Annotated in this window: 98 protein-coding genes, 1 tRNA gene, 2 rRNA genes and 1 riboswitch (1 of these 102 running past the window's edge); of the genes, 52 read left to right on the forward strand and 49 right to left on the reverse strand. The window is 60.5% G+C overall.

Going from position 1 to position 115343, the window contains the following annotated elements:
• From HYP802_RS0102925 to HYP802_RS0102935, 3 genes are all read left to right on the forward strand, one after another.
• A 23S ribosomal RNA gene (locus HYP802_RS0102925) occupies positions 1-2739 on the forward strand; it begins 54 nt to the left of the window's first position.
• Between the two features lie 139 nt (positions 2740-2878).
• Positions 2879-2993 (forward strand): 5S ribosomal RNA (gene rrf / locus HYP802_RS0102930).
• 219 nt (positions 2994-3212) lie between these two features.
• Positions 3213-4220: a hypothetical protein gene (locus HYP802_RS0102935; protein ID WP_155831112.1), complete on the forward strand. Its 1008-nt coding sequence runs from the start codon at positions 3213-3215 to the stop codon at positions 4218-4220.
• Positions 4221-4238: 18 nt separating this feature from the next.
• Here the strand turns inward: HYP802_RS0102935 and HYP802_RS22740 are convergent, their stop codons facing one another.
• Entirely contained in the window at positions 4239-5075 is an 837-nt protein-coding gene (locus HYP802_RS22740) for a hypothetical protein (RefSeq protein ID WP_024275104.1), read from the reverse strand.
• 234 nt (positions 5076-5309) lie between these two features.
• Here HYP802_RS22740 and HYP802_RS0102945 point away from each other — a divergent pair, with 234 nt between their 5' ends.
• Both HYP802_RS0102945 and HYP802_RS0102950 read left to right on the forward strand, forming a co-directional pair.
• Positions 5310-5693, forward strand: coding sequence for a cupredoxin domain-containing protein (locus tag HYP802_RS0102945; RefSeq protein ID WP_013950531.1), 384 nt, complete (start codon positions 5310-5312; stop codon positions 5691-5693).
• A 6-nt stretch (positions 5694-5699) separates the two neighbouring features.
• Positions 5700-6527: an FTR1 family protein gene (locus HYP802_RS0102950; RefSeq protein ID WP_013950532.1), complete on the forward strand. Its 828-nt coding sequence runs from the start codon at positions 5700-5702 to the stop codon at positions 6525-6527.
• A gap of 41 nt (positions 6528-6568) precedes the next feature.
• Here the strand turns inward: HYP802_RS0102950 and HYP802_RS0102955 are convergent, their stop codons facing one another.
• On the reverse strand, positions 6569-7039 hold the full coding sequence (locus HYP802_RS0102955; RefSeq protein WP_013950533.1) for a nuclear transport factor 2 family protein: 471 nt from the start codon (positions 7037-7039) through the stop codon (positions 6569-6571).
• A gap of 116 nt (positions 7040-7155) precedes the next feature.
• Here HYP802_RS0102955 and HYP802_RS0102960 point away from each other — a divergent pair, with 116 nt between their 5' ends.
• Complete coding sequence (locus HYP802_RS0102960; protein ID WP_013950534.1) at positions 7156-7476, forward strand: carboxymuconolactone decarboxylase family protein; 321 nt, start codon at positions 7156-7158, stop codon at positions 7474-7476.
• A 33-nt stretch (positions 7477-7509) separates the two neighbouring features.
• On the opposite strand, the gene ubiB is transcribed toward HYP802_RS0102960, so the two are convergent.
• The 3 genes from ubiB to ubiE form a co-directional block, all read right to left on the reverse strand.
• Positions 7510-9102: a 2-polyprenylphenol 6-hydroxylase gene (gene ubiB / locus HYP802_RS0102965; protein WP_013950535.1), complete on the reverse strand. Its 1593-nt coding sequence runs from the start codon at positions 9100-9102 to the stop codon at positions 7510-7512.
• 254 nt (positions 9103-9356) lie between these two features.
• Positions 9357-9650: a hypothetical protein gene (locus tag HYP802_RS0102970; RefSeq protein ID WP_013950536.1), complete on the reverse strand. Its 294-nt coding sequence runs from the start codon at positions 9648-9650 to the stop codon at positions 9357-9359.
• 128 nt (positions 9651-9778) lie between these two features.
• Positions 9779-10555, reverse strand: coding sequence for a bifunctional demethylmenaquinone methyltransferase/2-methoxy-6-polyprenyl-1,4-benzoquinol methylase UbiE (gene ubiE, locus HYP802_RS0102975; RefSeq protein ID WP_024275105.1), 777 nt, complete (start codon positions 10553-10555; stop codon positions 9779-9781).
• A 79-nt stretch (positions 10556-10634) separates the two neighbouring features.
• On the opposite strand from ubiE, the gene mutM reads away from it, so the two are divergent.
• Positions 10635-11513 (forward strand): bifunctional DNA-formamidopyrimidine glycosylase/DNA-(apurinic or apyrimidinic site) lyase, encoded by an 879-nt coding sequence (gene mutM / locus HYP802_RS0102980; protein WP_013950538.1) that lies wholly within the window; start codon positions 10635-10637, stop codon positions 11511-11513.
• Between the two features lie 7 nt (positions 11514-11520).
• Here the strand turns inward: mutM and HYP802_RS0102985 are convergent, their stop codons facing one another.
• On the reverse strand, positions 11521-12153 hold the full coding sequence (locus tag HYP802_RS0102985) for a hypothetical protein (RefSeq protein WP_013950539.1): 633 nt from the start codon (positions 12151-12153) through the stop codon (positions 11521-11523).
• Between the two features lie 49 nt (positions 12154-12202).
• Positions 12203-12781: a hypothetical protein gene (locus HYP802_RS0102990; protein ID WP_013950540.1), complete on the reverse strand. Its 579-nt coding sequence runs from the start codon at positions 12779-12781 to the stop codon at positions 12203-12205.
• Positions 12782-13066: 285 nt separating this feature from the next.
• On the opposite strand from HYP802_RS0102990, the gene rpsT reads away from it, so the two are divergent.
• The 9 genes from rpsT (at position 13067) to HYP802_RS0103030 (ending at position 22089) form a co-directional block, all read left to right on the forward strand.
• Positions 13067-13333: a 30S ribosomal protein S20 gene (gene rpsT, locus HYP802_RS0102995; RefSeq protein ID WP_013950541.1), complete on the forward strand. Its 267-nt coding sequence runs from the start codon at positions 13067-13069 to the stop codon at positions 13331-13333.
• Positions 13334-13966: 633 nt separating this feature from the next.
• Entirely contained in the window at positions 13967-14410 is a 444-nt protein-coding gene (locus tag HYP802_RS0103000; protein ID WP_013950544.1) for a rhodanese-like domain-containing protein, read from the forward strand.
• Positions 14411-14614: 204 nt separating this feature from the next.
• Positions 14615-16030, forward strand: coding sequence for a chromosomal replication initiator protein DnaA (gene dnaA, locus HYP802_RS0103005; RefSeq protein ID WP_244421076.1), 1416 nt, complete (start codon positions 14615-14617; stop codon positions 16028-16030).
• A 286-nt stretch (positions 16031-16316) separates the two neighbouring features.
• Positions 16317-17435 carry a DNA polymerase III subunit beta gene (gene dnaN, locus HYP802_RS0103010; RefSeq protein ID WP_013945661.1) on the forward strand — a complete coding sequence of 373 codons (1119 nt, stop codon included), beginning with the start codon at positions 16317-16319 and terminating at the stop codon, positions 17433-17435.
• A 93-nt stretch (positions 17436-17528) separates the two neighbouring features.
• Positions 17529-17666, forward strand: coding sequence for a DUF559 domain-containing protein (locus HYP802_RS24085; protein WP_256380091.1), 138 nt, complete (start codon positions 17529-17531; stop codon positions 17664-17666).
• The gene (locus tag HYP802_RS23140; protein WP_256380092.1) at positions 17641-17919 is read left to right on the forward strand and encodes a DUF559 domain-containing protein; all 279 of its coding nucleotides are present in this window, start codon (positions 17641-17643) and stop codon (positions 17917-17919) included. Before HYP802_RS24085 ends, HYP802_RS23140 begins: the two co-directional genes overlap by 26 nt.
• Positions 17916-19067, forward strand: a complete 1152-nt coding sequence (recF, locus tag HYP802_RS0103020; protein ID WP_013945662.1) for a DNA replication/repair protein RecF — start codon at positions 17916-17918, stop codon at positions 19065-19067. The genes HYP802_RS23140 and recF overlap by 4 nt, the downstream gene beginning before the upstream one ends.
• A 147-nt stretch (positions 19068-19214) precedes the next feature.
• Positions 19215-21668: a DNA topoisomerase (ATP-hydrolyzing) subunit B gene (gene gyrB / locus HYP802_RS0103025; protein ID WP_024275107.1), complete on the forward strand. Its 2454-nt coding sequence runs from the start codon at positions 19215-19217 to the stop codon at positions 21666-21668.
• Between the two features lie 130 nt (positions 21669-21798).
• Positions 21799-22089 carry a hypothetical protein gene (locus HYP802_RS0103030; RefSeq protein ID WP_155831114.1) on the forward strand — a complete coding sequence of 97 codons (291 nt, stop codon included), beginning with the start codon at positions 21799-21801 and terminating at the stop codon, positions 22087-22089.
• A gap of 69 nt (positions 22090-22158) precedes the next feature.
• Here the strand turns inward: HYP802_RS0103030 and HYP802_RS0103035 are convergent, their stop codons facing one another.
• Positions 22159-23949 carry a cation:proton antiporter gene (locus HYP802_RS0103035; protein ID WP_013945664.1) on the reverse strand — a complete coding sequence of 597 codons (1791 nt, stop codon included), beginning with the start codon at positions 23947-23949 and terminating at the stop codon, positions 22159-22161.
• Between the two features lie 266 nt (positions 23950-24215).
• Here HYP802_RS0103035 and HYP802_RS0103040 point away from each other — a divergent pair, with 266 nt between their 5' ends.
• Entirely contained in the window at positions 24216-26540 is a 2325-nt protein-coding gene (locus tag HYP802_RS0103040) for a penicillin-binding protein 1A (protein ID WP_024275109.1), read from the forward strand.
• 15 nt (positions 26541-26555) lie between these two features.
• On the opposite strand, the gene HYP802_RS0103045 is transcribed toward HYP802_RS0103040, so the two are convergent.
• The gene (locus HYP802_RS0103045) at positions 26556-27323 is read right to left on the reverse strand and encodes a SprT family zinc-dependent metalloprotease (protein ID WP_013945666.1); all 768 of its coding nucleotides are present in this window, start codon (positions 27321-27323) and stop codon (positions 26556-26558) included.
• Positions 27324-27510: 187 nt separating this feature from the next.
• A complete protein-coding gene (locus HYP802_RS0103050) occupies positions 27511-28119 on the reverse strand; it encodes an SCO family protein (RefSeq protein WP_013945667.1) in 609 nt (202 codons plus the stop codon).
• Between the two features lie 107 nt (positions 28120-28226).
• On the opposite strand from HYP802_RS0103050, the gene HYP802_RS22020 reads away from it, so the two are divergent.
• The 3 genes from HYP802_RS22020 (at position 28227) to HYP802_RS0103065 (ending at position 30810) form a co-directional block, all read left to right on the forward strand.
• Positions 28227-28616, forward strand: coding sequence for an MAPEG family protein (locus HYP802_RS22020; protein WP_013945668.1), 390 nt, complete (start codon positions 28227-28229; stop codon positions 28614-28616).
• A 66-nt stretch (positions 28617-28682) separates the two neighbouring features.
• The gene (locus HYP802_RS0103060) at positions 28683-30083 is read left to right on the forward strand and encodes an ActS/PrrB/RegB family redox-sensitive histidine kinase (RefSeq protein ID WP_244420945.1); all 1401 of its coding nucleotides are present in this window, start codon (positions 28683-28685) and stop codon (positions 30081-30083) included.
• Positions 30084-30228: 145 nt separating this feature from the next.
• Complete coding sequence (locus HYP802_RS0103065) at positions 30229-30810, forward strand: ActR/PrrA/RegA family redox response regulator transcription factor (RefSeq protein WP_013945670.1); 582 nt, start codon at positions 30229-30231, stop codon at positions 30808-30810.
• A gap of 34 nt (positions 30811-30844) precedes the next feature.
• Here HYP802_RS0103065 and HYP802_RS0103070 read toward each other — a convergent pair whose 3' ends face one another.
• Positions 30845-31357, reverse strand: coding sequence for an MmcB family DNA repair protein (locus HYP802_RS0103070; RefSeq protein WP_013945671.1), 513 nt, complete (start codon positions 31355-31357; stop codon positions 30845-30847).
• A gap of 114 nt (positions 31358-31471) precedes the next feature.
• On the opposite strand from HYP802_RS0103070, the gene HYP802_RS0103075 reads away from it, so the two are divergent.
• The 3 genes from HYP802_RS0103075 to HYP802_RS22025 all read left to right on the forward strand — a co-directional run bounded on the left by HYP802_RS0103075 (position 31472) and on the right by HYP802_RS22025 (position 34579).
• Positions 31472-33229 carry an AAA family ATPase gene (locus HYP802_RS0103075; protein ID WP_013945672.1) on the forward strand — a complete coding sequence of 586 codons (1758 nt, stop codon included), beginning with the start codon at positions 31472-31474 and terminating at the stop codon, positions 33227-33229.
• Entirely contained in the window at positions 33226-34083 is an 858-nt protein-coding gene (locus HYP802_RS0103080) for a hypothetical protein (RefSeq protein ID WP_013945673.1), read from the forward strand. The genes HYP802_RS0103075 and HYP802_RS0103080 overlap by 4 nt, the downstream gene beginning before the upstream one ends.
• Before the next feature lie 178 nt (positions 34084-34261).
• Entirely contained in the window at positions 34262-34579 is a 318-nt protein-coding gene (locus HYP802_RS22025) for a hypothetical protein (RefSeq protein WP_013945674.1), read from the forward strand.
• Between the two features lie 33 nt (positions 34580-34612).
• Here the strand turns inward: HYP802_RS22025 and ppk2 are convergent, their stop codons facing one another.
• Both ppk2 and HYP802_RS0103095 read right to left on the reverse strand, forming a co-directional pair.
• Positions 34613-35599: a polyphosphate kinase 2 gene (gene ppk2, locus HYP802_RS0103090; protein WP_013945675.1), complete on the reverse strand. Its 987-nt coding sequence runs from the start codon at positions 35597-35599 to the stop codon at positions 34613-34615.
• 179 nt (positions 35600-35778) lie between these two features.
• Entirely contained in the window at positions 35779-36339 is a 561-nt protein-coding gene (locus tag HYP802_RS0103095; RefSeq protein ID WP_013945677.1) for a GcrA family cell cycle regulator, read from the reverse strand.
• Positions 36340-37012: 673 nt separating this feature from the next.
• On the opposite strand from HYP802_RS0103095, the gene HYP802_RS0103100 reads away from it, so the two are divergent.
• The 3 genes from HYP802_RS0103100 to HYP802_RS0103110 are packed head-to-tail and all read left to right on the forward strand — an operon-like array spanning position 37013 to position 40134.
• A complete protein-coding gene (locus HYP802_RS0103100; protein ID WP_024275111.1) occupies positions 37013-38185 on the forward strand; it encodes an aspartate aminotransferase family protein in 1173 nt (390 codons plus the stop codon).
• Positions 38185-39159: an ornithine carbamoyltransferase gene (argF, locus tag HYP802_RS0103105; RefSeq protein WP_013945680.1), complete on the forward strand. Its 975-nt coding sequence runs from the start codon at positions 38185-38187 to the stop codon at positions 39157-39159. Before HYP802_RS0103100 ends, argF begins: the two co-directional genes overlap by 1 nt.
• A gap of 15 nt (positions 39160-39174) precedes the next feature.
• Positions 39175-40134 (forward strand): Hsp33 family molecular chaperone HslO, encoded by a 960-nt coding sequence (locus HYP802_RS0103110; protein ID WP_024275113.1) that lies wholly within the window; start codon positions 39175-39177, stop codon positions 40132-40134.
• A gap of 30 nt (positions 40135-40164) precedes the next feature.
• Here the strand turns inward: HYP802_RS0103110 and HYP802_RS0103115 are convergent, their stop codons facing one another.
• From HYP802_RS0103115 to metZ, 4 genes are all read right to left on the reverse strand, one after another.
• Positions 40165-40734 (reverse strand): histidine kinase, encoded by a 570-nt coding sequence (locus HYP802_RS0103115; RefSeq protein WP_013945682.1) that lies wholly within the window; start codon positions 40732-40734, stop codon positions 40165-40167.
• Between the two features lie 225 nt (positions 40735-40959).
• Entirely contained in the window at positions 40960-42129 is a 1170-nt protein-coding gene (argE, locus tag HYP802_RS0103120; protein WP_024275114.1) for an acetylornithine deacetylase, read from the reverse strand.
• 14 nt (positions 42130-42143) lie between these two features.
• Positions 42144-42593, reverse strand: a complete 450-nt coding sequence (apaG, locus tag HYP802_RS0103125; protein ID WP_024275115.1) for a Co2+/Mg2+ efflux protein ApaG — start codon at positions 42591-42593, stop codon at positions 42144-42146.
• An 8-nt stretch (positions 42594-42601) separates the two neighbouring features.
• Entirely contained in the window at positions 42602-43813 is a 1212-nt protein-coding gene (gene metZ, locus HYP802_RS0103130; protein ID WP_013945685.1) for an O-succinylhomoserine sulfhydrylase, read from the reverse strand.
• Between the two features lie 70 nt (positions 43814-43883).
• A riboswitch (SAM riboswitch) is annotated at positions 43884-43962 on the reverse strand.
• Between the two features lie 138 nt (positions 43963-44100).
• On the opposite strand from metZ, the gene HYP802_RS0103135 reads away from it, so the two are divergent.
• Positions 44101-45225 (forward strand): 2'-deoxycytidine 5'-triphosphate deaminase, encoded by a 1125-nt coding sequence (locus HYP802_RS0103135; RefSeq protein ID WP_013945686.1) that lies wholly within the window; start codon positions 44101-44103, stop codon positions 45223-45225.
• Positions 45226-45314: 89 nt separating this feature from the next.
• Here the strand turns inward: HYP802_RS0103135 and HYP802_RS0103140 are convergent, their stop codons facing one another.
• Positions 45315-45668 carry a DUF1428 domain-containing protein gene (locus HYP802_RS0103140; RefSeq protein ID WP_013945688.1) on the reverse strand — a complete coding sequence of 118 codons (354 nt, stop codon included), beginning with the start codon at positions 45666-45668 and terminating at the stop codon, positions 45315-45317.
• 90 nt (positions 45669-45758) lie between these two features.
• On the reverse strand, positions 45759-46085 hold the full coding sequence (locus tag HYP802_RS0103145) for a metalloregulator ArsR/SmtB family transcription factor (RefSeq protein ID WP_013945689.1): 327 nt from the start codon (positions 46083-46085) through the stop codon (positions 45759-45761).
• 157 nt (positions 46086-46242) lie between these two features.
• Between HYP802_RS0103145 and HYP802_RS0103150 the strand changes: the two genes are divergently transcribed.
• Positions 46243-47016 carry an SDR family oxidoreductase gene (locus HYP802_RS0103150; RefSeq protein ID WP_013945690.1) on the forward strand — a complete coding sequence of 258 codons (774 nt, stop codon included), beginning with the start codon at positions 46243-46245 and terminating at the stop codon, positions 47014-47016.
• A gap of 227 nt (positions 47017-47243) precedes the next feature.
• Complete coding sequence (locus tag HYP802_RS0103155; protein WP_013945692.1) at positions 47244-47582, forward strand: HU family DNA-binding protein; 339 nt, start codon at positions 47244-47246, stop codon at positions 47580-47582.
• Positions 47583-48024: 442 nt separating this feature from the next.
• Here the strand turns inward: HYP802_RS0103155 and dapE are convergent, their stop codons facing one another.
• From dapE to dapD, 3 genes are read right to left on the reverse strand one after another with little or no spacing between them, the layout of a single operon-like run.
• On the reverse strand, positions 48025-49197 hold the full coding sequence (gene dapE / locus HYP802_RS0103165) for a succinyl-diaminopimelate desuccinylase (protein WP_013945694.1): 1173 nt from the start codon (positions 49195-49197) through the stop codon (positions 48025-48027).
• Positions 49194-49949, reverse strand: coding sequence for a hypothetical protein (locus tag HYP802_RS0103170; RefSeq protein WP_024275117.1), 756 nt, complete (start codon positions 49947-49949; stop codon positions 49194-49196). Before HYP802_RS0103170 ends, dapE begins: the two co-directional genes overlap by 4 nt.
• A 2-nt stretch (positions 49950-49951) precedes the next feature.
• Positions 49952-50794, reverse strand: a complete 843-nt coding sequence (gene dapD / locus HYP802_RS0103175; protein WP_013945696.1) for a 2,3,4,5-tetrahydropyridine-2,6-dicarboxylate N-succinyltransferase — start codon at positions 50792-50794, stop codon at positions 49952-49954.
• A 263-nt stretch (positions 50795-51057) separates the two neighbouring features.
• Here dapD and HYP802_RS0103180 point away from each other — a divergent pair, with 263 nt between their 5' ends.
• On the forward strand, positions 51058-51312 hold the full coding sequence (locus tag HYP802_RS0103180; RefSeq protein ID WP_013945697.1) for a hypothetical protein: 255 nt from the start codon (positions 51058-51060) through the stop codon (positions 51310-51312).
• A 161-nt stretch (positions 51313-51473) separates the two neighbouring features.
• On the opposite strand, the gene HYP802_RS0103185 is transcribed toward HYP802_RS0103180, so the two are convergent.
• Positions 51474-52121, reverse strand: coding sequence for a TlpA family protein disulfide reductase (locus tag HYP802_RS0103185; RefSeq protein WP_013945698.1), 648 nt, complete (start codon positions 52119-52121; stop codon positions 51474-51476).
• A gap of 38 nt (positions 52122-52159) precedes the next feature.
• Here HYP802_RS0103185 and argH point away from each other — a divergent pair, with 38 nt between their 5' ends.
• The 3 genes from argH to lysA all read left to right on the forward strand — a co-directional run bounded on the left by argH (position 52160) and on the right by lysA (position 55213).
• Positions 52160-53569: an argininosuccinate lyase gene (gene argH / locus HYP802_RS0103190; RefSeq protein WP_013945699.1), complete on the forward strand. Its 1410-nt coding sequence runs from the start codon at positions 52160-52162 to the stop codon at positions 53567-53569.
• Positions 53570-53668: 99 nt separating this feature from the next.
• Positions 53669-53854 (forward strand): lipoprotein, encoded by a 186-nt coding sequence (locus HYP802_RS0103195; RefSeq protein ID WP_244420946.1) that lies wholly within the window; start codon positions 53669-53671, stop codon positions 53852-53854.
• A 78-nt stretch (positions 53855-53932) separates the two neighbouring features.
• Complete coding sequence (gene lysA / locus HYP802_RS0103200; RefSeq protein WP_013945701.1) at positions 53933-55213, forward strand: diaminopimelate decarboxylase; 1281 nt, start codon at positions 53933-53935, stop codon at positions 55211-55213.
• 7 nt (positions 55214-55220) lie between these two features.
• Here the strand turns inward: lysA and HYP802_RS0103205 are convergent, their stop codons facing one another.
• Complete coding sequence (locus HYP802_RS0103205; protein WP_013945702.1) at positions 55221-56504, reverse strand: EAL domain-containing protein; 1284 nt, start codon at positions 56502-56504, stop codon at positions 55221-55223.
• Positions 56505-56825: 321 nt separating this feature from the next.
• Here HYP802_RS0103205 and HYP802_RS0103210 point away from each other — a divergent pair, with 321 nt between their 5' ends.
• From HYP802_RS0103210 to HYP802_RS0103225, 3 genes are all read left to right on the forward strand, one after another.
• Positions 56826-59492 (forward strand): TIGR02302 family protein, encoded by a 2667-nt coding sequence (locus tag HYP802_RS0103210; protein ID WP_013945704.1) that lies wholly within the window; start codon positions 56826-56828, stop codon positions 59490-59492.
• Between the two features lie 155 nt (positions 59493-59647).
• The gene (locus HYP802_RS0103215; RefSeq protein ID WP_013945705.1) at positions 59648-60382 is read left to right on the forward strand and encodes a hypothetical protein; all 735 of its coding nucleotides are present in this window, start codon (positions 59648-59650) and stop codon (positions 60380-60382) included.
• A 232-nt stretch (positions 60383-60614) separates the two neighbouring features.
• The gene (locus HYP802_RS0103225; RefSeq protein ID WP_013945707.1) at positions 60615-61595 is read left to right on the forward strand and encodes a LysR substrate-binding domain-containing protein; all 981 of its coding nucleotides are present in this window, start codon (positions 60615-60617) and stop codon (positions 61593-61595) included.
• Here HYP802_RS0103225 and HYP802_RS0103230 read toward each other — a convergent pair.
• The 9 genes from HYP802_RS0103230 to HYP802_RS0103275 form a co-directional block, all read right to left on the reverse strand.
• The gene (locus HYP802_RS0103230; protein WP_013945708.1) at positions 61592-62542 is read right to left on the reverse strand and encodes a hypothetical protein; all 951 of its coding nucleotides are present in this window, start codon (positions 62540-62542) and stop codon (positions 61592-61594) included. The two genes, HYP802_RS0103225 and HYP802_RS0103230, sit on opposite strands and share 4 nt — an antisense overlap.
• 74 nt (positions 62543-62616) lie before the next feature.
• Positions 62617-63720, reverse strand: a complete 1104-nt coding sequence (locus tag HYP802_RS0103235) for a poly(3-hydroxybutyrate) depolymerase (protein WP_024275119.1) — start codon at positions 63718-63720, stop codon at positions 62617-62619.
• Between the two features lie 271 nt (positions 63721-63991).
• The gene (gene pbpC, locus HYP802_RS0103240) at positions 63992-66064 is read right to left on the reverse strand and encodes a penicillin-binding protein 1C (RefSeq protein ID WP_024275120.1); all 2073 of its coding nucleotides are present in this window, start codon (positions 66062-66064) and stop codon (positions 63992-63994) included.
• A 375-nt stretch (positions 66065-66439) separates the two neighbouring features.
• A complete protein-coding gene (locus HYP802_RS0103245; RefSeq protein ID WP_024275121.1) occupies positions 66440-71758 on the reverse strand; it encodes an alpha-2-macroglobulin in 5319 nt (1772 codons plus the stop codon).
• Between the two features lie 378 nt (positions 71759-72136).
• A complete protein-coding gene (locus HYP802_RS0103250; RefSeq protein WP_013945712.1) occupies positions 72137-72712 on the reverse strand; it encodes a hypothetical protein in 576 nt (191 codons plus the stop codon).
• A 159-nt stretch (positions 72713-72871) separates the two neighbouring features.
• Complete coding sequence (locus HYP802_RS0103255) at positions 72872-75262, reverse strand: hypothetical protein (RefSeq protein ID WP_013945713.1); 2391 nt, start codon at positions 75260-75262, stop codon at positions 72872-72874.
• 226 nt (positions 75263-75488) lie between these two features.
• Positions 75489-77945 carry a transglycosylase domain-containing protein gene (locus HYP802_RS0103260; RefSeq protein WP_013945714.1) on the reverse strand — a complete coding sequence of 819 codons (2457 nt, stop codon included), beginning with the start codon at positions 77943-77945 and terminating at the stop codon, positions 75489-75491.
• A gap of 718 nt (positions 77946-78663) precedes the next feature.
• On the reverse strand, positions 78664-82032 hold the full coding sequence (locus HYP802_RS0103270) for a helicase HerA-like domain-containing protein (protein ID WP_013945715.1): 3369 nt from the start codon (positions 82030-82032) through the stop codon (positions 78664-78666).
• 19 nt (positions 82033-82051) lie between these two features.
• A complete protein-coding gene (locus HYP802_RS0103275) occupies positions 82052-83224 on the reverse strand; it encodes a hypothetical protein (protein ID WP_013945716.1) in 1173 nt (390 codons plus the stop codon).
• Positions 83225-83545: 321 nt separating this feature from the next.
• On the opposite strand from HYP802_RS0103275, the gene HYP802_RS0103280 reads away from it, so the two are divergent.
• A complete protein-coding gene (locus HYP802_RS0103280; protein WP_244420949.1) occupies positions 83546-84250 on the forward strand; it encodes a CAP domain-containing protein in 705 nt (234 codons plus the stop codon).
• Between the two features lie 64 nt (positions 84251-84314).
• Here the strand turns inward: HYP802_RS0103280 and HYP802_RS0103285 are convergent, their stop codons facing one another.
• Complete coding sequence (locus HYP802_RS0103285) at positions 84315-84551, reverse strand: hypothetical protein (protein WP_013945718.1); 237 nt, start codon at positions 84549-84551, stop codon at positions 84315-84317.
• A 166-nt stretch (positions 84552-84717) separates the two neighbouring features.
• Between HYP802_RS0103285 and HYP802_RS0103290 the strand changes: the two genes are divergently transcribed.
• The gene (locus HYP802_RS0103290) at positions 84718-85065 is read left to right on the forward strand and encodes a hypothetical protein (RefSeq protein WP_013945719.1); all 348 of its coding nucleotides are present in this window, start codon (positions 84718-84720) and stop codon (positions 85063-85065) included.
• A 21-nt stretch (positions 85066-85086) separates the two neighbouring features.
• Here the strand turns inward: HYP802_RS0103290 and HYP802_RS0103295 are convergent, their stop codons facing one another.
• Positions 85087-86178 (reverse strand): D-alanyl-D-alanine carboxypeptidase family protein, encoded by a 1092-nt coding sequence (locus HYP802_RS0103295; RefSeq protein ID WP_013945720.1) that lies wholly within the window; start codon positions 86176-86178, stop codon positions 85087-85089.
• Between the two features lie 358 nt (positions 86179-86536).
• Between HYP802_RS0103295 and HYP802_RS0103300 the strand changes: the two genes are divergently transcribed.
• Complete coding sequence (locus HYP802_RS0103300) at positions 86537-88534, forward strand: DHA2 family efflux MFS transporter permease subunit (protein ID WP_155831118.1); 1998 nt, start codon at positions 86537-86539, stop codon at positions 88532-88534.
• On the opposite strand, the gene HYP802_RS0103305 is transcribed toward HYP802_RS0103300, so the two are convergent.
• From HYP802_RS0103305 to HYP802_RS0103320, 4 genes are all read right to left on the reverse strand, one after another.
• Complete coding sequence (locus HYP802_RS0103305) at positions 88518-89393, reverse strand: aldo/keto reductase (RefSeq protein WP_013945722.1); 876 nt, start codon at positions 89391-89393, stop codon at positions 88518-88520. The genes HYP802_RS0103300 and HYP802_RS0103305 overlap by 17 nt on opposite strands.
• Positions 89394-89559: 166 nt before the next feature.
• On the reverse strand, positions 89560-89868 hold the full coding sequence (locus HYP802_RS0103310) for a hypothetical protein (protein ID WP_013945723.1): 309 nt from the start codon (positions 89866-89868) through the stop codon (positions 89560-89562).
• A gap of 113 nt (positions 89869-89981) precedes the next feature.
• Positions 89982-90347 carry a lysozyme inhibitor LprI family protein gene (locus HYP802_RS0103315; protein ID WP_013945724.1) on the reverse strand — a complete coding sequence of 122 codons (366 nt, stop codon included), beginning with the start codon at positions 90345-90347 and terminating at the stop codon, positions 89982-89984.
• Positions 90348-90368: 21 nt separating this feature from the next.
• On the reverse strand, positions 90369-91346 hold the full coding sequence (locus tag HYP802_RS0103320) for a hypothetical protein (RefSeq protein WP_013945725.1): 978 nt from the start codon (positions 91344-91346) through the stop codon (positions 90369-90371).
• Between the two features lie 431 nt (positions 91347-91777).
• Here HYP802_RS0103320 and fabF point away from each other — a divergent pair, with 431 nt between their 5' ends.
• Positions 91778-93061: a beta-ketoacyl-ACP synthase II gene (fabF, locus tag HYP802_RS0103330; RefSeq protein WP_013945727.1), complete on the forward strand. Its 1284-nt coding sequence runs from the start codon at positions 91778-91780 to the stop codon at positions 93059-93061.
• Between the two features lie 14 nt (positions 93062-93075).
• On the opposite strand, the gene HYP802_RS0103335 is transcribed toward fabF, so the two are convergent.
• Both HYP802_RS0103335 and HYP802_RS0103345 read right to left on the reverse strand, forming a co-directional pair.
• Complete coding sequence (locus tag HYP802_RS0103335; protein WP_013945728.1) at positions 93076-93918, reverse strand: lytic murein transglycosylase; 843 nt, start codon at positions 93916-93918, stop codon at positions 93076-93078.
• A 490-nt stretch (positions 93919-94408) separates the two neighbouring features.
• Positions 94409-94711 (reverse strand): hypothetical protein, encoded by a 303-nt coding sequence (locus HYP802_RS0103345; protein ID WP_013945730.1) that lies wholly within the window; start codon positions 94709-94711, stop codon positions 94409-94411.
• Positions 94712-95060: 349 nt separating this feature from the next.
• Between HYP802_RS0103345 and HYP802_RS0103350 the strand changes: the two genes are divergently transcribed.
• Positions 95061-95828, forward strand: coding sequence for a phosphatase PAP2 family protein (locus HYP802_RS0103350; RefSeq protein ID WP_013945732.1), 768 nt, complete (start codon positions 95061-95063; stop codon positions 95826-95828).
• A 217-nt stretch (positions 95829-96045) separates the two neighbouring features.
• Positions 96046-98361, forward strand: coding sequence for a TonB-dependent receptor (locus HYP802_RS0103355; protein WP_013945733.1), 2316 nt, complete (start codon positions 96046-96048; stop codon positions 98359-98361).
• 58 nt (positions 98362-98419) lie between these two features.
• Here HYP802_RS0103355 and HYP802_RS22745 read toward each other — a convergent pair whose 3' ends face one another.
• On the reverse strand, positions 98420-98905 hold the full coding sequence (locus HYP802_RS22745) for a hypothetical protein (RefSeq protein WP_024275126.1): 486 nt from the start codon (positions 98903-98905) through the stop codon (positions 98420-98422).
• 230 nt (positions 98906-99135) lie between these two features.
• Between HYP802_RS22745 and HYP802_RS0103365 the strand changes: the two genes are divergently transcribed.
• The 7 genes from HYP802_RS0103365 to HYP802_RS0103395 all read left to right on the forward strand — a co-directional run bounded on the left by HYP802_RS0103365 (position 99136) and on the right by HYP802_RS0103395 (position 105301).
• On the forward strand, positions 99136-99801 hold the full coding sequence (locus HYP802_RS0103365; protein WP_013945735.1) for a Crp/Fnr family transcriptional regulator: 666 nt from the start codon (positions 99136-99138) through the stop codon (positions 99799-99801).
• Between the two features lie 82 nt (positions 99802-99883).
• A complete protein-coding gene (locus HYP802_RS0103370; RefSeq protein ID WP_013945736.1) occupies positions 99884-100096 on the forward strand; it encodes a DUF2892 domain-containing protein in 213 nt (70 codons plus the stop codon).
• A 35-nt stretch (positions 100097-100131) separates the two neighbouring features.
• Positions 100132-101025: an MBL fold metallo-hydrolase gene (locus HYP802_RS0103375; RefSeq protein ID WP_013945737.1), complete on the forward strand. Its 894-nt coding sequence runs from the start codon at positions 100132-100134 to the stop codon at positions 101023-101025.
• Between the two features lie 38 nt (positions 101026-101063).
• A complete protein-coding gene (locus tag HYP802_RS0103380) occupies positions 101064-102731 on the forward strand; it encodes a bifunctional protein tyrosine phosphatase family protein/NAD(P)/FAD-dependent oxidoreductase (RefSeq protein ID WP_013945738.1) in 1668 nt (555 codons plus the stop codon).
• An 18-nt stretch (positions 102732-102749) separates the two neighbouring features.
• Positions 102750-103538: a sulfite exporter TauE/SafE family protein gene (locus HYP802_RS0103385; RefSeq protein WP_013945739.1), complete on the forward strand. Its 789-nt coding sequence runs from the start codon at positions 102750-102752 to the stop codon at positions 103536-103538.
• 93 nt (positions 103539-103631) lie between these two features.
• Positions 103632-104930 carry a glycosyltransferase gene (locus tag HYP802_RS0103390; protein ID WP_013945740.1) on the forward strand — a complete coding sequence of 433 codons (1299 nt, stop codon included), beginning with the start codon at positions 103632-103634 and terminating at the stop codon, positions 104928-104930.
• Positions 104931-104956: 26 nt separating this feature from the next.
• Complete coding sequence (locus HYP802_RS0103395) at positions 104957-105301, forward strand: cupin domain-containing protein (RefSeq protein ID WP_024275127.1); 345 nt, start codon at positions 104957-104959, stop codon at positions 105299-105301.
• A gap of 9 nt (positions 105302-105310) precedes the next feature.
• Here the strand turns inward: HYP802_RS0103395 and HYP802_RS0103400 are convergent, their stop codons facing one another.
• On the reverse strand, positions 105311-106591 hold the full coding sequence (locus HYP802_RS0103400; RefSeq protein WP_013945742.1) for a cation:proton antiporter: 1281 nt from the start codon (positions 106589-106591) through the stop codon (positions 105311-105313).
• Positions 106592-106781: 190 nt separating this feature from the next.
• Between HYP802_RS0103400 and HYP802_RS0103405 the strand changes: the two genes are divergently transcribed.
• Positions 106782-108095, forward strand: coding sequence for an MFS transporter (locus tag HYP802_RS0103405; protein ID WP_024275128.1), 1314 nt, complete (start codon positions 106782-106784; stop codon positions 108093-108095).
• Positions 108096-108370: 275 nt separating this feature from the next.
• Positions 108371-109081, forward strand: a complete 711-nt coding sequence (locus HYP802_RS0103415; RefSeq protein ID WP_013945745.1) for a tyrosine-protein phosphatase — start codon at positions 108371-108373, stop codon at positions 109079-109081.
• Positions 109082-109189: 108 nt separating this feature from the next.
• On the opposite strand, the gene HYP802_RS0103420 is transcribed toward HYP802_RS0103415, so the two are convergent.
• The 5 genes from HYP802_RS0103420 to HYP802_RS0103440 all read right to left on the reverse strand — a co-directional run bounded on the left by HYP802_RS0103420 (position 109190) and on the right by HYP802_RS0103440 (position 112577).
• A tRNA-Leu gene (locus HYP802_RS0103420) sits at positions 109190-109275 on the reverse strand.
• A 73-nt stretch (positions 109276-109348) separates the two neighbouring features.
• The gene (locus tag HYP802_RS0103425; RefSeq protein WP_244420950.1) at positions 109349-109636 is read right to left on the reverse strand and encodes a hypothetical protein; all 288 of its coding nucleotides are present in this window, start codon (positions 109634-109636) and stop codon (positions 109349-109351) included.
• A gap of 68 nt (positions 109637-109704) precedes the next feature.
• Positions 109705-110007 carry a hypothetical protein gene (locus tag HYP802_RS0103430; RefSeq protein WP_013945748.1) on the reverse strand — a complete coding sequence of 101 codons (303 nt, stop codon included), beginning with the start codon at positions 110005-110007 and terminating at the stop codon, positions 109705-109707.
• A 96-nt stretch (positions 110008-110103) separates the two neighbouring features.
• Positions 110104-112080, reverse strand: a complete 1977-nt coding sequence (locus HYP802_RS0103435) for a protein meaA (protein ID WP_013945749.1) — start codon at positions 112078-112080, stop codon at positions 110104-110106.
• A gap of 134 nt (positions 112081-112214) precedes the next feature.
• Positions 112215-112577, reverse strand: a complete 363-nt coding sequence (locus HYP802_RS0103440) for a hypothetical protein (protein WP_013945750.1) — start codon at positions 112575-112577, stop codon at positions 112215-112217.
• 224 nt (positions 112578-112801) lie between these two features.
• On the opposite strand from HYP802_RS0103440, the gene ccrA reads away from it, so the two are divergent.
• A complete protein-coding gene (ccrA, locus tag HYP802_RS0103445; RefSeq protein ID WP_013945752.1) occupies positions 112802-114115 on the forward strand; it encodes a crotonyl-CoA carboxylase/reductase in 1314 nt (437 codons plus the stop codon).
• A gap of 73 nt (positions 114116-114188) precedes the next feature.
• Here ccrA and HYP802_RS0103450 read toward each other — a convergent pair whose 3' ends face one another.
• On the reverse strand, positions 114189-115109 hold the full coding sequence (locus tag HYP802_RS0103450; RefSeq protein ID WP_024275129.1) for a YihY/virulence factor BrkB family protein: 921 nt from the start codon (positions 115107-115109) through the stop codon (positions 114189-114191).
• Positions 115110-115343: the final 234 nt, after the last annotated feature.

The raw sequence follows: 115343 nt of genomic DNA on the forward strand, positions 1-115343 counted from the left end.
GGACGTGGTACGCTGCGATATGCTTCGGGAAGGCGCGAACAGCCGTTGATCCGAAGATTTCCGAATGGGGAAACCCACCTTCGACATCTTGAAATTCGCACCCATGCAAATGGGTTCGGATTTCAGGGTGTCACAAGAAGGTATTTAGCCCTGAATACATAGGGGTTAAAAGCAAACCCAGGGAACTGAAACATCTCAGTACCTGGAGGAAAGGACATCAACCGAGACTCCGCGAGTAGTGGCGAGCGAAAGCGGACTAGGCCAGTGATAAAGCAATGACAACTGGAACCATCTGGAAAGTTGGGCCTCAGCGGGTGACAGCCCCGTACAGGTAATGCAGAGCTTTATCCTCGAGTAGAACGGGACACGTGCAATCCTGTTTGAACATGGGGGGATCACCCTCCAAGCCTAAGTACTCCTTACCGACCGATAGTGCACCAGTACCGTGAGGGAAAGGTGAAAAGCACCCCGACGAGGGGAGTGAAATAGTACCTGAAACCGGATGCCTACAAACAGTCGGAGCCCGCAAGGGTGACGACGTACCTTTTGTATAATGGGTCTGCGACTTAGTCTGACGAGCAAGCTTAAGGCGATAGCTGTAGGCGTAGCGAAAGCGAGTCTGAACAGGGCGTTCAGTTCGTCGGATTAGACCCGAAACCTGTCGATCTATCCATGGTCAGGTTGAAAGTGGGGTAACACCCACTGGAGGACCGAACCGGTGTCTGTTGAAAAAGCCTCGGATGAACTGTGGATAGGGGTGAAAGGCCAATCAAGGCAGGAAATAGCTGGTTCTCCGCGAAATCTATTTAGGTAGAGCCTCGGACGAATACTCGAGGGGGTAGAGCACTACATGGGCTAGGGGCCCCTACAGGGTTACCAAACCTAAGTAAACTCCGAATACCTCGAAGTACTATCCGGGAGACACACGGCGGGTGCTAACGTCCGTCGTGAAGAGGGAAACAACCCTGATCGCCGTCTAAGGTCCCCAAATCACTGCTAAGTGTGAAAGGATGTGCGAACCCCATAACAACCAGGATGTTGGCTTAGAAGCAGCCATCATTTAAAGAAAGCGTAACAGCTCACTGGTCTAAACAAGGGTTCATGCGCCGAAAATGTAACGGGGCTAAAGCAGTGTACCGAAGACGCGGGTGTACAGCAATGTACGCGGTAGCGGAGCGTTCCGTAAGCCTGTGAAGGGAGACCCGTGAGGGCTCCTGGAGGTATCGGAAGTGCGAATGCAGACATGAGTAACGAAAGAAGTGTGAGAAACACTTCCTCCGAAAGTCCAAGGGTTCCTGCGTAAAGTTAATCTGCGCAGGGTTAGCCGGCCCCTAAGGCGAGGGCGAAAGCCGTAGTCGATGGGAACCACGTTAATATTCGTGGGCCAGTGGGTGTGTGACGGATGCAGCAAGTTGTTGAGGCTTATTGGATTGCCGAGGCAGCGAATGTGTCCCTGGAAATAGCCCCCACATAGACCGTACCCGAAACCGACACAGGTGGACTGGTAGAGAATACCAAGGAGCTTGAGCGAAGTGTGCTGAAGGAACTCGGCAAATTACCTGCGTAACTTCGGGAGAAGCAGGCTATCTCTTCGGGCAACCGGAGGGGTAGGGCACAAACTAGGGGGTGGCGACTGTTTACCTAAAACACAGGGCTATGCTAAGTCCAACGACGACGTATATGGCCTGACGCCTGCCCGGTGCTGGAAGGTTAAGAGGAGAGGTTCACGCCTTGAATCGAAGCCCCAGTAAACGGCGGCCGTAACTATAACGGTCCTAAGGTAGCGAAATTCCTTGTCGGGTAAGTTCCGACCTGCACGAATGGCGTAACGACTTCCCCACTGTCTCCAGCACACACTCAGTGAAATTGAATTCCCCGTGAAGATGCGGGGTTCCTGCGGTTAGACGGAAAGACCCCGTGCACCTTTACTGCAACTTTGCACTGGCAATCGTGGCTGCTTGTGTAGGATAGGTGGTAGGCTATGAAACCTGGGCGCTAGCTCGGGTGGAGCCGAAATGTGAAATACCACCCTAGTGATTATGGTTGTCTAACCGCGGTCCGTTATCCGGATCCGGGACAGCGCATGGTGGGCAGTTTGACTGGGGCGGTCGCCTCCTAAATCGTAACGGAGGCGTGCGAAGGTGGGCTCAGGTTGGTCGGAAATCAACCGTCGAGTGCAATGGCATAAGCCCGCCTGACTGCGAGACTGACAAGTCGAGCAGAGTCGAAAGACGGCCATAGTGATCCGGTGGTTCTTTGTGAGAGGGCCATCGCTCAACGGATAAAAGGTACGCCGGGGATAACAGGCTGATGACGCCCAAGAGTCCATATCGACGGCGTCGTTTGGCACCTCGATGTCGGCTCATCACATCCTGGGGCTGGAGCAGGTCCCAAGGGTATGGCTGTTCGCCATTTAAAGTGGTACGTGAGCTGGGTTCAGAACGTCGCGAGACAGTTCGGTCCCTATCTGCCGTAGGTGTAGGAGAATTGAGAGGATCTGACCTTAGTACGAGAGGACCGGGTTGGACACACCTCTGGTGGACCTGTTGTCGTGCCAACGGCACAGCAGGGTAGCTATGTGTGGAAGGGATAACCGCTGAAGGCATCTAAGCGGGAAACCCACCTCAAAACGAGTTCTCCCTCGAGAGTCGTGGAAGACCACCACGTTGATAGGCCGGGTGTGGAAGCGCTGCAAGGCGTGTAGCTTACCGGTACTAATAACTCGATTGGCTTGATTGCTCTCATTTAGCAATGCTCATCGTTTGCCTGAAATCGCAATGCGAAATTCGGCAATGGCGCGCTCTCACGAGCGCCGAACGATGAGCGTAGGGCTCAGAAAATAGACCAGAAAACAGAAGTCATATGACGTCTCCGCTGACCTGGTGATTATGGCGGGGTGGCTGCACCCGATCCCATTCCGAACTCGGCCGTGAAACGCCCCTGCGCCGATGGTACTTCGTCTTAAGACGCGGGAGAGTAGGTCGTTGCCAGGTCTGCCGAGACGTCATGTGAATTCTTGAAAAACGAAGTCAATCAGTGCCCTCTATCGAATTTAAGAACGCGCCGCTGTGCCTTGTGCCAGCGGCGCGTTTTTGCGTTTGAGCTACACAAACTAATTCACGCCCAATCCGGCGAATATGCTTTTGAGCAATTCGACTTTTGCTTTTCCGCTGCGGGTACTCCGACTAAAATTCGCGTCGCAAGAATGAAATATGCGGTGTCTCGGGGCGCCTGCGAAATTCGGGGCGTCACGCGATATGCTGCAATACATCTGGTCGAAGCTTTATGCGCAGTGGCTCCGATCTCAGCTTGTCAGACGTTTGCCGAAAATCGAGCTGAAGCACGGGACCGGTACGAACCTGATCCTCGGGATTGCGCGCAACTACAGCATTTCCGACTTGCGGCCGTTTGTCCGTTCGGCGCGGAAATTTCACGACTGCCGAATTCTTCTCGTCATCAACAACGATCCAGAGCTCGGCAAAGCGCTCGAAGCCGAAGGCGTCGATTGCGTCCTTGAAGACGTTTCATCAAGTCTCGGGCGGCCGCATATGAATTTTGCGCGCGTGACCGATTATGTCGCGGTGCTGCAAGCGCTCTCGGGGCAGGTCGAACGCGTGTTTTTGGCCGACACGCGCGACGTCGTTTTTCAAAGCGATATTTTCGAAGCGCTGCCTGATGCCCCGATGATTTTTTTTGAAGAGGGCAAAGGTTTTTCTCTCGAATCCGCCGGCTGGAACGGCAATGCGATCCGGCGAACTTTTGGGCTGCCGGTCTACGATCAAATCAAGCATCACGAAGTGATCTGCAGCGGCACCGTTCTGGGACGGCACGGCGTCACGCTGATGTATTGCTGGGAGAAGCTTTTACTCGGGCAAATGGTTCGCCGGCGTCATCACATGCGCTCGGGCGTCGATCAGGCGACGACGAACGTCATCGCACGTGTCAATCTCGTGCCGTCGTCGGTCGTGATGCCATACGACGGAGCGGTCGCGACGCTATCCGGACACAACACGAATTTTCTATCGGTCAAAGACGGACTGCTGGTGACAGCGCAAGGCGGTGTGCCGGCCGCGATCCATCAATACGATCGCAATCCTGCGGTCCGCGATTTTGTCTATGCGACGTATGACGGTCCAAAGAGCGGCAAAGCAGGCGATAAATCGAAGGATTCGACGCTGCGGAAAAAGCTTCGCGTCGCGTTCGGTCTGCAGGGACCGTAATTGCGTGCGGTTTTGCGCTCATTCGATCGCATTTTCTTTGCCGCCGCGGATCGCGACTTTGACACCGCATTTCTCCATCGGGAGCGCGGTCGATGTCCAGCGATCCTTCGTCACCGTTACGACATAGCGGCGGCAGTCGCGTCCCGCGCCCTGGACGAAATGCACGGTGAAGACCGCTAGTCCGGCTTTGCGTTTGTGCGGCCAGACGAACTCGCCGTTGTTCGGCACTGTCTTGATCGCTTTGCCGATCGCGTAAGCCGCGTTGCGATAATCCGTCGACGTCAGACGTGCGAGAACTGCGCGCGATAGATCAGGGTGCAAGCCGGCGGCTTCGGCCTTTTTGCGTAACGGATCGTGCGATGGCCGCGGCGGGGCATAGGCATCAGATACATGCGGTTTTTCTGGTGTTTTTGCATCCGCCTCGTCGTTCGTATCGCCTGGCGCAGTGGCGACGGTGACTTCAGGCAGAGGCTGACTCGGCGGCGGGATCGCTGCCGGCGGCGGAACGGGAGTAGGCGGGGCAAGTGGCGTCGAGCCTGGCGTGTCGGCGGATGCGATCTCTTTCGTCGGCAATGGCGCCGAGGTCGCTTGTTTTGACGTCGCCAACGACGATGCGATGCGTTCAAATTTCGAAGTCCATTCTTGTCGCGTCTCAGCATCGGTGGCGAAGGCGCACCCGACGGTGGCGGCGATAAGAAGGAAAAGATACGTATAGGGAACGATTTCCAGGCGTCGTGACGGTTGCGGGCAAACCGGCTCACCGGCGTAGAAGTCTTGCGACGCGAAATCGGCATCGCTTTCGGAGATCATGAACGAGGGAAATTCGTCAGCGGAATAAGACGCGCGGGCATACATTGGTCGATCCTCAAATCTTCCAGCGAATATCGGTTCCCGCGCTGCATATGCATCGCACTGTCCTGGCCAAAAAATGGCAAGACGAAAAATGATGGAATTTCGGCGTTTTCTTCAGTCCGTCCAACCGGTTCTGCCCAAGGCGAGATCAATGTTCTTGACTCTTCTAGTGGCGTTCGCTCAGTTGACGGTGGACCTGATCTCGGGACCTTGAATCCTGACCTATTAGGAGCAGAGATGAGTATTTCACGTTTCGCACGTGCCGTGCATCATTCGTCATTTTCTTCCATTCTTCTTGGTTCTGTTCTCGCCGTCGGCGGTGTCGTGATGGGCGCCGTCGCTGCCCAGGCGGAGGATACGCACGAGGTCGAGATCTCAATCAAAGATCATAAGTTCGAGCCGGATGCGCTGAAGCTGCCGATCGGCAAGCCGATCAAGATCACGGTGAAGAACCTCGACGCGACGCCGGAAGAATTCGAAAGCCACGACCTCGGCTTCGAGAAGATCATTGCCGGCAACAGCTCGGCGGTCATTCGCGTGAAGCCGCTAAAGCCTGGCACCTACATGTTCTTCGGTGAATTTCACCAGGATAGCGCGCTCGGTCACGTCGTTGCGGAGTAGGCGGCGATGCTTGCGGCTCTCATCATTGTCTTTCGCGAAGTTCTCGAAGCGGGCCTGATCATCGGCGTGGTGCTCGCGGCATCGCGCGGCGTTCATAGCCGTAACGGTGCGGTATCGCTCGGAGTCCTCGCAGGGATCGCAGGCTCAATCATCGTTGCGATGTTTGCCTCGCGGATCTCAGATGCTTTCGACGGTCGCGGTCAGGAAATTTTTGTTGCGGCGATCCTGCTGTTTGCGGTCGTCATGCTTGGGTGGCACGTGGCCTGGATGGCGCATCATGCTCGCGAGATGACGCAGCAGTTGCGGCAGCTGGGCAGCGATGTTTCTGCCGGACGGCAATCGTTGTTTGCGCTCGGCGCGGCCGTTGCCGTGGCGGTCATGCGTGAAGGCAGCGAGGTCGTGTTGTTCATGACTGGCATCGTCATGCAGGGCAAGGATAGCGGTTTCGAACTTCTGATCGGATCGGGGATCGGGCTGCTGCTTGGCGCTGTCGTGTCGATGGTGCTTTATTTTGGGCTCGCGGCCATTCCGATCCGGCAGATGTTTGCGGTTACCGGCGTTCTCATCACATTGCTGGCTGCCGGGCTTGCAGCCTCCGCGGTCAAGCAGCTGTCGAATGCAGGCCTGTTGAATGCGTTCGATTCTACGGTCTGGGACAGCTCGTCCATTCTGTCGGAAAACAGTTGGCCGGGGCGGGTCTTGAGCATTCTGGTTGGTTACATGGACCGGCCGACGGGAATGCAGCTCATCGCGTATGTCGCAACGGCGGCTGCAATTTTCTCTTTGAGCTACATCTGGCGAGCGCCGGCGAAACCGGTCAGTCAGAGCGCATAGAAAAAAGGCGCCCCTCGGGGCGCCTTTTTTATTTCATCGGCTCAAAGACCAAGATCCGACAATCCCGGATGATCGTCGGGGCGGCGTCCGAGCGGCCAGTGGAATTTCCTCTCGCTCTCGGAAATGCGCAGGTCGTTGATGCACGCATAACGATGGTGCATCAGGCCGTCGGGGCCGAATTCCCAGTTTTCGTTGCCGTAGGCGCGGTACCACTGGTTGCTATCGTCGCGATATTCATAAGCAAAGCGTACGGCGATGCGATCCCCGGTAAATGCCCAGAGTTCCTTGATGAGGCGATAATCGAGTTCGCGGTTCCACTTCCGCGTCAGGAATTCGATGATCTGCTGACGGCCGACCGGAAACTCGGCGCGGTTTCGCCAAACGCTATCGACCGAATAGGCCAGCGCGACCTTCTGCGGATCGCGGCTATTCCAGCCGTCTTCGGCGCCGCGGACTTTCTGAATGGCGGTTTCGCGCGTGAAGGGCGGGAACGGCGGTCTGCTTTCAGACATTTTCGTCTCCTTCAAATTTGACAGTGGAGGGATTGCTTGACCCTGGACGCGAACGTCACGAGTCTCGGCGGCAGATCGAAACCGCTCGACGACACCTGCGGGAGGGAGCAGCTACCATGTACGACATCGCCAATCTTTCGAATCTGCCTCATTTAAGAAATCTATCGTCGACGACGATGTCGGCGTTCGAAAACTTCGATCGCGCTGCCATGGCGGCGGGTGCCATTCCACGACGCTATAAGGAATTGATCGCGCTTGGCGTCGCCATCGCAACTCAGTGTCCGTACAGCCTCGAAGTCCATCGCACCAACGCAGAGAATGCCGGTGTGACGGAAGCAGAAATTGCGGAAGTCATTTATATCGCGGCGACGATGCGGGCAACGGCCGCTATCGCGCACGGGACGCATCTTGTCGGGCCGCGCAAAGCAACGCGCTAATGTCTGCGCCGCTAATGAAGTCTGTTGTCTGGCCTACAATACGCTGATCATTTTTATCATAATGATCGCCAGGCTGACGGCTGCGATCCAAAGTGCGATGTCGGCTGTCCGGCTGCGTCGCGAGCGCGATGCGATTTTATCGATGGTTTCATCGTCGAGGCGAAGTCCCGCATTGGCCATTTGGGACATGCCGTTGATTGCCTGCGCAACATTTTGCAGAAGCGCCGGAGTCTTCATCAAGACATCGCCGATTGTTTCAACGCCACGGCCCGCTTCGCGCAAGCGGCCGAGAGGCGAGAGATTGGATTCCATCCATTCCTTCGCCACCGGTTCGGCGGCGACCCAGACGTTCAACGTCGGATCGAGATCGCGCGCGACGCCTTCGACGATGACCATGCTTTTTTGCAGCAGGATCAGCTCTGGACGTGTCTGCATGTCGAAGACTTCGGTATAAGCGAAGAGCTGGCCCAAAAGGTCGGCCATCGAAATTTCTTCTGCCGTGCGGCCTTGGATCGGTTCGCCGATGGCGCGCATCGCCTGGGCGAATTCTTCGACGCTGTGATGCGGGGGCACGTAGCCCGCTTCGAAGTGGATGGCGGCGGCGCGGTAGTAATCGCGCGTGATGAGGCCGTGCAGGATTTCTGCGAGGAAGCGGCGCTCGGGCAGGCCCAAGCGGCCCATGATGCCGAAGTCGACGGCGACGATCTTGCCGTTGGCATCGACGAACAAATTCCCCTGATGCATATCGGCGTGAAAGAACCCGTCGCGCATGGCGTGACGAAGAAATGAGCGCAGCACGGTCATGCCGAGAGCGGCAGTGTCGAAGCCCTTGGCCTTGAGAACGTCGCGTTGTGCGATCGGCGTGCCGTCGATCCATTCGATCGTCAGAACGCGTTTGGCCGTGCGTTTCCAGTCGATATCGGGAACGCGGAAGCCTTCGTCCTCTTTGATGTTTGACGCCATCTCGGAGATGGCTGCGGCTTCGAGGCGCAAATCCATCTCGAGGTCGGTCGTGTGCTTCAGATTATCGACGACGGCAACCGGTTTCAGGCGGCGCGCCGGCGGATACATGCGTTCGATCATCCGCGCGGCGAAATAATAGCTGTCGAGGTCGCGATAGAAACGCTTCTCAATGTTCGGCCGCAGAATCTTGACGGCAACGGCCTTCTTCACGCCGTTGTCGAGCACGTAGGCTTTGTGGACCTGGGCGATTGAAGCGGCAGCGACGGGCGGTCCGAATTCGATGAAATGATCTTCGAGCTTGCCGCCGAGCGCGCGTTCAACGGCTTCGCGGGCTTCCGCCATCGAGAACGGTTCGGCTTTGTCTTGAAGCTGGCGCAGATCATCGGAAAGCTCAGGTCCGATGACGTCGGCGCGGGTGGCAAGAAACTGACCGAGCTTCACATAGCTCGGACCGAGCTTCGCCAATGCCGTTGCGACGCGGGCGGATTGCGGCTCGCCTTTGCGGAAGGCCGATGCAACAAGCGTCACCGGCAATGTGGCGATGCGCGCAAGTTTCAGAGGCAGCGGTACCGGCATGCCCTTCGGAACGAAGCGGACGCCATATTGCGCTAGCACAAAACCGGCGCGCGCGAGTCGTAGGGAGTTAAGAAGCGCTCCGGGCATGGTGGTGATTTCGTCGTCCTGAATTCTCTGGGGGCGCAGGCCGTGGTTTCGCTCGGCCTCGGCACATTGCGCCGCAACCTCGTTGGGTCAAGTGTAGCCGCTCGGAGGGGTAAAAACGGTTAAGCCGGGACGGTATTCGTAGCTGCCTCAGCCAGGGCCATTGCGGCTTGGACGCCATACAACTTACGGACAAAAAAAAATAGCGCCCGGCGGATTGCCGCGGGCGCTACTTTCGAGCAAATGCTCAGCTCGACCTATAGCTTGCAGAACGTTGCGCGGCCGTGACAGGTGACCATGCTGCCGTTCGGGCTGCAGCGATATTTTTTGTTGACGACCTTGTAGCCGGCGACCTGGCCGTTCGCCAGGAAACCCGGCCAGAGACCCCAGCTGACGTTCTGGACCATCGTCTCCATCGCGAACCATTTCGCCGAATCGGCCGACGTTGACGTGGCGACCGCACCCTTCGTCATGCAGCCAGCATTGGCGACGCCGGCGCCGAGCGAAACAAGCGCCGCAGCTGCGACGCCGATCAATAGCTTCGATTTCATGAGTCCCACCTCCTCGAATAGAAGAAAGTCATTCCTTCGTCCCCGAGAGGGAAAGCTATGAATCGCTGCCGCCAGCGTCAATTGAACTTACGCTGAAGGGCAAAAAACGTAGTTCACGCTGTGGCCGATCAGATCTTCCAGCCGCCGTGAATCGCCGCGATGCCGCCGGTCAGATTGCGATAGGCGACGCGCGAGAAACCAGCGTTACGAATCATGTCGGCGAAGGCTTCCTGCTTGGGGAAGCGGCGGATGCTTTCGACGAGATAGCGATATGATTCCGAATCGCCCGCAGCCAGCTGACCGAGACGCGGAATGACCTCGAACGAGTGGAAGTCGTAGGCGCGATCGAGCAGCGGCACGCGGCATTCGGAAAATTCCAGACACAGGAAGCGTCCGCCGGGCTTCAGCACGCGGTAGGCTTCGGCAAGCGCCTTGTCGATGTGGGTCACATTGCGAATGCCGAACGCAATCGTATAGGCGTCCAAGCTCGCGTTCTCGAAAGGCAGCTCTTCGGCGTTGCCTTCGACACAGGTGATGCGGTTCTCAAGTCCTGCATCGGCGATGCGGCGGCGGCCGACGTCGAGCATCTCAGGGCTGATGTCGCAAATGACGGCGGTGGCGTTCGGCCCTGAATCTTTGGCGTAGCGGATGGAAATGTCGCCGGTGCCGCCGGCAACGTCCAAAAGCTTGAACGGCGTGGCACTGCGCGGCGCGTTGAGCATCGTGATGAGTTCGCGCTTCCAGAGGCGATGCAGGCCACCGGACATCAAGTCGTTCATCAGGTCGTAGCGATCGGCGACCGACGCGAAGACCTTGTTGACGAGCCCCTGGCGTTCGGTCTCGGGTACGGTGCGGAAGCCGAACGACGCGGTGCTCTGGCTTGCGGTTTCTGAGTTTTGATCCATATCCGGGACCATAGCCGCTCACGAGCGGCAGCGCTATCGTCGGCGCGTCTCATCGTCAATTTCAGGTGACATTCCTCCTATGCCCGAACTCCCCGAGGTCGAAACCGTGCGGCGGGGGCTGGCGCCGGTGCTGGTCGGCAGCCGGGTCGCGCGGATTGACGCGCGGCGGCCGGATTTGCGTTTTCCGCTGCCGGAACGGTTCGGCGAGCGGCTGGCGGGGCAAGACATCGTCGGGCTGGAGCGGCGCGCGAAATATCTGATTGCGACGCTTTCGAGCGGCGAGGATCTCGTCATGCATCTGGGCATGACCGGACGGTTTTCCGTCATCCATAAGGACTTCATCGACCGGCCGGGGGACTACATCCACGATACGGGGCCTGATCCGGCGCACGATCATGTTGTGCTGCATCTCTCTGACGGGACGCAGGTGATCTACAACGATCCCAGGCGGTTCGGATTCATGGTCATGATGCCGCATGCGGAGCGGCCGGAGCATGCGCTGTTTCGCAAGCTCGGGGCGGAGCCATTGAGCGCCGAACTGACAGCCGAATATCTGGCGCGACGCGCGCTGGGCAAGAAGGTCAACCTCAAAGCGTTTCTGATGGACCAGCACATCGTGGCGGGGCTCGGCAACATCTACGTGTCTGAGGCGCTGTTTCAGGCGGGGCTATCGCCCGATCGTGTTGCGGCAACGTTGGCGAACCGTCGCGGAGGCATCGAGAAGGCCGAGAAGCTCGTCGTTGCGATCAAGGATGTTCTGCAACGGGCCATTGCAGCGGGCGGTTCGACGCTGCGCGATTACCGCAGTGCCGACGGCAAGAAGGGAGCATTCCAGGAACGGTTTGCCGTTTACGACCGGGAAGGCGGCATGTGTCCCACTCCTGGATGCGGCGGCGAAATCCGCCGCGCGGTGCATGCCGGGCGCGCGACGTTTTATTGCCGGCGGTGTCAGCGCTGAAGTGGTGTCAGCTTGCCGTTGAGGTGGCGGAGCGCTCGCACAGTGCGGCGTTCGTCTTGATCAGGATGACACTGATGCACATCACGGCAAAGCCGCCGCCGAGGAAAAGCTGGTTCGCGGCCCAGTCGCCTTTATGCGTTATGGCGAGTTTGCCGGCAGCGATCAGCCAGACAAGGCCGATGGCAATCAAGATCGCCTGATAGCCTGCGATTTTCGCCATGCGGTCGAGCGACGATGTCTGTGCGAGCGGGTCGTTTGGGTTTGAAAGCCGCTTCAGGTAATAGCCGTAGGCGGCTGCAAACAGCATGCAGGCCGTACCGTATTCCCAGCCGTGCTGCCAACGTACGTGCGTACCCAGATAGATGGCGTAGAACGCCACGCCGCACCAAAGGAATGCCAATGCAATCAGAAAGACGTTCGCGCGCATTGCTTCGCGCTGCGTGGCCATGGCCGATCCGTTTTCGGGGCGTTGCCAATGCGGGGCGTTGGTTCGCAGTGCGGCCATGATCATGACAGCCGAGAAAACAGCGGCGGCGACTGCCGAGTCCGCGATCTTCATCAGACGGCAGGCGAGATACATGGCGATGAGAGCTGCGGCGAGTGTCACTGCCAACCAAGGCAGCGATGGGCGCAAGGTCATGATGTCGGAAGCTCCCCCTTTTGGACGGCGCGGTGGCCTGCTCTCGAACCTACATGCGTGAGCGCAGGGCGTCCAAGCTGATAGCTGCAATGGCGAGCGCACCAAAGAAGAAGATGTTGCATCCCGCCCAATCGGCGTGGGTCGCGGCGCGCGGAAACTTGTGATCGACGAATAGGCTGATGACACCGGCCGCCATGCCGATCACCTGAAACTGAAGAAGAAGCCGTCCCATCTTCACCAGCATGGCGTCGTCGCGTCCTGCGGAACGGTCGCGATCGAGAAGGACGGCGAAGCCGATGGTGGCGACGGCAGCGAACAGAAAGCCGATGAAAAACTGCCACCACTCGGCCCAGTGCTTATCCATAACGAAGAGGTACGTGATCAGGATCGCGAGTGCGGCCCAAGCCCAGACCAGAGCCAGATATCGCGCCGTCGAACTGGCGATGGCGCTCATCGGCGCGCCGATGTTCCTCAGCTTCTGGTGATCGCGGATGGCAATCAGGGCGAAGGCAATGCAGATGACCGCGACCGTCGCCAGCTGCAGGGCGGGCTGTTCTGCGGCGGCGGCCAGGACAGTCGCGCAAACAGTAGCCGCGAGAGAAAACAGCCAACCGGTCATGGACAACATTCTCTGGCGGCCTCCCAATTCTGGATCAAAAGCATGTAAGTCGGGATGGACTTAGCGCAAATGGCGGCGCAAAGCGCTGCGACCGGCCGTCGGCGGCGGCTTTTGTGACGGATTCGTTCTTTTCCGGGTGGGCTTCATTGACCGGCGGCCGTTAGGCGGGTATATCCCCCGCAAACCGTGCCTGGAGCGAAAATCCCGGGCCGACGATCAATATCTTCAACCCATTGCCGCGCTTAGCATTTTGCGAATGCGACGGCGCATTCGCAGCAAACGTAAGGACACCCAATGGCAAATACGTCGTCGGCTAAGAAAGCCACGCGCCAGATGATCCGCCGCACCGAAATCAACAAGTCGCGCCGTTCGCGCGTCAAGTCCGAGGTTCGCTCGGTCGAGGAAGCTATCAAGTCGGGCGACCAAGCCAAGGCACTCGCTGCGCTTTCGGCCGCTGAACCGCTTCTCGTGCGCACCGCTCAGAAGGGCGTCATGCACAAGAAGACCGCAGCCCGGAAGGTTTCCAGGCTCGCTCAGCGTGTCAAGGCCATGAGCGCATAACGCACTTGTGAATAAGGGGAGCCAATTTTTCTCCCTGTTGCATATTCGCTACGGTAAAGAGCGGGCCCGCCAACGGGCCCGCTGTTTTTTTATCGTCATTAATCGCCCGGAATCCGGCCCATTGGACGGGATGTTCTGATGCCGGATAAGTTGGGCGCTCCTTCGAGGCAGAGTCGGACGGCAAGAGAAAATGACGTCTGGGTGACGGTCGTGGCGGCGATGCAACCCAGAGTGTGTCGGTGGAAAAAATGCGAATAGAGTCAGATGGTTTATGCACAGAGGTTGCGATGTGACTCGCGTTTTCACCAGTACCTGTGGACAACTTTTGGTACGCCTCAATCGCCCCAATGGCTGCGCTGGGGTGCTTGTCGAAAAGAGGGTTAAGGGATAGTAAATTTCTAGTGGATGGCAGCGGGGTAAAGCGGTCGTTCGCACTGGTAAGTTCGGCGAGCGTAGCATTCGGGTCTTTGAAGCTTTGATGACCCGGACTGTATCGCCAAAATAGATAAAGACCTGCGTTTCAACTTGGGCGTTGCTTTGGCTAGCTCAAGAATAGCTGGGTATTCTCTGGTTGTGTCTGGGGATATTCTCGCGGGTCTTTATCAGTACTTGTGTAAGGCGTGAGGGGAATTCGTGGAAAAAGTTGAGGCTTCTGGCGTCGAGGACGTGTCCGTTCTCGAAACTTGGAAGCGTCTCGAAGGCGATCCGAAGACTGTTCTTGTTGATGTTCGGACGCGTGCCGAATGGGCGTTTGTGGGTGTGCCCGACCTTTCGAAGATCAACAAGGACGTCATGCTGATCGAATGGCAGACGTTCCCCGACAGCCGGATCGCTCCGGACTTTATCGAACGATTGACGGCGGCGTTGGCCGCCAAGGGAGTCGAAAAGAATACTGAGATCTTTTTTATCTGCCGTTCGGGCGGGCGCAGCCGGATGGCTGCCGAGGCAATCGCCGGAGCGGGATATTCGAGGTGTCGAAACGTCATGGAGGGCTTTGAGGGACCGTTAGACGCTGCCCAACACCGGAGCCAAATCGCAGGCTGGAAATTCGCCGGTCTCAACTGGCTGCAAGGGTAGCAAGACGTCACACGGAAGGCACGGCACCGGAAGGCAGAGGGTAATGCCGGACGGTGATGAGGGGGGACGCTTTCAGGCGTCCCGCGTTATCAGCGGGAGTACATCACTATGCAGGCAGCACAAAAGGCAGAGTCTCAAGGTAATGAGCACAGCGCCGAGACGCCGACGGTTGCGGTAGAGGGCCGTGGTCACAAGGTCCGCGCCATGCTCAAGGTTCAGCTCGGAGATGAGGTCTATTCGAGCTGGTTCAAGAGCCTGGAATTCGAAAGCTTCGATGGACGGATCGTCAAGGTTTCGGTGCCGGTCAAGTTTGTGCGCAACTGGATTCAAGAACACTATTCCGAGCACTTGCTGCGCTGCTCGCGCGTTGAATTCGCAACGGCCGAGCGCGTCGAAGTCGTTTGGCGGCAGCCCGGTGCGGTTCCGCAGCGGTCGGCGGATGCTCGTATCGGAGACGCCGCGCACACCAGCGCTGCCATTCCAGCACCCATCGCGCACGTCGAGACGCCGCGTCCGGCAGCACCGCTGCGGGCTCCGGTTCTGCCCGTCCAGCGGACGTCTGCGGGCGGCCTTGAAGGTTCGCCGCTCGATCCGCGCTATACATTTGAAAGCTTCGTCGTCGGGGCGTCGAACCGGATGGCGCATGCGGGCGCCACGCAGGTTGCGGAAACGGTCCTAACGGGTGCGCCCGGCTACAATCCTCTTTACATCCATTCGGCGGTCGGCCTCGGCAAGAGCCACCTTCTTCATGCCATCGCTTGGGAAGTGAAGAAGCGTGCGCCGAATGCACAGGTGCTGTATCTTACGGCCGAACGCTTCCGCTATCAGTTCGTCGAAGCGCTGCGGTCGTCTGATCCGCTGGCGTTCAAGGAGCGCTTCCGCAACATCAACATGTTGCTGATCGACGACCTCGAATTCCTGCAAGGCGAGCGGACCGAGCAAGAGTTCGATCACATCATCAATGCACTGCTCGACGGCGGTAAGCAGGTCGTCGTTGCTTCGGCGCGGGCGCCGAACCAGATCGAACGCCTGAACGAGCGGATGCGGTCGCGGCTGCAACGCGGTCTCGTCACCGAGCTTCAGTCCCTCGATCATGAGCTTCGCCTCAAGGTGCTGGACAAGCGTCTGGCCGAGAAGAAGGCGGCCGATCCGTCCTTCTCGCTGTCGCGCGATGTCGTCGATCTCCTGGCGCTGCGCCTGACGGAGAACGGCCGCGAGCTCGAAGGGGCGGTCACGCGCCTTTACGCGACGTGGCAGTATATGCGCACGCCGATCACGCTCGACATTGCTGAGACGGTCATCCGTGATCTCGTGCAGAACCTTGAGCCGCGCCGGATCAAGATCGAGGATATCCTGCGGATTATTTCCCGGCATTACGGCGTGTCGAAGGGCGATCTGCTGTCGCAGCGCCGTCATCGTTCCGTCGTTTGGCCGCGCCAGATCGGCATGTACCTGGCCAAACATCTGACAGCGCGTTCGCTGCCGGAAATCGGACGGCGGTTCGGCGGCCGCGACCACACCACCGTTTTGCACGCGATCCGCAAGATCGAGGGCGAAATCAGCAAGAATCCGAACCTCGGAGATGAGCTTGAGGAGCTGAAACGGCTTCTCAACCACTGACCGCAACTTCACCCCTTGCGGCCTGATGCGACGCGGGGCCGGCATTTCATCCCCCTGGAGTGCCGGCCTTGCCGCGTGTGGGATAAGCCCGTAATTGGCGGTATCACGCAGATTGTGCGCTGACCCATACATCTTACTTGAAAAACTAGCTTCTTTCGGGTCTGATCCGGCTCCACGGGCGATTCCGCCCAGCGGCGCGGTCCGCGCCAAAATCGTTCTTTTGCGTGAGATGCTGCGGCGGGCTTCGACCGCGCTTCCATGCACACTTCCATAGCTGAGGATAAATATGCGTCTCGAGATCGAACGTGGGGAACTCTTGAAGGCGCTCAGCCACGTCACAAGCGTCGTCGAACGGCGGACGACGATCCCGATCTTGTCGAACATCATGCTTAAGGCCGCAGGCGATGCGTTGATGTTCAAGGCGACGGATCTCGAACGCGAGGTGAGCGAGAGCGTCGGTGCCAAGGTTTCGGCGCCCGGCACGCTGACGGTTCCGGCGCATGTGCTGCACGACATCGTGCGCAAGTTGCCGGACGGTGCCGAGATCGAGATCAAGCGCGACGGCGATAAAGAACGTCTGACGATCACGTCGGGGCATTCGCGCTTCAGCCTGCAGACGCTGTCGGCCGACGATTTCCCGGATCTCGCGGTTGGCGAGATCGGGCACGAGTTCACGATGGAAGCCGGCGACTTGAAGCGGCTCATCGACAAGACGAAATTCGCAATTTCGACGGAAGAAACGCGCTACTATCTCAATGGCATCTATCTGCATCCGGCTGAGACGGACGGCACGAAGACGCTGCGTGCTGTCGCGACCGACGGTCATCGCCTGGCGCAGGTGGAACTGCCGCTGCCGAAGGGCGCGGAGGGCATGCCGGGCGTCATCATTCCGCGCAAAACGGTGCACGAGTTGACGCGGCTGCTCGAAGATTCGAGCGCGAAAGTGAAGGTCGGCGTGTCGCAGACGAAGGTGCGGTTCGAGATTGGCTCGGTCGTGCTGACGTCGAAGCTGATCGACGGTACGTTCCCCGATTACGGCCGCGTCATTCCGCACAACAACGACAAGGAAATGAAGGTCCCGAACGCGTCGTTCAAGAGCGCCGTCGATCGCGTGTCGACGATTGCAAGCGAGCGCGGGCGTGCGGTGAAGCTCAATGTCGGCAAGGACAAGCTGATCCTGACGGTGAACAATCCGGAAGGCGGCAGCGCGACGGAAGAAATTCCGGTCGGCTACAGCGCTGGGCCGCTGGAGATCGGTTTCAACGCTCGCTATCTGCTCGACATCGCCGATCAGCTCGAAGGCGAGGATGCGCGGTTCCTGCTCGCCGATCCCGGTTCGCCGACGATGGTGCGCGACAGCAGCGACGCCAGCGCGCTCTACGTGCTGATGCCGATGCGGGTTTAATCAGCGGCGTGAGTTCGTCTCCCCTTGACTAGGAGAGGGTGCGGCCAGCTTCCCCTCCCCTCGACGGGGAGGGGGCAGGGGTGGGGTGGCGATTTGGTCAATGAGCGCGCCCGCGAGCTTCGCAACAATGCCACTGCCGCCGAGCGCCGACTTTGGTATCGGCTGCGAGTTTTAAACAGTGAAGGCCAAAAGTTTTCGGAGGCAAGTGCCTGTCGACAAATTCATCGTTGATTTTGCCTGCTTATCCCATCGGCTTATCATTGAGGTCGATGGCGCGACACACTCGACGGATGAAGAACTCGCGAACGACTTGGGCCGCCAACGCTATCTTGAGAGCCAAGGCTTCATGGTGCTTCGGTTTCAGAACGCCGACATTGCCGAAAACATAGACGGTGTGATGGATGTCGTTGTCGATGTTTTGCGAACGCGCGCCCATGATTTGACCCCCACCCCTAACCCCTCCCCGCAAGGGGGAGGGGAATGACACTCTGGGTCGAGCGGCTGCAGCTCACGAATTTTCGCAGCTACACGTCGGCGAGTGTGACGACGGATGCCGGGCCGCAGGTGATTGTCGGCGCGAACGGGTCAGGCAAGACCAATCTTCTCGAAGCATTATCGCTGTTGTCTCCGGGCCAAGGATTGAGGCGGGTGCCGTTCGTCGATCTGGCGCGGGCGTCGGGTGACGGGGGTTTTGCGGTTGCGGCGCGAGCGCATACGCTTGCCGGGCCTGCCGATCTCGGCACGGGTTTAGTGCCCGGTGCAAATTCGCGTGGCGAGCGCACGGGCCGCATCGTGCGGATCGACGGCGTGGCGCAGTCGGGCTCGGGTATTCTCGCCGATTACCTCGAAATCGTGTGGGTGACGCCGGCGATGGACGGGCTGTTCACGGGCGCGGCATCCGAGCGGCGGCGGTTTCTCGACCGGTTGATCCTGTGTTTTGATCATGGATACCGAACGATCGCAGGGCGCTTCGAGCGCGCCATGACGAGCCGCAACCGGCTGCTCGCAGATGGCGTGCGCGACAACGCCCAGCTTTCGGGTTTCGAGCAAGTGATGGCCGAGACGGGCATTGCGGTTGCAGCGGCGCGGCTCGAAGCGGTCGCTGCCATGCGCACCATCGTCGAGAAGCGGCGGGCGCGTGATCCGAACTCGGCGTTTCCCTGGTCGGCATTCCGGCTCGAAGGGACAATCGAAGACGACCTGAGCGGTATGTCGGCGGTCGAAGCGGAAGATTTGTATGCCAAGACATTGCGCGACACGCGCGAACGCGACCGTGGCGCTGGCCGGACGCTCGATGGGCCGCACCGGTCGGATCTTATCGTCGAGCATGGGCCGAAAGCACTCGAAGCGCGGCATTCCTCGACGGGCGAGCAGAAAGCGCTGCTGCTCGGCCTCGTTCTGGCGCACGCTGAGCTTTTGACGGAGCGACAGGAAGGCGCTGCGCCGATCCTGCTGCTCGATGAAATCACGGCACACTTGGACGTTCACCGCAGGGCTGCGCTTTTCGATGAAATCCTGCGGCTCGGCGCGCAAGCCTGGATGACGGGCACGGACGCGGATGCCTTTTCAGCGCTTGCCGAAAAGGCCCGATTCTGGGGTGTGAACGAGGGAAAAATCGAAGCCCTTCCGTAACGACTTCAACAGGGACAAACGGCCACATCCAAAATGCTGAAAAACAAAGGTTTTTTGGCCTCAAATTCTGTCGATTTCGTGCGGATTTTCGAGGCGATTTGTGCTATACAAAACGATCGAATATCCGCCTGCTGAGAAAGCCAAAAAATGAACGCGCAACCGCTCAAGAAAACCCCTGAGTCTGACGACTACGGCGAAGACAGCATCAAGATGCTGAAGGGGCTCGACGCGGTTAGAAAACGCCCCGGCATGTACATCGGCGACACCGATGACGGTTCGGGTCTGCATCACATGATTTACGAAGTGGTCGACAACGGGATCGACGAGGTTCTCGCCGGTCATGCGAAGTCGTGCATGGTGACGCTGAATCCCGACGGCTCGTGCACGGTGCGCGACGATGGCCGCGGTATTCCGACCGGCATCAAGCGCGACGACGATCACGATCCGAAGCGCTCGGCGACGGAAATCGTTTTCACCGAGCTGCATGCGGGCGGCAAGTTCGACCAGAACTCCTACAAGGTGTCGGGTGGTCTGCACGGCGTCGGCGTGTCGGTCGTAAACGCGCTGTCGACGTGGCTCAAGTGTCGCGTCTGGCGCGACGGCAAAGAGCACTTCATCGAATTTCACAACGGCAACGCTGTTGCGCCGCTGAAGGTCGTCGGCGATGCGGGCGAGGAGCGCGGCACGGAAGTCTCGTTCCTGCCGAGCACCGAGACGTTCCACAACGTGACGGAATTCGATTTTGCGACGCTGGAGCATCGCCTGCGCGAACTGGCGTTTCTCAACTCCGGCGCGAAGATCGTGTTGACCGACGCGCGCCACGCCGACGTGAAGCGTGAGGAATTCATGTACGACGGCGGCACGGCTGCGTTCGTGCGCTATCTCGACCGCTCGAAGACGTCGGCGCTCAGTGAGCCAATCCTGATTAATGCCGAGAAAGACGGGATCACCGTTGAGGCGGCGCTGTGGTGGAATGACAGCTATCACGAGACCGTGCTCTGCTTCACGAACAACATCCCGCAGCGCGACGGCGGCACGCATCTCGCCGGTTTCCGCGGCGCGCTGACGCGTATCGTCAACAAATACGCGGAAGAGTCGGGCATTGCGAAGAAAGAGAAGGTCAACCTCTCGGGCGACGATGCGCGAGAGGGCTTGACGTGCGTGCTCTCGGTCAAGGTGCCGGATCCGAAGTTTTCTTCGCAGACGAAAGACAAGCTCGTCTCATCGGAGGTTCGTCCGGTCGTTGAGGCGGCGGTTGGCGATCAGCTCGGCGCGTGGTTCGAAGAGCATCCGAAAGAAGCTAAGGTTATCGTCGGTAAGATCGTCGAAGCAGCGTTGGCGCGCGAGGCGGCGCGCAAAGCGCGTGATCTCACCCGCCGCAAGGGCGCGCTCGATGGCCTGCGTTTGCCGGGCGGTTTGGCGGAATGCCAGGATCGCGACGCGTCCAAGACCGAGCTTTTCATCGTCGAGGGTGACTCGGCCGGTGGCTCTGCGAAGCAAGGACGCAAGCGCGAGTTTCAGGCCGTGCTGCCGATCCGAGGTAAAATCCTGAACGTCGAGCGCGCGCGCACTGACAAGATGCTGTCGTCGGAGCAGGTGACGAACATCATCGGCGCGCTGGGCACCGGCATCGGACGCGACGAGTTCAAGCTCGACAAGCTGCGTTATCACAAGGTCATCATCATGACCGACGCCGACGTCGACGGCGCGCACATCCGAACGCTGCTGTTGACGTTCTTCTATCGGCAGATGCCGGAACTTGTCGACAAGGGGCATGTCTACATCGCGCAGCCGCCGCTCTACAAAGTGGCGAGGGGCAAGTCGCATTCGTATCTCAAGGATCAACGCGCGCTGGAAGATTACCTGATCGATCAGGGCCTTGCCGACGCGGTTCTCGTCACGGGCGATGGCGCGGAGCGCGCAGGCCGCGATCTACGCGATATCGTCGAGCAGGCGCGGCAGATTGCGGGCGGCATCAATGGGCTGCATCATCGCTACAACCGCGACGTGGCCGAGCAGGGCGCCATCGGCGGCGCGTTCGATGCCTCGATCCTGAATACGCCGTCGGCCGAAAAGGCAAACGCCATCGCCGAACATGTCGCGAAGCGGCTCGATGCGATTTCGGAAGAGATGGAAACCGGCTGGGAAGGCCGCTACGGCAACGACGGCTATGTCTTTAAGCGCGAAGTGCGCGGCGTGACGGAAGTGCACTTCCTCGACCGGGCGTTGCTCGGCTCGCTCGATGCGCGGCGCATTAACGAACGGCACGCGCATCTCGTCGAAGTTTACGAGACGCCCGCGAAGCTCAAGCGCAAGGACAAGACGGACATCATCACCGGGCCGCGCTCGCTGCTCGAAGCCGTTTACGAGACAGGCCGCAAGGGGCTCGATCTGCAGCGCTACAAAGGTCTGGGCGAGATGAATCCGGAGCAACTCTGGGAGACGACTCTCGACCCGGACGTCCGCACGCTCTTGCAGGTGAAGGTCGGCGATCTGGCAGAAGCCGACGAAATTTTCGCCAAGCTGATGGGCGATGTCGTCGAGCCGCGCCGCGACTTCATCCAGGAAAATGCGCTCAACGTTTCGAACCTTGATGTGTGAGTGGAGGTATCGCTCACTCGCATCGGCGGGGACACTCGGATTTTTGCTCCTGGTTTTGATCTGCAGTTTTTCCGCGTCGGCGGAGACTTATGGGCCTTTTTTCTACCGTATCGGGGTTGCGGAAAGTTACGTGGGTTTTGAAACGTCACTTTCCCTGAACGGTTCGAAACTGGTCGTCGAAAACTGCATTCAAGTCGTTTTTCCAGGAAAGCGGCAGTGTTCTTCTCAAACCTTTCAAGAGGGCGAGTTTTCATTGACCGACGATTTCGTCGAATATGTCAGCGGCAATATCGAGAAAGTTGATCGCAAATCTCGCCTGTTTACGATCGAAGACAGTCGGGATCACCACGCAATCGTTCGAAACGTCACCGAACGCTTCGAGGGGTGGGAGACTACGCCCGCGAACTGGCTCAATCGGTGACGGGTTAGATCGTTCATTCTGCGCGGGTGCTTGATGGATCCTCGGGACAAGCCCGAGGATGACATACGACTAGACCCTTTTGCGGCCGGGAAGGGCGTGGGTTTCGGTGCCTGCTTTCTTGGCGGCGCCTTGGAGTTCGGCGCGGAACTCGTCGCGTTTTTCGTGGATCGATGCGATGACGAGTCCGGTCGGAATGCCGAGGCCGACGAGCGCCGATTCCGATAGCTGAAGACTTGCTTCGATCGTCTCGGGCACGGCGTCGTTGACGCCGATGTCGTAGAGGTGGCGAGCGTGGCTTGCATCCTTGGCGCGCGAGACGATGAGCAGGTTCGGGTGACGCGTTCGCAGCGCCTTCACGATGGCGTCGATCTCGGGCTGCGTGTGGATGGTGATAATCGCGGCCTTGGCGGTGTCGAGACCGCAATGTTCAAGAAATTCGACGTTGCGGACGTCGCCGAAATAGACCGGCTTGCCTTCGCGCCGGGCGTTGGCAACGAGGCTCGGGGCGCGGTCGACGGCGATATAGCGAATTTTGTGCTCGGCCAGCAGGTCGCCGATCAGTTGACCGACGCGGCCGTAGCCGACGACGAGCGCTTTGATGTTACCTTCGCCGGCGGGCGTTACGGTGAGCGCCGGATCGACGGCCGCAGGAGGGGCGTTGCGTTTCGCCAGCCAGCGGCCGAGCTTGGCGCAAGCCGGGATTAACGCCATCGTCAGCGAGACGGATGTTAGCAGGATGCTCGTCAATTCGCGGCTGACGAGGTGCGATTCCAAGGCGAGCGTCAGTATGACGAACGCGAATTCGCCGCCGGGCGCCAGCAGTGCCGCTGTTTCGAGGGCTGCGCCGCGGGCAACGCCAAAGAGGCGCGAGAGGCCGTAGATGATTACGGCTTGCAGGGTGAGTAGCCCGACTGTCGCTGCAAAAATAGCTCCGGGCGCCGCAACCATGGCTTTTAGATCGAGTTGCGAGCCGACCGAAAAGAAGAAGACGCCGAGCAGAAGCGATTTGATCGGCTCGACCGTCGTCTGCACGGCGCGGCGATATTCGGTTTCGGCTAACAGCAAACCGGCGACGAATGCGCCGAGTGCGAGAGACAAGCCTGCCGCGGCGGTGACGAATGCGGTGCTGACGGCAACGAAGAGCGTGGTGGCGATGAACAGGTCTTCGTTGTGTGTCTGCGCGACGACGCGGAATAGCGGCTGAAGAACGTAGCGGCCGACGCCGACGATCGCGACGAGCGCTGCTGCAGCCTGCACGACGGCCATTAGGATGCCGGCGAGAAGCGAGCCTTTGTTGCCGGGCTCCAATATGCTGATCAAGATCAGGATCGGAACGACGGCGAGGTCTTGGAACAACAGGATCGAGAAGCTCGTTCGGCCGACGGAGGTTGCGAGCCGCTTCTGGTTCGCCAGCATTTCGATGACGATCGCGGTCGACGACAGGCACAGCGCGGCGCCGATGACGAGGGCGATGACCGGCGGCTGACCCAACAGGTAGGCGACCAGTCCGATTAGGGCCGCCGAAACAACGACTTGCGATGCGCCGAGGCCGAAGACCAAGCGACGCATCGTTGAAAGGCGTTCAAACGACAGCTCAAGGCCGATGATGAAGAGCAGAAAGACGACGCCCCACTCGGCAAATTTTGCAAGTCGTTCGGGATCGGTGATCGTCAGCCAATCGAGATGCGGAATGTAGGGCGTCAGGGCGCCGAGGCCGCCGGGACTGAGGAACGCGCCTGAGAGGAGGAAAGCGAGAACGGTACTGACGCCATAGCGATGCAATAGCGGCACGACGACACCAGCCGTGCCCAAAACCAAAAGCGCATCTTTGTAGTTCGCCAGATTTCCCGCAGCCGACATCACCTCTCCTTAACAGTTGGTAAGAGTATGACGGCCCGGAACGCCACGCGCCACTGGGCATTTCGCTCGCTCGTCCGTATGCAGAAATTTTGCGTGCCTACAACTTGGCCGTCCGCGTTCGGATGTTTAAGCGCTGAGCGCTCGCGATGCGCGAACTTAACGCGGCTTTAGCCAACCTTCTGTAACAGTTTCACAGACGATCTGCGTCGGACTGGTGCCACCGACGCAGTGCAGGGGAGGGGGCTCCGCCTTCAAAGGAATTGACGGTGTTGCGTGCCATCGCAGCAGCTCTGGGTTTTGTGTTGTGGCTGGTCCGCAGGATTCTGTTCGGACCGCGGCGCAAGCCAGCTGCGGCGCCCGAGCCGACGCTTCCGGCGTCGTTTCAGTCCGTTGCGACGCGGGCGTTCGGTGCGGGTGGGGCCGACAAGCCTGTTCAGGCTGTGCAAGCGGCTTCGCGACCGAAACAGAAACGCGCGCCTCGGCTGACGCTGAAATATCGCGTCGCAATCGGCGGTGCGGTTCTGGGCACCGGTCTGTTGATGCTGACCTTCGCATTCATGATGGTCTATTACACCGTTGTTTTTCCGGACCCGCTGGCGCTGCGTGCCTCCGGCCATGCACCGCTCATCCGGATCCTGGCGCGCGACGGAACGGTGCTCGCCGTGCGTGGTGCGCCGCATGAATACATCCCGCTCGAAAAAATGGCCAAAGCGTTGCCTGCGGCAGTCGTTGCAACAGAAGACCGGCGCTTTTTCGATCATTACGGTGTCGATCCGGCTGGCATGCTGCGGGCGATGTTTGCGAACTTGCGCGCCGGGCGGTTCGCGCAAGGCGGTTCGACGCTGACGCAGCAGCTCGCGAAGAATTTGTTTCTGACGCAAGACCGAACGCTGTCACGCAAGATCGCCGAGCTTGGGCTGGCGCTGTGGCTCGAGGTTCGTTTGACGAAGCCGGAGATTTTGGAACTCTACTTGAACCAAGTCTATTTCGGTAGCGGCGCATATGGCGTGGAGGCGGCAAGCGAGCGGTATTTCAATAAACCTGCGAGCGAACTGACGATCCCGGAAGCGGCGATGATTGCCGGGCTTCTGAAGGCGCCTTCGAAATATTCGCCGTCGGCGAGCCCTGGCGCTGCCCGCGCGCGGGCGCGCGTTGTCATTACCAAGATGTTTGATGCCGGCTTCATCTCCGAAGCGCAGGAGACGCAGGCGCTGGCGCAGACGCTGGTGTTCAACGAACAGAAGATCGAGCAGACGGCGGCAGACGCGGGCTATGTCGTCGATTGGGTTCTCGATCAGTTGCCGGCTGCGGTCAGCGAGGACGAACAGGCCGATCTCATCGTCGAGACGACCGTTGATAAAAATCTTCAGCGGCGCGCGCAAGAGACCGTCGCGGATACGCTGGCACGGAAAGGCGAGGCCTACGGTGCGAGCCAAGCGGCGATGACGCTGCTCGACGGCAGCGGCGGTGTGCGTGTGATGGTCGGTGGCCGTGATTATGCCGGCAGCCAGTTCAATCGCGTCATCAGGGGCAAGCGACAGCCGGGGTCGGCGTTCAAGCCGTTCATCTATCTCGCCGCGTTGAACAAGGGCATGTCGCCCGACACGATCGTCAATGATGCGCCGATCACGATCGGCGGGTGGTCGCCGAAGAACGACGACGGGAAGTACGCAGGGCCGGTTCCGATCCGGCGCGCGATTGCGCAGTCGATCAACACCGTTGCGGTGCGCCTCAATCAGGCGATCGGGCGCGGCACGGCCGTCGATCTGGCGCAGCGGCTCGGCATCAAGTCCGAGCTGCATGATGGTCCGTCGCTCGCGCTCGGGACGTCGGAAGTGACGCTGCTTGAAATGGCGGGTGCTTATGCGGCGTTCTCGAATGGCGGATACGTGGTCACGCCGCACGTCATCACGCGGATCACGACGAGCCGCGGCCGTGTGCTCTACGAATACGAGCCGCCGCAGAACGCGCGCATCCCAGAGGCGGACCGCATCGGCGCGCTGAACGACATCCTGAATGCGGCCGTCGATTACGGCACCGGACGGCGCGCCGCACTTCCCGATCGGCCTGCGGCGGGCAAGACCGGCACGACGCAGGATTTCCGCGATGCCTGGTTCATGGGATACACGGCACAGTTTGCGGCAGGCGTCTGGGTTGGCAATGATAACGGCAAGTCGATGAACCGCGCGACGGGCGGCAGTCTGCCCGCCGAGATCTGGCGGCAGGTGATGCGCGTTGCCGACGAAGGCTTGCCGCCGCTGTTGTTGCCGGGAACCGTTGTCGCGAACCCCCAGGTCGAAGCGGCGACATGGGGCGGCCTTGCGAACCGGCTGCCGCGTGTGGTCGAAGCGCCAGAAATTCTGCCATGGCAGCGTCGTCCGGGCGCTTTGGTACAGCAGCCCTATTCGGCGACTTCGGTGTCGCTCGCCGCGCCGAATGCATCGCATCCGGCCAACAGCATCGGCGAAGACTTCATCGAGAAAGCTCTGGCGTCATCGCCGGCGAATGGCAGCAGTCATGCCGCGCAAGTCGCTGCGCCGGACTCATCGACGCCGCAAAGCGGCGCCTTTCCATTCAGCAATTGGTGGTGACGCCGGGATGCCCTGTCAGTGTCCGCGACAGTGGGCAGGGCCGTAGCGGTGAAGATCGGGACCGAGCACCTGCAACCATTGCTTGGCGCTTTCGAAATCCGGACAGATCTTTTTGACGAGCGCCCAGAAGCGTGGGCCGTGATTCATCTCGATGAGATGGGCCACCTCGTGCGCGGCGACGTAATCGAGCACGAATGGAGGCGCGAGGATCAGGCGCCACGAGAACGACAACGCGCCGGTCGTCGAGCACGAACCCCAGCGGCTCGTTTGATCGCGGATCGCAATGCGCTTGGCCTGGAGCGATAGCGGACGCGTGTGTTTTTCGACGCTCGCTGCGAGATCGCGTTTGGCTTCCTCAAAAAGCCAGCGCGTCAAACGGTTGGGCGCCAAGTCTTCGTCGCCAGGAACGACAATCGATGGATGCGCGCCACGCTTGTCGATGGCGATGATGCGTGAGCGCTTTTGGCCTGAGAAGGTAATCGTGTGCGGAACGCCGCGCAGCGGCATGGCGGCGGCGTGCTCGAACGGCACATGGTTCGGCAAGCTGTCGAGGCGGGCGCGAACCCAATCGATGTGGCGATTGAGGAAGGTGCCCGCTTCGTCGAGATCGCATTGCAGTGGCAGCGTGACGATCACGGCGCGGCGCGTGCGACTTACGCGGAGCGTAAGACGCCGGGCGCCGGGATGACGACGCACTTCCAACTGCGCACCGATGTCTTCGAGGCGGACGGATCGTGTTTTGGAACTCAAGTCGATGGCGCGCCGTCCGTTCATGATCCTCATGCGCTCTGCCCCCTAAAGCCGACGCGCATCCAAGTGATGCAACGAAGTGCCGATCGCGAATGGTTGATCAATACAGCACGATGATGACCTATCAAGGTTCTCGTCGTCGCTCCAGATGCAATGTCACAGGGATGTTCCAGCATGTGAAAGTGTGGCCCGCGGGTCTCAGGAACGAATCGCCGCTTGCTCACTGCGGAAGTGCCCTGTCCAACGAAGCAACGAGCTGATCGACATCGTTCGTATGCGGGATCGGCGCGAGCAGTTTTCCATCTTTCCCCATCAAATAAAAGATCGCGGAGTGATCGATGGTGTAGCTCTTGGGATCCTTTTCATCGGCGACTTTCTGATAATAGACGCGATAAGCCTTCGCAGTCGCTGCGATTTCGCTTTCTGTCCCGGTGAGACCAACAAGACGCGGACTGAACGCCTTAACGTATGTCGCCATCTTCTCGGGCGTATCCTGAGCAGGGTCCAGTGTGATGAAGATCGGCACGATGTCGTCGGCGCGCTTGCCGAGCTTGTCGAGTGCGGCGGACATCACTTGCAGGCCTGCGGGGCAGATGTCCGGGCAGTTTGTGTAACCGAAGAACACCAGCATGTAGCGGCCGAGGTAGTCCTTGTCGGTTACGCGCTTGCCGGTGTTGTCGATCAAGCTGAACGGTCCGCCGACGGAGGGGCGCCCGGAGACGGTCGACTGACCTTCGATCGTCGAACTCGGACTTCTGAGTGCAATAAATCCGAGCGCCGTGCCGGTCAGCAAGCCGGCAAAGGCGAGAGCTATCGTCGTGCGATTCATAATCTTGATGTCTCCAACTCGCATTGGCTAGAAATGTTATCAGGCGCCGAAGTCGCCGCATCGATGGGGCGGCCCTTCGCTCGCAACCCGCAAGCAAAGGTCTCGACATGCCCGTTGCGATTACAGCCCTCTACTCCGGCATCCTGGCTCTCATTATCGTTGCAATGGGGATCAACGTTACGGTGCACCGTTTCCGATACGGCGTGATGCTCGGTGATGGTGGACAGAACGTGTTGAAGCGCATGGTCCGCATACACGGCAACACCGTCGAAAACATTCCCCTCTGTGCGCTGCTCATGGCTCTCTATGAACTCAACGGCGGCGACAAGATAGTGCTGCATGCGGCAGGCATCGCTCTCATCGCGGGTCGGATGCTTTTCGCGGGACCTTTATGGTTTCACGATGGGCCAAGCCCCATCCGGGCGAGTGGGGTAACCCTGACATGGGCTACAACCGCGCTTCTAGCAATGCTAAATATTCTGCAGTTGCGTTCATAGCGCGAGCGCATACGTGACGACCGTGCGACGTGAAGTCACGACATTCAACATTGGATCATTGCGTTTATGAGCACGTCAATGGATGGCCCTCCGGCGGGGCAGCTTCTGAAAGGCATCGTCAACGAGCGCGAGAGTCAATTGCGGCTCGTCACCAGCGTTCGCCTGAGATGGGTGGCGGTGCTTGGGCAGCTCGGCGCGATCTCCGCCGTGACACTGCTTTACGGTTTTCCTTTGAATATCGGCAGTTGTCTCGTGCTGATTGCGGCGTCGGCATGGCTCAACGTGTTCCTGTCCATTCGCTATCCGGCGCGCCATCGTTTGACGACACACTTCGCCTTTGCGCTGCTCGTTTACGATGTGTTGCAGCTCGCAGGGCTTTTGTATCTGACGGGCGGGATCCAGAATCCCTTCGCGGTTTTGCTGGTTGCGCCGATCACGGTCGCATCGGCGACGCTGCCGCCACGTTACACGCTTTTTCTCGGCGCGATGGTGATCGCCGCCGGAACGCTGCTCATCAGCCATCACTATCCGTTGCCGTGGTACCAGGGCATGCGGTTCGATCTGCCACGAGATTATAAGGTCGGTGCGTTGATCGCGCTGATCTCGACGATGGGCTTCATGGCCTTTTTCACGTGGCGATTGAACAAGGAATCGCGACAGATGTCGGCGGCGCTTGCCGCAACCGACATGGTTCTCGCGAGCGAACAGCGCCTGCACGCGCTCGATGGCCTGGCGGCTGCGGCGGCCCATGAACTCGGTACGCCGCTGTCGACGATCGTTCTGGTTTCGAAGGAGCTCGAATACGAGCTCGGCAAGGACAGCCCATATCGCGAAGATCTTCAGCTCTTGCACAGCCAGGCGCGGCGGTGCCGTGAAATTCTGCAGAAGCTAACGCGCAAGCCCGACGAGCAGGATCCGATGCATGCGAGCCTGACCGTTGTCGAGCTTCTCGAAGAAGCTTCGGCGGCGCATCGGTCCGCGGGCAAGCGCATCATCATCTCGGCCAATCCGCTGCCCGGACTCGACGACGAAGTGCGGATCGAACCTGTCGCGCACCGGCGACCGGGTGTGATCTACGGCCTCGGCAACCTCATTGAGAACGCCGTGAGCTTTGCGCAGTCGGAGGTGCAACTATCGGCGCGCTGGAACGGCTCGCACGTTTACTTCACGATCACGGACGATGGTCCGGGCTTCGCGCCGGAAATGATGGACTCGATCGGCGAGCCCTACGTCACTTCTCGACGTTATGAGGATAAAGGCGAGCACGGCCATTCAGGCCTCGGGCTCGGGCTTTTCATCGCCAAGACCTTGCTGGAGCGGTCGGGGGCAACGGTGACGTTTTCAAACCTGTCGCCTCCGCGCCGGGGGGCTAACATCCAGATTTCTTGGCCAAGAACGGCGTTCGAGCTGCCGCCGGGGGCCTTCAATTGGCCGGGACGGCGTGGTATGCCTCTAAATGCGGCCTAGACTGGCAATTTGCCGCTAAAGCCCTGTCTTTTATTGCCCGCGAAGTAACCTTTCGGGTTGCTTTTTGCTTGCTTAAGGGACGTTAGCCCTTTAGGCCGCATAAGAAATATGGCCTGTCATGAAAAAAGCTAACGGATAAACCGTGATGCGGGAGGCTCCCTTGGTTACCGAAGACCTGTCTTTTAAGCAGGATGAATTGCCGGCCGACCGTTCGTTGGTCATCGTCGATGACGACCGGTCCTTCTTGCAACGTCTGGCGCGCGCAATGGAGCTTCGCGGCTTCGAAGTCCGCTTTGGCCACTCGGTTGCGGAAGGCGTCGATCTGATCCGCGAGAAGGCTCCGGCTTTCGCCGTTGTCGATATGCGTCTTGAGGATGGTTCGGGCCTCGACGTCATTGCCGAACTGGCGAAGGCTCGTCCCGATTCGCGCGCTATCGTGCTGACGGGTTACGGCAACATCGCGACAGCTGTTTCGGCTGTGAAACTCGGCGCTGTCGATTATCTCGCGAAGCCTGCCGATGCCGACGACGTGACGGACGCGCTTCTGGCGCCGACGGACGCGAAGGCGCCGCCGCCGGAAAACCCGATGTCGGCCGATCGCGTGCGCTGGGAACACATTCAGCGCGTCTATGAGCTTTGCAATCGCAATGTCTCGGAGACGGCACGCCGGCTCAACATGCATCGCCGCACGCTGCAGCGGATTTTGGCGAAGCGCGCGCCGAAGTAAGCGCGCCGCTTTCGCAACTGCTACCTCACACGACTTATTCGATCGCGAGGCCGGGGTCGATCTGCGCCAGCAGACGCATCGACGCCGTGCGCGCGATCGCTATCGTTAACGCCTTCCGCCGCGCGGCCGTCAGCGGATGCGGTGGCGGCGGACGCACCAAATCTCCAGCATAGGCGTCAGCGAGAATAAGCCCGGTATCGGGCGGCAGGATCTCCGATGGAAAATCGGGCGCCACCGCAAAGAGCAGCGCATCGCAGTACTCACGGTACTCCGGCCATTTCTGATCGGCGCGGAAGTCGGCAATGCTCGACTTGATCTCTACGATCCAGATCTCGCCGTTGCGTCCGATAGCGAGAACGTCGGCGCGACGGCCGTTACCGAGTGTGATCTCGTGCAAACTTTCGAAGTTGAGCGTGCGCAGCAGGCGCTGCGTGCCGCGCAGGATTGCACGTGCCCGCTCGTAGTTGCGCACGACCTCGGTCGCCGCGCTGTCCGTATTCGGGACAGGCTGAAAAGGATTCGTTGAGGAAGAGGAACCGTCGGTCATGGTCCCGCCATTATGACCGTGCGACTGTTGCAGACAAGCTGGCAGCGGGGACGGCCTCTTGGTCGTCCAAAACGTCGTTCGAGGGGATAGGGTCCCCGGGGGGAGAGCGTGCGAATGGTCTTCTGGCGCAACAGATCGGAGAAGAAGGCCGAGGCGCCGGTCACAGTCGAAGCGGAAACGCCGCCACCGATCACTACCGTCAAGCAGGCAGCAGCTGAGCAGCCTGCGGCGGAGGTCGCGGTGGACACAGTTGATACCATCGAGGCCGAAGCATCAACCAATGTGGTGACGCTCGTGACCAGTCGGCTTGCTGATCGCCTCGCGGATGTTGCGCCTACTGGCGAGCGTGGCGCGGCAAAGGATCAGCGCTCCGTCACGGAGACGCCCGCGCGCGATCTGGCGCAGATCAAGCCGGTCGAGCAGACGCATTTCTTCGGACAGAAACGAGCCATCGGCAAAATTCGCGCGGCGCTCGGCGCCGGTCGCGGCGAACATCTGCTCATCCTGGGCGAGCCGGGCACCGGCCGATTGGAACTCGCGGAAGCGCTCGGCACCGAAGTGGATCGTGCGCCTGCCGCCGACTGGATCTTCGTGGTGGATCCCAACGCGCCGTCGCGAGCTAAAGGGTTCGAGTTGCCGCCGGGCGAAGGCGCGCGGTTCCGACGCGATACGAGAATTACGCTCGACAAAGCGTGCGCGGCGTTTGGACGTTATCTAAAAAGCGAAGAGCACCGCATCAGTCTCGATCTCCTCGAAGAAGACATGCGCTATCGCAGCGAGCGCGCGGTCGAATCCATTCGTCGCCGGGCTGAAGCGCAGAACATTGCGGTCGTGAAATCTCTCGACGGCTACGTGCTGGCGCCGATGCATGAAGGGCGCGTCGTGCGCTCGGATGTTTTTCGGGCGCTGCCGGAAGCTTTGAAACGCAACGTCGAAGCGAAGATCACGGTGCTCGAAGACGAGTTGCAGTCGATCGTCGCGACGTTGCCGGACGCCGAATTCGAAGCCAGCGAGAAGCATGACGTGCTCATTCGTCAAGCGGCGCTCAGGACATTGCGTCCGGGCTTGGCTGCCGTTCGGCGCGCTTATGCCGATGGGCTTTCCATCGGTGCGGCGCTCGATGCTATCGAAGAGGCGTTTCTTTCGGCGGCCACACGCCATGCAGGGACCGAGACTTTCGCGCCGGTCATTTTTCTCGATTCCGAGGACGTGCAACTCGTCGATCCGACAGTGCCGAGTAAAGTCGTCATTGCGCGGCAGGCGTCGGCAACCGATCTGCTCGGCGAGGTCAGCCGCGATGCGCTGGGGTTTCCTGTTCTTCTTCCCGGCCACTTGATGCGCGCCGGGTCGGGAATCGTCATCGTTGAGGCGTGGCGGCTCGCGGCCGATCCGGCGGCTTGGCTGGTGCTCAGTGCTGCAATCCGCAGCAAGCAAATTTCTCCACTCAGTGCGCCGGGCGTCGGCGTAAAGATTGATCCGATGCCGTTTGCTGCGACCGTCGTGCTGGTCTCGGATGCGCAGTCGTGGTCGAAGCTCGAAGCCATTGAGCCCGGTATTGCGCGATATTTTCCGCACGTCGCAAAGCTCGCAGACACGGTGCCGATGTCGGAGCTCAGCGAGGACGAGTTCGCGAAAGGCGCGGCGCGGCTGGCGGTCGATCATGGTCTTCGCCCGATCAACGCCGGTGTAGCGCCGCTTATCTATAAGGACGCTGTTCGTCGCGGTGGCGGGCGTGTGTCGCTTGCCGGCATTCAGCTTCTGCATCTGCTGCAAGAAGCCGATGCCATCGCCGCAGATCACTCGGCGTCGCAAATTCGCGTGGCCGATCTCAACGCAGCGCTCGCCCGCCGCGCCGATGGCGATACGCCGTGATCGCCCACGTCGCCGAAGCATCGGAACTGAGCGGGCGGGTCGTGCTCTGGCTCGATCCGGAAGCCGAATATCCGGCGTCTCGGCTTGAGGCTCCGGTGCGCCTCGCGGCAGCTTATGGCGCCGAGATTGAAACAGTCGTCATTGCGGATGCCAGCAGCGGCTTGACCGAGGATGTGCCGATCCGCGTTATCGCGCCTTCCGGTGCCTCAGGTCGCCGCGATTTCTCCGAGCATGATCACCGCTTCGAGCTTCTGGTGACGCGGTGCCGCCGGGCGGTTGACAATGTGGGCGCGGCGCACGGCGTTCGGGTGCGGCATGCCTTGGCCAGCGGCGATGCCGTCGACCGGATTTCCGAAATGTGCGTTGAACGCGGCCCTTGGAATATCGTTGCGCTGGGGCGGATGCCGGTGTCGGGCAGCGATAACGTCATCGGGACGCTGCTTGCGAACGTCAGCGGTGCGACCGGCTTTCTGCTCTGCGGACCGCAGCGAACGAAACAGCCGCGCGTGGTCGTAATCGTCGAAGATGCCGAACGTTTGACGTCGATGCTGCGGGCGGCCGAGCGGCTGTCGGGTCCGCGCGGGCCGGTGCATGTCGTCATCGGCGCCGATACGGCCGAGTCTTATGCCGAGATCGAAGCGCAGTCGCGGCTGATCGCGCTCGAATTCCATGTGCCTGTCGTGTTCGAAGAGGTCGGGCCGACGTTCGGCGTGCCGGAAGCGCTGACGGAAGTCGTTGCGCGGCTGCGGCCGAGCCTCGTCATCGCCGTGTTCGGCGGGGCGGCCATTGCGGACGGACGCGAGCTGTCGCGTGCGTCCGTCGTCGCGCGCGCGCCGATCCTGCTGGTGCGATAGATAGCATTCGAATTGTCCTCCACGAGGAAACGTCTCGCTCGATCACGTCATTGACGCCTTGGAGGCGGCCTTCCTGGAGCACACACTCAAGGATCTTACCCGCAGTTCTGGATGGCCGGGTCAAGTCCGGCTAAGGTGTGAAAAAGGTGTGCACGGCAGCGCGAGAAAGGAAATTCAAATGACCGGCGATACGATAGCTGGCGCGTCGGAACCACTTTCAAGGCTGCTCGGACGCTGGATCTGCATGGATGAATGGTCCACGTGGGTCGCGATCGAAATTGAGTGGGTGCCTGGTCAGCGAATTAGTGTAAGGGCGACTGATACCAATGACTCAGAAAACGCCGAAATATATGACGTGAAGTTCGAAGGCGAAGTTTTGGAATTCGCGGCGCATTGGTCAACCGGATATTTTACAAAATATAAAGTCCGCGCGTTGGGTCATCACATGGAAGTCACTGCTACTTACACGCGCGTGGATCATTTTAAAAAAGCATAAGTCTCATCTGCGTTCGGGCCGAGCTAGTTAGGTTTAGTCGCCTGCTTTTTCGACTTGCGGATGGAAGAACTCCGGGCCGGAGCCGATGATCTGCGGGTCGTGCTTGCCGATGGCGTCGAGATCGCGGTCTTCGTAGTCGATCGCCAGCAGCACATGACGGATGGTTTCGAGGCGGGCGCGGCGCTGGTCGTTGGCGCGAACGACGACCCAGGGTGCAATCGCGGTGTGGGTGAAGCGGAACATCTCGACCTCGGCGCGAGTGTAATCGTCATAGCGGTTGAGCGAGGCCATATCGACCGGCGACAGCTTCCACTGTTTCAGCGGATCTTGCGCGCGGTCGTGGAAGCGCTCGATCTGCATTTCGCGGCCGATGGTGAGATAAAACTTGAAGAGCTTGATGCCGTCGCGGACGAGCAGGCCTTCGAATTCGGGCGCCTCGCGCAGGAAAACGGCGAGTTGGTCTTCGGTGCAGAAGCCCATCACGCGCTCGACGCCGGCGCGATTGTACCAGGAGCGGTCGAATAGCACGACTTCGCCCGCAGTCGGCAGATGCACGGCATAGCGTTGGAAGTAGAGTTGTCCGCGTTCGGTTTCGGTGGGCTTGGGCAGAGCGACGGTGCGCGTGTTGCGCGGGTTCATGTGCTCGTTGAATGCTTTGATGCACGAGCCTTTGCCGGAGCCGTCGCGGCCTTCGTAGAGGCACAGAATGCGATTGCCGACCTTGAGATTGTACCTTTGCAGCTTCATCAGCTCGATCTGGAGCGCAAGAAGCCGCTCTTCGTAGTCCTCGCGCTTCATGCGCTTGTCATAGGGATAGCCGCCGGAACGCATGGCGGCGTCTTCGATTTCCTTCGGAAGTTTTGGATCAGCGAGAGAGAAACCCTTCGGCAACGGCGACGTGTGCTCGAACGTCTCGTCCATGCCGCCGTTATGGATCGACATAGCGGTAGCAGCCTCGTCTGGCAGCGGCTCGTCTTCCAGCCTTTCGTGTTTTTTGTCTTTGCGCTTGCTCTTCGACATTTACCATCTCCGGCCCATAACGATGGTGAGCCTAGCATGCCGCTTCAAGGCGGTGTCGCTTGGCACTTTCGATGGTCAATCGCGTTCTAAAATGGGAAAGCCAGCAGTCACCCCCGCGACTGCTGGCTTTCCGCTTCTTCCGCCAAGCCTGCCCCCCAGCCGGCCGGCGGGCAATCCCGTCAGGATCTCTGTTTTGGATCGGAACCAGCGATGGCAGGCGCCGGAAGGCTGACCGCAACAGGCGCTTCGATCTCGGTGCGTTCGCGGCGACGCGGAGCGACCGGCTGGAACGCGCGGCGGGCATGCACCTCGCAATAGGGCAGCGCGGGAACCTTCGGTTTGCCGCAGAAATGGAAATCGGCAGATTGAGGATCGCCGATCGGCCAGCGGCAGCTGCACTCGCTCAGCGTCTGAATGGTTTTGCGCTCGGCGACCGGAATCTCGATCTCCTCTGCAGGCGCCACGTAAGTTTCGGCGTCTACATAGAGCGCGCGCACGGCCGGATTGCCGACTTGCGCAAAGCGCGGTTTGTTGACGGGCCGTTTCACATTCGCCAAGCGGGTGCGCGGGCGGTGCGACTTCATCCGCGAGGTGGTGGCGCGGCCGGAAAGGCCCAGGCGATGGACTTTGCCGATGACAGCGTTGCGCGTTACGCTGCCGAGGCGTCCGGCGATCTGGCTGGCGCTCAGTCCTTCAGACCAGAGTCTTTTTAAAAGGTCCACGCGCTCATCAGTCCACATAGCGTCGATTGCTCCCTCTCGAGCCGCATCAGCGGCGGAACACCCCCCGGTGCCCGCGATTACCCCGGCCGAAATCGAGCCCATGCCAAGCGCGCGTAAACGAACGCGACGCGCGGCGAAGGACGACGGTCCCAAACCGGTTACAAACGCAAAAACTTGAGAAGACGCAGAACAGAAACGCGCGAGAGACGCGGGCGGCCGCCAACTGGCAGATTGCCCAAAGCGCGGTCAGAGCCGATACACAACCGAGGATTTAGCGACTGGCGCCGCCATATCTCGTGGCCTGACTAGGAGAGATTACAACATGCTGAATCCCGCCTACAAGCCGGAGCTTTCACATTAGGGGTATTGACAGGGAAAAGTTGCGAGGAGGCCACAGACGATTCGCAGCAGGGGATATGTCAGATTTCCGTGCATGGCTGGGGGCGATTCAACCATAAGCATCTGGCGTTGAACTTTGGGTTCGGGATCGCGGGCGGCGCGGCAGAGCTTTTATTGACAGCGAAGCCGTCAGGAGGTATCAGGGGTTGTGATCGAGCCGCCGAATTTGGCGGCTTTTTGATTTTCTGCTCAGGGTTATCCACGCGCCATGGGAAGTTCCTCTGCTGCGTTGGGGAAAGCTCCCCGTAGCGCTTCAGACACAGCTGTTTCCAGCGGCCCATCGTCCGCTGTGATGGGTACATATGCCCGCCAGGACGTCGTCTTCGTCCGTGGCGAGGGCTGCTGGCTGACATCCGATACCGGAGAGCGCTATCTCGATTTCGGCTCCGGCGTTGCCGTCAACGCGCTGGGGCATGCGCATCCGCAACTCGTCGCGGCGCTGAAAGCCCAGGCGGAAAAGCTCTGGCATACGTCGAACCTTTATCGCGTCGAAGGCCAGGAGACGGTCGCCGAGAAGCTGACGCGGCTGACGTTCGCCGAAACGGTTTTCTTCTGCAATTCCGGGGCGGAAGCGTGCGAAGGCGCGATCAAGGTGGCGCGCCGCTATCATTATGTTTCCGGCCAGCCCGAACGGCAGCGGATCATTGCGTTCCGCGGCGCCTTCCATGGGCGGACGCTGGCGACGCTGGCTGCCGCGGGCAATGAGAAATATCTCGAAGGTTTCGGGCCGACGGTCGAGGGCTTCGACCATGTCGACCTCGGCGATGTCGCGGCCGTCGAAGCGGCGATCGGGCCGGAAACCGCCGCGATCATGCTGGAGCCGATCCAGGGTGAGGGCGGCGTTCGCACGGCGACGCCGGAATTTTTGAAAGCCGTTCGCGAGCTTTGCGACAAGCACGGTGTGCTGCTCGTGCTGGACGAAGTCCAGACCGGCATGGGCCGTACGGGCAAGCTCTTCGCGCACGAATGGGCAGGCATTACGCCGGACGTGATGGCGGTCGCCAAAGGCTTCGGCGGCGGCTTTCCCGTCGGCGCGGTGCTGGCGACGGCAGAAGCAGCGAAGGGCATGACGCCCGGCACACACGGCTCGACGTTCGGCGGCAACCCGCTCGGCATGGTGGTCGCCTCGACCGTCATCGACATTGTCTCCGAGCCGGATTTTCTCGAAGCCGTGCGTGATAAGACGCTGCGGCTGAAACAGGGTCTTGAAGGGCTCAAGGATCAGCACGCCGATCTTATCGAAGAGGTGCGTGGCGCCGGCCTGCTCATGGGGCTGAAGCTCAAGTCGCACGTCACGCCGCCGCAAGTGGTGAAAGCCGCCAACGCTGAAAAACTGCTGCTCGTCGGCGCGGGCGACAACTGCGTGCGCGTGCTGCCGCCTCTCATCGCGACCGATCAGGATATTTCCGATGGGTTGCTCGCTCTTTCCCGCGCGCTTGGCCGCGTGGCTGGTGAAACGTCCTGATGTCCGGCTTGGTAGAAGAGCTGGAGAAAGCTCCCGAATTCATGACCTCCAAACAGTCTCCTCGGCACTTCCTCGATATCTCAGATCTCGACGGCAAGACGCTGCGCAAGATCATCGACGCAGCGCACGCGATGAAGAAAGCGGGCAAGCGCGTTCCGAAGGAGCTGCGGCCGAAGGGCATCGAGGATCTCGTGCTGGCGATGATCTTCGAGAAGCCGTCGACGCGAACACGCGTTTCGTTCGATGTCGCCATGCGCCAGCTCGGCGGTGGCGGACTGGTTCTCAATCACACCGATTTGCAGCTTGGGCGTGGGGAGTCGGTAGCTGACACGGCGCGGGTGTTGTCGCGGTATGTCGACGGCATCATGATCCGCGCCAACGCGCACGCGACGCTGGCGGAGCTTGCGAAATACGCGACGATCCCGGTCATCAACGGTCTGACGGAAAAGAGCCATCCGTGTCAGGTGATGGCCGATATCCAGACGTTCGAGGAGCACTTGGGGCCGATCAAGGGTAAGACGGTCGCCTGGGTCGGTGACGGCAACAACGTTGCCGTGTCGTGGATGCATGCGGCGGTCCGCTTCGGCTTCAAGCTGCGGCTGGCGTGCCCGAAAGCGCTGTTCCCTGAAGATGAGGCCGTCGAGTGGGTCACACGCGAGAAGGGTGACGTCGAGATCGGGACGGACCCGGATCGTGCTGTGAAAGGCGTCGATTGCGTCGTGACTGATACCTGGGTTTCGATGGGTCAGTCGGATGCGGCGAAGCGCAAGAAGATGCTGGCGCCCTACGCGGTCGATGAAAAGCTGATGAGCAAGGCGGCGAAGAACGCGATCTTCATGCATTGCCTGCCCGCCTATCGGGGCCATGAGGTTTCGGAAGCTGTGCTCGAGGGTCCGCAGTCGGTGATTTTCGACGAAGCTGAAAACCGTCTGCATGCTCAGAAGGCCATTCTGGCGTGGTGCTTCGGCGCCTGATGGAGGGTTCTGCCGATGCCGGTTGATGCACCGCCAGCGCCGCCTTCCATTCCGGCAGATGATGTCGTCGTCGCGTTTCGTACGCAGAATTCAAATATTCGCGGGCGGCTCGTCCGGCTCGGTGCGACGCTCGATGCGATCGTCACGCCGCACGCGATGCCCGATCTTCCAGGGCGCGCTCTGTCGGAAGCGCTGGCGCTTGCGGCTTTGTGCGGATCTGCGCTGCCGCAAGGCGGCAATCTCAATCTGATGATGCGCTCAGACGGGGCGGTGTCCATTCTCGTTGCGGATTACGCAGCGAGCGGGAAGCTGCGTGGCTATGCGCGGTACGATGCCGAGAAACTTAAGGCCTTCACGCAAGGTGCGACGCGATCCGATATCGCGGCGGCGTTCGGGGACGGGCATCTGGCGATCACGCTCGATTCCGGGCCAGGTGAAGAGCGCTATCAGGGCGTGCTGGCGTTCGAGCATGCGCCGCTGTCGGGTACGGTCGCGGCCTACTTTCAGCAGCGCGAAAATCTGCCGACATTCATTCGCTCGGCTGTCGCAGAGCAGTACGTCGGATCGCGACAGGAGCCACATCCTCAGTCCCGCTGGCATCGGCGGGCAGGCGGCTTGATGGTGCAGAGCCTCGGCGCATCGGACGAGAGCGAGGGCCTGAGCGACGACGACTGGAAGCGCGTCGAAATGCTGGCGGCGACGGTTGAAGATCATGAGCTGCTCGATCCTGGGCTTTCGGTCGAGCGACTGTTGTTGCGGCTGTTCCACGAAGAAGCCGTGGCGGTTGAGCGTGTCATTCCGCTTTCGGCGTTCTGCCGGTGTAGCCGGGAAAAGGTCGAGAACGTGCTCTCGGCGTTCGGTGCGGCCGAGCTGTCGGACATGCTGGATGACAACGGCAAGATCGTCGTGACGTGCGAATTCTGCACGAAGCGATACGTCTTTTCGCCGGACGAGCTACGGGAGAGCGGGGGCTAGCTCGTCGCCCCGCCGCGCTCCGCGCTGGCGTTATTGCCCCGGAAGAGCGCCGTTTGCTGCCTGACCGACCTGGCCGCCCTGCTCACGCGGGTCGCTGTTTTGCGGCTTCGTTCCAGACAGGTCGTACTCCGTCTTCGAACGGGCGCTGGCGATCTGGTTGGCGTCGAGCTTACAGGTTCCGGACTTGTCCATCAGCACAAACGCCGGGTTCGGCTTGTCGACGAATTCCTGGCGCGAGACTTTGCCGTCGCCGTTGGCGTCGAAGTATTTGAGGTCGGCCGTTACGAACATCTTGTCGACGTTCGTCAGGTTCTGCCATTCGGTGGCGTCGAGAAAATCATCGTGGTTGGCGTCGGCGCCGTTGAATAGATCCTCGGCGTAGGACTTCCACTCGTCGCAGGTGACAACGCTATCGTGGTTCTGGTCCCAGCTTCCGGCCGCCTGAAGGTAAGCGCGGTCGATTTCGGAAATCGTGTTGCCGCTGCCGAACGGGTTGATCGAGCCGACGCTCGGGAGTGAGGCCGTAGAACAGCCGCCCAAGGCGATCGCCGCTGAAATCGCGCACGCGGATGCGGTAAGCAGATAGATGCGTTTCGACATGGGCGCGTCTCTTAAATTGCGATGCTCGGCGGCTAGGCTGGATTGGTACGCCGAACAGTGGGTCGGAAGCACGGCGGTAGCGGAAAAAAGTCGTGTGTTTGCTCAACTTGTCGCATGAGCTGTCGCAAGCGTGCCACACATCTTGGCGGATCGTAAGTCTTTGCAGACGCTTGTAATTTTCGGTTTATGCCGGAATTGGAGCGAAAAAACACGGTTCGAGGGCGATCACGTCTCGGCCCAGTCGCCGAGGCGGTCGAGAAAATCCATGCATTTCGCAATCTGGCTTTCGGCGATCCACTCGTCGGCGGTGTGGGCCTGCGCGATGTCGCCCGGGCCGCAGACGACGGCGGGAGCGCCTGCCTCCTGAAAGAGACCGGCCTCGGTGCCGTAGGAGACGCCGTAGGTTTCGTTTTGGCCGGTGAGCTTCAATGCGAGCGCGACGACCTCGGATTTTCGCTCGGCGCCGAACGGGGGAACGGCGTTGACACGTTCGATACGGATGTCGGCTTCCGGTGCGATTTCGTGCATTTCGGGAAGACAGCGCTTTTCCGCGAAACGGCGCAGGCGCGTTTCGATCTCGTCCGGGTCGAGGCCCGGCAGCGCACGAATGTCGAAAACGAACGTGCAACCGACCGGCACGATATTCGTTGCGGTGCCGCCGTCGATCTTGGTGACTTGAAGCGTCGAATAGGGCGGCTCAAAGCGGATGTCGATCACGCGCTGCTTCAGCTCTTGCTCCATGCGCTCGAGCTCGCCGATGAGGCGTGTGGCGTAGGTGACGGCATTGACGCCGAGATGCGCCATGCTCGAATGCGCAGCGCGGCCTTTGACGTCGACCTGCCAGCGCACCGGCCCTTTGTGCGCATCGACGACCTGCATGCTCGTCGGTTCGCCGACGATGACCATGCGAGGCTTGGGAAGATCCTTGCCGAGTTCGGCGATCATCGGGCGGACGCCGATGCAACCGATTTCCTCGTCGTAAGAAAACGCCAAGTGGATCGGCTTTTTGAGCTTGCGCGCCTTGTAGCTCGGAACGGCGGCAAGTGCGGAAGCTATAAAGCCCTTCATATCGGCGGAGCCGCGGCCGTAGAGCTTGCCGCCTTCGGATCGCAACGTGAACGGATCGCTGGTCCAGGTCTGGCCATCGACCGGCACGACGTCGGTGTGGCCCGACAGCGCAACGCCGCCTTCGTCGTCTGGTCCAATGGTCGCGTAGAGCGATGATTTCTGCCCGTCGTCGCTGACGATGCGGCGCGAGGCGACGCCGTGGCCTGCTAGATAATCTTCGACGAAAGCGATCAGCCCGAGATTGTTCTTCGAACTCGTCGTATCGAAGGCCACGAGGCGCGCGAGCAATTCGACGGGTGTGAAGCTTTTGCCTTTTGCTGCGCTCATCGGCTGATGGCCGGTCAGTTCATGCTGCGTCGCGTGTAGGGGCTATCGAGCGAGAACGCCGGAATGGCCACTTCGAAAAGCTGGCCAGCCTCGTCGGTCATCTGATAGCTGCCGACCATGATGCCTTGCGGCGTCTTGAGCGGGCAACCCGACGTGTAGTGAAATGCCTTGCCTGGCTCGATGACCGGCGTCTGGCCGACGACGCCAGCGCCGCGCACTTCCTCGGTGCGGCCGTGCGCGTCGGTGATCCGCCACATGCGCGAGCGAAGCTGCACGGTCTCGTTGCCGTCATTGGAGATTTCGACGGCGTAGGACCAGACGAAATGGCTGTCCTCGGGAGAGGACTGCTCTTCCATGTACTTCGGCTCGACGCGGATGCGGATGCCGCGCGTCGTCGATTCGTAGGCGTGAAAGTCGTCAGCGGCCTGCCGTTTTGTCGGCGTTGTCGGCGTACTTTTACTCATGGCTCCCATCACCCCGTCATCGTCTTCATCGCGTTGGCGAGATCGTCCGCCAAATCTTCAGCGGCTTCAAGCCCGATCGAAAGACGGATCATACCATCACTAATGCCGAGTTCCGAGCGCTGGTCGGGCGTCAGGCGGAAATGCGTCGTTGTGGCCGGGTGCGTAACGAGGCTCTTGGCATCGCCGAGATTGTTGGAAATACGGATGATGCGGAGCGCGTTAAGGCACCGGAATGCACCGGCTTTGCCGCCTTCGACCTCGAAGGCGACCATCTGGCCGCCGCCCGGCATCTGCTTGGCTGCAAGCGCCGCCTGCGGATGGTCGGCGCGGCCAGGGTAAATCACACGCGTCACGCCTTTGAGGCCGGTCAGCACATCGGCGATCTTGGCTGCCGTTTCGCATTGGGCTTTCACGCGGATCGGCAGTGTTTCAAGGCCTTTCAGCATGACCCAGGCGTTGAACGGGCTCATCGACGGGCCGGTCTGGCGCAGCCATTCCTGGACATACTTGCCGACGAAGTCGGTCTTGCCGAGCACGGCGCCGCCGAGGCAGCGGCCCTGGCCGTCGATGTGCTTCGTCGTGGAGTAGACGACGATATCGGCGCCGAGCGCCAGCGGCCGTTGCAGCATCGGGGTTGCAAAAACATTGTCCACGATCGTGAAGATGCCGTTGTCGTGGGCGATTTTGCAGACGCCGGCGATATCGACGAGTTCGAGCGTCGGGTTCGACGGCGTCTCGAAGAAGAACATCTTGGTATTCGGGCGAATGGCTGCCTTCCACGCGTCGAGGTCCTTGCCGTCGATCAGCGTCGCCTCGATGCCGAAGCGCGGACACAGCGTTTCGACGATGTAACGGCACGATCCGAACAGCGCGCGGGCGGCGACGATGTGATCGCCGGTTTTGACGTAAGACAGGATCGCGGCGGTGACGGCGGCCATGCCGGTCGCGGTGGCGCGGCATTCCTCGGCGCCTTCGAAGATCTTCAGGCGATCTTCGAACATCGAAATCGTCGGATTGCCGAAGCGCGTGTATTGATAGCCTGGATCTTCCTGCTTGAAGCGGGCTTCCGCCTGCTCGGCGCTGTCGTAGACGAAGCCCTGCGTCAGAAACAGACCTTCGGACGTCTCGCCCCAGTGCGAGCGGGTGATGCCCGCATGCACGAGCGCCGTCTCAGGCCGCCAGGCCGGATTGTTGTTCGGGAACTTCTCGTCATTCGCCATGGGCTTGGCCTTTCGCGCAATAAAAATCCCGGTTCCGAGCTGCCGGCTGATAAAAGCCGGGCGCGGGAAACCGGGTGCGCGCACGGCCTCTTTAGCGATTTGTTTAACGTGGCTGCAAGCCGGCCGGCCAAAGGACCACGAAATCGGCGTCGGGCTTACCGCTCGTGGCTGGTTGCGTCAAGAGGTGGACTTGAGGGGCCAGCAAAGCGTGTATGGTGAAGATTGCTGCCCTTGGCGAAGACTTGCGGCTGCTCTAGACGGGGTGCGAAGGGGCTGAGCCGAAACGAATGACCAAAGCAGAAAAATCCACGTCAGTGCATAAACGGCGCGAGCGCGCGGTCGGTATTCTGCCGTCGCAGGCGATTTCACACATGATCGCGGACGGGGAGATCGTGCTGGCGGAGCCGCCCGCGGAAGGTCAGGTACAGCCTGCAAGTCTCGATCTGCGGCTTGGCGCGGTTGCCTATCGCGTGCGTGCGAGCTTTCTGCCGCGTCCGGGCGGCAAGGTGCAGGGCAAGCTCGATGAATTGGCGTTGCATACGATTAGCCTCAGTCAGGGTGCGGTTCTCGAAACGGGCTGCGTCTATATCGTGCCGTTGCTCGAAACGCTGGCGCTTCCGGCGGATATCGAAGCCTCGGCAAACCCGAAAAGCTCAACCGGACGACTTGACGTGTTTACGCGCGTCATCGCGGATGGCGTCGGCGCGTTCGATCAGATTCCGCGCGGGTATCACGGGCCGCTTTATGCCGAGATCTGTCCGCAGACGTTTCCCATCGTGGTGCGTAAGGGATCGCGGCTGTCGCAAATTCGGTTCCGCAACGGGCCCGCCGCCGACAGCGACGAGGTACTGCGCGAGCTTCACGCCAAGGAACGATTGGTTTCGGCGCAGGACGCGGATATTGCAGGCGGCATCGCGCTGACCGTCGATCTTTCAGGTCACGGAGACGGTTTGGTCGGGTTTCGCGCGCGGCGGCATACGGGTGTCGTCGATGTCGATCGCGTCGGCGCCTATCCGATCGAAGATTATTGGGATCCGATCCACGTCAAGGATAAGCACCGGCTGATCCTCGATCCGGATCAGTTCTATATTCTGGCTTCGAAAGAAGCCGTGCATGTGCCGCCGACACACGCGGCCGAGATGGTGCCGTTCAACCCGCTGGTCGGCGAGTTTCGCGTGCATTATGCGGGTTTCATGGACCCAGGCTTCGGGCATGCCGCGGCGGGTGGCAACGGATCACGCGTCGTGCTGGAAGTTCGCTCGCACAAAGTGCCGTTCATTCTCGAAGACGGGCAAATCATTGGCAGGCTGATCTACGAGCGCATGATCGAGACGCCCGCGACGCTCTACGGTCAGGGCCTCAAATCGAACTATCAAGGCCAGGGCCTGAAGCTCTCGAAGCATTTTAAGTAGGTTCTTTGATTGCGATTGGCGACTTGGCTTCGCCAAGCCGGCCGCCAATCGCGGGCTCTTTATTGACGCGGATGCGTCGGCAAAAGCGCTTACATCTCGATGATCGGTTTGAAGCCGCCGTAGATCAGGCGTTTGCCGTCGAAGGGGGTGACTTTCATCAGGGTGGCGAAGCGTGGATCGCTCATTACCTTCTTGTTCACGGCGTCGCGGTGCGCGCGCGAATTGAAGACGATCCAGGAAAAGACGACGACCTCGCCGTCCTTCAGTTTGACGGCCTTCGTAAACGATGTGTGCTTGCCGGGCGGGACGTCATCGCCGACGCATTCGACGTAGGCGAGCGCGCCGTGCTCGCGCCAAACCTTGCCGGCTCGTTTCGACAGCTTGCGGTAATCTTTCAATCTCTCGAATGGGACCGGGACGACAAAACCGTCGACGTAGCTCATCTTTCTCTCCCTAGCGGACCGTAATGTCCGCCCTGGAGATAGGCATGACGGCGCGTCCGCCAAAGAGCTGCTGTCAGACGACGCGCCGTTTTAGCGTTTCTTCGATTTCTCGCTGGCTTTGAGGATCGACGCGATGACGCCCGGAAAACGCTTGTCGAGCTCTGCGCAACGCAGCGAATTGACGACTTCGGTGCCGCGACGTTCAGAACGGATCAGGCCCGCCTCGCGCAGCACCTGGAAATGATGCGACTGCGTCGATTTCGGCAGATCGGCCGGCGCGGCCTTGGAACAGTTCATGGCACAACCGCCGGTCGCCAGCGTTTTCACGATCTCAAGGCGTGTCGGATCGGCGAGCGCATAGAGCACGCTCTCAAGCGTCACGTCTTCAACGGCGGGATGAACAAAGGGCCTCTGCATAAGCAAAAAGATAACCACGAGAATGTGAGATTTCAATAGTTCGAAAATCTTGAACTACCGAATATAGGGATTATCTGATGCCTCGTCCGGGGTGCCGGCCGGATGGGCCGGCCAACCTTAGAAGGACAGATCGTTTGAGAAAAAACGCGAGATGAACATGTCCAAATCTCTTGCCGGAAAGATCGCAGTCGTCACTGGCGCCAGCCGTGGCATCGGGCGCAGCATTGCCGAAACGCTCGCGGCGGAAGGCGCGCTGGTCGCCGTCCATTATGGAAAAAGCAAAGCCGGGGCCGATGAAGTCGTCGCAAAGATCAAGGCCAGCGGCGGGGATGCCTTCGCAGTCGGCGCCGATCTGACGAAGAAGGGCGCGGCCCAGGCGTTGTTCGCTGGCGTCGATCAGGAGTTGAAGCAGCGCACGGGCGACACGAAGTTCGATATTCTCGTCAATAATGCGGGCATCGCGCCGTTCGTCGGTTTCAACGAGACGACCGAAGACGTTTTCGATGAGATCTACAACGTCAACGTCAAATCTCTGTTCTTTATCACGCAAGAAGCGGTCAAACGCCTCAAAGACAACGGGCGCATCATCTCGACATCCTCCGGTGTCGTCCGCACGCCGCTTCCGGCCGTTGCAGCCTATTCGATGCTCAAAGCTCCTCTCGATAATCTGGCGAAATCCTTGGCGGTGGAACTCGGACCGCGAGGCATTACCGTCAATACCGTGGCACCGGGCGTCATCAATACGGATATGGCCGCCGACTTTGTCAGCAATCCCGAGGGGCAGGCATTTGCGATCGGGAAGCAGGCACTGAAACGTATCGGTCAGCCCGAAGACGTCGCCGATGTCGTCGCCTTTCTGGCCAGTTCGAAGTCGCGTTGGATTACCGGTCAGACGGTCGATGTCACCGGCGGAAGCGTGCTGACCTTCTGATCTTTCGTCCCTACTTTCCCCTGTCGTTCTTCCCTTTAGACGCCAAAATCCCGCATTTTGGCGTTTTTTTTGCGTCTAAGCGTTATGTCGCGCTTGCTTTCGGGCAACAAATGCTGCTCTTTTCGCCGACCTCATTCGAAAAAGGCCCTAAAACAGCGTGTTTTTGGACTTTGTCGATGTAGTGTTCGAACTGAAAACGATTCGTATTCGCATCAAGAGGGATGACAATGGCAAAGGCAGCAGCGCCAGCAAAGAAAGCACCAGCCAAAGCGCCAGCTAAGGCTAAGATCGATACCGTCACGTTGAAGCACATGGCCGCGACGCTCGCGGAAACGCATGAGATTCCGAAGAAGCAGTCGGTTGCACTGCTCGAAGATCTCGTTGCTCAGATCGCGAAGAACCTCAAGAAGGGCGCGCGCATCCGTATCGGTGGCCTCGGCGTTCTTCAGGTCCGCAAGCGCCCGGCACGCATGGGCCGCAACCCGGCAACGGGCGAAGCCATCAAGATCAAGGCTTCGAAGAAGATCGCTTTCCGCGCCGCGAAAGAGCTGAAAGAGTCGATCTAAGACTCGGCCTCAGCGGGGTTGAATTCGAAAAGGCCGCCGGAGCCACGGCGGCCTTTTTTGTTGGCGCCGACGACTCCGCTTCGCGGAGCCGGCCGTCGGCGCGGGCATGTTGAAACAGTCGACGGCGGTCGGGCGACATGCGTTCCGCGCGCCGGCCGCCCGAAACGGAAGTTTTGTTGGCGCTCCCATTGCGGCGAGCCGGCCGCACGCTCGGGCTTGGAGCGGCAGTGGCGGACCAATTCATTCCGTCATCCCGGCGCAGGCCGGGATCCAGTCAACTCGCAACACTGGTCATTTTGAAACTTGTCTGGGTGCCGACCTCCGTCGGCATGACGGTGGTTTTGGCGCGGATCGCGTCTCACTCAACGGCCGACGACTGTTTCAACAAACTCGCGCTGGTGGCCGGCTCCGCGAAGGGGAGCCGAGGGCGCAGAGAAAAGCTTCAGCCGTTGCGGAAATAATTCGTGATGAAGCGTTCGTAGATCGTCGTCAGGGTTTCGAGATCGGAGATGCTCGTGTGCTCGTCGACCTGATGGATCGTGGCGTTGACGAGGCCGAACTCGACCACAGGGCAAATATCTCTGATGAAACGCGCATCCGACGTGCCGCCGCCGGTCGTCAGCGCGGGCGTCCGGCCGGTGACGGATTTGACCGCGTCTTTCAGTGTGGAAACAAGCGGGCCGGGCTTCGTCAGGAAGACGTCGCCGGTACCGGAAAATTCAAGATCGTATTTGGCGTCGACTTCTTTTGCGGCGGCGGCGACCGTCTTGCTGACCCAGTCTTCGATCTTGGGGCGCGTCCAGGCGTCGTTATAGCGAATATTCGCGCGCGCCACTGCGCGGCCGGGGATGACGTTCGTCGCTGTGTTCGGCACGGAGACGACCGTCACCTGCAAGTCCGACGGTTGGAAGTTTTCGGTGCCGTCGTCGAGTTTCGTGGTCGACAGCCGGTCGATGATGCGCGCGAGCTTCGGCACCGGATTGTCCGCGAGCTGCGGATAGGCCGAGTGGCCCTGCTTGCCGTGCACGATAAGATCGATTGTCAGCGAGCCCCGCCGCCCGATGCGGATTTCATCACCTAAAGCTTTCGGGTTCGACGGTTCGCCGACGAGACAGGCATCGACGACTTCGTCACGCGCTTTCAGCCAGTCGAGAATTTTCATCGTGCCGTTGATCGACGGGCCTTCTTCGTCGCCCGTGATGATGAACGACAATGAGCCGCGCGGCAGGCCATTGTAGTGATGAATGTACTTCATGGCGGCGGCGAGGAACGCGGCGACGCAGCCTTTCATATCGACAGCGCCGCGACCGTAGAGAATACCGTCGCGCACTTCTCCGGCAAATGGGGGGACCGTCCAGGCCGCTTCGTTGCCGACGGGAACGACGTCGGTATGGCCAGCAAACGAAAGATGCGGTCTGCCGGTACCCAGGCGCGCATAGAGGTTATCGACGTCGGGCGTGCCGGGTTCCGAGAACACGAGACGATGGCACGTGAAACCGGCCGGTTCGAGCACGTTTTGCAGCAGCGTCAGAGCGCCGGCTTCGTCGGGCGTGACGCTTTCGCAGCGAATGAGAGCCTGCGCGAGCGCTACGGGATCTGTCGGAACGAGGGTCATGATAAGCCGGGATTTCTAGAGGTCTGTTCGATCGATGGCAATGGTACGTCGCGGCCGTAGAGCGTTTCGATGATCGTAATTTTTTGCCAAATTTTATTCGACAGTTCCGATGTCAGCCGTTCCAGATCGCCTACCGTATCGACGATGACGGAGTCACTCAGCCGTTCGGCATAGAGAGCGGAGCATTTCGCTGTCAGCGACAGCATCTCAGAACAATAGTCCAGATAGCGGACGAGTTCGATGGGTGTCAGGTTGCGGGCCGGTGACTGCTCGGTTCTTATCGCGCCCATGGCGCTGGGGTCTTTGGTCAATTGGTGCATATCGATGACGTGCACGATGGAGCGAAGCTCGTGCAGCGCACTCAAGGCACGGGCGCGCTTCCAGCGGGTTTCGAGCGTCGAGACGAAGAAGGCGCCGCCGCCCAAGAGCACAACGAGATTGAACAGGGCGTCCAGACCCTGCACCGCTTCTGAGAGTTCGTCGGTGCCTTTGAGGGAAGAAATCTGCGATGTGAAGTAAAGCAACGTCGCCAGCGCTCCGCCGATCATGACAATCAAAAGCAGGCGCAGCACCCAGTTCGGACGCGAGACGTATTCGATGCGTTGCGATGTTTGTTTCGCAACGTCGATCAGGCTGTCGCAAACGCGCGACAGGCCCGATCCGGGAAATCGAGACGAGATGCGCAGCTCGAGCCTTTCGAGCGTTTCCACGATTTTCGCGGGGTCGAGGGCTCGGTAGCTGCGCGGCGCCACGATCAATCCCGCAAGAGTTCGTTGATGCTGGTCTTCGAGCGGGTCTTGGCATCGACGCGCTTGACGATGACGGCGCAGTAGAGGTTCGGGCCCGGCTCGCCGTTGGGCAGCTGCTTGCCCGGCATCGTTCCCGAGACGACTACGGAATAGGGCGGCACCTTGCCGAAGAATTTTTCCCCCGTGGCGCGGTCGATGATCGTCGTCGAAGCGCCGAGGTAGACGCCCATCGACAACACGGAGCCTTCGCCGACTTCGACGCCTTCGGCCACTTCGGCGCGGGCGCCGATGAAGCAGTTGTCTTCAATCACGACCGGACCGGCCTGGAGCGGTTCGAGCACGCCGCCGATGCCGGCGCCGCCTGAAATGTGGCAGTTCTTACCGATCTGCGCGCAGCTTCCGACCGTCGCCCAGGTGTCGACCATGGTGCCGCTGTCAACGTAGGCGCCGAGATTGATGAAGGCGGGCAGCACGACTGCGCCGGGGGCGATGTAGGCCGAGCGGCGGACGACTGCGCCGGGCAGGACGCGGAAACCGCCCTTGCGGAAATCAGCTTCGGTCCAGCCTGCGAACTTCGGAGGCACCTTGTCCCAGAAGTAGCTCCCGGCCGGGCCGCCCGAGATCATCTCCATGTCATTGAGGCGGAAGGACAAAAGAACGGCCTTCTTCAGCCACTGGTTGACGGTCCAAGCGCCGTTCACCTTCTCGGCGACGCGGACCTGGCCGTTGTCCAAGAGGTTCAGGGCCGTTTCGACGGCGTCGCGGACTTCGCCTTTGGTGTCGAACGAAATGCCGTCACGGGCCTCCCATGCCGCTTCAATGGTGGATTTCAGCGCATCGTTCGTCATGGGAAGTCTTCTCCAAGGGCTGGGTATCGTCATACGAGACGCGCCTTGTCGCCTCTTGGACGTGGGGTGTCAATTTCTGCTTGACCCTCGGCTTGTCTATTCCTGGTTGACCCGAGAGGCCGCCCACGGAGCATCCGCATAAAGGATGCTGGAAATCGGTTGCGTTCGGGCTTCGGTGTGATTCCGCCCGCATATCGAATCTGGCATGGTTCGCCCTCGTCGGACCGCGCCACTGCGGCCGCTGCAACAAGAAAGCGATGTCCATGGCGAAATCGGAAAGCACGAGCAAGAAAGTCGCGTCGGCTGCTTCGAAGGTCCTGAAGAGCAAGACGGCGACGAAGGCGGAAAAGGCGGTTGCGGCTTCGGCCCTGACGCAGAAGGGCAGCACGGAAACGACCAGCGCGAAAGTGGCTTCGTCTGCGGCCAAGATTTTGAAGAGCAAGACGGCCAGCAAGGAAGCCAAGTCGGCGGCGGCTTCGGCTCTGACGCAGAAGGTCAAGGCGGCGAAGAAGAAGTAATCTTCAAGAAACTGGCATCGTCCTCGGGCTTGTCCCGAGGATTGATTGAGCAATTGCCCGGGCGGGAACATGAATCCTCGGCATAAAGCCGAGGATGACGATTGCTTTCGGTAAGGCTGCTATTTGCAAGAGTGGTGGGATGAGCCCGAGGCTGTGCGGGCTTAATTGATCGCGGTTTCGATGAGCTTTTTGGCGTCAGCGGAATCCCATTTCGCCGAGCCTGCCAGTCGACCGACTTCCAAGCCGTCCTTGTTGATCAGGATCGTCGTCGGCATGCCGATCAGCTTCAGGGCCATGCCCTGTTTCGCCGTCGGATCGGCGTAGAGGTGCACGTCGGTGGCTTTCAGCTCGTCGAGAAATTTGCGGGAGGCTTCGTAGCCGCCGCGGTCGAGGCTGAGCGTGACGACCTCGAATTTGTCGCTGCCCATTTCCTTTTGCAGCTTGTTCAGCGCGGGCATTTCTTCGCGGCAAGGCCCGCACCACGTCGCCCACAGGTTCAACAGGATCGTCTTGCCCTTGAAGCTCGACAGGTGAACTTCTTTCCCGGCGGCGTCCTCGAAGGTGATGTCGGGGAGCGCTTCGGGCGGCTTCTTCGTCACAAATGCCGCCATCTCGCCGAGCTTGAAGGACGAGTTGCCCGACGCACCGACGGCCGGAGCGGATGAATCCTGGGCTGCGGCACTAGAAATCTCCGTCGCTTTGTTGTCGAACCAGCCCCCGATGACGTATACGGCGCCGAACCCGGCAAGCGCCGACAGCGCCACGATCCAAAGTGCTTTCTGCGGCCGTGCCTTACTGTTCGCTGCCATCTGCTAACCTTGTTCGTTTCTCTGATACGGAGCCGTTCGTGACCGACAAGCCCGCCAATGCCATGTGGGGTGGCCGTTTTGCAATGTCTCCCGCGGAGATCATGCAGGAGATAAATGCCTCGATCGGCTTCGACAAGGCGCTTGCCCCGCAAGACATTCGCGGCTCGAAGGCGCATGCGGAGATGTTAGCCGAAGCGGGCATCATCACGAAGGCCGACGCGCGCGAGATTGCAAAGGGTCTGGACAAGATCAAGGCGGAGATCGACGCTGGGACGTTCACGTTTTCGCGTGCGCTCGAAGACGTGCACATGAACGTCGAGAGCCGTCTTAAGGATCTTATCGGTGCAGCGGCGGGGCGGTTGCACACGGCGCGCTCGCGCAACGACCAGGTTGCGACCGATTTCCGGCTCTTTGTGCGCGATGCGATTGACGGCATCGACGTGGCGCTTGCCGCGGTCCAGCAGGCGCTGGCGGAGAAGGCGGAAGCGCATGCGGCGACCGTCATGCCCGGCTTCACGCATCTGCAACCCGCGCAGCCTGTGACGTTCGGTCATCATCTGCTGGCCTACGTCGAAATGATCGCGCGCGATCGCGGTCGCTTTGCCGATGCGCGCAAACGTCTCAATGAAAGTCCGCTTGGGTCTGCGGCGCTGGCGGGAACGTCATTCCCCATCGACCGTGAAAAGACAGCCGAGTCGCTGGGCTTCGACCGGCCGATGGCGAACTCGCTCGACGGCGTGTCGGACCGCGATTTCGCGATGGAGACGCTGGCGGCCGCCACCATTACAGCGGTGCATTTCTCGCGGCTTGCAGAAGAAATCGTGATCTGGATGACGCCGCAGTTCGGCTTCGTGAAGCTTTCCGACCGCTTCACGACGGGCTCGTCGATCATGCCGCAGAAGCGCAATCCGGATGCGGCCGAGCTGGCGCGCGCCAAGGTTGGGCGCATCGCGTCGGCGTTCCAGGGTCTCGTCATCGTGATGAAGGGGCTGCCGCTCGCCTATTCGAAGGACATGCAGGAAGACAAGGAGACGACGTTCGACGCGCTGTCGAGCCTGCGTCTCGTGATGGCGGCGATGGCGGGCATGATCTCCGACCTCGAACCCAATGCGGACGCCATGCGGGCCGCTGCAGGGCGCGGTTATTCGACGGCGACCGATCTTGCCGACTGGCTCGTTCGCGAACTCAAGATGCCGTTCCGCGAGGCGCACCACGTCACGGGCTCGATCGTCAAGGTCGCCGAGACGAAAGGCATTGATCTCGAACAGCTTTCACTCGAAGAGATGCAAAAGGTCGAGCCGCGCATCACAAAAGCCGTATTCTCGGTGCTGTCTGTGGAAAACTCGGTGAAAAGCCGGACCAGTTATGGGGGAACCGCGCCACAGAACGTCGCCAAAATGGCGCGCCAGTGGCTTCGGCGGTTGGAAAAGGCCCGGCAGAAGGGCTAAGTACCAGGAAGGGTTGCCCGCAGGCTTCGCGGGTTGAGGGGTTCTGGAGTGAATTTGGGCATGGCCGCGCTTTTGCGCTGCATGAGGACCTGGGGGACCATGGTGCTGCTTGGCGCTGTGGCCGCAGGTTTTGCGGGCTGCGGCGTTAAGGGGCCGCTGGAGCCGCCGCCGGGCGCTAAGGCGTCGGGCGAGGCCAAATCGGCGGATGCCGCCGACCCCGGCAAGAATTCGGACGCGCCGCCGAAACCGCACGAGAACTTCATCCTCGATCCGCTGCTGCGATAGGCGCTTTTTTAGCGCCGTCTTGACCTTTCCTGCATTTTCCGGTGAAGCGGACGTTTCTCATCCGCTAGAAGCGCTTCCATGCATCATTTTCAATACAAGTCCGGCCTCCTTCACGCGGAGGATGTGAGCCTCGCACGCATCGCCGACGAGGTTGGCACGCCCTTCTACTGCTATTCGACGGCGACGCTGGTGCGCCATTACGAAGTTTTGTCGAAAGCGTTCAAAGGGCAGAACGCGCTGATCTGTTTTGCGGTCAAAGCCAATTCCAACCAGGCCGTGCTGAAGACGATGGCACGGCTCGGTGCGGGCATGGACGTCGTGTCGGAAGGCGAGCTTCGTCGCGCACGCGCCGCGGGCGTTCCGGCGTCGAAGATCATTTTCGCGGGCGTTGGAAAGACGCGGGGCGAGATGGCCTATGCGCTGGAAGAAGGCATTCTCGGCTTCAACGTCGAGAGCGAGCCGGAACTCAAGGCGCTGAGCGAGGTCGCGAACGCGATGGGCCGGACGGCATCGATCGCCATTCGCGTCAATCCGGACGTCGATGCCAAGACGCACGCGAAAATTTCGACGGGCAAGGCCGAGAACAAATTCGGCGTGCCCTATGCCGATGCGCGGCGGCTTTATGCCGAGGCGGCAAAGCTTCCGGGCATCAAGATTTCCGGCATTCATATGCACATCGGCAGCCAGATCACCGATCTTGCGCCGTTCCGCGATGCGTTCCGGCTGATGGCCGATCTGGCGCGCGATCTCAAGGGCGATGGCTTGGGCCTGGAGCATCTCGATATCGGCGGCGGCCTTGGCGTGCCCTATCGCGGCGCCAATGACATTCCGCCGACGCCCGATGAATATGCGGCCGTCGTCAAGGAGACGCTTGGGCCGCTCGGCCTCAAGATCGTGATGGAGCCGGGGCGCATGATCGTCGGTAACGCCGGCGTGCTGGTGACGAAAGTCACCTACGTCAAGGAAGGCACCGACAAGACGTTCACGATCATCGATGCGGCGATGAACGATCTGATCCGACCTACGCTTTACGAAGCCTATCACGACATCTGGCCGGTCGTCGAAGCGCGCAGCGAACTCGCGCCGATCCAGCAGGACATCGTCGGGCCGGTTTGCGAGACAGGCGATTTTCTGGCCGAAGATCGCGCGTTGCCTCCGCTAGAGGCGGGCGACCTGATTTCGGTGATGACGGCGGGGGCCTATGGCGCGGTGATGTCATCGACCTACAACAGCCGCTTGCTCATTCCGGAAGTGCTGGTCGATGGCGACAAGTATGCGGTCGTCCGGCCGCGCCCGAGCTACGACGATCTGATCGGCGCGGATCACCTGCCACCATGGCTTACCTCGCCTGAACGGTAAGCCGGGATCAGTTACTCTCGAAATTGAATTGGTGTGGATGGCCGGTGCTGCAGCCGGGACACCTGCGAAGAACGGGTGGATGCTTTCTAAAAGCGCTCGCCCCTTCCAAGACGCGCTGGCAGCTTTCCAAAGGCGGTTCGGTGTCGACGGAAACGCCTGAAAAGCCGATGACCTCCCCGGCGAGATCAACGACCCGCGTGCAAATCACGCGAAGGTGCCGGTCCCCGTGGACGTAGTTTTCTGCGATCGGTTCGTCGCTGAGCAGAGACTGATTGAGGATGCGTTTCACCGTTGCCAAGGTCGGTCCGCTCATGACGTCGGAAACGGTCTTCCCCTCCAGTTCGGCGCCCGTCATGTTATGGATGCTTGCGAACCTGTCGTTTACGCGCACATGCCGGTGGTTCAGGTCGAGGAAACACAATCCGACGGGTGCTTGCTTGTAGAGTGTGGCGAGCTGGTGCAATTGCTGAAACGGCGAAACGTCAAGTGGAGGGGCCGTGTGTTCGACAGCACCAAACATTTCGAGCGTGCGTCTCGCTTCATCTTTCGTCTGCGGTTTGCCGTAGAGCCACCCCTGTCCGAGGTCGCAGCCCAAGTCTCGCAATACCGCTTCCTCTTGGCGAGTTTCGACCCCTTCCGCCACGACGGTGATGCCGAGGCTCTGGCCGAGCCCAATAATGGCCGCTGCGATGCGACGTTTGCTGCTGTCCCGGTCTAATGCTCGGACGAAGCAAGCGTCTATCTTCAACTTGCGAAAAGGGAAGGCCTCAAGCCGCGCGAGGCTCGAATACCCGGTGCCGAAATCATCGAGTGCAACTTTGACCCCCATGTCGTCGAGCTCGCGCAAGCGCGCGTAGGCTCCTTCCACGTCGGAGATGAGCGAACTTTCCGTGATTTCGATTTGGAAGCGCTCTAGGGGAAAGCCGGTGGCACGAACGGTTTCCGAAAGCTCCAACGGCAACGCTTCGCCGATCAACTGTTTAGGTGAAATGTTGAAGGCCAGGAAGAACGGACCAGGCCATGTTGCGGCGACAGGACACGCGGTCCGCACAAGATGGTTAAACAGACGGTCGATCAGATCGCGCTGTTCCAGCACTGGGATGAAGTCGACGGGGCTAATCTCGCCAACCAGGGGATCCGTCCAACGGGCAAGGACTTCGAACCCCCTTAAGTGACCGGACCGGATGTCGACTATCGGTTGAAACGCAGGCCAAATGTGCTCATTCTCGATAGCAGTTGTCAGGCACGTGCGAACGGCCGTCCCTGCTTTGCTAATGAATTGAATGAGCACAATATCTCCTATTGATCCGGCAACTGAACGTCAGTGAGCGTCTGGCTGAAATCTGGATACGCACTTTAGAAAAGCCGTCAATCTGTGGTTGCCGATTGTCGCAGATTTTTGGGGAGGCGTATTGACACGCCTCGCACAACCATCGGTGGAGCTTCGCTATGCGAAGATGTGGCGCGGAAGCGACCGGGCGAAAGATGCCGAACTGGAGAGGCAGAACCTGCTATCGGACGTTCAAGTTGCATTTTCTTAACGTGCCAAGACTGGCCCTCGTGATAGCTTGAGTTAATGCCAGAGCCCCAAAGCAGGGACCCCGGTCCCGAAATGTCGCGTTCTTTCGCGCGTAAAGTTCGTCTCAGCGCGCTGGCGTTGTTCTTCGAACGCCTTTGGCCACGCCTATGGCTTGTGTTCGGCATTGCGATGCTGTTCGCGATGCTGTCGTTCCTGGGTTTGTGGCCGAACCTCGATCCTCTGCCGCACAAGATTTTGCTGGGCGCTTTCGCGGTCGCTGCAGTCGCCGCGGTCATCTACGCGGTGCGCATTCCGTGGCCGACGCGCGATGAAGCGATCCGGCGCATCGAGCGCCGTTCAGGCGTGCCGCATCGGCCCGCGACCTCTTACGAAGATACGCTGACCTCGGGCGCCGAAAACGCCGACACCTCGGCGCTGTGGCAGGCGCACCGGCAGCGGCTGGCGAAAGCCATTCAGCGGCTGAAGGTCGGCAATCCTGCGCCGCGCACGGACCGGTTCGATCCGTGGGCCGTCCGCGGGCTGTTGCTGCTGCTGCTCATCCCCGTCGCGGTGATGGCGACCGGCAACCTCGGAGACCGCTTGGCGGCTGCGTTCCGCTTCGGCGCGAGCGAGCATGGGCCGCCCGCGCGCCTCGATGCCTGGGTGACCCCGCCGCCCTACACCGGCTTACCGCCGGTGTTGCTGGCCGATGGTTCAAAGCAGGCCGATGAGCAAACGCCGGAGCAGGGCAAGTTTTTCGAGGTGCCCGATCATAGTCTGCTGACGCTGAGAGGCGTCGGCTTCGATTCCAACGGCGTCTCGCTCGAAGTGCTCGCGGATGGCGCGACCGAGCCGCTCACCGTCAAGCCCGAGAAGCCGAAGGCCGACGCGCCCAAGAACAGCGACATGGCCAACGTCGCCGAGGTTCGTTACGAGATTCGCAAGTCGGCGCGGGTGCGGGCGCTTGCGGGGTCGCAAGAGCTTGGGCTGTGGACGTTCGACGTCATCGTCGATGCGCCGCCGAAGATCGCGATGACGAAGCCGATTAGCGGTACGCCGCGCGGCTCGATGCGCGTGACCTACAAGGCGGACGACGATTACGGCATTCAAAGTGCCGAAGTGAAGGTGCAAAAAATTCCGCCCAAGCCCGTCGATCCGTCGAAGGCGTGGGCGCAGCCGCCCGCGCTCACCGGGCCGCGACTGCCGCTCGAACGGCCGCCGGTGCTGAGCCTGCGCATTCCTCGTCCGGGCGCCAAGACAGTCGATACGTCGACGCTGCTCGACGTGGCTGAGAACCCGCTTGCAGGGCAACGCGTCAAGCTGTGGCTGGAAGCGACGGATGTCGGCGGTCAAATCGGGCGCAGCAAGACGATCGAAGTCGTGCTGCCGTCGCGCCGTTTCAAAAATCCGCTGGCGCGCGCCGTCGTGGAGCAGCGCGGCAAACTCATGGACGATTCGCGCAACCGGCCGATGGTCGTGCGTGCGCTCGATGCGCTGACGATGGAGCCTGAAGGGTTCATCACGGATAATGGCGTCTATCTGGGACTCAGGTCGGTCTTTCATCGGCTCGACCGCGAGGACTCGCGCGAGGCGATCAATTCGTCGGTCTCGGAGCTTTGGCAGATCGCGCTGAAGATCGAAGACGGTGATCTTTCGCAGGCCGAGCGGGCGTTGAAAGACGCGCAGGATCGCTTGTCGGATGCCATCGAGAAAGGCGACGACAAGGAAATTCAAGACGCGATGGCGGAGCTGCGAAAGCGGCTCAACGACTATCTCAACGAGATGCAGAAGCAGGCGGAAAAGGACAATCCGTCTCAAGGCAATCCGCCAGACGATCAGAGCCAGCAACTCGGCCAGCAAGATCTCGATCAGATGATGAAGGATCTTGAAAAGAGCGCGCGGGAAGGTTCACGCGAAGACGCCGAGCGGATGCTCTCGGAGCTGCGCGAACTGATGGATCGGCTGCAGGCGGCCAACACGCCGGAAGCACGCGCGCAGCAACAGCGCGCCGAGCAGATGATGAAGAAGCTCAATCAGCTGAGCGATCTCACCGGCAAGCAGCAGCAGCTGATGGACGATACGTTCAGCGAGCGTCGCCGCCAGGAAGGGCAGGGCGGCTCGCAGGAAGACCAGCAGGGTCAGGACGGTCAACCGCGGACCGGCTCCAAGGGCAAGCAGGGCCAGGGCCAGCAGCGCGGCGACAACGGCATGCAAGGCGATCAAGAAGGCGGCGCCGACCAGGGGCAAGGTCCGCAGGGCCAGCAGGGACAGTCTGGCGGGCAGCAACAGCGGCGCGGCAAGGGCAGCTTGCAGGACCGGCAGGCGCAACTGCGCAACGAACTCGATCAGCTCAAGAAGGATCTTGAGCAGATGGGCGCCGGCGACCCCGACAAGCTTGGCAATGCGCAGGATGCGATGGGCAAGGCTCAGGATGCCTTAAAGCAGGGCGATCTCGACGAAGCCGCGAACCAGCAAGGCCAAGCGCTCGACCAGATGCGCCAGAGCGCGCAGCAGATGGCTGAGCAGATGCAGAAGAATGCGCAGCAGCGGCTGGGCCGAGGCGGTTCCTCACCGCGCGATCCGTTTGGACGGCCGCAGCGGGCGCAAGGTCCGGACTTCGGCAATTCGGTGAAGGTGCCGGATGCGATCGACGCCCAGCGGGCGCGTGAGATCCTCGAAGAGCTGCGCAAGCGCGCCGGTCAGAATACGCGTCCCGAGGATGAGCTCGAATACATCGACCGGTTGCTAAAGCGGTTTTAATATCGGGCGCGGAGGTTGCTCGGCACGTCCGCTCCCGAATAATGCTTAGGTTAGAGTTTGGTTAGCGAGTTCTTAACGCGGTCTATGTCAAAAGGCATATGACTGTTTTTTGTCCGTCGGTCACGAAGCGCCCAGCTAGCTTTTTTGAGCCGATAATGAATCCGATTTCCTCTGCCAGCGCCTTCACCGCGCTCTCCATTCTCCAGATGCGCGAAGAGGCCAGTACGCAGTCCTCGTTGACACCTCTGCCTCCTCCATCGCTGATCGCCAAGGCCGCGTTGAAGAGCCTGTCGCACAAAGAGGCCTCTGCGGATGTCTTCAAATTTCTCGGTTCAGCTCATTTCACGACAAACTCGGCCGAAATTTTTGACGGCTTGGTGCAAGCGTTCTTGGACCCGGGGCTGCAAGATGAGTTCAGTGAAAAGATCCACAAAGAAATCGCCAACGGGCGCGCACAAGGTATCTTTGATATGGATCCCGACAACGCTCGGAACAATGCGTTGTTTGACGTGATTATTGCGCACCGCAAAGATTTTCCGCCTGAGGAGTTTTCTATAACCTTTACGACAGAGAGCGGGGCATGGGGATCGACAACCATTCCGTCGCTCAAAGACATGCCTGCTTATTTCGCCGAACAGCAAGTTGCGTACCCGACAATCGGGGCGCGGAATGCTACGCCCGACAAAGACAGTGCGAAATTGGATGCGCTTCAGCAAGCGGTGAACAATCTTGTTCTGAATGGTGCGCAAACGTTCGACAAAGGATCCGTCGACGCGCAAGCTGCCTATGCGATCCTGACGCAGAAGCTCTTTTCGGACGACGAAGACCATAAGCGGCGCGTCAGTCGTTCGCCCATGGCCGACGGGCAGGGCAACTATCTCCAAGCCTGAACATTGACGAAAAGCTCCCCACGCCGACTTCCATTCTGTCAGGATCGCGGTTCGTCATCGAAGGGGCGGCGGTCGGGATAAAGCAGGGCTTCGATCCGTTCGATCAGGTGTTCGATCACGCGCATCATTGTATCCTCCGTTCTTGAATTCACTAAGAGAACGGTGCGCTTCCTCCGCGCGCACGACAAACGGCGTTACTTTACAGAACGTGTAAGTTTTTGTTACATCAGCCATGGCCCGACGATTGCCGCCGCTCAATGCACTGAAAGCGTTCGAGGCCGCCGCGCGGCTGTCGAGCTTTTCGCGTGCGGCCGATGAACTCAATGTTACGCATGCTGCCATAAGCCGGCATGTGCGCGCGCTCGAGGCCGAGTTCCGCACGCCACTGTTCGAACGCACGGGACGCGGCGTGGAGCTGACGGAAGTCGGCCGGTCGCTGGCGCTCGAACTTACAAAAGGGTTCGATCTTCTTGCTTCGGCGGTTAGTCAGTTCGCGCGGCCGTCGCGGCGGCGCAAGCGTTTGATGGTCACATCAGATCCGGCTTTCGCCGCGCTCTGGTTGGTGCCGCGGCTCGGCGCCTTTACGGCGCAGAACCCGAATATCGACATCGTTCTTGATGCAACGCCCCGTCTCGTCAATTTCTCCAAAGAGGACGTCGACCTCGGTATCCGCTGGGGCGGCGGTGCCTGGGAAGGACTGGAAAGCAAGTCACTCGCGCTCTCGGAACTGACGCTGGTCTGCAGTCCTCAATTCTTGCGCGACAATCCATTGTTTGTTGCCTCCGATCTGGACGGCAGTCTTCTCATTCAGGAGACGGCGAAGGAATGCTGGGACGCGTGGCTTTCGGCGGCAGGCGTCGCGGACGAGGTAACGCCGTCCGGGCCGACACTTAATGGCGACCTCGTCATTGCTGCAGCCGAAGCCGGACAGGGTTTGGCGCTCGCCGATCAAATCCAGGCGGGTGATGCGCTCATCGCCGGCCGGCTTGTTCGGCCGCTCGATATCAGGGCGACGCGGTTCGGCTATTATCTCGTGCGCCGATCCGGTGCGAAGATTTCGGATGCGGCGATGGCATTCGAAACTTGGCTCGCCGCCGAACTCAAGACGTTCCAGGCGGCTCTCAAATCAATGCAGACAGTAACTTCAATCAAAAGCCGTAAGACCGGGAAAGCCAAAGCTGCTCCCCGGTCCCGCAGCGTCCGCGTGTCTTAGGGCGTTGCCGGTTTCGGCACGAAGCGCGTGAGGAAACCACCGATCACCTGATGGCTCGTCAGTTTGGCGCCCGCCCAGCCGTCTTTCGTCGGCTCGCCCGACCACCAGCGCGAGAACTGGCGCCACATGTCGATCGGGAACCAGGTGCCGTCGCGGCCCGTTAGCGGTCCCCAATAATCGGCGCTCGTGAATTTGTATTCGATGAAGACGGAGCCGGTCTTGAGCCGCAGCTCGATGCCGAACAGCGCCTGGGCGACGGGGCCGGTGTACTGGTATTCGTAGGTCCGTGATGGCGCATTCTTCGGATAGATTTCCGAATGCGGGAACGACAGACCTGCGCCCGCACCGAAGTAGGGCGAGAAGATACCGAGCGACGGCAGACGCATCAGGCCGTTGAGCGTCAGCATGTTGTGGCCGTGCGTCCATTCGAGTTTCTTGAAGTAATCGCCAACGCGCCCTTTTGGCGGCACCGGCTTGCCGTCAAAGGTGCCTTCCATATCGAACTGCTGGTCGTCGAACGGCGCGTGGACTTTCGAGTGCGTGAAGTCGAGCATCGTGCCGAAACGGCCGCTGAACCAGCGCTGGATGCGCACGCCGTAGTAAAGCGGGTTTTCGAACGGCAGTGTGAACCAGTCGATCTTCTTGATCGTCAGGTCGGAGTTGCCGGGTCTCACGTAATGAAAATCGCTCGGATAGTGATAGGGCGCGCCGAGGTAGGCGCCGAAGTCGCTTTCGCGGCCGGGATGCTGGGCGGTCGAGACCGGCGGGTTGGTCGCGGCGGCACGCGTGTCGGAATCGTTCGGGAGCGCTGCTGCCATCACGAGCAGTCCCATCGCTGCGGCGGCTGCCGTCAGCTCGATGGCTCGGACGATTGTGGACGTCGAAGGCCGGCGAACCGCTCCGGGTGCTGGCCACAAGGGTGCCAAAAGGCGTTCGCGTGCGAGCATTGAAAATCCCCCCGTTGCCCGTGCCCCTGATGCGCCGGTCTTATCGGTTGCCCGACGTTTGTTGCTGGTAGGCTTTATGCGCCTCCGCCGGGCGCTTGCAAGGCATCGAGCATACGATTCACTGCGGCAATCTGCGGCGCGTCACGAGTTAAATACTGCGGCCCGGTATAACCCCACCAATCCCAACAGCCTTGGGGGTTGGCGGCCGAATCCGCCACCTGTGGAAAAAGCACGATGAAGCGGTTGGTGTCGGCCCATCGCGCGAAGCCCGATTCCTTGATGAACGTGTCGCCGACCGCCTCGCGATTCTGGGCGCAGCCGTGAAAGGCGATGTGGACGCGGCAGCCGGGCGTCTCGGTGCAGGACTTCGGCACGTAGACGACGCCGGTTTCCGCAAGCTCGGCGCTGTTGTCGTCACTTACGAATGGACGCTGATCGAAATCAAAGAAGTTGCCGGAGAGCGTCGTCGCGCGGGGCTGGAGATCGCCGTAGATGAATTTCAACAGCGCGCCAGCCTGATCATAACCGCAGTTGACGACGTAGGGTTCGCCGGAAACGCTACAGGCGCTGCCTTCATCGTCGGTGACGAACGCGTGACCCGCAGGCAGGTCGGAGACAAGGTCGATGTTGGCTTTCGGCACGCCGAGCTTTTCGTAGAATTCCGCCGCGTGCTTGACGATCGCGGGGGCGACGGTGCGATCGGATGTGCCGGTGAAGAGATAGATGCGGTCGCGGACGACGTCTGCGATCGGATCGATCTCGCCTTTGGCGGCGCGTTCTTCGGCTTTCTTCGCGAGGTCTTCGGGATCGGAGACGCCCCAGATGCCGAGCAGGTTCAGCATGCAGCCGTTGACGGCCTTGCTGAGATTCAAGATTGCGGTGCCGGTGCCTGGCATGGTGTTGGCAAAGATGCTCTCGGAACAGCCGTAAGGGCCGCCCGCGATGATGGCGGCGCCGACGACGCGCTTGGCGTGCGCCATCTGGAATTGACCCGCCATATAGGCGCCCGATGAGATGCCCGAGACGGATGTTTCATCAACCTTGGCGCCAAGTGCGGGCAGCGGCCGCGCCGAGGACGCATCGTGCTGGGCGTCGTTGCAGCCGCCGTTTGCAATCGCGACTGCGATCAGGGTGAAGGCGAGCGCGAAGCTGCGGAAAAAGGAATGGCAACACATCATAGGGAGTTTGAAATCCGGAATGCGCGAGGCGTCAAAAATGGAATACGCAGCGCACTCTGCACCATCGGCGTTGCGGTTCCAAATGGGACTTTTGGTTTCCTGTACGCCACCGAATTTGTGTTTGAAGTCTGACTTGGCTCGGTGCTCACTCAGGGGAGCGGATTTAGTTTGCTTAATATTGTCACCCTCGGCTCCAGGCGGAGGATCCATTTTGCAGTTCGTGCCGATGCTTGATGGATCCTCGGGACATGCCCGAGAATGACATCATGGCTTACCGCACGCGGATCGAAGAGCGGTCGGTGCGGCCGTTTGCGTCGATGACGGTCAGCTTGGCGAAGCCTTCGGTGGGTTGCCATGTGGCTTCGCGCGTGTGGGTGTCGGACGGAATGGGCTTGCCGTCGATGAGCCACGTCAGTGGCAGCGCGCCGCCGTCGGCTTTCAAGATCAGCGGATCGCCGTCGAGATCGGATTCGGCGATTTCCGATTGATCGGGCGGGAAAGAGATCAGCACCGGCGGTTCAAGAAACTTTCCGGCGACCGGATCGTCGCCGGGATCGCGCCAGCGTTTCAGCGGGGCGGGAAGCTCGGCGTTCGTCGCGCGGATGGCGTTCGCAGGCGCTCCGCGCAACGGCGTGCGACCTCCGGGAACGCGCTCGAACGCGTCAAATAACATCGGCGCGGCGGCGCTGCGGCCGACGAGGCCGGGAATGCTCGAATTGTCCGGCCGCCCGACCCAGGCTGCGATCACGTACTTGCCGTCGTAGCCGATTGCCCAGGCGTCACGATAACCGTAGGATGTGCCGGTCTTGTAGGCGAAGCGTCCGCCCTTGGCGTTGAGCGGGGGCGGCGCGTCCTTCAGAATATCGGTGACGTACCAGGCGGCGAGCGGCGACATCAGGCGGTGCGCATTGACGAGCGGCTTCAGATGCGACGTCGCCCAGACCTTGCCGCGCTCGCTCCAGCGGTGGGTCAGCATGATGCTGTCACCGCCGCGCGCGAGGGCCGCGTAGAGTTGCGTCATGTCTTCGAGCGTCAGGCCGGTGCCGCCGAGCGCCATCGCCAGCGTCGGCTCGGATTTATCCGGGAAGCGGGCTTCGACGCCGGCACGCCGGAAGCGGCCGACGAGCTTGCCCGGTCCAACGCGCGCGAGAACGCGGACGGCCGGGACGTTGAACGATTGCTCAAGCGCTTCGCGGATCGAAACCGTGCCGTGATAGCCCTCGTCGAAATTCTTCGGTGCGTAGGTGCCGAAGCGGACGGGCCGGTCTTCGATTAGCGTTTCGGGATGCGCGAGGCCTGCCTCGAAGGCGAGGCCGTAGATAAAGGGCTTCAGCGTCGAGCCGGGGGAGCGTACGGCGGTTGCCATATCGACGGCGCCGTGGCGATCCTTATCGAAATAATCGGCAGAGCCGACTTCGGCGAGGATTTCGCCGGTCTGGTGGTTGGCGACGATGATGGCGGTCGAGACGTTGTCGCCGATCAATCGGGCATGATCCTGCGCGAGTTGTTCAAGGCTTGCCTGCAGATTGCGGTCGAGCGTCAGTTTGATGACGCTTTCGGTCGGATGCGCGGCGACTTCGCTTTCCGACAGATGCGGCGCAAGCAGAGGGAACGCGTAACGCACTGACGGAATGCGTTCGGCCTTGGCGCGCTCGGCTTCTGCGGCAGTGATGACGTGGGCGGCAACGGCGCGATTCAGCACGCGATTGCGGGCGTGCAGCGCGGCTTTCGGGTTGCGGTCGAGACGGCGGACCTCGGGCGATTGTGGCAACGCGACGAGCAGGGCGCATTCGCCCAACGATAAATGTTTCGGCTCCTTGCCGAAGTAAGCGAGCGAGGCTGCGCGAACGCCTTCAAGGTTGCCGCCGAAGGGAGCGAGGCGAAGATAGAGTTTTAGGATTTCGCGTTTCGACAGCGCCCGTTCGAGTTCGACGGCGCGGGCCATCTGACGAAGCTTGCCGCTGGCGGTGCGTTCGTGGCGGCCGTCGAGCAGGCGCGCGACCTGCATCGTCAGCGTCGAGCCGCCCGAGACAATGCGGCCATGACGCAGCATCTGCAGCGCCGCTCGGACGACGGCTTTGCTGTCAATGCCGTGGTGGGAATAGAAGCGTTTGTCTTCGAAAGCGAAGAGCATTTTCAGGTAGTGCGGATCGACGTCTTTCGGGTCGAGCGGCAGTCGCCACATGCCATCCGTCGTCGTGAAGGCGCGCAACAGGCGGTCGTCGCGATCGACGACGGTGGTCGAGACGGCCTTGGCGTTTTCGAGCGGCAGCGGTCCGGCGTCGGCGAAGGCTTTGAGATAGAGGGTAGTAGCACTACCCGCCAAAACTGTGATTGCCAGCACTGCACATAGTGCGACACGTCGAATAGTAAAAAGCTTTCGCGGGTGAACGCCCCCACCCCTAACCGCTGCCTGCGAGGGGGAGGGGGATTCAAGGAAGAGATGCTGCTCACTTCTCCATTCCCCTTGACTGGGAGGGGATGGGGTGAGCTTGGAGACGCGCGTAAAGCGCCGGAGGAGGGTGGCTGACGCTGGGGGCACCGACGGCTCGTCACCCCCTCTCCGGCGTTTCGCCGTGGGGGAAATCGTATTGTCCCGAAGTCCCTCACCTGCCCTTCGGGCATCCTCTCCCGTTCCGGGAGAGGAAAGGTCACTTCCTTCTCCCAGGAGGGGACGAAGCCGTTTCGCGTTTTGAAGAAGTCCCAGCCGCACGACGCGTTACTCCTTCAGCGAGACGGTCAGCGTGCCGGCTGCGGAGCGGGCATAACGCTCGGGCCGGTACATGTCTTCGACGGTTGCCGCGGGATAGACGAACGTGCCGGGCGTCACAGCGCGGACGATGTAGGCAAGCATCGCCGTTGTGGGTGCAGGCTTTACTTGTGACGTGCCATCTGGCTGCGTGATCGTGTTGTCACCGGAGTCGCCGTTCTCTGTATCCGACGATGACGCCACGCTTCCGAAGTTGAAGGCCGCAACGAAACGATCGTCGCGGAACTCAGTATGCTCGGGCGCGGCCGTCGATTTCAGCCACGAGAGGTTCGCGATTGCGCCGCTTTCGACGAGATGCGGGTTTTCGATCTCGAAGCCCGCGGGCAAGCGATCGACGACCATGACACGGCCGGCCGGATCATCCGAAGTGACCTTCACGACCATGACGAAGCGGTCGTTCTGCTTCACGTTCGCCTTGCCGCCGGTCAGGCTTGCGAGATCGATCTTCTTGCCATCGACCGTGTAGGCCTCGCGTTCGATCTTGAAGCCTTTCGAAACCGGCGGTTCGGGCGTGAGTGCTGCACCGAGAACCGAGATCACAGCATCGACGGCGGTGTCGCCGTTGTTGGTGATCGTCAGCGCGCCGTTCTTCAACTCGGCGGGCATCAGACCTTTCAGCAGCGGGCCGTTCACCGGTTTACCGTCGACGGCGAGCGTCGTTGCCTTCACTTCATCGTTCAAAGCCTTCGCGGCAAGCAGCATCCAGGCTTGTTCCTGCGTGGATGTGTACGTGCGCGTCTCGTAGGCCTTGGCGATCACGGTCGCGAGCTTCGGCTGCTCTTCCCGCGCGATGCCGGTTTCAGCGGCGAGCGTGACGAGAGCTGCGCCGTCACGCAGCGTCGAGCCGTAGTCGCTGCGATAGCCGCTATCGGGCGTATCGGGCATTGCGGCGAGGGCTGCGGAGAACGTGCGCTCGGCGCGTTCCTTGTCGCCCATCATCGCGAGTGCGGCGCCGATTTGCGCTTTGGCCAGCGGCGTCGAGAAGCGGTCAATGCGTTCATCGGCGTAGTAGCGAAGATCGCCGATCGGCGCGCGGCCGTTGCGGGCGAGAACATAGAGCGCATAGGCCCGGTCTTCGCCGCCCTTCTCGAAGTCGGACGCATAAGCGATGAAGTTTTGCAGCCGGTCGAGCGCGCGATTGAAGTTCTCGCGCGGCACGTCGTAGTTCGCTTCCTTCGCGCGCGTCAGGAAGTCGGTAACGTAGGCCGTCAACCACAGGTCGGTGCTGTATGGACCCCAGACGCCGAACGCGCCGGTCGAGTCCTGCATTTCGAAGACGCGGCCGATGGCTTTCTGCACGCGCTCCTTCAGCTCTTTGTCCTGTGCGATCCCAATTTGAGCCGCGACCGCATTGGCGACGACGAGCGGCATCGCACGCGACACCGTCTGCTCGGCGCAGCCGTAGGGGTAGCGGTCGAGCTGGGCGAGAAGCGTCGGCACGTCGAGACGCGCGGCCGGTCCGACCGACATGTTGATCCGCGTGCGCGACGGGATCAGGTCGTAAGCGATGTCGGACGAGACGACGAGCTTGCCGCCGGGCTTCAACGACGAAATCGTCGTGCGCTTGATGTCGCCTGCGGGCGGGAAGACATTGAACGTCATCTCCCGCTTGACGGCGATATCGTTCGGGCCGGTGACGACAGCCTTCAGCGTAATCTCACCAAGCTCGGTCGGCTTGAAGACAACGCGCTGCATGATGCGTTCGCCCTGCTTCAGGTCGGCCGTCTTGTCGGCAACGGGAGAGAGCGTTTCGTTGCGGTCGTCGCCGGTTTTCTGGGACAGCGTGAGTTTGTACGGCGCGGCCGGCCCATCGACGTTGTGGATCGAGAAGCCGAGATCGACCTCGTCGCCAAGCGTCATGAAGCGCGGCACGGCGGCGGTCAGCGCGACCGCGTCGCGGACGATCAAATCGCCCGAGCCATGGCCGACCTTATTTTTGCTCCAGGCAACCGCCATGAAGCGGACGGTGCCGTTGAAGTCCGGCAGATCGAACGACACGCTCGCAGTGCCGTCGTCCTTCACCTGTATGATGCCGGAATAGAGCGACACGACCGTTTCGACCGTCGGATTGCCTTGCAGCGCCGCGGTGCCATCGCCGCCTGAGCGGAGCTTGCCGCGGTCAGCGCGCATGCCGTCGATCAGCTTGCCGTAGAAGTCGCGGATTTCGAATGACAGCTTCTGCTGCTGACCGAACCACTTCTCCGGGGCGGGCGTTTCGAAGCGCGTGAGATTTAGAATGCCGAGATCGACAGCCGCAACGACGACGCGGGCGTCTTCGCCGGGTGCCAGGCCTTCGACCTTCAGCGGCACGTCGACGTGCGCGCCGGACTTCACCTTGTCAGGGAGCGTCACGGCAACTTTCAGCTGCTTGCTCGACTGGTCGATCGGTAGCCAGCGGATGCCGATGGCGCGGCCCGGCATGCGCTTTGCCGCTTCGTCCATCGGTCGGTAGAGAATCGCGGTGGCGTAGGCGCCCGGTCCCCAGTTGCTATCGACGGGAATGTCGACTTCGCCGCCGCCCTTGGCGATATCGACCTCTTTCATCAGGTCGAGGCCGGTGCCGAGCACGGCGACGAGCGCCTTGCCACCGAGCTTCGAGGCGATGCGAAGTTTTGCCGTGTCGCCGGCTTTGTAACTGTCTTTATCGAGCGCGACGTCGAGCTGCTCGGGTGAATCGACTGTATCGCCCGATGTGTACCAGCCGGCGTTGAAGATGAGGCTCGAGGCTGGGCCATCGGCATCGTTTGACGCAACGTCGAGACGGTAACGGCCCCACTGGATCGGCTGCGAGATCTTTGCAGCACCGTCTGCGGTTACAGCGAGCGGTCCGCTGCCGATCTTGCGCTTCACGGTGACGGCGTCATAGGTCCACGTGCCGTCGCGGCGATACCACTGCCACGTCGTATCGAGACGCGTCAGCGTCCAGGTGAGATTGCTCGATGCTTCGGCTTTGCCGTCGGAGCCGAGCAGCACGACGTTGAATTCGGCGGGCTGATCCTCGGGCGCTGTCAAGTTGTCGAACAGCGGCTTGATGCCGACGCGTTCGAGTTTCAGATCGACGGGCAGCGTGATGTTGCGCTCGATGGTGCGGCCGCCGTCTTCGCGCAGCTTCACGGAGATCGAAGCTTCCAGCGGCTTCGGCGTTTTCGGCATCTGCGGCAGGGTGATCGGGATCGACGCCTTGCCGTTCTGATCCATTGCGAGGTTCGACGGCAGCGCCTGACGTACCGGCGTTACGAACTCGTCAGCTTGGCCGAAGATATAGCCGGTATAACCGGGAACGTCCCTGGTCGATGCCTTGACGACGACTTCGCCTTCGAGGCCGAGACCAGCGGCGGGCGGGCCGTAGAGATAGCGGCCATCGGCGTCAATCGTCTGGTTTTCGTCCGGCGCGAGTGCCTTGATTTTCGATGAGAGCGTCATGTCGAGGCGTTCGGGGACGAAATCTTCGACGAGGAATGACCGCTCCGCGATCGGCTCTGATTTCGGATCGGTGTAGAGCTTCGCACGCCAGGTGCCGGTCATTGCTGTCTTGGCGAGATGCACGACGTGCGCGCGGCCGCCGAGACCCTGATCGTTCATCAGGAAGCGCGTCTGCTCGACGCCATCGGGGCGGAAGACCATCAGCGTCGCCGGGACGGATGACGATTTGCCGAACTGGTCGCGCACGAGCGCCGTGACGTTCACGTCCTCGCCGCCGCGATAGACGCCGCGCTCGGTATAGACGTAGGCATCGACAGGACCGGACGGATCGCGGCCCTGCACGCCGCGGTCGGAGAGATCGAAGGCGTTGAGTGTCAGATCGAGGAACGCGTATTCGCCTTCGCCTTTCTGCGCGACGAGGATTGCGGGCGCCGAGCCGCCTTCGCCTTTGGTGATCGCGGCGTCGAACTTGGCGTAGCCATGCTCGTCGGTCGTGGCGGTGGCGAGCACTTCGTTGTTTTTGGCAATCAGCTTCACAGACGTGCCGCCGACAGCGATGGCATCGCTCAGCGAGCGGACGAACGCGTGCACGCCGTCATTGCCGCTAAATGCGGTGAGGCCCAGGTCGGAGACAATGAACCACTGCGTCGCGCGCTCGTAACTTTCCTGCTTCTGCTTTTCGGAGGGCTTGGCGACCATGACGTAGACGCCGGGTTCGAGCTTGCCGGTGGCGTCGGTGACGGGCACGGCCGTCGTCACGTCCTCGTTGAGCTTGGAGGTAATATCCATCTGGCCTTCGTAGACCTTGATGCCCGAACGATCGCGAATGTTATCGACGTCATAGCTCGAAAGCTGACGCGCCATGTCGCCGTTTTGCAGTGTCGTCGCGAGGTTGCGGTCGCCGATGCGATAAACTTCAACGTCGATCTTGCTGGTGTTCGTCGTTGTGACCGGAATGCCCTGCTGGCCGCGCGAGGGTAGCACATAGGCTTTGCCGCCGAAGCGGACGTACGGCGTGCGGTCGGGAATGTAGACGGCGATATCGGAGGTTTTCAGCAGTTTCTCGCCGATGTCGGACGGCAATCCGGCACGGATCTGAACCTGATAGCGTTCGCCGTACTTCAGGCCTTCGAGGCAAAGCTGCTTGCCGTCCTGCACGAGGTTTTGCGGGTCTTTGCCGCCGACGGAAATGAATTTCGCAACGTCGGTCTGCGTGCGCGACAGGTCTTCGGAGAACTGCAGGCAGAGGCGCGGCGGCGTCGCGTCGTTGTCGGTCTTGTAGTCGGTCATGCGGAAGCCGTACTGGCCGCGCAGCTTGTCATACATTTCGCGGGTGGTCTGGTCGTCGGCGAGCGCGAGGCTGAGGCTCAGCGCGTCGATCGCGGGACGCCAATAGGAGCGGGCCTCGAGCGTGCGCCCGAGGACGTAAAGCGCGTGGGCTTTCTCGTTCTTATCGGTTGCGCGCTGGTAGCCGGTGTAAGCCGCGCCCGAGGCATAGATCGCAAGATCGTAGCGTTCGCTCGTATTGTTGGGATCAGGCGGAATGGCGAGCAGGGCTTCGGCGAGGCGCGTCCAGGCAGTAGAGTCCTGAGCGTTTGCCGAGACGACATTGGCGAGCGCGCGAGAGGCGGCTCGCGGATCACTCGCAAAGTCTTTTTCGGCCTGAGCTTTCAGCGCGGCGGGCGTTTTGCCGTCCGGTTTCCAGTTGGCCTTGAGATAGGCCTCATAGCGTTTGGCATCGGCGGCGATGCCCTGATGCAGGAACGGTTTGGGATCGGCGCTGGCGGTTGCGAAGGTCGCCAGCATGAGCGTGAAAACCGCCGCAAGGCGCGCGAGGAAAATCATGGGGGTGGCATCCTGTGTGAAAGCCTCGACGTCCGAGTGCGCGAGCACGCGGTCTCGCGCGCTCAACGAAGCTCTGGTGGAGTATCGCCAGTTGGCGTTTCAAGCAAAAGACCAACAAGGTCCAAAGGCCGAAGCGCGGCGATAATTAGGAATTTCCGGTGCTTGCGCGTTCTTGCGGCCTTTTTCTAACGTTGGCTCAGGCAAGCAATTTACCACCGCGCCGAGAGGCGGGGATAAGTTTCATTTTGGGGAATTTTTGAAAGGTGTTCGCCTTCTCCCTTCGGGGGCGAAGTCGAAGGCGTAAAAACGCAAATGCCACCTTCGGCATGAAGCCGAAGATGGCATTGAAGATCTACCGTGTCGCCGACGGCCGCTTAGTTAATGACGCGGGCGCAGTGGGAGCACGTTGGCGTCGTCCGACTGGGCGGCGATGATTTCCGGCGAGAGCGCTTCGGTGCGCGGCAGTTTCCGCGGACGGGCACGCTTCCAGAGCTTCTCGAACGAGGCGAGCGCGAAGACGGCGTTCGTTACGTCGTTGCCGTGGTAAAGCTCGAAGGCATCGCGCTTGGTTGGATCGCGGCGGAGGCAATCGCCGATCCAGACGCGCGTCGATCCGACGGTCAGCTGTTCGTGGGCCGGTGCGAAGCTCGCCTCGCCAAGGACGCGATATTCCACATCTGTGACGTCGAGGATTGACGGCGACGACGGTTCTTCGACGGTGGTATCGCCGACGACAAGGAGAATGCGTGCGCCTGCGATCAGGCCATCGGACCACGCGGCATGAAGCGCACGCGCAGCCGGGCTATCCGGGTTACGGACAAAGAGCGTCAGGCAAATTTCACGTGCCGGATCTTCACCGCGGGCGGTGAAGGCCTCGCCGATGAAGTCCTTGAGCCGAGCTTCCTTATCCGTTCGAGACATCATCATTGGCCGCGAAGGTGAAGCGATGCGCATTTATTCTTTCCCATTTCGAGCCGGTCATGTTCGGTGATCGAACTGCCCCCCGCAGGGCATCCGGTGACCCCATTAAGCCAAGAAGAATGTTAAACAAGCGTTGCGGCTCGGTTCCTTTTAAGGCGAACATCGTTATCCCGTTTTCTATCCAACGCTTTTTCATTCGGCGGCGGGTGGGGCGATGCGGCGAATAAAGGCGCGGTCGTCGTCCGAGAGCTGATCTTCCGCATGAAATGCGACGATCCGGCCGTGATTCTGAGGGGTGGGGCCGACAGGCTGCTCGTCGTCCGCATCGGCCGATATGACGTGCCTTTGCGCATCGAAGGCACGCATCGCGGCTTTTAACGAATCCGGCATAACGGCTTCGCTAACGGGAACGGAAAATGTTGCGGTTTCGCGCTGGAGGGTGACGCTGGCGCGCGGTTCGACGGACCGAGGAATTGTCACGACGGTCGCGGGGCGGGGTTCGGGCAGCGGCGGTGGCTCGCTTGGCGTGGCGCGGCTGGTGTTGCTGTTGGCGGCTTTGACGGTGACATCGGCTTCCGGCTCGGGCTTGGCGACGGGGCGTCTGACGCGCGGCGCTTGCGGCGGCGAGAATTCCGGTTCCGGGCGGTAGATACCGGCATAGGGGCCGAAGCGCGCTGCGTGCTCCGGGTCGATGGCGCCGTTGGGTCTGGCGCCGCGAATGTCGGCGTCGAATTTTGGACGTGGCGCTGGTTCGTCCGGTTCGAACGCGTCCGTTTCAATTTGCTGGGCGGCGTTCGGCGTGTGCTTTGTTTCCGGCGATGGCGTTGACGGCACGGGCGATGACGGCGCGGCATCATGCTCGTCGAAGTCGTTGCGGCGCAACTCGTTGCGTTCGGCGCGGCGGGCGGCACCCATGACGGCGCCGAGGATGATGTCCGACCAGGCGCCGTTCGTGAACTTATAGACGCGGAACGAGTCCGAGTTCGCAAATTTCGAGCCCTGGCGCGCAAGCCGCTTCTGGACGCTGCCGGTCGTCGGCAGCAGCGTGCGCTTAAAAATCTTTTCGCGTTCGAAGCTCGCAAACAAGTTGGCCAGAAGCTGGGCTTCGACGCGCAGGTTCTCGCGTTCGGCCGGATTGAGACGCGGCGGCGCATCGAGCGGCACGGCAACGTAGTAATCGCCATTCATGTCGAAGACGACATGGCGGAACAGCTCGAAGTTTTCGCGGATCTGCTTGTCGCGGTGAATGTCGTTGAAGCGCGACAGGATTTCGATCACCGGTCCGCGCTCGGCGGCTTGCATCTTCGGCACGAGACCGTCGAGACGGCCGCCGGGGCGCTTGCCCATCGAGACGAGGAAGAGGCAGAGATCGACGAACAGCGCGACTGCAAGCGGAACATAGTCGCGCTTCGACAGGCCGGCCGCCCGATCGTCGGCGTTGCGCATTTCGGCAGGGTTCTCGACCGATTGGATCGCCTTCTTCTGCAGTTCGCGCAGTTGGTCGGCGGACGGCGGCATCTTGAACGACAACAGGCCGTAGAAGGTCGTCGTCAGCCGGCGGAAAGCTTCGATGGTTGCTTCCGAGCCTTCGACGGTCGCGATCTCGGGCTTCTGCAACTCCGGCAACTGGTCGATGGCTTTGACAACGCCGTGCAGCGCCATCTGCAATTGCGGATCGGGGCAGGTGACGGTGCCGTTCCGGCCGTCGCTGAAGGTCGTGCGCTCGGCGCGGTCGGCGAGATCGGAACGGATCTGGCGAAGCTGCGGATCGGTGCGGAAGGCGTTGAAGCCTGTTGCCGTCAGGTCAAGCTTGCGTCCAAGCGCGCGCATGAATTCATTTCGCGTTCCGGTCTTGGGATCGAACGTGGACGAGTCCGCTGAGACGATCTTCGTCAAGTCGCCGTTCAGGGCTTCCATGTCGGTCTTCACCGCGCCGATCCTGCCCTTCACGAAGTCCGATGCGAAGGAGAAACGCTGAGCATCGTCTTCGCGCATCTTCCGGCGCGGTCCGTCGCCCGGCTTCGAATTTGGACATGAGGTGCCTTTCGTCTGTTCGAGCTGTGCTTTTTCGGTCGAGACCTGGGTGAGCTGGGTCAGCGTCGCCTGCAATTGTTCGAGCCGCGTCTCGGCGCCGTGCAGCGCGTTCTGGACTTCGGAGACGGCGCTTTCGGCCGAGCGCGTTGCCTCACCGCGGCTTTCGAGAACCTTCCAGTAAAACCCAAAACCGAACCCGATCGAGATCAGCGACAGGAAGATGTAGCCGCCGGCATAGGATAGTTTCGTGACGAAAGGATGCGGGCGAAAGAGCTGGTCGAGCAGCCAGACGATCATCGTCATCAGCATCGCGACCGAGAAGCCGACGATGACGCGATGGACGATTGGCAGATCGCCCATGTTGGCTTCGATCAGTTCGAGCATGCCGACGTAGGTTGCGACCCAGGACAGCGCGCCGAGTCCGACGATGAGGATGGCGCGCTTCCAGTCGCGGGGAGGCTTTTGCGGCGTGTCAGCCTCGGCGCGTGCGTCTGCATAGAGGCGCAGTGAGCCTGCCTCGCCTCCGCGTTCCGCGCCTTTCCGGTTCATGACTGCCAACCCTACCCAAGAGAGGCGTCGAGACTCCGCGGCCAGTCGGCGTTTTTGATGGTTAAACTGCGGCTGAGCAATGTCGGACTGTCGACGAATGTTTAGCGGCGCGATGAATGAAAGTCCGTCATCCCCGACCTTGATTCGCTTTGCTCACTCGGTCGAGGATGACGAAAGTCTTCCCCTCTCCGCATTGAATTGCAGGAATGGGGAGAGGGAGACGAGGTCAGCGGGCGGCGTCGGCGAATTCTTTTGCGGACATGCGCGTTGCAGCGACGGGCACCGTGCGGCGCCGAGGAAGGAAGTCGCGGCGCGGATGCGATTTGGCGTCGTCTTCGAGATCGCGCAGCAAGACGTCGAGCAGGGGTGCTGCGATCTGGGCGGCGTGCAAATGGCGGGCCCAGGGGCGCGATGCGTTTCCGGTCCCGACGAGGACGACATATGAATAAGCGGCGCCGTTCGTGAATTGCAGGCCGCCTGACGCCCAGGTGTCGACCGTCGCGTCGGGATCGAGTGTGACGGAGGTTCCGGTTTTCGCGAAGTGCACACGCAGATCGCCACGGCGTCGTGCGCACCATTGGCTGAGACTTCGGAGCGTGCCGTAAGATTGCCCGCCGGTCTGATAGCAAAGCGGGGCTTCGAGAAGTGCGCGGATCAAGCCGGTCGCCCTCGGGCGGATCAACGCTTTCGGGATGATCGCAGGACTCGCCGCGGCCGCTATTCCGGCGCCGCCTTGGCCTTTCTGCGTGTAGTCGTATGCAGCAATCAGCGTCGGCGGATGGATCGGCTGCGTGCTGCGGCCGATGAGAGACGCAAGAATGAGGCTCGACATGAAGTGGACGCGGCGCGGGGCGGCTGCAACCTGTCCGAGGACGACGGCCGTCGATGGTGGCGTGCCGCCGAGCGCGGCGGCGGGTGGCATCGTGAAACCAAAGCCGTCGATCAGCCGTTTGATCGGCGTTTGCCCGAGTTGCGCGCCGCGAGTGATCAGCGGCGCATTAAGCGAGCATGCAAACGCGACGATCGCTTTGCGGCTGCCGGTGCTGCCGCCCTTGGCGCATGTGTCGAGCTCTTGGGCGGGCGCCTGAGAGTCGGTGTAGAGACTGCCGGGTCCATCGCGGCCCTGGTTGGCGAGCGCGACGGCCAGGATCATCTTGCCGGTCGAAGCGACCTGCCGGCTTTCGAGTGATGGATCGTAAAAGCCGGTATCGGAGCGGCGGGCTGGGAGCGAGCCGAAGTAGGCCGCGGTCTCGCCGGATTCGTAATAGCGCACGATATTGCCGTTGCCGTCAGCCGCGACGACGACGACGTCCGGAAGCGTCTTGTCCGCAGTGACCTTTTGGGGATCGAGCGTGAAGGCCGGGTCGATGCGGGAGGCCCATTTCGTGTCCAGGGCGCTCAGTTCCGCATCGATCTTGTCGCGGAAAGCGAGGTTGTCGCCGATGTCGAAAGTCGTCGTTACGCCGCGGATGTGGTCGCGCCAGGCGAAGCCGTAACGCTGCTTCATTTCTTCGCGGATGCCGAAGCGTGCGGCGGGCAGCAGCAGGTTGGCGCGGATCATCGGGTTGGCTTCGGCGCGTTTCATTTCATGCGGCGCGAAGCGTTCGAGGGCAGCTTCGAGTTTTGGTTTGACTTTCGGATCGGGTGGCCCGCCCGCCAGGGCCATCAGCTCGAAGACGACTTTGCGCTGTTCGGCTTCGTCGGTGATGAGCTTTTCGGCGCAGGTGCGGGCGCGCACCTCTGTGATGTAGCGCCAGCGGTCGAGGCGGACGGCATTCAGGCGGTCGCTGCCTTCGAGCAGAATGATCGGCTTGTTGACGGCTGAGGCGAGCACGAACTGCTCGGCGGTCGAGAGGTCTTTTGCTTCCTTGCCGAACACGACCTGGCTCGTGACTTCGACGCCGTGAAGAGGTTGGCCGCCGGTTCGCTGGGCGAGCCAGATGTGGTTCGCGGCCCATTGCTTCAACAGCGTGTCGTCACCACCGCGCGTGAGGTCGCGGTAGATGACGGGTGCGAGCCACCATTCGCCGAACTTGCGTTTGAGCTTGTCGATGCCGCTTTCGTCGGCGCTCGGCGGAGTTTTGTAGATGACGCGCGCGAACTGCATAGGCAGCGTCGAGCCGCCAACGCCGAGAGAAGGGCGACCAGACGCGATCGTTCGCGTGACGGCGGTCACCGGAATTTTCAGGACGCCGAGAAGGTCGATGCCGAACGGATTGAGCGGACCGCCGAGATAACGATCTTCGTGGTATGAGAGGCAGCGCCAGTATTGCTCCGGCACAGTGCGCACAGGGATCGATTTGTGATCGGGGTTTGCGACGTAATCGCCGAGCGCGATGGCGCTGTCGGTGTAGTTCACATCTCGCAGGCTATCGAGGCGGGGATCAAAGGTGCCGACGAAGTTGCCCTTTGGGTCATAGATCGCTGTCGCGAGCCAGCGCTCGGCGTCGTAGCCGAGTTTGTCGTGCATAGATACGTCTCCGAGGTAGCCTCGGATGGGCGCTGCGATATAGACTAGGATCAGCGCGAAGAAGACGTAGACGATCGCGGCTGTGAAGACGTGACGGAGCGGCCCGAGCTTCGGGTTGAACGCCACCGCCATCATCAGCCAACGCGCAATCCAACGCGGTGCCCAGAGGCAGAAGTCCGCGAGGGCGGTCAGATGCCGCAGAAGACGTAACATCGGTGTCGCAAAGCCGCGCTAATGCCGTCGCCGAGGACGGGCGGCGGCTCAGTACGGATTGTTAGTTGACCTTTGCGGCGTCAACTCAACGGACTCTGGGCGGTTTCGGCGCCCGGAGACGGCAAATATATGGCCTGCGCCGGCAGCCGACTGCTGCAAGCGAGTGATATGACTTGTTGATCGGCAAGCCTGACGGCTCGCCGGATCAGAAGTTGTTCATAAGAATGAAAAGGCCGACGCCAACGGCCGGACCGATGAGGGCCGCAACGACCATCATCACGAATGGTTTCGCCACCATAACTCTTTACCCCGCACTCGAACTTTTAAGTTCTCTCCACTGTTACGCGCGGCCCTAAGCGATGATCCAACCGGTTTGCCCCCTCGGTTGCCGCATCTCATTCCACTGAAAGGAGCCGCCCCCGATCAGCGCTGCCGGGCATAAACCCCTACTTCCCAGCCTTGTCAGAATACAGCCTTGCAAAAAAACTTGACAGAGCCTGCCTCGATTTTGCAGTCGCCGTAGTAGATCAGAGATCACATGGCGATTGATGCTTAACCCATAGGTCAGCGCATCGTTTTCTAATCGGTGATAATTTTATTTTATGCTGATATATCAGCGTCTTGCCGAGTCATCATGCGGTCATGTTCGCACTCGCGGCGGCAAACTCTGGCCGCGCAACATCACACGCCGTGTCATGTTTTGAAACGCGAATTGAACTTATCTAACGTCAAACAGGCGTAGCTGCCGCTCGTCCGTACCGCGGGTTTCGGCGGCCAATTGCTCGATCCGGTCGAAGGGCACCTGTTCGGCGCCGATCAGCGAACGCTGGGCCTTTATCGGCCGCACAAGGCCTTCCTGAACGAGGTGGAATTCACCAACGGTTTGGCCCGGCAGCGCCAGGGCTGGGTCGAGGCCCGATTCCGACTGGAAGGCGGCCTTGAGCTTGCGAAGGGCGGTGTCTTCGCGAACGCGGCCGATGAACCAGCTCGTGATCTGGTCGCGGCTCTTATAATCGAGGTCGCCCGGCGACTGGGTGGCGAGCATCAAACCAAGACCGGCGGAACGGGCGCGTTTCAGCAAGCTTTGCAGAGGCTCTGCGGTCGCAGGCTTTGCGTTGGCGGGAATGTAAAGGTCGGCTTCGTCGAACATGACGACGGCCTGCAGTTCGTCGTTCGGGTTGCGTTGACAGAAGCGCAGCGCTTCCGACAGGAACTGCGAGACCCAGAACAGGATGTTTTCGTTGTCGCCAAGGAAGCCGGTGTAAATGACGGACAGGCGCGTGCGATTCGGGCGCTGATAACGGCCGAGGCCGAGCAGGCTTTCCATGCGCAGGCTTTCGCCGCCGCCTTCAAACAGCGCGGCGTTGCGCAGGCGCAGCGAGTCCAACTGAGCGACGAGATCGCGGCGCAGCTTGCCCGACGGGTCCATGCGCTGGGTCTGGTCGGTCAGCTCCGGATGCTCATCTTCGAGAAGATGGATCAGGTCGGCGAGCGTCACTTCGTTGGTCGACAGCGAACCTAATATGCGCAGCGCCACGGCGAGCACGCCGGACTGCTTCTGGTGGGTCGCGGAATTCTTCAGATGCAGCATTTCGCCGAGAGCGGCGGCCGACAGGTTCGCCAGCAACTGCTGCTCGTGATCGGGCAGCTCGTTGATACCGTTTGGAAGCAGTGTAATCGAGATTGGCCGGCCGGATGCGCGGCCCGGTGTGTAAACGGCGACGTCAATCGCGTCGGCGAGTTTCTCGCGCTCCGAGCGACGGTCGGGCGTTTCGTTTTCGCTCGAACGCCAGACTTCGGGGTTGGCGTAGCTCGCAAGGTCGCCTTTGCGGTCGATCAGGACCGCGGGAATGCCGCGAAGCAAAAGCTGCTCGATGATTGAGAGCGCCAGGGTCGTTTTACCGGAGCCGGAGCCACCGAGGAACGCTGCGTGGCGCTTTAGAACGCTCTTGTTGAGTGTTACGGGACGCGGCCCACGCATGCCGTTTTCGCGCCCTGCGAGAATGCTCGCGCCGTAGCTGCCGTCTTCGTCGAGGATGACAGACATCGGAAGGTCGTCATCGTTGGCGGGAAGGCCAGAGTCGTTGCCGTTCGGGTTCGCGCCACGCGCCTGTTCGTTGGATAGCATGTCGAAGCCGTCGAGCGACGATTGCGGGTCGTCCATCTCTTTGGCGACGAGGCGTGGTACGGGACGGCCGAGCAGATCGAGACGCAAAAGGTGCGTGATCGAGATCAGGCTGGACAATGGCTTTGCGCCTTCCAGCCATTGCGTCATGCTCGCATCGCCGCGATGATGCGCGGTGAACTCCCGTACCGTCATCATGCGTTCCCACTCGGGGATCGGCACGAGAAGCTGACGGCCGCCATTTTCGCGGAATTTCCTGAGCGCCTGGGCCGTCTGGTTTTTCGAGTTCGGGGGGAAGTCGCTCGCGCGGAGCATGAAGCAGGGCTTGCCCTGCATCGATGTCAGCACTTTGTCGAGCTGGCGCTTCAAGGCGCCCCCCTGAGTCTTCCCGTTGCAGATAAAAATGCGCACGTCGTTGGCAAATCCGGTGCGGTGACGCACGGTGAGATCTAGCGCAGGCAGCTCGTCGCCGAGTTCCAGCCTCTTAGTCGTGATCTCGATCGCCCTATTCCATTCTTCGCGTGCGAGCTGCAGAGCGCCGGACAATATATCGACGAGTTCGCCCTCATCGGCGGGCATTTCGGCTTCGCTCTCGTTGGCGAAGCGTTCCCACATTTCGCGGAATTGGACGGCCGACAATGAGCCCGGCGCATCGGGTTCGTCGTTGAAGCCGATTGCCTGGCCAAGCGCTTGCGCCAGTGTCGAGATGAAGGACGGACGCTCAGGCTCCGGCTCGCGGTCATCGCCTTCGGTCGAGGTCGCTTCGCGCAGGCGCGATTGGGCGTGCTCCAACAGGCGACGCGTCGACAGGCCGCCGAACTCTTCGAAGAACTGCGGGCCGAAGAATTGCGAGGCATCGGGGAAGCTCAAGCCGTCGCCGTTGACCTCGGAATGATAGGCAAGACGCTTCGATATTATGAGGCGCGCTTCTTCCGGCGTCCGGCTTTCGCGCAGCAGGACGGGACCGGATTTCTCGATGCGGTCGATGTAGGACTGCGCGACGAGGCTGCGCACCTGGCCGTAGAAATCTTCAAGGCACGAAATGATGATGATCGCATTCGTCAGCCGGTTGGCGATCTGGATGAGATCGCGCACGGCGCGCTGAAAACGATCTTCGGCGTTGTCGAAGAAGCGCAGGTCTTCGACCTGATCGATGCAGAAGACGAGCGCGGCGCGATCAACCGTCCAGACGAGTGCGCCGAGCGCCTTGATGATCTCGAAAGCGCGATCTTCGCCGTCGTTCGGGTCGAGCGCGCTGACGGCTTCGTGCGCAATCGCCGTCAGATTACGGCCGTTGAGATATTGGCGGACGCGCTGGTCGATGCGCGGATCGCGGCGCTGCAGATAGAGAAGCGCGCGCACGATGTTGATGTCGAGTTCCTGGGTTTGGAACTTTTCGCAGGCGACGATCTGGTCGGCGAGACGCAGAATGAGCTGTGCGAGTTGCTTGTCGTCGAGCGTGTCGTCGCGGAGCTTGTCGAGGTCTTCGGAAGAGATCACCTCGGAATCGAGCACCATCCGGTTCGTTAGCCGCGACAGTGCGGATTCGCCGAAGCGATCCGGATCGTAGGGTTTTTCCAGCGAGTGCACGAGGCGCCGCAGATAGAAATCGGCGTAGTTCTGCACGTCGGGCGTCATCTGCGCGTAGCCGAAATAACTTTGGCCCGTGCGATGCGAGTCCGTTCTGAGCGCGCGCAGAAGATGGGTTTTTCCGGCGCCCGACTGGCCGTGAAACAGCAGGATGCGATCCTGCATGTGATAGCCGCGGCCCGAGGTGACGGCCGTCAGCAGATCGTTGAATTTCTGGCGCGCCTTGGCGTGAATTTCCGGCACGTCGACCGGGTCAGCGCGCCAAAGATCATCTTCCCAGGTGATCGAATGCTCGAACGCCTCGCTCAGCTTGTCAGGCGCGAGCGAGGGGGCGAACGTCGACTGTTTGAGGGAAGCGCCTTCAACACCCATTGATCTAATCGAAATGCCTTCAATCTTGAACGCGCACAAAGTGCCAGACGGTGTTCTTGTAGAGGATCTTGGAATCCTCGAGCGATTTGAGATCGCGACCGTCTTTGAGATCAGCGGTCGCTAGTTCAAGCCGGCCAGAGCGATGGGCTTCCGCGAGCATTCCTTTGAACGCAATCTCGGATAAACCCCAGTCGGGTCGTGCGTTGCGAATCGCCTTCCATACCAAAGAGATAAACGCCTTCCGGTTGCCTGGCCAGCCCTCCGCGACAGGACGTGCCGCATCAACAACAGCCTGACAAAATTCCTGCATGTCGGGTGGCGAGACAACTCGCGGTGCAGGCGGCGGCTGGGTTTCGTCGAGCGGCAAACGATCGTTGGCGGGGAGCGGAGGTGGTGTGCGCGCGAGAGGACGTTTCGGCGGTTCTGCACGCTGTTGCGGACGCGACGTCTCAACGCGGGCATTTTCCTCCTTCGGTGCGAGAAGGGTGCGAAGCAGCGCAAGTTCGAGGGCCGCAAGGCTGCCTTCGCGGGCGCTGACAATTTCACATGCAAGCTGGATGACGAGCTTGCCGTCGGTCGAGATTTCGCGTGGTGAGCGGAAGAGTTGACCGGCGAGCAGGCGTCCGGCTTTGGCGGGCAGGCCCGCGCTCTTGCCGAAGCCGGTCTTGATCTTGTTTCCGAAGGCGCGTTCGAGCGCGATGATCGCCAATTCGGAGCGGAGATCGGCAGGCGAGAGAACGCGCCCCGTCGTCTTGCCGAAGTGCCGTTGCACGATGAGCGCGGCGAGGCCCTCGGGCCGGGCCAAGCCCTTGCGGATCGATGGCGTGTCGCTGGCGGAGAGCGCGGCGAGGATGAGCGACGTCTTGGCGTCGCTCCAGGTCGCCGGGAAGGTGCGGGATGCGGCAAAGCTCGCCTCTGCAACCTGGCGTCCCTTGTCGGTGGCGGTCAGCCGGCCGCCCTTCGCCTCCGAGACGAGCTGAGCGCCGGCGAGCGTGCTGAGAGCCAGTTCGGCGGAGCGGCGGAATTCCAGGCCGGAAATCTTCGACGCCAGCAATGGCGCAACGTCTCGTTGCAGATCGGCGCGCGTTGCACTGCCGACCGCGATGCGCAGTAGCAAGAGATCTCGGACCGTGAGGAGCGGCGATGGCTCGTCGTCGGTCTTCAGCTCCGAATGTTCGATGGCTGCAGTCATCGAAAGGTCTCTCCTGGCGCGAATCAAATGCGCTGTCGCGACAACTTTGATGATTGGTCCAGCACTTCCAAGAGCCGGCCGACAAAGACCCACAGCGAGGGAAGGTCGGCGCAAATGCTCACAAACGCTTGCTGCGCCAGCCTTTCGCCGTGCGGCGGTCAAAATCGCGACACCTTGTTGGCGCGATCATTGAGGCGGGGCGGGACAGAGTTTCGTTGAGGGTTCCGGTGTCATGATTGGCTCTCAGGCGTCGCGGCGGCGCGCCAAATGCTGCGAGTCGCATTTCGTTAGCGTTAACGCCCAGTTAACGGATTTCCGGCAATGCTGACGTCAGCCGCCCGTTTCGTGCCGGGAGTTGCCAGAATGTATCGCGTTGCGCTCACCGCCGGGCTCGTAACCGCACTCGCCGGTTGTAGCCTCGGCTCGTCTTCTATCTCGTCAGGATTTACGGAACCCGAAACGACGTCTTCGGTGTCGCCGTCGTCGTATCTGTCGGCGCCCAAGAGCGTCGGACTTGGCGGCGAGCCTTCGACGTCGCGCGGCACGCAGGTCGCGACGCTGGATAAGGCGCCGGCTGGAACCTACGAACGGGCGGAGCCGGGCGTTCTCTCCAATCGCGACTATTCGCACACCGCGCTCAACGCCGAGATGGCGCGCGACGTCATTAATGCCTATCGCAAGAAGTACGGGCTGAAGCCGTTAAAGCTCAATGCGGAACTCACCGAGGCGGCGAAAGCGCATTCGCGCGATCTCGCAAAGTGGGATCGCATTTCGCATTATGGGTCTGACGGCTCCAATCCGTGGGACCGCGTGAAGCGCACGGGCTATAAAGCGCGCTTGACGGCGGAGAACGTCGGCACGGGCCAGATCAACTTCAACGAAGTGATGAAGGGTTGGGAAGAAAGCCCCGGCCACAACAAGAACCTGCTGACGCCGGATGCAACCGGCATGGGTATTGCGCTGGTGCAGGATCCGCATACCGAGTTCAAGTCGTTCTGGACCCTCGTTATCGCCGCGCCGATGTAGGAGTTTTTATTTTGGCGTCGGCGACACGCGTTCCGCGCGCCGGCCGCCGACGCAGAAAATTAAGTTACATCTCGTCGAGACGTTCGCGTTCACGCGTACGGACGAGTTCGGCGACGCCGGTCCAGGCCCATGCGCGTCCCACATCGCCTTTCTGGCCGTGATACAGTGCGAAGAATTCGGCTATCCCCGCCGCATACAATCCGTGTTTGCCTTCGAGGACCTCGGCCATCGCTCCTAGGTCCTGGGGCGGCGGCGTGAAATCCATTTCTTTGTTCATGGTCGCCCGGGCAGGCCAAGTCATCGCAAATTCCTATTCAAGTCGTAGTTGGAAAACTGACGACTCGGGAAAAGCAAGTTTGGAGCCATGTTGCGCGCGGATGCTTTCCGTACGTCCTAAAGGTAGGTTAAACTGAACAGCTTTTGATTGATTTCGGGCGCGTAGACCGAAAAGCTAGGGCGAAAGTCGTATGAATAACGTTTCCGAGGCGTCGGCGCTGGTCGCAGTTGCGATCGCTGTTTTCGTTACCGCTTCGCCCATAATGGCCCGCGAGTGTCCTGTTTTGCGCGGGTGTGCCGGAATGGAACTCGCGCAAGACGCTGCGCCAGACGATGGCGCACCGGACGCCAATTCGGCGCAGCCACCGTCGCAAGCTTCACCTGACGAGGGTTCTTCGGGAGACGATAGCGCCAAGTCGCCGGATGACGATGGAGGGAATGGCGACGACGGCGACAATTCCGATCAGGCGTCGCCGCCGGATTCGGCTCAGCCTCCCGGATGCCCCTTCGACGACAGGCCGCTGGAGCTACTGGTCTAGAGTCAGCGAGCGCTATTGCGGTTAATCGGCCGTCGCGGCAGCGGCGCTCGGCGCATCGCCGCTCGCTGCGGGAGCGCTCGGTGTTGGACCAACCGGTCCCTTCAACGCCGCAGGTTCGGCATTCGCAGCGGCAGCGGCCTTTTCGGCGGCTTTCTTCTTGGCGGCCGCAAGCTTGCGCTTCGACTTGTGCTTGCGTCCGGCGGTATGGCTGCCTTGGGGGTGACAGCCCCATGCCGCGACCGAATCGCGGACGGATTGCACCGTCTTATAGTTCGGGTCCATCGGGTAGTTGTCGATGGTCGAGGTATTGAAGAGCTGCTTCCAGTCGTAGTTCTGGAAACCGTATTCGAGCATGGCCGCGGCGCGGATGGCGCGCTCGTTGCCGGAGGATTCGCCAAGAATGACGGCCATCAGCCGGTGGTCGTCGCGCGTTGCGGATGCGACGACATTGTAGCCGGAATCGCAGGTGAAGCCGGTTTTCAGCCCGTCGGCGCCGGGGAATGTTTTCAGAAGTGCGTTATGGCTGCCGAGACGGCGCTTGCCGATGTGCATGGCAGGCATTGCCCAGTAGCTGGCGTACTGAGGGTACTCGCTGGTCACGGCGCGCGCGATCTTCGCGATATCCCGAGCGCTGGTCAGCTGACCGGGATCAGGCAAGCCATTGGTGTTGACGTAGCTCGTGTGCGTCATGCCGAGGCGTTTCGCCGTCGCGTTCATGCGGTCGATGAATTTCGCTTCGCTGCCTGAGATCGCTTCCGCCAGCATCACCGTTACGTCATTGGCAGACTTGATGATCACGGCCTGCAATGCCTGCTTGACGGTTAAGGTCTGGCCGACTTGCAGGCCGACTTTGCTGGGCGGTTGAAGCGTTGCGGGCAATGAGCAGGGAATTTTGTCGTCGAGATGAATCTCGCCGTTCTTGACTGCTTCGAACGCGACGTAGGCCGTCATCAGTTTTGTGAGAGACGCGGGATGCCAGATGTCGTCGATATCTTCGGCGTAAAGGATCTTTCCCGTCGAAGGCTCGAACAGCAGAGCGGGGCCGGCTGCGGCGGGTGAAGCCGCCAGCCACATCAGCACTGCTGCTACGATGGCCGTCGTCAGTGAGCGCATACGGTCCTCAATATTTCTCAGGCTGGGCTAACATATTCGCACGAACGGGCCAACCGACGGCCCGGACGGCGCGAAGCTTATGACAAGTTGTGTTGCTTATGCGGCGCTACTTTAGGGAAAGCTTGCTCTGTGATCGAGATTCAGCAATTCACGGCCCCCAAGTCTAATATGCCCTTTTGTGGGATACCAGCACGGCATCGGCGCGTTCCCCACCTCGTGGGACATACCCCGGCTTTTTTCGTTGGCTGTGAGGCGTGATGACACGCTTGGTCTCAATTTGAATTTGCCGGGCTTGATCGGCGAGATCGCGGTGCATCGCAATGGCATGCGCGGAAAATGCGGGGGTGATGTTCGGCACATGGCAATTTCCAATTCCAGGCAACAGTCTGTGCCCGACACCGGCGCGCGCGAGCGGATCGCGATTTTTTCGGCGCTGGCGCTGGTGTTATTGCTCGCATCTCTCGATCAGACCATCGTTTCGACGGCGCTGCCGACGATCGTGCGTGAGATCGGCGGGCTGTCGCATCTGTCGTGGATCGTCACGGCCTATCTGCTGGCGACGACCATCGTCGTCCCGCTCTACGGCAAGCTCGGCGACCTGTTCGGACGGCGGATCGTGCTGCAGGTCGCGATCTTGATCTTCCTCGTCGGTTCGGCGTTGTGCGGTGTGGCGCAGAACCTGCCGGAGCTGATCGCATTCCGCATCGTGCAGGGCCTCGGCGGCGGTGGATTGATCGTGACGGCGATGGCGGTCATCGGCGACGTCGTGCCGCCGCGCGAGCGTGGGCGCTATCAAGGATTTTTCGGCGGTGTGTTCGGGTTGTCGACTGTGCTCGGTCCACTGATTGGCGGGTTCATCGTCGGCAACGCGTCGTGGCGCTGGATCTTTCTGATCAACTTGCCATTCGGCGTCCTGGCGCTCGCCGTGATCAATAGGACCTTCCGGCCGCATCGGAAGCCGTCGCAGATCCAGATCGATTATCCCGGCGCCATGCTGCTGGCCTTGACGTTGACGTCGATCGTTATCGTCACGAGCCTCGGGGCGACGCTGGCATCGGAAGCGCCGGTCAGTCTCGTGGCGTTTTCGCTTCTCGGTGTCGTGTCGCTGGCGTCATTCATTTACATCGAGACGCGGGTTGCGGACCCGCTGTTGCCGTTGACGCTGTTCGCCAATCGCGCTTTCGTTGTCGCCGCGGCGATCGGGTTTATTGTCGGACTGGCGCTGTTTGGTTCGATTACGCTGCTGCCGCTCTACCTGCAGATCGTCAAAGGGCTCGATCCGACGAGCGCGGGCTTGCATCTGACGCCGATGATGCTTGGCGTGTTCGTCAGCTCGATCACGAGCGGTCAGATCATCAGCCGGATCGGCCGCTACAAGATGTTTCCGATCATGGGAACCGGCGTGATGACGGTAGCGCTGGTGCTGCTATCGTCCATTACGGTCGATACCTCAGCGTCGACGGCGTCAGTCTACATGGTGCTGCTCGGCCTCGGGCTCGGCATGGTCATGCAGATCCTGGTGATGGCGGTGCAGAATGCGGTCGCCTATGAGCAGCTCGGCGTCGCGACGTCGGGCACGACATTGTTCCGGTCGATTGGCGGCTCGGTCGGTGCGGCGCTGTTTGGAGCGATCTTCGGCTTTGCGTTGAACCGGGAAATTGCAGCCCACGCGCCGCAGCTTGCCGATACGATGAGCGATCCGACTGCAATCGGTACGCTCTCCGCCGAATTGAAGGCGACATACAACGAATTGTTCGTCGCGGCGCTGCATCCGGTTTTTCGGACGGCCGCTGCAACGGCGTTCGTTGCGTTTCTGCTGTCGTTCCTGATCAAGGAAGTGCCGCTCAGGGCGACGCTCGCAGTGGAGCCGCAGAACGATCCGCTGCAAATGCCGCGCGATGCGACGTCGCTTGAAGAGCTGGCGCGGATCGTCGAGCGCATTACGGCGAAAGAAAACCGTTGGCGCTACTATGAGCAGGCAGCGAAGCGGTTCGATGTCGCGCTGCAGCCGGATGAATTCTGGCTTCTGGCGCGGCTTGGCGAAATCGGCGGCCGGGCAGACAAGGCCGAGCTTCGCCAGCGGCTCGGGCCGAAGGAAACGCGGCAGCCGCGGGTTTTTCACCGTCTCGAAGATGCCGGCATGGCGCGCGAGGCGCCGGGCGGCTTTGTGGAGTTGACGGAGAAAGGTCAGCAGCTTTACGCGCGGCTGCTGCGTCAGCGGCAGGATAATTTGGAGAAGATGCTCGCGGACTGGGATAGCAACGAGCGTCCGGAAGTGCGCGCTTTGATGAAAGAGCTGGCGACGTCATTCGCCAGCTCTCCGCCTGTGAAGCCGGGCGTTATGCCTTCGGCTTAGAGAGTGCGCTGAGCTCGGCGAATTCCGCGTCGCTCAGTTTGATGTTGGCGCCGATCATGTTTTCCTCAAGGTGCTTGACCTTCGAGGTGCCGGGGATCGGAAGCATGACAGGGCTGCGCTTCAGCAGCCACGCGAGTGCGATCTGGCTCGGACCGGCGTCGTGATTTTTCGCGATTGCTTCGAGGCGTGAGCCTGGCTTAGCAAGATCGCCGGCCGCAAGCGGAAACCAAGGGATGAAGCCGATGCCATGCTTTTCGCAAAAGTCCAGCACGTCTTCGCTGGCGCGGTCGGCGAGGTTATAGCGGTTCTGCACCGTCGCGACTTTGAAGAATTTCTGCGCCGCTTCGATCTCTTTCACGCCGACCTCACTCAAGCCGACATGCCAGATCAGACCTTCAGCCTGCATCGCTTTGATCGCATCGAATTGTTCGGCCTGCGGCACCTTCGGGTCGATGCGATGCAGTTGCCAGAGGTCGAGGCGTTCGACGCCCAACCGGCGAAGGCTGAGAACGGCCTGCTGGCGAAGGTATTCGGGGCGGCCAAGCGGGACCCAGACGTTGGGACCTGTGCGGGCGAGGCCAGCCTTGGTCGCGATCTTGATGCCCTTGTAGGGATAGAGCGCTTCGCGGATCAGGCGCTCGCTGACTTCGGGGCCGTAGCTGTCGGCGGTGTCGATGAAATCGATATCGAGTTCGGGCAGCTTGCGAAGCGTGCGCAGGCATTCGTCCTTGTCGGCGGGTTCACCCCAAATGCCATTGCCGGTGATGCGCATTGCGCCGAAGCCTAGGCGGTTGACCGGCATGTCGCCGCCGATCTTGAAGACTCCGGAGTGGTTTTTGACGATTGTGCTCGATGACATTGCTGCCTGCCTTTCGTTTCGAAGTGAGCGGTTCAGGTCGGAGGGTTGCGCCTGTTTCGGGGCGCATGAGAATTGGTTGGCAAGGGCATTCGACACAACGCATGAACAAAGCGTCGCGATAACCGGTCGAATTCTATCGAGCCAATGATCGCGGCGCCTGTTTACCTCAACGCGAGTCCCTCGGTGTTGGCAGCACCTCCGAGCACGCGGTCTGAACGCGGATGTCATTACCGATGAAGCGGCAAACTTCTTCCTTGCGCGATGGATTGTTTCGAATGGCGCTGGCCGAGGCTTTGAAACCGTATTCGCGGGCCACCTGAGCAAGGTAGCCGTCGCGGCAATAGGGCGTCGAGATCGGTTGGCCGTTCACGATCTGATAGTCTTCCCGACATTCGATGGCGCTAGCGCTTGTCGCGGCTGCGATCATGAATGAGCCTGTGAGAAAGACGAACTGTGCGGCATTGGACTTCAACATGGAAGTTTCTCCAATCGGCGCACGTGCATGCGGGCACGCAGCGGGTTTCCAGGGCGGAACGCTGGGCCGCCGGTCACGTTCCGCCCGTCATATGGGGAGCCGGTAGGGAAGGCTCAATACGGTCCGTGGGAAGCAATATTCGCAATTACGTTATTGAGTGCGCCGATGCGCCGCTGGTAGGCGGCGTCGAGGCAGCCAATGTCTTTGCCGCAAGCGTCTCGCGAGGCGAGCCAGTTGCGCTGGGCATCCTGGATGTCGCCACGCTGGCCCATGGCGACGAGCGATGTCGCGACCGAAAACAGCGTCGCCATGCGGGCTTCGCTTTGGCCGAGCGGATAAGAGCTGCAGATTGTTTTTTCTGCGGGGGAGCTGGCTTTGTGACAGTTGAGAGGGGCGTAGTCACCGGCCCAAGCCGCGCCTGAGGCGCTCGCGAGCGCTATCGCCGTCACCATCGTAAGTATGGCGCGTCTCGGCATCATTCTTTGCTCCGTTGGGAATTACTAGAACATCGACGAGAGCGACTGCTGCAAGGAATTGAAGCCCTTGCTGATCGTCGTTTCGACGTCCTCATATTTGGCAGGACGGCGCCGCGCTGTCTTGGTTTTTTTCGTCTTTACCGATGTTGCCCTGCGAGGCTCGGGCTGCGGCGTCATCTCAGACGGTTGCGGATCGACGGATTGCGCGGCCGGAAGCGGGCTGTCGCCTTCGAAATGGAGTGTGGACGGCGGAGCGGACGTATCATCGGTCGGCGATACATCGTTGCTAGCGGTCACTTCCGGCGCGGCAGCGCGAGGCGTGCTGGATGATGCTGGCTTATCTTCCGATGCGGCCATGGTTGTCGGCGTCAGCATTCCCGCCGGTGCCAAGGCGCGGCCGAGCAGAGAGGGTGCGGGCGTGGCGTGACGATCGTCCGCGGCGCCATTAGCTGCGCGCATCTTTGAGCCCTGCAGCACGGCGTTGGCCTCAGCAGCAGATGCCTGCAACGCCGAACCCAGAGTACCAGTTTCGATCGTGCGTTCGGGGCGGCAGATCGCAGCCGCGTTGGAGTCGATCAAAGCGGCGAGTGCTGCGTCCGGTGCGCCGACCGGCAGTTCGGCGTTCACGGTTTTGAGGAAGCCGCGCATGGCGTCTTTCGACGCATCGCTCCAGACGCCACTGATCGGGCCGTCATAGCATTCGGCATGGGCCAGGGCTTTCTGGAGTTTGCGAATGAGGGCGGCGCGATCGACGGCGGGAGCCGGAAGGCCGACCGGGCGCGGCAACGACATCGCGGCTTCGCGGATAAGGTTCGGCGATTGTGACGGCTGGGCGCGGACGAGAGGGCTGTCGGCGACGGCATCAGCGTCGGCCGGGGCCGAGACGCTATCAGGCGCGGTTGCGAGATAGAGGGCAAAGCCCACCCCCACCGTCATGGCGAGGAGGAAAAAGCCGCCGAGAGCCGTAAACAGGCTGGCCAGTATGGTCCGAACGCTACCCACTATTACGATACTCTGCTTACAGACGCTGACATATCGACGTGTCCGGCCCGACTATGACGATGAGGTCATCGGCTGGCGCGGTAGATGATAAAGCCGCAATCGAGCAGGACGCGCGCAGTTGCGGTGACTGGAATGGATTTTTTCTAGGGCTTGGAACGGCGGCCGCATAGTGCCGGAGCGCACTTTGTTGCGCAAAATGCTGGCGTTCAGCACGCCTACCGGGGTAGCGCTGCAAGCTTGCAACAGGGGGCTTGACGGCAGGGTGGGGTTGGAGGGCCTAATCGCGTCCGAATTTGACGTTCTCCTGTGGCCGACGCATATCGTCCGCTTGTCATTTTAAATTGCATATATCATGTATCTGCGCGTTGCCGCGGGCGGCTCGAACACGGAAGGGCGGCCCAGCAAAATTTGGATCGGAAGGGGAACGCAGTTTGGCAGATCGAAAGACAAGTCCGCGGATCGTCGTGACCGGTTTGGGCGTCGTCTCGCCTCTTGGAGCGACCGTCGAGACGACGTGGCAGCGTCTCATCGCCGGCCAATCCGGAATCCGGCGGCTCGACGATGCCATCGTTCCCGATGTCGATTGCAAGGTTGCGGGCGTCGTTCCTGACATCAGCGAAGATCCCACCGGTTTCGACGTCGCCAAGGCCGTGCCGGTGAAAGACCGGAGAAAGATGGATCGCTTCATTCAATTCGCCGTTGAAGCCTCGCGCCAGGCGTTGGCGCAGGCGGGGTGGGCGCCGGACAATGATACATCGCGCGAGCGGACGGCGACGGTGATCGGCTCGGGCATCGGCGGGTTTCTCACCATCACGGATGCGGTTCATACGGTCGATCAACGGGGCGCAAAAAAGCTTTCGCCGTTCACGGTTCCGGCGTTTCTCGTCAACCTCGCGGCTGGCAACGTTTCGATCATGTTCGGTTTCAAGGGGCCGCTGGGCGCGCCTGTCACGGCATGTGCTGCGGGAGTGCAGGCGATCGGCGACGGCATGCGCATGATCCGTAGCGGCGAAGCCGATATCGCGCTGTGCGGTGGCGCGGAAGCATGCATCAATCGTGTGGCGCTCGGCGCGTTTGCAGCGGCGCGGGCGTTATCGACCGGCTTCAACGATACGCCTGAGAAAGCCTCGCGGCCGTTCGATGCGGCGCGCGACGGTTTCGTCATGGGCGAAGGCGCAGGTATGCTCGTGATCGAGACGGAAGAGCACGCACTGGCGCGCGGGGCCAAGCCGCTCGTGGAACTGGTGGGTTATGGGACAAGCGCCGATGCCTATCATTTGACGTCCGGACCGCCGGACGGAAACGGCGCACTGCGCGCCATGCGGGCGGCACTGGCGATGGCGGGTATCGCGCCGGGCGACATCGGGTATCTCAATGCGCATGCGACGTCGACGCAGGTGGGAGACGGCGGGGAGCTCGCAGCTATGCGTGCGCTTTTTGGAAATGGTCCCGGCGCAGCGATTTCATCAACGAAGTCAGCCACGGGGCACTTACTCGGGGCAGCGGGCGGACTTGAAGCGGTCTTCTCGGTTCTGGCCCTACGTGACGGCGTCTTGCCGCCGACGCTCAACCTTGCCGACCCGGATCCGGAAGCGCAAGGTCTCGACCTGATCGGACCGGAAGCGCGCAAGAGCGAGGTTGAATACGTGCTCTCGAACGGCTTCGGGTTCGGCGGCGTCAACGCTTCGGTGATCTTCCGGCGCTGGGCGACGTGACGTCATCCGGCGTCTTAACGGCCGGCGATCTGGTCGGCCATGGCCGCGATCGTACGGTCGTAGACGTCGGCTTTGTTCCACTCGGCGATGACGCCATAGTTCGGCGATCCGGGTTGCCAGCCTGCGCCGCGCTGCCAGCCGTGCCCGGCGAGGAAGTTCGCGGTCGAGGCCAGAACGTCCGGCACGCTGTGGATCAGATCCTTGCGGCCGTCGCCGTCGAAATCGACGGCATAGCGGATGTAGGGCGTGGGCAGGAATTGCGTCTGGCCGATTTCGCCCGCCCAGCCGCCGCGCAATTGCGATGGTGTCAGGTCACCTTCTTCAACGATCCGCAGGGCGTCGAGCAACTGGCCGGTGAAGAATTCGGTGCGGCGGCAATCATAGGCAAGCGTTGCGAGCGAACGGATGATCGAATAGCGGGCGCCAAGGTTGGCACCGTAGTTCGTTTCCAGTCCCCAGATCGCAACGATAACGGGCGCAGGCACGCCGAACCGTTTTTCGATGCGGTCGAAGAGGGCGCGATGGCGCTGCATCAGCGCGCGGCCGTGCCGGATCATCGCGTTGCTGACGCGGCGGGCGTAGAATTGTTTGAAGCTCAGTTTGAAAGAGTGCTGCGAGTGGTCCAGGTGGATTACGGTCGGATCGTACGTCACGCCCGATAACGCCGACACCACTGTGCTGGATTTAATGCCCTGCGCTGCGGCTTGCTGGCGGAATTTTTGTAGCCACGCGTTGAAACCACCGGGGCCGTTGCCGCACTGGGCGAGTGCCTGTCCCGCGGTTCCAGACAGCACGAGGCAGGCGAGGGCCGCGGCCCGGAGTTTGGACAGCGGCGATGCGACGGGGGCGGATGACATGCGGTTCTTCCGGAATTGTCGAGTGCAAATAAGATCTTATTGAGAATGTCGGCCGTCGGCCATCTCCCTTACTGTCATAGATCGCGCGCATCGCCAAATGCTTATCTCGGCGCACTGACGTTGGGCGGACAATGCCGACGGGTTGTTCCGCAAGGAACAGCCGGGGGCGGCACATCATGCGAACCATCGCGCTTTATCGCGATCGCGGATGATGTGTGATGACGGTAGATCTTTTTTCACTCGCCGACCTGGGTGCCCTTATGATCGGACTGGTCGTCGTCGGGGCGCTCATCTTCGGCGTTTCTACGAGTGCTGAGGACCCTTCAAGATTTTCCGGGTTCTTGCGCCATAAGCGCGTCAAAACGGACGCGCCGCGGCGAAGGAAAAAATAACGTCCTCATGGGACGCGGAGCGCGTTCGGACGACCGCGCTGAGGTGATTGCGAAGGGGCGCCCGCTTGCCGCCGCCTTCGCCTGTCGATGTCGAAATCTTAGAGTTTGCAGAATGTCGCTTGGGCATGGCAGGTCCACGCCAAGCCGTCTTGCGAGCAATGGTATTTGCGCGGGCTGAACGTGTAACCCGGTGTTCCGGCACCCGTCATCCAAACTGCCCAGACTCCCCAGTCTGTCGCCTGAAGAAGGGCTTCATCAGCCTGGAACTTGGCCGTGTCTTCGGTGAGCGCCTCGCCCATCGAATATTTTTTAAAGCATGAGTGCGAATGAGCGCTGGCCGGAGCGGCGGAGAACGTCGCAGCGGCGAGAGCGGCAAATGTCAAAACAGTGATCTTGCGCATCGTCTTCACTCCTGGATGTGAATAGCAAGCGGAGAAGGTGCCACAGGGCAAGAAACGGTGTTCATGACAAATAATGAACAGCCGTCGATTTCGGTGGAATCGCGGCTCATTTGCATCACTTGCGGTCATTTGGATTTTTTCGCGCCGGTCGGTGGACTCGCCAGAAACCTCCAGGCGTCACCGCGCTGGTGCTCATCATCTAAAGCGTATTGCGAAACGGGGATTGGGATACTTTATCTCGCTTCGCACTCGTGAAGGATGGGTGTCGTAGGTCTTTAACGCTCGCGGCCCATTGGGGGTATTCCAATGCGCGACCATGCGTAGCTTACAATTAAAGAGGCTCAGCACGATGTTTCGGAAAACCACGATTTTTTGCGCGGCCCTTGTCGCATGCATCTCGATGCCGATTGTGCTCTCGGCAGAGGAGGCAACCTGCCCCAAGCCGACGACGGACCCGCTCGTCAAATTATTGTCGCCGCCACCCTGTGATAGCTGCGCACAGACGAAAGTGGAACTCGAAGAACTGCAGACATTGCAGCAAAATCGAACGGAGGCGCAGGCAGACCATGCACACGCCGATTATAAAATTTCGCTCGCGCGTTTTATCGAGGGCGCCGATATCAAGTTCGATGGTGCGGCAATTGAGGCGTGCCATCCGATCTTTGATCGGCTGATGGAGCGGACGAAATCGGCGGCTGAGCATGCCAAGAATTCATTCTGCCGGACGCGGCCGTTCAATCTTCCAAACAACGATCTGAAGCCGCTAGAGGCCGGCAACAAGTATAGCCCATCCTATCCGTCGGGGCACACGACGGCCGGTACGGCGCTCGGCGCAGTCCTCGCATATATGGTGCCGGAGAAGCGTGCCGTCTTTCTGGCGCGGGCTGCGGATTACGGTCACAGCCGGATGATTGCAGGCGTGCATTATCGCAGCGACGTCGAAGCTGGAAAGCTGCTCGGCATGGCCGTGGCGGAAGAAGAGTTTTCCGACGATGCGCAGTTCCGGACCATGTTGCCCGAAGCGACGAAATGCGTTCGCGGCGCACTAGGCCTTGCAGCCGAGGTGCCCGCCGCTCCGGCACAAGCGTCCGTCGAAACGCCCGCTGCGAAACCGTAAAACACGCGCGCTTATCGTCTCGCTGATTTTGTATCGTCTCGATGCGCCTGCTGGCTCAGCGGGCGGCTTTTTTTGTCTGAAGCCCCACGCCTGCGCTTGTGGCTTCACAACAACATGCAGTCGCAGATGCGGAGGGCGCGACGGCGCGCGCGCTTGCATGTTTGGTCTCGCGCTTTTCTATATCGTATATTATAACATATAATACGAAAGATCTGGTATGGCTATTTCGAGAGTGCGCGGGCTTATGCTCGCTCTGTGTTTGGGTGTGAGCGTCATCCATGCTTCGAGCGCATCGGCGCAGACGACGGGGGGAACGGCGTCGCCTGCGCCGGGCACGACGGACAATGCGACGGAAGCGCAGCTTCCTGCCGTCGTCGTGGCTGAGCCGCACGCCAAGGCGGCGACTAAAAAAGTCAAGACGGCTCGGCGCGCCAAAACAACGCCATCGCATGCAAACTCGCAACCATCGGCACCGAGCCAAGAGCCGTCCGTTGCCGGAGCGCAAAGCACTGAGAATCCGCTCGCGTTTCAGAACAATGCCTTCAACGCGGCGCGCAACGAGATCTTCACGCAGATCGGAACGAACCAGTATTCGTTCGGTGAGGATGCGCTTCGCGCGTTGCCGCAAGGTACGGAAACGCCCGTGAGCAAGGCGCTTCTGCAGGCGCCAGGCGTCAGTCAGGACTCAGCGGCGAGCGGGCAGCTCCATGTGCGCAACGACCACGCCAATGTGCAATACCGGATCAACGGCATTCTGCTTCCCGATGGCGTTTCTGGTTTCAGCGATGTGCTGGAAACGAGCTTCATCAGCAATCTATCGCTGGTGACCGGTGCTTTGCCGGCGCAGTACGGATTGCATACGACGGGGCTGGTCGACATCACGACACGGTCGGGTGCGCAGGCGCCGGGCGGCACGATCGGTTTTTATGGCGGCAGCCGCGGCACCTTTACGCCCAGTCTCGAATATGGCGGCAGCACTGGAGCGGTCGATTACTTTTTCACCGGCCGCTATCTGATGAACGATGAGGGGATTGAAAACCCGACGTCGAGCCGGGACGCCATTCACGATCATACCGATCAAGAGAAGGGGTTCGGCTATGTTTCTGCGGTGCTCGATGACACGACGCGGCTGAGCTGGATATCCGGCGTGTCGGTGCAGAATTTTCAGATTCCGAATACACTTGGACTGCCGACGGATACGCCATTTGCAGGTAATGGCGGTCTTCCGAATTATTTCAACTCAGCGCTGCTCAACGAAAACCAGTTCGAGCAGAACTACTATGATGTGATCGCGCTGCAGAAGAAGATCGAGAACGGCGATTATCAAATCGCGTACTTCTCACGTTACAGCGATCTCCATTTCAAGCCGGACGATACGGGTGACTTGTTCTTCAACGGCATCGCGTCGGATGTCCAGCGGCGCAGTTTCCTCAACGGCGTGCAAGCCGACGGCTCTTATCGGCTGAATGCGTACAACACGTTGCGGGCCGGGTTCACCGTCAGCGCCGAGCAGACGAAAGCGATCAGCAATTCATCCGTGATCGCCGACGATGGCTCTGTCGAGAATGGGCTACTCGATGAGACGTCGAAACTTGGCTGGTTGATCGGTATCTATGCTCAAGACGAAATTCGTTTGACCGACAAATTGACGCTCAATGCCGGTCTGCGTTTCGACCAGATGTACGAATACGTGGATGCCAATCAGTGGAGCCCGCGGGTCAGTCTGGAATACCGTCCGTTTCAAGGAACGACACTGCATGCGGGATATGCCCGATATTTCACCCCACCCCCGCAAGTGGCGTCCGGGCCGACAAACATTGCGCTCTTCGATGGGACTGTCGCGGCAAGCAGTTGTCCGGCAGGCGGATGCGGGCTCGTGCAGCCTGAGCGGTCGCACTACTTCGACGCGGGCATTACGCAGACGATTTTTCCCGGGCTCGAAGTCGGCGTCGATGCCTACTACAAGCTAGCGCATGATCTTCTCGACGACGGGCAGTTCGGCGCTGCTCTCGTGCTCAATGCCTTCAACTACGAAAAGGCCGTCAATAAGGGCATCGAAATTACGACCAAATACAGTTGGGGTAATTTCAGCGCTTACGGCAACGTTGCAATCGGCCAGCAGAAGGGCAAGAACATCATCTCCAACCAGTTCCTGATCGATCCGGATGATCTGGCGTTCATTGCCGACCATTACATCTTCACCGACCATTCGCAGACGATTACGGCGTCGGCCGGGTTTTCATATCTTTGGGATGGGACGCGGCTCAGTATCGACATGATCTACGGCAGTGGGCTGCGTACCGATACGGAGGACGTTCCGAACGGTGCGAGCGTTCCGGCCTACACGCAAGTCAATCTCGGGATCTCGCACGAGTTCGCGAACTTGTTCGGGCGTCCGACGACAGTGCGCTTCGATGTCGTCAACCTGTTCGATGAGGTCTACACAATCCGCGATGGCGAAGGTATCGGCGTGTTCGCGCCGCAGTACGGTCCGCGGCGCGGATATTTCGTCGGCGTCTCGCAGAAGTTCTAGAACGAAAAAAGCTCGCCCCGTCGGGGCGAGCTTCTTATGCCGGCATGTCGATCCGCAGCTACGGATTGGTCGGCGGAGTTGTCGTGCTGTTGCTGTTGTTTGACGGTGCGGGCGCATTCGCTGCCGGACCGTTCTTGCTGCCTTCGTCACCCTTTACGCCGGTTGCATCCTGCGAGGGAAGCGTCGACTTGTCGATGTTGGTGTTGTCGCCGCCGACGCCCGTGTTGCCCGACGAGGCACCCGTCGAAGAGCTGCTGTTTCCAGGCTGCGCTGCCGGGCCGTTCTTGCTGCCGGCTGCGCCTTCAACGCCTGGAGCTGAGCTTTGCGGCGACATCGTCGCGTTGGAATTCTCTGCGGTCGATGAGGTAGCGGGCTGCGTCGCGGTCGTATCGGCGACTTTCTGGCTTTGGTTATAGAAGTACCAACCGCCAAAGACGATCGCAGCAAGGAAGACGATACCGACGATCAATGATCCCGTCGAATTGCCGACGTCGTCTTGACCTAAATTGCGTTCACGTCCGGATTGCGGATCTTCGTATGTCATGTTTTTTCCTCCGAATACCTGTCGAAAGAACGACTGGGCGGCCTATCTGGTTCCTGTTTGCGCTGCGGAATTGAGTACTGTTACGCCTGCAGACGTTTCGGTGTGAGCGGGCGGTTATTCTTGCTGGCTTTTTTCGAAATTTTGTTGGTTATCGTGCGTCATGCTCAACACCGGTCAATCGCGACATATGCCGATGATCAGCGTTTATTGCGCAGCGCGAAGAGTTCGTTATGGCAGATCATCCGTGGACATCAAAATTTCCGGGTCTCAACTCCCTTGAACCGGAGATCACGAATTTACTTCTTCGCACCAGCATGGTCGTGGATTTGCCGGCTGGGACGCGGATCTTCGGGCCGGGACAATCGCCGGAAAATTATCTGCTGCTGCTCGAAGGGACGGTTCGCGTGCAGCAGGTCTCTGAGAACGGTCGCGAGATTGTGCTCTATCGGGTCGCCGCCGGGCAAAGCTGTGCGCTGACCACGGCCTGCCTGATGGGATATGAGGACTATCAGGCTGAGGGCGTGGCTGAGACAGCGGTGACGGCCGTCGCCATTCCGAGAGCGACGTTTGACGAAGCCATTGCGCGCTCTGCCGCTTTCCGGAAGTTCGTGTTCACAGCTTTCAGCGTCAACGTCACGACGCTCTTCAAGCTCATCGAGGAGGTGGCGTTCTCACGGATCGACGAACGGCTGGCGCAACGCTTGCTGCAACTTGCGGACGCCGCTGGGCATATCGAAATCACGCATCAGCAACTCGCGGCCGAGCTTGGGTCGGCACGTGAGGTGATCGGGCGGCAATTGAACGAATTTCAGCGCCGCGGGTGGGTCACCACATCCAGAGGTAGCATTGACTTGGCCAATCCGGGGGCCCTGCGTCAGCTCGCCACTATGCGTTAGTATTTTGCTATGTGACTTGATCACATACGGAGAATTTTTTTATCATTAGACCAGTCTCTGGAATTTCATTTCGGAGGCTACTATGAGCCAAAATGTCGGGATGTTCGATCGGATGCTCCGGATTGTCGTCGGTCTGATCCTTTTGAGCCTTGTGTTCGTCGGACCGAAAACGCTTTGGGGCCTTGTAGGGCTGGTGCCGTTTTTGACCGGTCTCGCACGGTTCTGTCCGGCCTATCAGCTTGCCGGCGTCAGCACCTGCGGATGCTGCGCCAAGCCAGCCGGCAAGAACGAATAACAAAGCGCCGTGAGAGGCGTTCGAGGAGCACAGCGATGGATCAAATCCCCCACCCCGTCGATCTCTCGGTCAAGCCGGAGGTCACCGCCTTTTTCGACGAGGCGACCAACACGGTGAGCTATGTCGTCAAAGATCCTAAGTCGAATGCCTGCGCGATCTTCGACAGCGTCATGGATATCGACTACGCGGCGGGCCGCATCAGCTATCAGTCGGCCGATAAGATCATTCGCTTCGTGCAGGATCATAATCTGAAGGTCGAATGGCTGATCGAGACGCATGCGCATGCCGATCACCTGTCGGCAGCGCCGTACATTCAAGGCAAGGTTGGCGGTAAGCTCGGGATCGGCGCCAACATCAAGATCGTGCAGGAAGTGTTTGGTAAAATCTTCAATGACGGCACCGAGTTCCGGCGTGATGGTAGCCAGTTCGATCGCCTTTTCGAAGACGGTGATACCTATACGATCGGCGGAATGGCGGCGTTCGCGATGCTGACGCCGGGACATACGCCTGCGTGCATGACGCATGTCGTGGGCGACGCTGCATTCGTTGGCGACACGCTTTTCATGCCGGACGGCGGCACGGCACGCGCTGATTTTCCTGGTGGCGATGCGCGGGTGCTTTACCGCTCGATCAAACGCGTTCTGGCTCTGCCGCCGGAAGAGCGCCTGTTTATGTGTCATGACTACGGCCCCAATGGCCGCGACATCAAATGGGAAACGACGGTCGCGGAAGAGCGTGCGCACAATATTCATGTCCGCGATGGTGTCAGCGAGGACGAATTCGTCCAGATGCGAACGGCGCGCGATGAAACTCTGGCGCTGCCCAAGCTGATCATTCCGTCCATTCAGGTCAACATTCGCGGCGGCAATCTTCCCGATGCCGATGCCAACGGCAAACGGCAGCTCAAGGTGCCGATCAACGAACTCTAATCCGCCGCCTTTTTCGATTTTCGCCATAGGACCTCGTGATGACCCCTAAAAAGCTTACCGACGATCTCTCGGTTTCGCCTCAGATTTTGCCCGGAGATGTCGCCGAGCTGGCGGCCATGGGATTCAAGTCGATCATTGATAATCGGCCTGATGGCGAAGGGTCGGATCAGCCCTCATTTGCCGAAATCGAGCGGGCTGCGAAAGCAAGTGGACTGACGGCGCGATATGTGCCGGTCGAAAGCGGCAAGGTCAGCGATGCCGATGCCGTGGAGTTCGGCGCAGCCCTTGCGCATATGCCCAAACCCATTCTCGCTTACTGCCGGACCGGCACGCGCAGCACCACACTTTGGGCGCTCGCCGAGGCTGGTCGCATGCCGATGGCCGACATTCTGTCGAAGGCCAGTGCGGCAGGTTACGACATGTCGGGCGTTGCCAGTCGCATCGCGACTGGAGGCCGGATCGCGTCGAATGGCCCGGTTGAAAAATACGATATCGTCATTGTCGGCGGTGGCGCTGCAGGGGCTGCAGTTGCGGGAAGTTTATTCGCGCGTAAGGGCAATCTGAAAATCGCGATCATCGATCCGGCCGACGTTCACTATTATCAGCCGGGCTGGACGCTCGTTGGTGGCGGCGTGTTTACGCCACAGCAAACCGTGCGGATGATGGGTTCGGTGCTGCCGCGAAAGGCGACGTGGATCAAGGCCGCGGTTGCCGGCTTCGATCCAGACAACAACAACGTCGTGCTCGAAGGCTGCCGTTCCATTCGCTATGGCCATCTCATCGTTTGTCCGGGACTGAAGCTCAACTGGGGCGGTATCGAGGGATTGACCGAGACGCTCGGCAAGAATGGCGTAACGTCGAACTATCGCTACGACCTTGCTCCTTATACGTGGGAGCTGGTCAAAGGGCTGAAGGCGGGGCGGGCGATCTTCACGCAGCCGCCAATGCCGATCAAATGCGCCGGCGCGCCGCAGAAGGCGATGTATCTGTCGGCTGATCATTGGCTGCGGACGGGATGCCTCAACAAGATCAACATCGAATTCGATAACGCCGGTGCGGTGCTGTTCGGCGTGCCCGACTATGTGCCCGCCTTGATGAACTATATCGAGCGCTACCATGTACAGCTCAACTTCGGGCACAATCTGGTTTCGGTCGACGGCCCGGCGAAGCGCGCGCGTTTTGCCAAAGCGTTGCCGGACGGTACGAAAGAGATCGTCGAAAAGTCATTCGACATGATGCACGTTTGTCCGCCGCAGATTGCGCCGGACTTCATTCGTGCAAGCGTCCTGGCCGATGCCGCCGGATGGGTCGATGTCGATCAGTCGACGCTGCGCCACAAGAAATACAAGAACATCTTCGGTCTCGGCGACGTGACCAATACGCCGAATGCGAAAACCGCCGCTGCCGCACGCAAGCAGGCGCCCGTCGTTGCCGAAAATGTTCTTTACGACATGGGCTATCGGCAAAATCAGTTCGCCTACGATGGTTACGGCTCCTGTCCGCTGACGGTGGAGCGCGGAAAGATCGTGCTTGCCGAGTTCACTTATGGCGGCAAGCTCTCGCCGACGTTCCCGCTGGCGCTGCTCGATGGTCGCAAACCATCGCGTGCGGCTTGGCTTCTCAAGGAACGTATTCTCCCGCCGATCTACTGGCAGGCCATGCTGAAGGGACGCGAGTGGATGGCCAAGCCCAAAGTCATGGCTTAACGGGAAGGCCGTGATTCTATGGAACACAATCTTCTAGCCGTCTTCTCCGGCTCGCTGGTCGGATTCGTTTTGGGATTGATCGGCGGTGGCGGATCGGTTCTTGCCGTTCCCCTGCTCGTTTATGTTGTTGGCGTGCAGTCTCCGCACGTGGCGATCGGGACGAGCGCGGTTGCCGTCGCGTTAAGCGCCGTCGCGAGCCTTGTCGATCACGCGCGGCACGATCACGTCAAATGGCGCTGTGCGATCGTGTTCGCCGCGGCCGGTATCGTCGGAGCGGCGCTCGGGTCGGAACTCGGAAAGCAGGTCGACGGTCAAAAGCTTCTGCTGTTTTTCGGCATTCTCATGCTTGTCATTGCCGGGATGATGTTCATGAAGAAACATTCCGGCAGCAACGAAACAGTCGAATTGACCGTTGAGAGCGCGCCGAAACTGTTGCCCTATCTTCTAGGTTATGGCGTCCTGGTCGGCGCCGTTTCGGGGTTCTTTGGGATTGGCGGCGGTTTCCTTATTGTTCCAGGGCTCATGGCTGCCACGAACATGCCGATGATTTTCGCTATCGGGTCATCGCTGTTCTGCGTCGCAGCTTTCGGTTTCACGACGGCCGGCAATTATGCGTTGTCGGGATTTGTCGATTGGCAGCTCGTCGGACTTTTCATTTCCGGCGGTGTCATTGGTGGCCTTATCGGACGGCAAGCCAGCTCGGCGCTGGCGAAAGAGAAGCGTCTGCTGTCGCAAAGTTTCGCCGCGATCGTGGCCGTGGTCGGCGTCTACGTCGTTGCCCGCGGCATTCCTGCGATCACCGGTTGAGCGCGTAAGCGCTCAGTTCCCTCTTGCCGAAGCTCGGTCCGCCGGTTGATGATATCGGCCGGTGATCGGGGGCTGGTAGGGAGTAGGGTGCGGATGGCCGAGCAGAAAACGGTGGCGTTCTTTCCAGAGGCCGCCTACGGGCCGGCGCTTAATTCGGTCGGTATTGCTCAGGCCATCGAGGCGCGCGGCCATAAAGCGGTTTTTCTATCGGACCCCGGTTTCGTCGACGTTTATCGCTCGTATGGTTTTGAAGCCCATCCTGTCAATCTGTCGGAGCCGATGCCGCCCGAAGAGATGGCCAAGTTCTGGGTCGATTTTATCAACGGGCATATCCCGAATTTCCGCAAATCGCCGTACGATCAGATCGACAACTATGTGAAGGATTGTTGGACCGCGATCGTCGATAGTGCGAAATGGGCGCAGAAAGATCTGCCGGGCGTGTTGAGCGCGCTAAGCCCGGATCTCATCGCCGTCGATAACGTGATCCTGTTTCCCGCGATCAAGCAGTTCGGCAAGCCGTGGGTGCGGATCATCTCGTGCTCGGAAAACGAGATCGAGGATCCGGCCATTCCTCCGCATCTTTCCGGATGTGCGCAGAACGATACCGAAGGCCATCAGCGGTATCGCGATCACTTCAACGACGTGATCAAACCCATTCATGACGATTTCAATGCATTTCTGGCGGAGTGTAATGAGGCGCCATATCCCATCGGCCAGTTCTTCGAGGCCTCGCCTTACATGAACCTGCTGCTTTATCCGGAAGCCGCAAAGTTCCGCCGCAGCGAGCCTCTGATGCCATCGCAGTTTCAGTATCTCGAAGGCTGTGTGCGTAAGGAGAAGCCCTACGAGGTTCCGGAGTTTGCAGCGAACAACGACAAGCCGCTCATTTATGTTTCGTTCGGCAGTCTCGGATCGGGCGATACCGAACTTCTGAAGCGGATTATCGAGGTGATGGGCACGCTGCCGTACCGCGCGCTCGTCAACGTCGGTGATTACATGGACCAATATGAGTCCGTGCCCCCGAACGTTGTCATGGATAAATGGTTTCCGCAGCCGTCGGTCATTCCGCAGGTCGATGCCGTTATTCATCACGGTGGCAACAACTCGTTCACAGAGTGCCTCTATTTCGGCAAGCCCGCTATCATCATGCCCTATGTTTGGGACGGGCACGATAACGCCATGCGCGTCGAGGAGACGGGGCACGGGTTCAAGATGCCACGTTACGATTGGAGCGACGAAGAACTGGCGACCAAGCTTGACGCCTGCCTGCACGATCCGGCAATGCAGGCAAAGCTTGCCAAGACAAGCGCTCAGATGCTCGCACAAAACGGCCCGGAGAAAGCCGCGACGATCATCGAGGCATTGCTTCAAAGCGGCCGCTACGACGGTTGAACGATCCATCCAGCAAGGACAAATCCGTGACGACACCGATTATACGCAACCCAGAAGACGTTACCGATCTTGCGGATTGGGGTGTCATCCCGACGATGCTCGAAGGGCAATCGCAGACATCGGGCAAGCTGCTGCATAAGAACGCGAACGGCGAGTCGGAGTGCGGAATCTGGGTGTGCACGCCGGGTAAGTGGGAATGCCATGTGACGCGCGATGAGTTCTGCCATTTCCTCTCGGGCCGGTGCACGTACGTTCGCGACGATGGCGAAGTGATCGAGATTTTGCCGGGAACGGCTGCATTTTTTCCGCAGGACTGGAAGGGCGTCTGCACCGTCCACGAGACCGTCCGCAAAGTCTATATGATCCGTTGACGCCGCAAGTCATGAAGACTTCACCGCTTCGCCTTTTCCATCGGGCGGAGTTCCGTAGAGGGCTGCGATGACGCGCGGCGCCAGAAGTCCCTGCACGACGATGGTGAAAATCACGACGGCGTAGCAAGCAGCGATCAGGTCATCGGTGTAGGGGCCTTGCGGCGCGATTTGAACCAGCGCGACCGAAATCGCGCCGCGTAGTCCAATCCAGGTCAAAAGGAATGGGGTTTTTAGCGGCTCTTTCGTATTCCGTCGCAGGAGCCACGGCGGAAGTCCGACGCTCAAGAAGCGGGAGAGAAACGCAAGCGGGATCGCCGTTGCCGCCGAGACGATGGCGAATTGTGATACGGTCATCGCTAGAATCTCAAAGCCGAGCAGGACAAACAAGAGCACGTTGAGAACGCTATCGACCAGAGACCAGAAAACGCGGATTTTCCGCTGTCTTTCATCGTCGTCGATTTTCGACATCGGCCGGTTGGCGAGAACGATACCGCATATGACGACGGCAAGCGGGCCGGATAATCCCATGCTCGTTGCCAGCCGATAAGTTCCAAGTGCCAATGCGAGAGAGGCGATTATCGCGATCTCGTCGTCCTTGATGACGGTCATCAGCCACGAAACGAGAAATCCGGTCACTAAACCGAGCAAGATGCCGCCGCCGCCTTCGACCAGCATCGCCGACAGAAACCGGCCGTGACCGAAGACGTTTCGGTCGCCCGCGATCACGGCCAGCGCCGACAGAAACAATACGATCGCCGTCCCGTCATTGAAGAGGCTTTCGCCCACGATGGTCGATTTCAAAGACGGCGGGAGCGGCGCGGACTTGAGCAGTCCTTCGACCGCGATTGCATCGGTCGGCGCCAGGATCGCTCCAAGCAGGAAGCACCAGGCAAGGGGAATTGCCATGCCCCAAAGATGCAACACGCCCCAGAACGAGAACGTGAAAATCGCCGTCGAGAGCATCACGCCCAACGTCGCGAGGCTGAATACAGCAACGGCGTTAATGCGCAGATCGCGAAGGTTCGCATGCAAGCTCGACGCGAAAAGCAGTAACGCGAGAAGTCCATCGAGCAAGACGCGCGGCAGGTGCGCGCCGCCGATGCGTTCTTCGATCAGCGCGGCGATGTGGAAATTTTCGATCGTGTGGCTGGCAAGCAGGACGAGAAGCGAAAGCAGCAATGAACCAAGCAATTGCGCGATCACGCTCGGGATGCGGAAATAGCGCTCGTTAATGATACCGACGACGGTGGCGAGGATGAGAATAATGGCGCCGATATCGAATGCGGACACAGATTTTCACCTTGCTGAGCGGTAAGCCGTGCTCGAATGCCAGTTGACGGGAAGGACCGTGATCGGGAGTCTATCGCGGCGGATGCGCTGTCATAATTTGCCGCGCATCTATTGCAAGATGAAGCGTCTTCGGCTTGCGGACCTCGGCGTCGGCTGAAATATTCCGTCAGTCCGAATCGCTTTTCTCCAGGTGAGCCCTTTGACAGGATCGAAACCGGTTTCTACGCGCCGCGTGCTGCTGGCCAGTCTCGCCGGGACGGCGATCGAGTTTTTCGACTTTTATATCTATGCTACGGCGGCGGTGCTGGTTTTTCCGCACCTCTTCTTTCCGAACGCCGATCCGACGACCGCGACCTTGCAATCGTTCGCGACGTTTTCCATTGCGTTCTTCGCGCGCCCGATCGGCGCCATGCTGTTTGGGCATTTCGGCGATCGCATCGGACGCAAGGCGACGCTCGTTGCGGCGCTTCTCACCATGGGTCTTTCGACCGTCGCCGTGGGCTTGCTGCCGACCTATGCGCAAGCCGGTATCTGGGCACCGTTGTTGCTTGCCGCGTGCCGCCTCTTTCAGGGGCTCGGGCTTGGCGGTGAATGGGGCGGTGCGGTGCTGCTCGCCACCGAGAATGCGCCGGACTCGAAGAAGGCGTGGTTCGGCATGTTTCCGCAGCTCGGCGCGCCGATCGGCTTTCTCTGCTCGACCGGCATCTTTCTGCTGATCACCGAAACGCTGACGGAAGAGCAATTCAAGGCGTTCGGCTGGCGCATCCCCTTTATCGCGAGTGCCGTGCTGGTTTTTGTCGGGCTTTATGTCCGGCTGCGCATTTCCGAGACGCCGGCTTTCCAGCGCGCAATCGAGAAAGACGAGCGCGTGCGTGTGCCGCTGGCTACGGTGCTGACACAGCATTTCTGGCTTTTGATTCTGGGGACGTTCGGTGCGTTGGCGACCTTCGTGCTGTTCTATCTGATGACCGTCTTCGCCTTGAGCTGGGGGATCAGCGCGCTTCACTTCACGCGCGACGAATTCATGCCCATTCAGATGCTCGGCGTGATTTTCTTTGCCGTGACCATTCCGCTTTCGGCATGGCTTGCAGATCGCTTTGGCCGCCGCACAGTGCTGCTCTGGACAACGGCGCTGATCGGCGTATTCGGATTATCGTTCGAGACGCTGTTCGGATCGGGGCAGACCTTCAGCGTGATCATGTTCATGATTATCGGCCTGGCATTGATGGGATTCACGTATGGGCCGCTGGGGACGGCGCTGTCGGAGCCGTTTCCAGTGGGCGTTCGCTATACCGGCTCGTCTTTGGCCTTCAATCTGGCGGGCATCTTCGGTGCGTCGCTGGCGCCCTATATCGCGACGACGCTGGCTACGAAGTACGGGATTCATGCCGTCGGCCTTTATCTGACCGCAGCCGCGACGCTGACGTTCCTGGCTCTCTTGGGTCTCGGGAGGGTTAGCGGCGCCCACGAGGCGGTGACGCTACGGCGTGAACAGACGACGTAGCCATTTTGCCTAGGGGCTCTGGCTGAGTATGACGTCGCGCATTTCGATGCACAGTAGCGCGTTCGAAACGTGGACTTATGTAGCTGAAATTGCATGCTCTTTTTATCTGCGCTCATCTGCGTCGGAGATTTGCAATTGCCCTTTGGTCCAGGTTAAAGGCATAGATGCGTGGCTCTGGCGGATGCGCCCTGCCTTCGGGCAGTTTGGGGGCATCGTCGTCGCGTCATCGTTGTGATTTACACGTACTAACCGACCGAAATCCCGGCGCGAGATTGATGGACGAAGTCGTCGATAGAGCAAATGGTGTCGGAACGAAGGGCTTTGCTCCCAGACCGGTGCTGACCCCTGCTGATCGGGTGCGTGCCTGGTTCGATCTTGTTTTTGTCGATCACGGTCTGCTGCGGCTCTGCTATTGCAACCGGCATAAGGTCGATCAGCGCTTGTGGCGCTCTGCACAGCCGACTCCCGGGGACTTACGGCGGGAAAAACGGCGCGGCATTCGCACGGTGCTGTGTGTGCGCGGAGGATTCCCTTTCCGGCCATGGCCCCTTGAGCAAGAAGCCTGTGAGCGGTTCGGTCTCGAACTTCATAAGGTCGGCATTCGTGGCCGAGAGGCGCCTTACAGGAACGACCTGCTCGCGCTGATAGATCTGTTTTCATCAATCGAGTATCCGGCGTTGGTTCACTGCAAATCGGGCGCGGATCGGAGTGGTTTCGTCGCGGCCGTTTATCTCATGGCGATCGAGGGTCGCCGCGCCGATGACGCGATGCGTCAGCTGTCGCTTCGCTTCGGCCATTTGCGCACTTCGCGCGCCGGCATTCTCGGAGAGGTCATCAAGGCCTATCGCGCCGAGGGCGAGGCGCGAGGGCTTGATTTTCGACAGTGGGTCGCAACCTGCTACGATCGCGACGCCGTTACCGCACGTTTTCAACCTCGACCTTTTCCGACAGCAATTGTCGATCAGCTGTTGCGGCGCGAGGGGTAGGCTTTCCAGGCCAGCGGTGCCCGACTGCGGGCTTCCAATCACTTAAGGAATTCAGCACCGCGAAATATCACCGCGCGCAGGGGTGCCTAGCTGCGTGCAAGCAAAAAATGGTGCCCCAGGAGGGACTCGAACCCCCACACCCTTGCGGATAGCAGATTTTGAGTCTGCCGCGTCTACCGTTCCGCCACTGAGGCAAGCCGCCCCGGAAAGGGGGCGAAGCGGCGACTTATAACGGCCGTTGTCGCCACGTCAACGCAGGGAAAGCGGTTATCTGAGGGTATGCGTCACCCGGCCCGTGGCGTGGTGGTGCTCGACGACGTGGATTTTGTCGCCGATCTTGAGGCCACGGGATTTATAGGCGAGCACGCGGACGAGCTGGCCGTCGTCCAGGCGGACGATGACATTTTCGCCGTCGGCCGAATCTTGCTTGGAAACCAGCGGCTCCAGGTCCGTGACGGTGCCGCCGATATCCTTGTTGTCGACCTTGAGATCCAGCTCTTCGTAGCTGAATGCCAAGCCGATCGCCGCGATGATGGCGAGGCCGATGCCGGCCATTTTGGCGCGGTCGATCCAGAGTGCTCGTTCAAGCCGCTTTCGAGTTTCTTCGCGCAAGGGCCCCTCCCTTAATCGCGCTGCGTGTACCAGACCTGTCCCCAGGGTGTCATCCACTCCGTGATGGATATGTTCGCGCCGACTTGAACGCTTTGGGGATTTTGAGTTGCGACGTCGATCAGGCGGCCGTCCGGCAGTCGCACTTTGAACCGGGGCGGGGTGGCCGGAAACCATTTCGGCACCGGATTCCCTCGGTTGATGGCGAGGACTGTGCCGGTGAGCGCCCCCTTCTCTCGCGAAAACAGATCACGGGCGAGGCCCCAGGCAACGCCTGCGGCGAGCAAGATGAGGAAAAGGACGACCCAGGTTTTCATCGATTCTTTTCAGGGGCCGCGGCGTTCCGCGTTCGGCGCGCCGGCCGCCGCGGCGGGCGACCGGACTGGGGAAAGGACAATGAGCCTCCCGTCGTTTCAGGCCGCCTTGGCGTAGCGATCCACGAGCTTCACGATATCGGCCATGATGTCGTTCAGCTGGAAGTCCTTGGGCGTATAGACGGCAGCGACCCCAAAGGCCTTTAGCGTCTTCTCGTCTTCCGGCGGGATGATGCCGCCGACAACGACCGGGACGTCTTCCAAGCCCTCCTTACGCATGCGATCCATCACGTCTTTGACGAGCGGGACGTGCGAGCCGGAGAGGATCGACAGGCCGACGACGTGAACCGACTCGTCGACTGCCGCGCGAACAATCTGGCTTGGGGTGAGGCGGATACCCTCGTAGACGACTTCCATGCCGACGTCGCGGGCGCGGACGGCGATCTGCTCGGCGCCGTTCGAGTGGCCGTCGAGGCCGGGCTTGCCGACGAGGAACTTCAGGCGGCGGCCCAGCTTCTCGGAGGCTGCATCAACCGATTTTCGCACCTCTTCCAAGGCGGCGCTATCGCGCGCGACGGCAGCTTGCGAGACGCCGGTTGGAGCGCGGTACTCGCCAAATATTTTGCGCAACAGGCCTCCCCATTCGCCCGTCGTCACGCCAGCCTTGGCGGCGGCGATCGAGGGCTCCATGATGTTGCGCCCCTCTTTCGCGGCGGCTTCGAGATCTGCGAGCGCTTTGGCCACGGCCTTGTCGTCGCGCGACGCACGCCAAGCCTTCAGGCGTTCGACCTGATCGATCTCGACGGCTGGGTCGACGACGAGGATCGCTCCCTCACCTGCGCCAAGCGGAGAAGGTTCTGTCTCGGTCCACTTGTTGACGCCGACCAAGACCTGTTCGCCTGACTCGATGGCGGACAGCCGAGCGGTGTTGCTCTCGACGAGATTGCGCTTCATGTAATCGATGGAGGCGATGGCGCCGCCCATGCGTTCAATCGTCTGGAGTTCGTTCTTCGCTTCTTCTTTCAAGGCATCGACTTTGCGCTTGATCTCAGCCGAGCCGTCGAAGATGTCGCCGAATTCCAGCAGGTCGGTCTCGTAGGCGAGGACTTGCTGCATGCGCAGTGACCACTGCTGATCCCACGGCCGCGGAAGGCCGAGCGCCTCGTTCCATGCCGGAAGCTGAAGGGCGCGGCAGCGCGCGTTCTTGGAGAGCGTAACGCCGAGTGCAGCGATCAAAATGCGGTAGACGTTGTTTTCGGCTTGGGGCTCAGTCAGGCCCAATGAGTTCACCTGCACGCCATAACGGAACATGCGGTTCTTGGGGTCCGTGACGCCGTAGCGGTCTCGCGTGATTTCATCCCAAAGTTCGTTAAACGCCCGCATTTTGCAGACTTCGGTAATGAACTTGAGGCCGGCATTCACGAAGAAGGAGACGCGTCCGACAACGGTGCCGAAGTCTTTCTCGGGCACCTCGCCGGAAGCCTTCACGGTGTCGAGAACAGCGATGCCGGTCGCCAACGCGTAGGCGAGTTCCTGCACCGGCGTGGCTCCCGCTTCCTGCAGATGGTAGGAGCAGACGTTCGTCGGATTCCACTTCGGCACGTGCTGGTAGGAGTAGACGATCGTGTCCTTGATGAGACGCAGCGACGGCTCCGGCGGGAAGACGTAGGTGCCGCGCGACAGGTATTCCTTGATGATGTCGTTCTGAATGGTGCCCTGCAGCTTCCTGCGGTCGGCACCCTGCTCGTCGGCTGTGGCGATGTAGAGCGACAGCAGCCAAGCCGCCGTGGCGTTGATCGTCATCGAGGTGTTCATCTGCTCGATGGGGATATCGGCGAACAGAGTGCGCATATCGCCCAGATGCGAGACCGGGACGCCGACCTTGCCGACTTCGCCACGGGCAAGCTCATGGTCGGAATCGTAGCCGGTCTGTGTCGGGAGATCGAAAGCAATCGAGAGGCCCGTCTGGCCCTTTGCCAAGTTTTTCTTATAGAGCGCGTTCGACTTCGCAGCGGTCGAGTGTCCGGCGTAGGTCCGGAACAGCCACGGCTTGTCGCGCACGATTTTATCCGACATCGAAAGGGTGCCCCTTAGGCTCGGGTCAAAGACACTGGAAAAGACCTAAAGTAACCGATTGCGGCGATACAGCAAAATCGGCAGTTCGCCGCGTTTTCGGGCGCGGCGGTTTTGTCGGCGGCGATGCAATCAGCCTAGCGGCGGATGCGCGGCGGCCTGGATGGGATGGCGACGAGCTTCGTCCGGCTCACGCGGTATTCGGTGAAAAGCGCCCAAAGCCAGTTGCCCATGAGAATAAGAAACAATGCGGCCAGCGTCCCGATCGCCACCGAGATCGCAGTGTTGACGGTCTTATCGTACGAAAGGGTAATCAACTGTTGGGCCAGAAGGGTAGGGGCGAGGATGCCTCCAGCCGCTAGAATGGGGGTGGAGAGCCAAGCCAGCGTTGGCGAGCCGACAATCTCGTGAATAAACAGACAGACGGCGCCCGCAAATGCGAGGGAAATATAGACAGTGAAGGAATCGACGTCCTGGAGCTGCCACCAAAAGTCTTGCATTGCGTGCGTCCTAGAGGCCCATATAGGGCGGAATAGGCAGCTAAAATATCGCTCTCCCGTTAAAGAGGAATTGAGCGAATATTAACTGCGGACTAACCCTCTTCATTGCAGCGCAAAAACGTGCTTCATACTGCGATCCCCGCGCGGAGAGCAGGGGGCAAACGCGAAGAAGACGAGCCATAACGGCCCTCGTCGCGGGGACAAGGTCGGGAGACGCAACACCAATGTCGAGCCAGAACTTGGCAGCCAAAAGCGAAGTATCCGATGCTTCGGTGACGGCAGGAATCAAGAAAGACCTTTATGAAATCGGGGAAATTCCCCCGCTCGGACATGTTCCCAAAAACATGTACGCCTGGACTATCCGCAAGGAGCGTCAGGGTGAGCCCGACAAGGCGATGCAGGTTGAGGTGGTTCCCACGTGGGAACTCGATAGCCACGACGTGCTCGTCCTCGTTATGGCGGCCGGCGTCAACTACAACGGCGTGTGGGCATCGCTCGGCGTGCCGATCTCGATGTTCGACGTCCACAAACAGCCTTACCACATCGCTGGATCGGATGCTTCGGGCATCGTTTGGGCCGTTGGCTCGAAGGTGAAGCGCTGGAAGGTCGGCGACGAGGTTGTGGTTCACTGCAACCAAGACGACGGCGACGATGAAGAATGCAACGGCGGCGATCCGATGTTTTCGACGTCGCAGCGCATCTGGGGTTACGAGACGCCAGACGGTTCGTTTGCGCAATTTTGCCGCGTGCAGGACCGCCAGCTTCTCGAACGTCCGAAGCATCTGACGTGGGAAGAAAGCGCCTGCTACACGCTGACGCTCGCAACCGCTTACCGCATGCTGTTCGGCCATCGTCCGCATGTCCTGCGGCCTGGCCATAACGTGCTGGTGTGGGGTGCTGCCGGTGGTCTTGGCGCATTCGCCGTGCAGCTGTGCGCGACGTCGGGCGCCAACGCCATCGGCGTCGTGTCGGATGACGACAAGCGCGACTTCGTCATGCAGCTCGGCGCGAAGGGCGTCATCAACCGCAAGGACTTCAAGTGCTGGGGACAGCTGCCGAAAGTGAACTCGCCTGAGTATCACGAGTGGCTGAAGGAGATGCGCAAGTTCGGCAAAGCGATCTGGGACATCACGGGCAAAGGTGTCAACGTCGACTGCGTGTTTGAGCATCCCGGCGAGACGACGATTCCGGTCTCGGTGCAGGTCGTGAAGCGCGGCGGCATGGTCGTGATTTGCGCCGGCACCACCGGCTATAATCTGACGATGGACGCGCGCTATCTCTGGATGCACCAGAAGCGCGTGCAAGGTTCGCACTTCGCCAACCTGATGCAGGCAAGCCAGGCCAACCGTCTCGTCATCGAGCGGCGTATCGACCCGTGTATGTCGGAAGTGTTCTCGTGGGAGCAGATCCCCAAGGCGCACATGCGCATGATGAGGAACGAGCACAAGCCGGGCAACATGGCGGTGCTTGTCCAGGCGCCGACGACGGGTCTTCGCACGCTTGAAGATGTCATCGAGGCCGGCCCGAAGTCAGCCTAAGTTACGCAGGAATTCAAGATCGAAGGCCCCTTACCGGACTTGCCGGTGAGGGGCCTTTTGCATTTGTGCCCTATCAGGATTTTTGTTGCGCTGGCGCTGGCGCTGGCGCTTGTCGCGAGGCGTCGGCGCGGAAGGCGGCGCGCTCGGCAGCTTCCCGGCGCATGCGTTTCATTTCCATGATTCCGCGGTTGAATTCGGCACCGAGCAGGATCGTGATGGCCGTGAACTGGAAAAAGATCAGCGCGATCATGAGCTGGGAAAGACCGGCGTAGAACAGAGAGTAGTTCGTGATTTCGAGATAGTTCGACCACAGGCCCGCCAGCGCCAGCCAGAGAACGATCGTCAGCGCGATGCCGGGCCAGACATCGGCCATCCGCCGTTGCCCCGCAGCCAGCAGCAAATGCAACGCAAAGAGCTGCGCAGCCATCACGGCACCTGAAAGGCCGTAGCGAATGACAGGTCCGATGTCGCTCGAATCGACAAGAATTCGGACCCAGTTGTCGGGCAGGTGCGACGCGATCGCGGGGCCGAAGACGCTTGGGCCGACGACGACCGCCCAAGTAAGTACTAGCGTCGAGATGCCGTTAACGAAAACGAACAGCATGCTGATGAGCAGGCATAACGGATAGGGGCGTTTTTCGCGGACTCTGTAGGCGCCGTTTAAAGCCGCGCGCAGCGTTTCGACGGCGCTTGTTGCGAAAAACAGCGCCAGGAAACCGCTGACGGTCGCGAGGTCGATACGCCGCGTCCCCATCACCGCCTCGATCTGGGGGGCGATGCCCTGGGCGACGGGCGCGGGCAGAATTGCAAACAGCTGATTGATCGCGTCCTGTGCCAGCTCACGGCCGCCGAAATAGCCTGATAAGGCGCCGAGAAAGATGCAGAACGGAAAGATCGAGACGACGAACGAGAACGCGACTGCGCCGGCCATCGCGAAGCCCGAATGCTCGTAAACCCGATAAAGGGCTTCGACCAATCTGCGCATGCGCTTCATATGGTGTCTCTTCTCCCGGGACGCCTTGATTTTGTGGCGCGGAACCTAGTGTTTCGGCCAACTCCGGTCCACAGGTCAATTTCCGGCTGTGAGTGCGGGTCTAGCGAGACGTCGGCAATTTGGACACAGTCCAAAGGACGGGTTCGATATCGTAAACACGGAAAGGCCGGTGCGGTTCGTAATGCTTTCGGGAGGTGGGCCGCGACGCATTTTCGCGCGGATAGGTCGCGAGAG

Source organism: Hyphomicrobium sp. 802, assembly GCF_000526135.1.
Lineage (GTDB): Bacteria > Pseudomonadota > Alphaproteobacteria > Rhizobiales > Hyphomicrobiaceae > Hyphomicrobium_B.

What these genes read in the sequence shown, in the direction of transcription:
- HYP802_RS0103075 (WP_013945672.1), top strand. Translation starts at nt 31,472, where the DNA reads ATGGTCTTCTGGCGCAACAGATCGGAGAAGAAGGCCGAGGCGCCGGTC.
- HYP802_RS0102950 (WP_013950532.1), top strand. Translation starts at nt 5,700, where the DNA reads ATGCTTGCGGCTCTCATCATTGTCTTTCGCGAAGTTCTCGAAGCGGGC.
- HYP802_RS0103430 (WP_013945748.1), bottom strand. Translation starts at nt 110,007, where the DNA reads ATGAAAACCTGGGTCGTCCTTTTCCTCATCTTGCTCGCCGCAGGCGTT.
- HYP802_RS0103150 (WP_013945690.1), top strand. Translation starts at nt 46,243, where the DNA reads ATGTCCAAATCTCTTGCCGGAAAGATCGCAGTCGTCACTGGCGCCAGC.
- HYP802_RS0103070 (WP_013945671.1), bottom strand. Translation starts at nt 31,357, where the DNA reads ATGACCGACGGTTCCTCTTCCTCAACGAATCCTTTTCAGCCTGTCCCG.
- HYP802_RS0102970 (WP_013950536.1), bottom strand. Translation starts at nt 9,650, where the DNA reads ATGAAATCGAAGCTATTGATCGGCGTCGCAGCTGCGGCGCTTGTTTCG.
- HYP802_RS0103365 (WP_013945735.1), top strand. Translation starts at nt 99,136, where the DNA reads ATGGCAGATCATCCGTGGACATCAAAATTTCCGGGTCTCAACTCCCTT.
- HYP802_RS0103210 (WP_013945704.1), top strand. Translation starts at nt 56,826, where the DNA reads ATGTCGCGTTCTTTCGCGCGTAAAGTTCGTCTCAGCGCGCTGGCGTTG.
- HYP802_RS0103260 (WP_013945714.1), bottom strand. Translation starts at nt 77,945, where the DNA reads ATGTTACGTCTTCTGCGGCATCTGACCGCCCTCGCGGACTTCTGCCTC.
- HYP802_RS22020 (WP_013945668.1), top strand. Translation starts at nt 28,227, where the DNA reads ATGCCCGTTGCGATTACAGCCCTCTACTCCGGCATCCTGGCTCTCATT.
- HYP802_RS0103270 (WP_013945715.1), bottom strand. Translation starts at nt 82,032, where the DNA reads ATGGGTGTTGAAGGCGCTTCCCTCAAACAGTCGACGTTCGCCCCCTCG.
- HYP802_RS0102960 (WP_013950534.1), top strand. Translation starts at nt 7,156, where the DNA reads ATGTACGACATCGCCAATCTTTCGAATCTGCCTCATTTAAGAAATCTA.
- HYP802_RS0103335 (WP_013945728.1), bottom strand. Translation starts at nt 93,918, where the DNA reads ATGTCATCCGCCCCCGTCGCATCGCCGCTGTCCAAACTCCGGGCCGCG.
- HYP802_RS0103245 (WP_024275121.1), bottom strand. Translation starts at nt 71,758, where the DNA reads ATGATTTTCCTCGCGCGCCTTGCGGCGGTTTTCACGCTCATGCTGGCG.
- HYP802_RS0103380 (WP_013945738.1), top strand. Translation starts at nt 101,064, where the DNA reads ATGACCCCTAAAAAGCTTACCGACGATCTCTCGGTTTCGCCTCAGATT.
- HYP802_RS0103355 (WP_013945733.1), top strand. Translation starts at nt 96,046, where the DNA reads ATGGCTATTTCGAGAGTGCGCGGGCTTATGCTCGCTCTGTGTTTGGGT.
- HYP802_RS0103440 (WP_013945750.1), bottom strand. Translation starts at nt 112,577, where the DNA reads ATGCAAGACTTTTGGTGGCAGCTCCAGGACGTCGATTCCTTCACTGTC.
- HYP802_RS0103065 (WP_013945670.1), top strand. Translation starts at nt 30,229, where the DNA reads ATGCGGGAGGCTCCCTTGGTTACCGAAGACCTGTCTTTTAAGCAGGAT.
- HYP802_RS0102985 (WP_013950539.1), bottom strand. Translation starts at nt 12,153, where the DNA reads ATGACCTTGCGCCCATCGCTGCCTTGGTTGGCAGTGACACTCGCCGCA.
- HYP802_RS22025 (WP_013945674.1), top strand. Translation starts at nt 34,262, where the DNA reads ATGACCGGCGATACGATAGCTGGCGCGTCGGAACCACTTTCAAGGCTG.
- HYP802_RS0103180 (WP_013945697.1), top strand. Translation starts at nt 51,058, where the DNA reads ATGGCGAAATCGGAAAGCACGAGCAAGAAAGTCGCGTCGGCTGCTTCG.
- HYP802_RS0103315 (WP_013945724.1), bottom strand. Translation starts at nt 90,347, where the DNA reads ATGATGCCGAGACGCGCCATACTTACGATGGTGACGGCGATAGCGCTC.
- HYP802_RS0103135 (WP_013945686.1), top strand. Translation starts at nt 44,101, where the DNA reads ATGACCAAAGCAGAAAAATCCACGTCAGTGCATAAACGGCGCGAGCGC.
- HYP802_RS0103275 (WP_013945716.1), bottom strand. Translation starts at nt 83,224, where the DNA reads ATGACTGCAGCCATCGAACATTCGGAGCTGAAGACCGACGACGAGCCA.
- HYP802_RS0103145 (WP_013945689.1), bottom strand. Translation starts at nt 46,085, where the DNA reads ATGCAGAGGCCCTTTGTTCATCCCGCCGTTGAAGACGTGACGCTTGAG.
- HYP802_RS0103285 (WP_013945718.1), bottom strand. Translation starts at nt 84,551, where the DNA reads ATGACTTGGCCTGCCCGGGCGACCATGAACAAAGAAATGGATTTCACG.
- HYP802_RS0103435 (WP_013945749.1), bottom strand. Translation starts at nt 112,080, where the DNA reads ATGTCGGATAAAATCGTGCGCGACAAGCCGTGGCTGTTCCGGACCTAC.
- HYP802_RS0103215 (WP_013945705.1), top strand. Translation starts at nt 59,648, where the DNA reads ATGAATCCGATTTCCTCTGCCAGCGCCTTCACCGCGCTCTCCATTCTC.
- HYP802_RS0103250 (WP_013945712.1), bottom strand. Translation starts at nt 72,712, where the DNA reads ATGCGCATCGCTTCACCTTCGCGGCCAATGATGATGTCTCGAACGGAT.
- argE (WP_024275114.1), bottom strand. Translation starts at nt 42,129, where the DNA reads ATGAGCGCAGCAAAAGGCAAAAGCTTCACACCCGTCGAATTGCTCGCG.
- HYP802_RS0103390 (WP_013945740.1), top strand. Translation starts at nt 103,632, where the DNA reads ATGGCCGAGCAGAAAACGGTGGCGTTCTTTCCAGAGGCCGCCTACGGG.
- HYP802_RS0102990 (WP_013950540.1), bottom strand. Translation starts at nt 12,781, where the DNA reads ATGTTGTCCATGACCGGTTGGCTGTTTTCTCTCGCGGCTACTGTTTGC.
- HYP802_RS0103060 (WP_244420945.1), top strand. Translation starts at nt 28,683, where the DNA reads ATGAGCACGTCAATGGATGGCCCTCCGGCGGGGCAGCTTCTGAAAGGC.
- HYP802_RS0103225 (WP_013945707.1), top strand. Translation starts at nt 60,615, where the DNA reads ATGGCCCGACGATTGCCGCCGCTCAATGCACTGAAAGCGTTCGAGGCC.
- HYP802_RS0103185 (WP_013945698.1), bottom strand. Translation starts at nt 52,121, where the DNA reads ATGGCAGCGAACAGTAAGGCACGGCCGCAGAAAGCACTTTGGATCGTG.
- dnaA (WP_244421076.1), top strand. Translation starts at nt 14,615, where the DNA reads ATGCTCAAGGTTCAGCTCGGAGATGAGGTCTATTCGAGCTGGTTCAAG.
- HYP802_RS0102945 (WP_013950531.1), top strand. Translation starts at nt 5,310, where the DNA reads ATGAGTATTTCACGTTTCGCACGTGCCGTGCATCATTCGTCATTTTCT.
- HYP802_RS0103350 (WP_013945732.1), top strand. Translation starts at nt 95,061, where the DNA reads ATGTTTCGGAAAACCACGATTTTTTGCGCGGCCCTTGTCGCATGCATC.
- HYP802_RS0103095 (WP_013945677.1), bottom strand. Translation starts at nt 36,339, where the DNA reads ATGTGGACTGATGAGCGCGTGGACCTTTTAAAAAGACTCTGGTCTGAA.
- HYP802_RS0103415 (WP_013945745.1), top strand. Translation starts at nt 108,371, where the DNA reads ATGGACGAAGTCGTCGATAGAGCAAATGGTGTCGGAACGAAGGGCTTT.
- HYP802_RS0103280 (WP_244420949.1), top strand. Translation starts at nt 83,546, where the DNA reads ATGCTGACGTCAGCCGCCCGTTTCGTGCCGGGAGTTGCCAGAATGTAT.
- HYP802_RS0103305 (WP_013945722.1), bottom strand. Translation starts at nt 89,393, where the DNA reads ATGTCATCGAGCACAATCGTCAAAAACCACTCCGGAGTCTTCAAGATC.
- ppk2 (WP_013945675.1), bottom strand. Translation starts at nt 35,599, where the DNA reads ATGTCGAAGAGCAAGCGCAAAGACAAAAAACACGAAAGGCTGGAAGAC.
- argF (WP_013945680.1), top strand. Translation starts at nt 38,185, where the DNA reads ATGTCCGGCTTGGTAGAAGAGCTGGAGAAAGCTCCCGAATTCATGACC.
- lysA (WP_013945701.1), top strand. Translation starts at nt 53,933, where the DNA reads ATGCATCATTTTCAATACAAGTCCGGCCTCCTTCACGCGGAGGATGTG.
- HYP802_RS0102955 (WP_013950533.1), bottom strand. Translation starts at nt 7,039, where the DNA reads ATGTCTGAAAGCAGACCGCCGTTCCCGCCCTTCACGCGCGAAACCGCC.
- dapE (WP_013945694.1), bottom strand. Translation starts at nt 49,197, where the DNA reads ATGACCCTCGTTCCGACAGATCCCGTAGCGCTCGCGCAGGCTCTCATT.
- gyrB (WP_024275107.1), top strand. Translation starts at nt 19,215, where the DNA reads ATGAACGCGCAACCGCTCAAGAAAACCCCTGAGTCTGACGACTACGGC.
- HYP802_RS0103035 (WP_013945664.1), bottom strand. Translation starts at nt 23,949, where the DNA reads ATGTCGGCTGCGGGAAATCTGGCGAACTACAAAGATGCGCTTTTGGTT.
- HYP802_RS0103045 (WP_013945666.1), bottom strand. Translation starts at nt 27,323, where the DNA reads ATGAGGATCATGAACGGACGGCGCGCCATCGACTTGAGTTCCAAAACA.
- apaG (WP_024275115.1), bottom strand. Translation starts at nt 42,593, where the DNA reads ATGAGTAAAAGTACGCCGACAACGCCGACAAAACGGCAGGCCGCTGAC.
- HYP802_RS0103290 (WP_013945719.1), top strand. Translation starts at nt 84,718, where the DNA reads ATGAATAACGTTTCCGAGGCGTCGGCGCTGGTCGCAGTTGCGATCGCT.
- dnaN (WP_013945661.1), top strand. Translation starts at nt 16,317, where the DNA reads ATGCGTCTCGAGATCGAACGTGGGGAACTCTTGAAGGCGCTCAGCCAC.
- HYP802_RS0103050 (WP_013945667.1), bottom strand. Translation starts at nt 28,119, where the DNA reads ATGAATCGCACGACGATAGCTCTCGCCTTTGCCGGCTTGCTGACCGGC.
- HYP802_RS0103115 (WP_013945682.1), bottom strand. Translation starts at nt 40,734, where the DNA reads ATGTCGAAACGCATCTATCTGCTTACCGCATCCGCGTGCGCGATTTCA.
- HYP802_RS0103300 (WP_155831118.1), top strand. Translation starts at nt 86,537, where the DNA reads ATGGCAATTTCCAATTCCAGGCAACAGTCTGTGCCCGACACCGGCGCG.
- recF (WP_013945662.1), top strand. Translation starts at nt 17,916, where the DNA reads ATGACACTCTGGGTCGAGCGGCTGCAGCTCACGAATTTTCGCAGCTAC.
- HYP802_RS0103110 (WP_024275113.1), top strand. Translation starts at nt 39,175, where the DNA reads ATGCCGGTTGATGCACCGCCAGCGCCGCCTTCCATTCCGGCAGATGAT.
- HYP802_RS0102935 (WP_155831112.1), top strand. Translation starts at nt 3,213, where the DNA reads ATGCGGTGTCTCGGGGCGCCTGCGAAATTCGGGGCGTCACGCGATATG.
- metZ (WP_013945685.1), bottom strand. Translation starts at nt 43,813, where the DNA reads ATGGCGAATGACGAGAAGTTCCCGAACAACAATCCGGCCTGGCGGCCT.
- HYP802_RS0103195 (WP_244420946.1), top strand. Translation starts at nt 53,669, where the DNA reads ATGGTGCTGCTTGGCGCTGTGGCCGCAGGTTTTGCGGGCTGCGGCGTT.
- ubiB (WP_013950535.1), bottom strand. Translation starts at nt 9,102, where the DNA reads ATGCCCGGAGCGCTTCTTAACTCCCTACGACTCGCGCGCGCCGGTTTT.
- HYP802_RS0103255 (WP_013945713.1), bottom strand. Translation starts at nt 75,262, where the DNA reads ATGAACCGGAAAGGCGCGGAACGCGGAGGCGAGGCAGGCTCACTGCGC.
- rpsT (WP_013950541.1), top strand. Translation starts at nt 13,067, where the DNA reads ATGGCAAATACGTCGTCGGCTAAGAAAGCCACGCGCCAGATGATCCGC.
- mutM (WP_013950538.1), top strand. Translation starts at nt 10,635, where the DNA reads ATGCCCGAACTCCCCGAGGTCGAAACCGTGCGGCGGGGGCTGGCGCCG.
- dapD (WP_013945696.1), bottom strand. Translation starts at nt 50,794, where the DNA reads ATGACGAACGATGCGCTGAAATCCACCATTGAAGCGGCATGGGAGGCC.
- ubiE (WP_024275105.1), bottom strand. Translation starts at nt 10,555, where the DNA reads ATGGATCAAAACTCAGAAACCGCAAGCCAGAGCACCGCGTCGTTCGGC.
- HYP802_RS0103100 (WP_024275111.1), top strand. Translation starts at nt 37,013, where the DNA reads ATGGGTACATATGCCCGCCAGGACGTCGTCTTCGTCCGTGGCGAGGGC.
- HYP802_RS0103140 (WP_013945688.1), bottom strand. Translation starts at nt 45,668, where the DNA reads ATGAGCTACGTCGACGGTTTTGTCGTCCCGGTCCCATTCGAGAGATTG.
- HYP802_RS0103230 (WP_013945708.1), bottom strand. Translation starts at nt 62,542, where the DNA reads ATGCTCGCACGCGAACGCCTTTTGGCACCCTTGTGGCCAGCACCCGGA.
- HYP802_RS0103345 (WP_013945730.1), bottom strand. Translation starts at nt 94,711, where the DNA reads ATGCGCAAGATCACTGTTTTGACATTTGCCGCTCTCGCCGCTGCGACG.
- HYP802_RS0103235 (WP_024275119.1), bottom strand. Translation starts at nt 63,720, where the DNA reads ATGATGTGTTGCCATTCCTTTTTCCGCAGCTTCGCGCTCGCCTTCACC.
- HYP802_RS0103425 (WP_244420950.1), bottom strand. Translation starts at nt 109,636, where the DNA reads ATGGCCGGCATCGGCCTCGCCATCATCGCGGCGATCGGCTTGGCATTC.
- HYP802_RS22740 (WP_024275104.1), bottom strand. Translation starts at nt 5,075, where the DNA reads ATGTATGCCCGCGCGTCTTATTCCGCTGACGAATTTCCCTCGTTCATG.
- HYP802_RS0103370 (WP_013945736.1), top strand. Translation starts at nt 99,884, where the DNA reads ATGAGCCAAAATGTCGGGATGTTCGATCGGATGCTCCGGATTGTCGTC.
- HYP802_RS22745 (WP_024275126.1), bottom strand. Translation starts at nt 98,905, where the DNA reads ATGACATACGAAGATCCGCAATCCGGACGTGAACGCAATTTAGGTCAA.
- HYP802_RS0103375 (WP_013945737.1), top strand. Translation starts at nt 100,132, where the DNA reads ATGGATCAAATCCCCCACCCCGTCGATCTCTCGGTCAAGCCGGAGGTC.
- HYP802_RS0103155 (WP_013945692.1), top strand. Translation starts at nt 47,244, where the DNA reads ATGGCAAAGGCAGCAGCGCCAGCAAAGAAAGCACCAGCCAAAGCGCCA.
- ccrA (WP_013945752.1), top strand. Translation starts at nt 112,802, where the DNA reads ATGTCGAGCCAGAACTTGGCAGCCAAAAGCGAAGTATCCGATGCTTCG.
- HYP802_RS0103310 (WP_013945723.1), bottom strand. Translation starts at nt 89,868, where the DNA reads ATGTTGAAGTCCAATGCCGCACAGTTCGTCTTTCTCACAGGCTCATTC.
- HYP802_RS0103450 (WP_024275129.1), bottom strand. Translation starts at nt 115,109, where the DNA reads ATGAAGCGCATGCGCAGATTGGTCGAAGCCCTTTATCGGGTTTACGAG.
- HYP802_RS0103385 (WP_013945739.1), top strand. Translation starts at nt 102,750, where the DNA reads ATGGAACACAATCTTCTAGCCGTCTTCTCCGGCTCGCTGGTCGGATTC.
- HYP802_RS0103295 (WP_013945720.1), bottom strand. Translation starts at nt 86,178, where the DNA reads ATGCGCTCACTGACGACGGCCATCGTAGCAGCAGTGCTGATGTGGCTG.